This window comes from Aeromonas sp. (assembly GCF_050252055.1).
Lineage (GTDB): Bacteria > Pseudomonadota > Gammaproteobacteria > Enterobacterales > Aeromonadaceae > Aeromonas > Aeromonas caviae.
Genome location: NZ_JBFWLQ010000003.1, coordinates 152,682 through 266,434, shown reverse-complemented (window position 1 = coordinate 266,434; position 113,753 = coordinate 152,682). Strand labels below are relative to the sequence as shown.

The 113,753-nt window shown below is 62.2% G+C and carries 98 protein-coding genes, 5 tRNA genes, 1 other RNA gene and 1 riboswitch (1 of these 105 only partly in view); of the genes, 46 read left to right on the top strand and 58 right to left on the bottom strand.

Annotation, left to right across the window (positions count from 1 at the left end; genetic code table 11):
- From AB7E19_RS07265 to AB7E19_RS07235, 7 genes are all read left to right on the top strand, one after another.
- Positions 1 to 528: the 3' portion of a RodZ domain-containing protein gene (locus AB7E19_RS07265; RefSeq protein WP_322130850.1), read on the top strand. 393 nt of this gene lie to the left of the window's left edge; only the last 528 of its 921 coding nucleotides appear in the window; its start codon lies off the left edge, out of view; it ends in the stop codon at positions 526 to 528.
- Between the two features lie 10 nt (positions 529 to 538).
- Complete coding sequence (ispG, locus tag AB7E19_RS07260) at positions 539 to 1,669, top strand: flavodoxin-dependent (E)-4-hydroxy-3-methylbut-2-enyl-diphosphate synthase (protein ID WP_010675049.1); 1,131 nt, start codon at positions 539 to 541, stop codon at positions 1,667 to 1,669.
- Positions 1,670 to 1,807: 138 nt separating this feature from the next.
- Positions 1,808 to 3,085, top strand: a complete 1,278-nt coding sequence (hisS, locus tag AB7E19_RS07255) for a histidine--tRNA ligase (protein WP_039038721.1) — start codon at positions 1,808 to 1,810, stop codon at positions 3,083 to 3,085.
- A 3-nt stretch (positions 3,086 to 3,088) separates the two neighbouring features.
- Positions 3,089 to 3,739, top strand: coding sequence for a YfgM family protein (locus AB7E19_RS07250; protein ID WP_103242994.1), 651 nt, complete (start codon positions 3,089 to 3,091; stop codon positions 3,737 to 3,739).
- Entirely contained in the window at positions 3,732 to 4,916 is a 1,185-nt protein-coding gene (gene bamB / locus AB7E19_RS07245) for an outer membrane protein assembly factor BamB (RefSeq protein WP_029314685.1), read from the top strand. Before AB7E19_RS07250 ends, bamB begins: the two co-directional genes overlap by 8 nt.
- Before the next feature lie 74 nt (positions 4,917 to 4,990).
- A complete protein-coding gene (gene der, locus AB7E19_RS07240; RefSeq protein ID WP_010675045.1) occupies positions 4,991 to 6,487 on the top strand; it encodes a ribosome biogenesis GTPase Der in 1,497 nt (498 codons plus the stop codon).
- A 123-nt stretch (positions 6,488 to 6,610) separates the two neighbouring features.
- Positions 6,611 to 6,841 carry a zinc ribbon domain-containing protein gene (locus tag AB7E19_RS07235; RefSeq protein ID WP_039038718.1) on the top strand — a complete coding sequence of 77 codons (231 nt, stop codon included), beginning with the start codon at positions 6,611 to 6,613 and terminating at the stop codon, positions 6,839 to 6,841.
- A 322-nt stretch (positions 6,842 to 7,163) separates the two neighbouring features.
- On the opposite strand, the gene mltF is transcribed toward AB7E19_RS07235, so the two are convergent.
- Complete coding sequence (mltF, locus tag AB7E19_RS07230) at positions 7,164 to 8,657, bottom strand: membrane-bound lytic murein transglycosylase MltF (protein WP_029314683.1); 1,494 nt, start codon at positions 8,655 to 8,657, stop codon at positions 7,164 to 7,166.
- A 149-nt stretch (positions 8,658 to 8,806) separates the two neighbouring features.
- Here mltF and purL point away from each other — a divergent pair, with 149 nt between their 5' ends.
- On the top strand, positions 8,807 to 12,700 hold the full coding sequence (gene purL / locus AB7E19_RS07225) for a phosphoribosylformylglycinamidine synthase (protein ID WP_322130849.1): 3,894 nt from the start codon (positions 8,807 to 8,809) through the stop codon (positions 12,698 to 12,700).
- A 269-nt stretch (positions 12,701 to 12,969) separates the two neighbouring features.
- Here the strand turns inward: purL and nuoN are convergent, their stop codons facing one another.
- From nuoN to mepA, 21 genes are all read right to left on the bottom strand, one after another.
- Entirely contained in the window at positions 12,970 to 14,433 is a 1,464-nt protein-coding gene (gene nuoN, locus AB7E19_RS07220) for an NADH-quinone oxidoreductase subunit NuoN (protein WP_039038715.1), read from the bottom strand.
- Positions 14,434 to 14,476: 43 nt separating this feature from the next.
- Positions 14,477 to 15,994, bottom strand: coding sequence for an NADH-quinone oxidoreductase subunit M (nuoM, locus tag AB7E19_RS07215; protein WP_010675038.1), 1,518 nt, complete (start codon positions 15,992 to 15,994; stop codon positions 14,477 to 14,479).
- A 69-nt stretch (positions 15,995 to 16,063) separates the two neighbouring features.
- Positions 16,064 to 17,911, bottom strand: a complete 1,848-nt coding sequence (nuoL, locus tag AB7E19_RS07210; RefSeq protein WP_221435770.1) for an NADH-quinone oxidoreductase subunit L — start codon at positions 17,909 to 17,911, stop codon at positions 16,064 to 16,066.
- A complete protein-coding gene (gene nuoK, locus AB7E19_RS07205; protein WP_010675036.1) occupies positions 17,908 to 18,216 on the bottom strand; it encodes an NADH-quinone oxidoreductase subunit NuoK in 309 nt (102 codons plus the stop codon). The genes nuoL and nuoK overlap by 4 nt, the downstream gene beginning before the upstream one ends.
- Before the next feature lie 79 nt (positions 18,217 to 18,295).
- Positions 18,296 to 18,835, bottom strand: coding sequence for an NADH-quinone oxidoreductase subunit J (gene nuoJ / locus AB7E19_RS07200; protein WP_010675035.1), 540 nt, complete (start codon positions 18,833 to 18,835; stop codon positions 18,296 to 18,298).
- A gap of 9 nt (positions 18,836 to 18,844) precedes the next feature.
- A complete protein-coding gene (gene nuoI / locus AB7E19_RS07195; RefSeq protein WP_010675034.1) occupies positions 18,845 to 19,387 on the bottom strand; it encodes an NADH-quinone oxidoreductase subunit NuoI in 543 nt (180 codons plus the stop codon).
- 90 nt (positions 19,388 to 19,477) lie between these two features.
- Positions 19,478 to 20,443, bottom strand: a complete 966-nt coding sequence (nuoH, locus tag AB7E19_RS07190; RefSeq protein ID WP_010675033.1) for an NADH-quinone oxidoreductase subunit NuoH — start codon at positions 20,441 to 20,443, stop codon at positions 19,478 to 19,480.
- Positions 20,440 to 23,169, bottom strand: a complete 2,730-nt coding sequence (gene nuoG / locus AB7E19_RS07185; RefSeq protein ID WP_322130848.1) for an NADH-quinone oxidoreductase subunit NuoG — start codon at positions 23,167 to 23,169, stop codon at positions 20,440 to 20,442. The genes nuoH and nuoG overlap by 4 nt, the downstream gene beginning before the upstream one ends.
- 57 nt (positions 23,170 to 23,226) lie before the next feature.
- Complete coding sequence (nuoF, locus tag AB7E19_RS07180) at positions 23,227 to 24,612, bottom strand: NADH-quinone oxidoreductase subunit NuoF (RefSeq protein WP_408745960.1); 1,386 nt, start codon at positions 24,610 to 24,612, stop codon at positions 23,227 to 23,229.
- A complete protein-coding gene (gene nuoE / locus AB7E19_RS07175) occupies positions 24,609 to 25,148 on the bottom strand; it encodes an NADH-quinone oxidoreductase subunit NuoE (protein WP_102983845.1) in 540 nt (179 codons plus the stop codon). The genes nuoF and nuoE overlap by 4 nt, the downstream gene beginning before the upstream one ends.
- 72 nt (positions 25,149 to 25,220) lie before the next feature.
- A complete protein-coding gene (nuoC, locus tag AB7E19_RS07170; RefSeq protein WP_039038711.1) occupies positions 25,221 to 27,026 on the bottom strand; it encodes an NADH-quinone oxidoreductase subunit C/D in 1,806 nt (601 codons plus the stop codon).
- A 2-nt stretch (positions 27,027 to 27,028) separates the two neighbouring features.
- The gene (locus AB7E19_RS07165) at positions 27,029 to 27,703 is read right to left on the bottom strand and encodes a NuoB/complex I 20 kDa subunit family protein (protein WP_010675028.1); all 675 of its coding nucleotides are present in this window, start codon (positions 27,701 to 27,703) and stop codon (positions 27,029 to 27,031) included.
- 29 nt (positions 27,704 to 27,732) lie between these two features.
- Complete coding sequence (locus AB7E19_RS07160) at positions 27,733 to 28,137, bottom strand: NADH-quinone oxidoreductase subunit A (RefSeq protein WP_039038710.1); 405 nt, start codon at positions 28,135 to 28,137, stop codon at positions 27,733 to 27,735.
- Between the two features lie 256 nt (positions 28,138 to 28,393).
- Entirely contained in the window at positions 28,394 to 29,269 is an 876-nt protein-coding gene (locus tag AB7E19_RS07155; protein WP_010675026.1) for a flagellar motor protein MotB, read from the bottom strand.
- Entirely contained in the window at positions 29,247 to 30,005 is a 759-nt protein-coding gene (locus tag AB7E19_RS07150) for a flagellar motor protein (RefSeq protein WP_039038709.1), read from the bottom strand. Before AB7E19_RS07150 ends, AB7E19_RS07155 begins: the two co-directional genes overlap by 23 nt.
- Positions 30,006 to 30,676: 671 nt before the next feature.
- A non-coding RNA gene (locus AB7E19_RS07145) (RtT sRNA) lies at positions 30,677 to 30,805 on the bottom strand.
- Positions 30,806 to 30,866: 61 nt separating this feature from the next.
- A tRNA-Ser gene (locus AB7E19_RS07140) sits at positions 30,867 to 30,954 on the bottom strand.
- A 177-nt stretch (positions 30,955 to 31,131) separates the two neighbouring features.
- Positions 31,132 to 31,749 carry a TPM domain-containing protein gene (locus AB7E19_RS07135; RefSeq protein WP_010675024.1) on the bottom strand — a complete coding sequence of 206 codons (618 nt, stop codon included), beginning with the start codon at positions 31,747 to 31,749 and terminating at the stop codon, positions 31,132 to 31,134.
- A 22-nt stretch (positions 31,750 to 31,771) separates the two neighbouring features.
- The gene (locus tag AB7E19_RS07130) at positions 31,772 to 32,506 is read right to left on the bottom strand and encodes a TPM domain-containing protein (protein ID WP_427934816.1); all 735 of its coding nucleotides are present in this window, start codon (positions 32,504 to 32,506) and stop codon (positions 31,772 to 31,774) included.
- Positions 32,503 to 33,108 (bottom strand): LemA family protein, encoded by a 606-nt coding sequence (locus AB7E19_RS07125; RefSeq protein ID WP_010675022.1) that lies wholly within the window; start codon positions 33,106 to 33,108, stop codon positions 32,503 to 32,505. The genes AB7E19_RS07130 and AB7E19_RS07125 overlap by 4 nt, the downstream gene beginning before the upstream one ends.
- Positions 33,109 to 33,150: 42 nt before the next feature.
- Positions 33,151 to 33,894 (bottom strand): penicillin-insensitive murein endopeptidase, encoded by a 744-nt coding sequence (mepA, locus tag AB7E19_RS07120; RefSeq protein ID WP_039038706.1) that lies wholly within the window; start codon positions 33,892 to 33,894, stop codon positions 33,151 to 33,153.
- 174 nt (positions 33,895 to 34,068) lie between these two features.
- Here mepA and AB7E19_RS07115 point away from each other — a divergent pair, with 174 nt between their 5' ends.
- Positions 34,069 to 34,611 carry a hypothetical protein gene (locus tag AB7E19_RS07115; protein WP_427934813.1) on the top strand — a complete coding sequence of 181 codons (543 nt, stop codon included), beginning with the start codon at positions 34,069 to 34,071 and terminating at the stop codon, positions 34,609 to 34,611.
- Between the two features lie 212 nt (positions 34,612 to 34,823).
- Positions 34,824 to 35,102, top strand: a complete 279-nt coding sequence (locus AB7E19_RS07110) for an RNA recognition motif domain-containing protein (RefSeq protein ID WP_029314670.1) — start codon at positions 34,824 to 34,826, stop codon at positions 35,100 to 35,102.
- Positions 35,103 to 35,171: 69 nt separating this feature from the next.
- Here the strand turns inward: AB7E19_RS07110 and AB7E19_RS07105 are convergent, their stop codons facing one another.
- The gene (locus AB7E19_RS07105; protein ID WP_069785141.1) at positions 35,172 to 36,071 is read right to left on the bottom strand and encodes an aldo/keto reductase; all 900 of its coding nucleotides are present in this window, start codon (positions 36,069 to 36,071) and stop codon (positions 35,172 to 35,174) included.
- 166 nt (positions 36,072 to 36,237) lie between these two features.
- On the opposite strand from AB7E19_RS07105, the gene AB7E19_RS07100 reads away from it, so the two are divergent.
- The 3 genes from AB7E19_RS07100 (at position 36,238) to ltaE (ending at position 38,531) form a co-directional block, all read left to right on the top strand.
- The gene (locus AB7E19_RS07100; RefSeq protein WP_039038703.1) at positions 36,238 to 36,645 is read left to right on the top strand and encodes a transcriptional regulator; all 408 of its coding nucleotides are present in this window, start codon (positions 36,238 to 36,240) and stop codon (positions 36,643 to 36,645) included.
- Between the two features lie 75 nt (positions 36,646 to 36,720).
- The gene (locus AB7E19_RS07095) at positions 36,721 to 37,428 is read left to right on the top strand and encodes a short-chain dehydrogenase (RefSeq protein WP_427934810.1); all 708 of its coding nucleotides are present in this window, start codon (positions 36,721 to 36,723) and stop codon (positions 37,426 to 37,428) included.
- Positions 37,429 to 37,514: 86 nt separating this feature from the next.
- Positions 37,515 to 38,531 (top strand): low-specificity L-threonine aldolase, encoded by a 1,017-nt coding sequence (gene ltaE / locus AB7E19_RS07090; protein WP_427934808.1) that lies wholly within the window; start codon positions 37,515 to 37,517, stop codon positions 38,529 to 38,531.
- 63 nt (positions 38,532 to 38,594) lie between these two features.
- Here ltaE and AB7E19_RS07085 read toward each other — a convergent pair whose 3' ends face one another.
- The 4 genes from AB7E19_RS07085 to AB7E19_RS07070 all read right to left on the bottom strand — a co-directional run bounded on the left by AB7E19_RS07085 (position 38,595) and on the right by AB7E19_RS07070 (position 41,704).
- A complete protein-coding gene (locus AB7E19_RS07085; protein WP_010675014.1) occupies positions 38,595 to 39,026 on the bottom strand; it encodes a PAS domain-containing protein in 432 nt (143 codons plus the stop codon).
- Between the two features lie 32 nt (positions 39,027 to 39,058).
- Entirely contained in the window at positions 39,059 to 40,081 is a 1,023-nt protein-coding gene (locus tag AB7E19_RS07080) for a response regulator (protein WP_041211557.1), read from the bottom strand.
- Between the two features lie 46 nt (positions 40,082 to 40,127).
- Positions 40,128 to 41,072: a LysR family transcriptional regulator gene (locus tag AB7E19_RS07075; protein ID WP_113978772.1), complete on the bottom strand. Its 945-nt coding sequence runs from the start codon at positions 41,070 to 41,072 to the stop codon at positions 40,128 to 40,130.
- Positions 41,073 to 41,155: 83 nt separating this feature from the next.
- A complete protein-coding gene (locus AB7E19_RS07070) occupies positions 41,156 to 41,704 on the bottom strand; it encodes a DUF2982 domain-containing protein (RefSeq protein WP_223918117.1) in 549 nt (182 codons plus the stop codon).
- 322 nt (positions 41,705 to 42,026) lie between these two features.
- Between AB7E19_RS07070 and AB7E19_RS07065 the strand changes: the two genes are divergently transcribed.
- From AB7E19_RS07065 to AB7E19_RS07045, 5 genes are all read left to right on the top strand, one after another.
- Entirely contained in the window at positions 42,027 to 43,967 is a 1,941-nt protein-coding gene (locus tag AB7E19_RS07065) for a putative bifunctional diguanylate cyclase/phosphodiesterase (protein WP_029314665.1), read from the top strand.
- A 154-nt stretch (positions 43,968 to 44,121) separates the two neighbouring features.
- On the top strand, positions 44,122 to 45,684 hold the full coding sequence (locus AB7E19_RS07060; RefSeq protein ID WP_042880686.1) for an AbgT family transporter: 1,563 nt from the start codon (positions 44,122 to 44,124) through the stop codon (positions 45,682 to 45,684).
- 67 nt (positions 45,685 to 45,751) lie between these two features.
- Positions 45,752 to 46,477, top strand: a complete 726-nt coding sequence (nfsA, locus tag AB7E19_RS07055) for an oxygen-insensitive NADPH nitroreductase (RefSeq protein ID WP_052816461.1) — start codon at positions 45,752 to 45,754, stop codon at positions 46,475 to 46,477.
- A 153-nt stretch (positions 46,478 to 46,630) separates the two neighbouring features.
- Positions 46,631 to 47,395, top strand: a complete 765-nt coding sequence (locus AB7E19_RS07050) for a hypothetical protein (RefSeq protein ID WP_010675007.1) — start codon at positions 46,631 to 46,633, stop codon at positions 47,393 to 47,395.
- Entirely contained in the window at positions 47,389 to 47,943 is a 555-nt protein-coding gene (locus AB7E19_RS07045; protein ID WP_010675006.1) for a VOC family protein, read from the top strand. The genes AB7E19_RS07050 and AB7E19_RS07045 overlap by 7 nt, the downstream gene beginning before the upstream one ends.
- Here the strand turns inward: AB7E19_RS07045 and AB7E19_RS07040 are convergent.
- Positions 47,928 to 49,181, bottom strand: a complete 1,254-nt coding sequence (locus AB7E19_RS07040; RefSeq protein WP_427934803.1) for an MFS transporter — start codon at positions 49,179 to 49,181, stop codon at positions 47,928 to 47,930. The genes AB7E19_RS07045 and AB7E19_RS07040 overlap by 16 nt on opposite strands.
- A gap of 93 nt (positions 49,182 to 49,274) precedes the next feature.
- Here AB7E19_RS07040 and AB7E19_RS07035 point away from each other — a divergent pair, with 93 nt between their 5' ends.
- Entirely contained in the window at positions 49,275 to 50,177 is a 903-nt protein-coding gene (locus tag AB7E19_RS07035) for a LysR family transcriptional regulator (protein WP_069651373.1), read from the top strand.
- 66 nt (positions 50,178 to 50,243) lie between these two features.
- Here AB7E19_RS07035 and ribA read toward each other — a convergent pair whose 3' ends face one another.
- On the bottom strand, positions 50,244 to 50,837 hold the full coding sequence (ribA, locus tag AB7E19_RS07030; protein WP_010675003.1) for a GTP cyclohydrolase II: 594 nt from the start codon (positions 50,835 to 50,837) through the stop codon (positions 50,244 to 50,246).
- A gap of 263 nt (positions 50,838 to 51,100) precedes the next feature.
- Between ribA and cmk the strand changes: the two genes are divergently transcribed.
- The 6 genes from cmk (at position 51,101) to pyrF (ending at position 56,371) form a co-directional block, all read left to right on the top strand.
- On the top strand, positions 51,101 to 51,793 hold the full coding sequence (gene cmk, locus AB7E19_RS07025) for a (d)CMP kinase (protein ID WP_041215039.1): 693 nt from the start codon (positions 51,101 to 51,103) through the stop codon (positions 51,791 to 51,793).
- 93 nt (positions 51,794 to 51,886) lie between these two features.
- Positions 51,887 to 53,557 carry a 30S ribosomal protein S1 gene (rpsA, locus tag AB7E19_RS07020; protein ID WP_010675001.1) on the top strand — a complete coding sequence of 557 codons (1,671 nt, stop codon included), beginning with the start codon at positions 51,887 to 51,889 and terminating at the stop codon, positions 53,555 to 53,557.
- A 92-nt stretch (positions 53,558 to 53,649) separates the two neighbouring features.
- On the top strand, positions 53,650 to 53,934 hold the full coding sequence (ihfB, locus tag AB7E19_RS07015; RefSeq protein WP_005299934.1) for an integration host factor subunit beta: 285 nt from the start codon (positions 53,650 to 53,652) through the stop codon (positions 53,932 to 53,934).
- A gap of 156 nt (positions 53,935 to 54,090) precedes the next feature.
- Positions 54,091 to 54,375: a LapA family protein gene (locus AB7E19_RS07010; RefSeq protein ID WP_010675000.1), complete on the top strand. Its 285-nt coding sequence runs from the start codon at positions 54,091 to 54,093 to the stop codon at positions 54,373 to 54,375.
- Positions 54,376 to 54,384: 9 nt separating this feature from the next.
- Complete coding sequence (gene lapB, locus AB7E19_RS07005; protein WP_069651372.1) at positions 54,385 to 55,551, top strand: lipopolysaccharide assembly protein LapB; 1,167 nt, start codon at positions 54,385 to 54,387, stop codon at positions 55,549 to 55,551.
- Between the two features lie 121 nt (positions 55,552 to 55,672).
- Positions 55,673 to 56,371, top strand: a complete 699-nt coding sequence (pyrF, locus tag AB7E19_RS07000) for an orotidine-5'-phosphate decarboxylase (RefSeq protein WP_010674998.1) — start codon at positions 55,673 to 55,675, stop codon at positions 56,369 to 56,371.
- 86 nt (positions 56,372 to 56,457) lie between these two features.
- On the opposite strand, the gene rrtA is transcribed toward pyrF, so the two are convergent.
- The gene (rrtA, locus tag AB7E19_RS06995) at positions 56,458 to 57,036 is read right to left on the bottom strand and encodes a rhombosortase (RefSeq protein WP_225159972.1); all 579 of its coding nucleotides are present in this window, start codon (positions 57,034 to 57,036) and stop codon (positions 56,458 to 56,460) included.
- On the opposite strand from rrtA, the gene AB7E19_RS06990 reads away from it, so the two are divergent.
- From AB7E19_RS06990 to AB7E19_RS06970, 5 genes are read left to right on the top strand one after another with little or no spacing between them, the layout of a single operon-like run.
- Positions 57,002 to 57,655, top strand: coding sequence for a tRNA-uridine aminocarboxypropyltransferase (locus AB7E19_RS06990; protein ID WP_322130840.1), 654 nt, complete (start codon positions 57,002 to 57,004; stop codon positions 57,653 to 57,655). The two genes, rrtA and AB7E19_RS06990, sit on opposite strands and share 35 nt — an antisense overlap.
- Positions 57,656 to 57,677: 22 nt before the next feature.
- Positions 57,678 to 58,409, top strand: a complete 732-nt coding sequence (queC, locus tag AB7E19_RS06985; RefSeq protein WP_427934796.1) for a 7-cyano-7-deazaguanine synthase QueC — start codon at positions 57,678 to 57,680, stop codon at positions 58,407 to 58,409.
- A gap of 31 nt (positions 58,410 to 58,440) precedes the next feature.
- Entirely contained in the window at positions 58,441 to 59,112 is a 672-nt protein-coding gene (gene queE, locus AB7E19_RS06980; protein ID WP_010674994.1) for a 7-carboxy-7-deazaguanine synthase QueE, read from the top strand.
- Between the two features lies 1 nt (position 59,113).
- A complete protein-coding gene (locus AB7E19_RS06975) occupies positions 59,114 to 59,344 on the top strand; it encodes a DUF3820 family protein (protein WP_039038687.1) in 231 nt (76 codons plus the stop codon).
- Positions 59,341 to 59,904 (top strand): cob(I)yrinic acid a,c-diamide adenosyltransferase, encoded by a 564-nt coding sequence (locus AB7E19_RS06970; protein ID WP_045524470.1) that lies wholly within the window; start codon positions 59,341 to 59,343, stop codon positions 59,902 to 59,904. Before AB7E19_RS06975 ends, AB7E19_RS06970 begins: the two co-directional genes overlap by 4 nt.
- Before the next feature lie 78 nt (positions 59,905 to 59,982).
- Here the strand turns inward: AB7E19_RS06970 and AB7E19_RS06965 are convergent, their stop codons facing one another.
- On the bottom strand, positions 59,983 to 60,381 hold the full coding sequence (locus AB7E19_RS06965) for an H-NS family nucleoid-associated regulatory protein (RefSeq protein ID WP_041211546.1): 399 nt from the start codon (positions 60,379 to 60,381) through the stop codon (positions 59,983 to 59,985).
- A 317-nt stretch (positions 60,382 to 60,698) separates the two neighbouring features.
- A riboswitch (Lysine riboswitch) is annotated at positions 60,699 to 60,870 on the top strand.
- A gap of 87 nt (positions 60,871 to 60,957) precedes the next feature.
- Between AB7E19_RS06965 and AB7E19_RS06960 the strand changes: the two genes are divergently transcribed.
- Together AB7E19_RS06960 and AB7E19_RS06955 are read left to right on the top strand one after the other, a co-directional pair.
- A complete protein-coding gene (locus AB7E19_RS06960; RefSeq protein ID WP_041211545.1) occupies positions 60,958 to 62,538 on the top strand; it encodes a Na+/H+ antiporter NhaC family protein in 1,581 nt (526 codons plus the stop codon).
- 85 nt (positions 62,539 to 62,623) lie between these two features.
- Positions 62,624 to 63,205 (top strand): thymidine kinase, encoded by a 582-nt coding sequence (locus AB7E19_RS06955; RefSeq protein ID WP_045524473.1) that lies wholly within the window; start codon positions 62,624 to 62,626, stop codon positions 63,203 to 63,205.
- A gap of 70 nt (positions 63,206 to 63,275) precedes the next feature.
- Here the strand turns inward: AB7E19_RS06955 and AB7E19_RS06950 are convergent, their stop codons facing one another.
- Positions 63,276 to 64,613, bottom strand: a complete 1,338-nt coding sequence (locus AB7E19_RS06950; protein WP_322130838.1) for a flavohemoglobin expression-modulating QEGLA motif protein — start codon at positions 64,611 to 64,613, stop codon at positions 63,276 to 63,278.
- 155 nt (positions 64,614 to 64,768) lie between these two features.
- Here AB7E19_RS06950 and AB7E19_RS06945 point away from each other — a divergent pair, with 155 nt between their 5' ends.
- On the top strand, positions 64,769 to 65,224 hold the full coding sequence (locus AB7E19_RS06945) for a YbjN domain-containing protein (RefSeq protein WP_160839247.1): 456 nt from the start codon (positions 64,769 to 64,771) through the stop codon (positions 65,222 to 65,224).
- Positions 65,225 to 65,472: 248 nt separating this feature from the next.
- Positions 65,473 to 65,560, top strand: a tRNA-Ser gene (locus AB7E19_RS06940).
- Positions 65,561 to 65,866: 306 nt separating this feature from the next.
- Here the strand turns inward: AB7E19_RS06940 and AB7E19_RS06935 are convergent.
- Entirely contained in the window at positions 65,867 to 65,989 is a 123-nt protein-coding gene (locus tag AB7E19_RS06935) for a hypothetical protein (protein ID WP_272952345.1), read from the bottom strand.
- A 456-nt stretch (positions 65,990 to 66,445) separates the two neighbouring features.
- On the opposite strand from AB7E19_RS06935, the gene AB7E19_RS06930 reads away from it, so the two are divergent.
- The 3 genes from AB7E19_RS06930 to AB7E19_RS06920 all read left to right on the top strand — a co-directional run bounded on the left by AB7E19_RS06930 (position 66,446) and on the right by AB7E19_RS06920 (position 70,278).
- Positions 66,446 to 67,204 carry a MurR/RpiR family transcriptional regulator gene (locus tag AB7E19_RS06930; RefSeq protein ID WP_128296873.1) on the top strand — a complete coding sequence of 253 codons (759 nt, stop codon included), beginning with the start codon at positions 66,446 to 66,448 and terminating at the stop codon, positions 67,202 to 67,204.
- A gap of 118 nt (positions 67,205 to 67,322) precedes the next feature.
- Positions 67,323 to 68,831, top strand: a complete 1,509-nt coding sequence (locus tag AB7E19_RS06925; RefSeq protein ID WP_045524479.1) for a PTS transporter subunit EIIC — start codon at positions 67,323 to 67,325, stop codon at positions 68,829 to 68,831.
- Between the two features lie 13 nt (positions 68,832 to 68,844).
- A complete protein-coding gene (locus tag AB7E19_RS06920) occupies positions 68,845 to 70,278 on the top strand; it encodes a 6-phospho-beta-glucosidase (RefSeq protein ID WP_322130837.1) in 1,434 nt (477 codons plus the stop codon).
- Between the two features lie 322 nt (positions 70,279 to 70,600).
- Here AB7E19_RS06920 and AB7E19_RS06915 read toward each other — a convergent pair whose 3' ends face one another.
- From AB7E19_RS06915 to AB7E19_RS06890, 6 genes are all read right to left on the bottom strand, one after another.
- Entirely contained in the window at positions 70,601 to 71,815 is a 1,215-nt protein-coding gene (locus tag AB7E19_RS06915; RefSeq protein ID WP_322130836.1) for a DUF1254 domain-containing protein, read from the bottom strand.
- 96 nt (positions 71,816 to 71,911) lie between these two features.
- On the bottom strand, positions 71,912 to 73,315 hold the full coding sequence (locus tag AB7E19_RS06910; RefSeq protein ID WP_427934789.1) for a DUF1254 domain-containing protein: 1,404 nt from the start codon (positions 73,313 to 73,315) through the stop codon (positions 71,912 to 71,914).
- A 125-nt stretch (positions 73,316 to 73,440) separates the two neighbouring features.
- Positions 73,441 to 75,615, bottom strand: coding sequence for a catalase/peroxidase HPI (gene katG / locus AB7E19_RS06905; RefSeq protein WP_322130834.1), 2,175 nt, complete (start codon positions 75,613 to 75,615; stop codon positions 73,441 to 73,443).
- Between the two features lie 521 nt (positions 75,616 to 76,136).
- A tRNA-His gene (locus AB7E19_RS06900) sits at positions 76,137 to 76,212 on the bottom strand.
- A gap of 46 nt (positions 76,213 to 76,258) precedes the next feature.
- Positions 76,259 to 76,335: transfer RNA gene (locus tag AB7E19_RS06895), tRNA-Arg, on the bottom strand.
- Between the two features lie 36 nt (positions 76,336 to 76,371).
- Positions 76,372 to 76,448, bottom strand: a tRNA-Pro gene (locus AB7E19_RS06890).
- Positions 76,449 to 76,651: 203 nt separating this feature from the next.
- Here AB7E19_RS06890 and folD point away from each other — a divergent pair.
- Positions 76,652 to 77,509, top strand: a complete 858-nt coding sequence (gene folD / locus AB7E19_RS06885; RefSeq protein WP_010674955.1) for a bifunctional methylenetetrahydrofolate dehydrogenase/methenyltetrahydrofolate cyclohydrolase FolD — start codon at positions 76,652 to 76,654, stop codon at positions 77,507 to 77,509.
- 83 nt (positions 77,510 to 77,592) lie between these two features.
- Here the strand turns inward: folD and AB7E19_RS06880 are convergent, their stop codons facing one another.
- The 3 genes from AB7E19_RS06880 to AB7E19_RS06870 all read right to left on the bottom strand — a co-directional run bounded on the left by AB7E19_RS06880 (position 77,593) and on the right by AB7E19_RS06870 (position 80,858).
- Positions 77,593 to 78,756, bottom strand: a complete 1,164-nt coding sequence (locus AB7E19_RS06880; protein WP_042863960.1) for a trans-sulfuration enzyme family protein — start codon at positions 78,754 to 78,756, stop codon at positions 77,593 to 77,595.
- A gap of 93 nt (positions 78,757 to 78,849) precedes the next feature.
- The gene (locus tag AB7E19_RS06875) at positions 78,850 to 79,872 is read right to left on the bottom strand and encodes an isopenicillin N synthase family dioxygenase (protein WP_322130833.1); all 1,023 of its coding nucleotides are present in this window, start codon (positions 79,870 to 79,872) and stop codon (positions 78,850 to 78,852) included.
- Between the two features lie 347 nt (positions 79,873 to 80,219).
- Complete coding sequence (locus AB7E19_RS06870) at positions 80,220 to 80,858, bottom strand: NAD(P)-dependent oxidoreductase (RefSeq protein WP_322130832.1); 639 nt, start codon at positions 80,856 to 80,858, stop codon at positions 80,220 to 80,222.
- A 100-nt stretch (positions 80,859 to 80,958) separates the two neighbouring features.
- On the opposite strand from AB7E19_RS06870, the gene AB7E19_RS06865 reads away from it, so the two are divergent.
- Positions 80,959 to 81,858: a LysR family transcriptional regulator gene (locus AB7E19_RS06865; protein WP_102948526.1), complete on the top strand. Its 900-nt coding sequence runs from the start codon at positions 80,959 to 80,961 to the stop codon at positions 81,856 to 81,858.
- Between the two features lie 116 nt (positions 81,859 to 81,974).
- Positions 81,975 to 82,874 carry an AraC family transcriptional regulator gene (locus AB7E19_RS06860; RefSeq protein ID WP_182936212.1) on the top strand — a complete coding sequence of 300 codons (900 nt, stop codon included), beginning with the start codon at positions 81,975 to 81,977 and terminating at the stop codon, positions 82,872 to 82,874.
- On the opposite strand, the gene AB7E19_RS06855 is transcribed toward AB7E19_RS06860, so the two are convergent.
- Both AB7E19_RS06855 and AB7E19_RS06850 read right to left on the bottom strand, forming a co-directional pair.
- Positions 82,871 to 84,439 (bottom strand): EAL domain-containing protein, encoded by a 1,569-nt coding sequence (locus tag AB7E19_RS06855; RefSeq protein ID WP_322130831.1) that lies wholly within the window; start codon positions 84,437 to 84,439, stop codon positions 82,871 to 82,873. The genes AB7E19_RS06860 and AB7E19_RS06855 overlap by 4 nt on opposite strands.
- Positions 84,429 to 85,952 carry a sensor domain-containing diguanylate cyclase gene (locus AB7E19_RS06850; protein ID WP_322130830.1) on the bottom strand — a complete coding sequence of 508 codons (1,524 nt, stop codon included), beginning with the start codon at positions 85,950 to 85,952 and terminating at the stop codon, positions 84,429 to 84,431. Before AB7E19_RS06850 ends, AB7E19_RS06855 begins: the two co-directional genes overlap by 11 nt.
- Before the next feature lie 425 nt (positions 85,953 to 86,377).
- Between AB7E19_RS06850 and AB7E19_RS06845 the strand changes: the two genes are divergently transcribed.
- On the top strand, positions 86,378 to 88,522 hold the full coding sequence (locus tag AB7E19_RS06845) for a TonB-dependent siderophore receptor (RefSeq protein ID WP_322130829.1): 2,145 nt from the start codon (positions 86,378 to 86,380) through the stop codon (positions 88,520 to 88,522).
- Between the two features lie 38 nt (positions 88,523 to 88,560).
- The gene (locus AB7E19_RS06840) at positions 88,561 to 89,373 is read left to right on the top strand and encodes a siderophore ferric iron reductase (protein WP_322130828.1); all 813 of its coding nucleotides are present in this window, start codon (positions 88,561 to 88,563) and stop codon (positions 89,371 to 89,373) included.
- 73 nt (positions 89,374 to 89,446) lie between these two features.
- Here the strand turns inward: AB7E19_RS06840 and AB7E19_RS06835 are convergent, their stop codons facing one another.
- Positions 89,447 to 90,382, bottom strand: coding sequence for a LysR substrate-binding domain-containing protein (locus AB7E19_RS06835; protein WP_039041273.1), 936 nt, complete (start codon positions 90,380 to 90,382; stop codon positions 89,447 to 89,449).
- Positions 90,383 to 90,543: 161 nt separating this feature from the next.
- On the opposite strand from AB7E19_RS06835, the gene metE reads away from it, so the two are divergent.
- The gene (gene metE / locus AB7E19_RS06830) at positions 90,544 to 92,808 is read left to right on the top strand and encodes a 5-methyltetrahydropteroyltriglutamate--homocysteine S-methyltransferase (protein WP_039041274.1); all 2,265 of its coding nucleotides are present in this window, start codon (positions 90,544 to 90,546) and stop codon (positions 92,806 to 92,808) included.
- Positions 92,809 to 92,901: 93 nt separating this feature from the next.
- Here metE and AB7E19_RS06825 read toward each other — a convergent pair whose 3' ends face one another.
- Positions 92,902 to 94,014 carry a glycosyltransferase family 9 protein gene (locus AB7E19_RS06825; protein ID WP_322130827.1) on the bottom strand — a complete coding sequence of 371 codons (1,113 nt, stop codon included), beginning with the start codon at positions 94,012 to 94,014 and terminating at the stop codon, positions 92,902 to 92,904.
- 177 nt (positions 94,015 to 94,191) lie between these two features.
- Here AB7E19_RS06825 and AB7E19_RS06820 point away from each other — a divergent pair, with 177 nt between their 5' ends.
- Positions 94,192 to 95,325, top strand: coding sequence for an HPP family protein (locus AB7E19_RS06820; RefSeq protein ID WP_151027696.1), 1,134 nt, complete (start codon positions 94,192 to 94,194; stop codon positions 95,323 to 95,325).
- Between the two features lie 30 nt (positions 95,326 to 95,355).
- Here AB7E19_RS06820 and AB7E19_RS06815 read toward each other — a convergent pair whose 3' ends face one another.
- Positions 95,356 to 97,287 carry an amidohydrolase gene (locus AB7E19_RS06815; protein ID WP_322130826.1) on the bottom strand — a complete coding sequence of 644 codons (1,932 nt, stop codon included), beginning with the start codon at positions 97,285 to 97,287 and terminating at the stop codon, positions 95,356 to 95,358.
- A gap of 183 nt (positions 97,288 to 97,470) precedes the next feature.
- Here AB7E19_RS06815 and AB7E19_RS06810 point away from each other — a divergent pair, with 183 nt between their 5' ends.
- Entirely contained in the window at positions 97,471 to 98,169 is a 699-nt protein-coding gene (locus AB7E19_RS06810; RefSeq protein WP_263308663.1) for a TetR/AcrR family transcriptional regulator, read from the top strand.
- Positions 98,170 to 98,231: 62 nt separating this feature from the next.
- Here AB7E19_RS06810 and AB7E19_RS06805 read toward each other — a convergent pair whose 3' ends face one another.
- From AB7E19_RS06805 to nrfA, 11 genes are all read right to left on the bottom strand, one after another.
- The gene (locus AB7E19_RS06805) at positions 98,232 to 99,485 is read right to left on the bottom strand and encodes a D-amino acid dehydrogenase (protein ID WP_042882483.1); all 1,254 of its coding nucleotides are present in this window, start codon (positions 99,483 to 99,485) and stop codon (positions 98,232 to 98,234) included.
- A 153-nt stretch (positions 99,486 to 99,638) separates the two neighbouring features.
- Positions 99,639 to 101,159, bottom strand: coding sequence for a cryptochrome/photolyase family protein (locus AB7E19_RS06800; protein WP_322130825.1), 1,521 nt, complete (start codon positions 101,157 to 101,159; stop codon positions 99,639 to 99,641).
- Complete coding sequence (locus AB7E19_RS06795; RefSeq protein WP_080768040.1) at positions 101,159 to 101,299, bottom strand: DUF2256 domain-containing protein; 141 nt, start codon at positions 101,297 to 101,299, stop codon at positions 101,159 to 101,161. Before AB7E19_RS06795 ends, AB7E19_RS06800 begins: the two co-directional genes overlap by 1 nt.
- A gap of 161 nt (positions 101,300 to 101,460) precedes the next feature.
- Positions 101,461 to 102,381, bottom strand: coding sequence for a serine hydrolase (locus AB7E19_RS06790; RefSeq protein ID WP_029314613.1), 921 nt, complete (start codon positions 102,379 to 102,381; stop codon positions 101,461 to 101,463).
- 350 nt (positions 102,382 to 102,731) lie between these two features.
- Positions 102,732 to 103,922 carry a heme lyase NrfEFG subunit NrfF gene (gene nrfF / locus AB7E19_RS06785; RefSeq protein WP_322130824.1) on the bottom strand — a complete coding sequence of 397 codons (1,191 nt, stop codon included), beginning with the start codon at positions 103,920 to 103,922 and terminating at the stop codon, positions 102,732 to 102,734.
- Entirely contained in the window at positions 103,919 to 104,506 is a 588-nt protein-coding gene (locus tag AB7E19_RS06780; protein ID WP_322130823.1) for a DsbE family thiol:disulfide interchange protein, read from the bottom strand. Before AB7E19_RS06780 ends, nrfF begins: the two co-directional genes overlap by 4 nt.
- Entirely contained in the window at positions 104,503 to 106,464 is a 1,962-nt protein-coding gene (nrfE, locus tag AB7E19_RS06775; protein ID WP_427934778.1) for a heme lyase NrfEFG subunit NrfE, read from the bottom strand. The genes AB7E19_RS06780 and nrfE overlap by 4 nt, the downstream gene beginning before the upstream one ends.
- Positions 106,465 to 106,781: 317 nt before the next feature.
- Positions 106,782 to 107,735, bottom strand: coding sequence for a cytochrome c nitrite reductase subunit NrfD (gene nrfD, locus AB7E19_RS06770; RefSeq protein ID WP_261999437.1), 954 nt, complete (start codon positions 107,733 to 107,735; stop codon positions 106,782 to 106,784).
- An 87-nt stretch (positions 107,736 to 107,822) separates the two neighbouring features.
- A complete protein-coding gene (locus AB7E19_RS06765; protein WP_151027689.1) occupies positions 107,823 to 108,503 on the bottom strand; it encodes a 4Fe-4S dicluster domain-containing protein in 681 nt (226 codons plus the stop codon).
- Complete coding sequence (gene nrfB, locus AB7E19_RS06760; protein WP_322130821.1) at positions 108,500 to 109,114, bottom strand: cytochrome c nitrite reductase pentaheme subunit; 615 nt, start codon at positions 109,112 to 109,114, stop codon at positions 108,500 to 108,502. The genes AB7E19_RS06765 and nrfB overlap by 4 nt, the downstream gene beginning before the upstream one ends.
- Positions 109,115 to 109,165: 51 nt before the next feature.
- The gene (gene nrfA / locus AB7E19_RS06755; RefSeq protein ID WP_322130820.1) at positions 109,166 to 110,608 is read right to left on the bottom strand and encodes an ammonia-forming nitrite reductase cytochrome c552 subunit; all 1,443 of its coding nucleotides are present in this window, start codon (positions 110,606 to 110,608) and stop codon (positions 109,166 to 109,168) included.
- A gap of 738 nt (positions 110,609 to 111,346) precedes the next feature.
- On the opposite strand from nrfA, the gene AB7E19_RS06750 reads away from it, so the two are divergent.
- A partial coding sequence (locus tag AB7E19_RS06750) for a retention module-containing protein (protein ID WP_427934774.1) occupies positions 111,347 to 113,753 on the top strand: 2,407 nt, incomplete at its 3' end.

Genomic DNA, 113,753 nt, shown 5'->3' with positions numbered 1-113,753 from the left:
GCCTGGTGGTGGCAGAGCACGGCGCGCCGCTCTGCCGGTGACGACGCCTTGGCGGCGACCGAGATGAGCGCGACCGTCAATACGCCGGAAGCGAATGTTGCCCCCGCCGTGGAGGTCGCCGAGCCCGTGCTGCCCGCAGCGTCCGATGCCGTGTCCACCCAGGTTGTGGTGAGCGGTGCCACCGCGACCCTGCCTGTGGTCGCTACGGATGCCAGCGCAGCCGTCCCGACGAACGTTTCCGGTGCGGTCTCGACTGCCGAGAGCACGACCACCGAGCCCGCCAAGGCGCCTCAGCTCAAGATGAGCTTCACCGCCGACTGCTGGCTGGATGTCAAGGATGCCAGCGGCAAGACCCTGTTCAGTGGTCTGAAGAAGGCGAACGACGAGCTTGTGCTGGAAGGACCCGAGCCACTCAGATTCATCATTGGCGCGCCCATGGCGGTCAATCTCGAATATCAGGGCAAGTCCTTCGACATGAGCCGTTACAACAACGGCCGGACTGCCCGCTTCTCACTGCCGCAGGAGTAATCAGTCCGCCATGTCTGTTCACGAAAAGCCCGCACACGAATCACCCATCGTTCGTCGCAAATCCAGACAGATCATGGTCGGCAACGTGCCGGTTGGGGGCGATGCCCCCATCACGGTACAGACCATGACCAACACCAAGACCACGGACGTGGCCGCTACCGTCGAGCAGATCCAGCGGATCGAGCGGGTCGGGGCCGACATCGTCCGGGTCTCCGTCCCCACCATGGAGGCGGCGGAAGCGTTCAAGCTCATCAAGCAGCAGACCCGCATCCCCATCGTGGCCGACATCCACTTCGACTACCGCATCGCCCTCAAAGTGGCCGAATACGGGGCCGACTGCCTGCGCATCAACCCGGGCAACATCGGCAACGAAGAGCGGGTGCGTGCGGTGGTGGATTGTGCCCGTCACTACAACATCCCCATCCGCATCGGCGTCAACGGCGGTTCCCTTGAGCGTGATCTCCAGGAGAAATACGGCGAGCCGACCCCGGAGGCGCTGCTGGAGTCCGCCATGCGCCACGTGGATTACCTGGATCGCCTCGACTTCCAGAACTTCAAGGTGAGCGTCAAGGCGTCCGATGTCTTCCTGGCGGTCGGTGCCTATCGCCTGCTGGCCAAGCAGATCGATCAACCCCTGCATCTGGGCATCACGGAAGCGGGCGGTTTTCGCGCCGGCGCGGTCAAATCCGCCATCGGCCTTGGCATGTTGCTGAGCGAAGGGATTGGCGACACCCTGCGCATCTCTCTGGCCGCCGATCCGGTGGAAGAGGTGAAGGTGGGCTTCGACATCCTCAAGTCCCTGCGCATCCGCTCCCGCGGCATCAACTTCATCGCCTGTCCCTCCTGCTCCCGTCAGGAGTTCGACGTCATCGGCACGGTCAACGCCCTGGAAGAGCGGCTCGAAGACATCATCACCCCGATGGATGTCTCCATCATCGGCTGTGTGGTGAACGGTCCGGGGGAGGCGCTGGTCTCCGATCTCGGCCTTGCGGGCGCCGCCAACAAGAGTGCCTTCTACGAGGGGGGCCAGCGGGTCGACCGGCTCGACAACAAGGATTTGATCCCGACTCTGGAGCGTCGCATCCGTGCCCGGGCTGCCATGCTGGATCCGGCCAACCAGATCCAGGTGGACAAAGGTTGAACGATGACGGGGCCACCTGGGGTGGCCCCGGCTTTAGGTTGTTGATTTTACATCCCGCATCCGGGCACCCGATTTTACCTCGGGGTCGAAAATCCCTATAATGCGGCCAAATTTTACCTCTTTTTCTCGAGTATCAACGTGGCAAAACAGATCCAAGCTATTCGCGGTATGAATGATTGCCTGCCGGAGCAGAGCCCGGTATGGCAGAAAGTAGAACAGATCCTGCGCCAGGTCGTGGCCAGCTATGGCTACAGCGAAGTGCGCATGCCCATCGTCGAGCAGACCCATCTGTTTAAGCGTGCCATCGGTGAAGTGACCGACGTGGTCGAAAAAGAGATGTACACCTTTGAAGACCGCAACGGCGACAGCCTGAGCCTGCGTCCGGAAGGGACCGCCAGTTGCGTGCGTGCCGGCATCGAGCACGGTCTGCTTTACAACCAGGAACGCCGGATGTGGTACATGGGCCCCATGTTCCGTCACGAGCGTCCCCAGAAAGGTCGTTATCGCCAGTTCCACCAGTTCGGGGTCGAGCTGTTCGGCATCAACGGGCCGGACATCGATGCCGAGCTCATCATGCTGACTCACCGCCTGTGGCGTCTGTTCGGCATCAGCGATCACGTGACTCTGCAGCTCAACACCCTTGGCCAGAGCAGCGAACGTGCCGCCTATCGCGATGCCCTGGTCGCCTATCTGGAACAGTACAAGAGCGAGCTGGACGAAGAGAGCCAGCGCCGCATGTACAGCAACCCCCTGCGGGTGCTCGACTCCAAAGACGAGAAAGTACAGGCCATCCTGGCAGGTGCCCCCCGTCTGTTCGACCACCTGGGCGAAGAGAGCCTGGCTCACTTCGAAGGGCTCAAGCGCCTGCTCACGGCGGCCGGCATCCAGTTCGAGGTGAACGAGCGTCTGGTGCGCGGCCTCGACTACTACAACCTGACCGTGTTCGAGTGGGTGACCAACAGCCTGGGGGCCCAGGGCACCGTCTGTGCCGGTGGTCGCTACGACGGCCTGGTGGAGCAGCTCGGTGGCCAGCCGACCCCGGCGGTGGGCTTTGCCATGGGCATGGAGCGTCTGGTACTGATGCTCGAAACCCTCGAGCTCAATGCTGACATCCGCCCGGCGGTGGATGTCTATCTCTGCATGGTGGGTGAGGGGACCGAGCAGGCTGGCTTTGCCCTGGCCGAGCGCCTGCGCGATGCCCTGCCGGACTTGCGCCTCATGAGCCACTGCGGCGGCGGCAACTTCAAGAAACAACTCAAGCGTGCCGACAAGAGCGGCGCGGCCATTGCCCTGATCCTTGGGGAGACCGAGGTGCAAAGCGGGGAGATCACCATCAAATATCTGCGTGGCCAGGCCGAGCAACAGACCGTCTCGGTCGATGCCGCCATTGCCCTGCTGGCAGCGAAAGGAGAGTAAGCTGTGGAAGTGTATACCACTGAAGAACAACAGGTTGAGGTCATCAAGAGCTGGTGGAAAGAGAACGGCACCTCGGTGATCGCAGGAACTGTTATCGGTCTGGTCGGCCTCTTTGGCTGGCGCTACTACAACGAGATGCAGCAGAACAACCAGGAAGCCGCCTCCCAGGCTTACAACGAGATGACCGCCCAGCTCGCCAAGGGGGATGACGCCGCCCTGGAGCAGGCAAAGAGCTTCATTACCGCTCACAAGGGGGACGCCTATGCCGAGCTGGCCGCCTTGCAACTGGCCGCGGCCGCCGTCAAGGCGGGCAAGCTGGATCTGGCTGCCGAGCAGCTGACCCTGGTGGCCGCCAGTGGCGATGACAGCATCAAGCCCATCGCCGCCCTGCGTCTGGCAAGGGTCCTGAGCGATCAGGGCAAGGCTGACGAGGCCCTGGCCCAGCTTGGCAAAATCAATAATGACGCCTTCAAGGCCCAGGTGGCGGAAGTGCGCGGCGACATCCTGCAAAAGCAGGGCAAGGCCGAAGAAGCGCGTGATGCCTATCAGGCGGCGGCGGATGCCGGCGGCCTGCAGAGCAGCGCCGAACTCAAGCTGAAGATGGATGATCTGGCGCTGCCAGCCGTCACTGCGGGCGAGGCTCCGGATGCGTAATCTGTACAAGCGAATGGCGCTGGGGGTGGCTGTCTCCTTCGCCTTGCAGGGCTGCTCCCTGTTCAGTTCGGAAGAAGATCTCAACCCCATGGCCCCCCTGCCCAAGGTCGAGTCCGCGTTCACTGCCGATACCGCATGGTCCTCCTCGGTCGGTGATGGCATCGGCGACTTCTACTCCCAGCTCAAGCCGGTGGTGGAAGAGGACCGCATCTATGCAGCGGCCCGCGATGGCGATGTGACCGCCTTCGAGCGCGAGAGCGGCAAGGAGCTGTGGAGCGTGGATCTGGCAGATCTGCCCATCAACGCCGACAAGCGCAGTGCCCGTCTCTCCGGTGGTCTGGTCTCTCGCTACGGCAAGCTGTTCCTCGGGTCCGAAAACGGGGTGGTCTATGCCCTGAACGAGGCCAACGGCGAAGTGCTGTGGCAGACCACGGTACCGGGGGAAGTGGTGGCGAGCCCCGCCGTCGAGGATGGCCGTGTGGTGGTGCTGACCACCTCCGGCCGTCTGGTGGCGCTCGATACCGACGAGGGCAAGCTGCAGTGGACCCTGTCCGAAGAGCAGCCGCCCCTGACCCTGCGCAGTGCCGGCGCCCCCATCATCACCAACGGTGCCGTCATCTATGGCCGCGCCGATGGCAAGGTGGGCATCGCCCTGCTGAGCAACGGCCAGCCGGTGCGTCAATCCAAGGTGGCTGACCCGCGCGGCGCCACCGAACTGGATCGGATGGTGGACGTCGATGCCAGCCCGCTGATTGCCGGTGATGAGCTCTACGCCATCGCCTACAACGGCCAGTTGATGGCGCGCAAGCTGATGAGCGGCGACGAAGTGTGGAAACGCAAGTATTCCGGTTATCGCGACATGGCGGTGACCGGCAATGCCATCGTGCTGACCGACAGCCGCAGCCATCTGTTTGCGGTCGATCGTCGCAACGGTCTCGAGCTGTGGTCCAACACCCAGCTGGAAAACCGCACCGTGACCGCCCCCGTCATCCTGGGTGACTATGTGGTGGTCGGCGATGTGGAAGGTTACCTGTATTGGCTGGACCGTACCGACGGGACCATCAAGGCCATGCAGCAGCTCGACAGCAGTGGTCTCTATGCCGCTCCGCTGGTGGAGGGTGACACCCTGTATGTGCAGAGCCGTGACGGCAAGTTGTACGCCCTCAAGCGTCCTTGATCGTCCGATAATGTGAATATCCGGCTCCTGGTCTTCGGACCCGGAGCCTTTGTCGTCTTGAGAATGAGGCTTTTATGACTCCTGTAGTTGCCCTGGTGGGCCGCCCCAACGTGGGGAAATCCACCCTGTTTAACCGCCTGACCCGTACCCGGGATGCCCTGGTTGCCGACTTCCCCGGCCTGACCCGGGACCGCAAATATGGCCAGGCGAAGCTGGGCGAGCTGGAATTTATCGTGGTCGATACCGGCGGTATCGATGGCACCGAGGAGGGGATCGAGCTGAAGATGGCCGAGCAGTCCCTGCTGGCCATCGAAGAGGCCGATGTGGTGCTCTTCATGGTGGATGCCCGTGCCGGTCTCACCGCGGCGGATCAGGCCATCGCCGAGCACCTGCGCAAGACCCACAAGAAGGTGTTTCTGGTGGCCAACAAGACCGACGGCATCGACGGTGACTCCGCGGTGTCCGAGTTCTACGGTCTGGCCCTGGGCGAGGTCTACCAGATGGCGGCCGCCCACGGCCGTGGCGTACTGAGCCTGCTGGAGCTGGCCCTGGCCCCCCACCTCGAGACCCTGGTCGGCTCTGCCACCGAGGCACAAGAGGAAGAGGAGCTGGAGGAGTTCGACGAAGAGGCCCTGCTGCGCATGGTGGCTGCCGGTGAGCTCGACACCCGGGAAGACACCAAGGAGACGCCGTTCGCCGACCTGCCCATCAAGTTCGCTATCGTCGGTCGTCCCAACGTCGGCAAGTCGACCCTGACCAACCGCATGCTGGGTGAAGATCGGGTCATCGTCTACGACATGCCGGGTACCACCCGCGACTCCGTCTACATCCCCATGGAGCGCGACGATCAGAAATACGTGGTCATCGACACCGCCGGCGTGCGTCGCCGTGGCAAGGTGCACGAGACGGTGGAGAAGTTCTCCGTCATCAAGACGCTCAAGGCGATTGAAGATGCCAACGTCTGCCTGCTGGTCATTGACGCCCGGGAGACCATCACGGATCAGGACTTGAGCATCCTCGGCTTCGTGCTCAACAGCGGCCGCTCCGTGGTACTGGTGGTCAACAAGTGGGACGGCCTGGATCAGAAGGTGAAAGAGGACGTCAAGAACGAGCTGGACAGACGTCTGGGCTTCATCGACTTCGCCCGGGTGCACTTCATCTCCGCCCTGCACGGCAGTGGCGTCGGTCACCTGTTCGAATCCATCAACGAGGCTTACGAGTCCGCGACTCGCCGCACCAGCACCGCCATGCTGACCCGCATCATGCAGATGGCCCAGGAAGATCACCAGCCGCCCATGGTGAATGGTCGCCGGGTCAAGCTGAAGTATGCCCACGCCGGTGGTTACAACCCGCCGCGCATCGTGATCCACGGCAACCAGTTGAACGACCTGCCTGACTCCTACAAGCGCTACCTCATCAACTACTTCCGCAAGTCGTTGAAAATCATGGGGACGCCGATCCGGGTGGAGTTCCAGGAGTCGGTCAACCCGTTCGAGGGCAAGAAGAACACCCTGACCCTGAGCCAGGAACGCCAGCGCAAGCGTCTGCTCAAGGCCAAAGCGAAGAAATAAAGCCCTGCGGCTGCCCTTACCGGTAGCCGTTTTTCTTGATGGCCCTCCTCAAGGCAGGCAAACCGGGGGAGGGGCTGCGAGTGACGCCGGTGCACAGTGACCTAAAGAGGAGTCGAGAAGAGAATGAACACGCTGACCTGCCCTGCCTGTCAGGGCGAACTGGACAGCCGCAGCCGCGAGACGACGTGTGGCCAGTGTCAGGCCCGTTATCGCATCCGGGCCCTGTGTCCTGCCTGCGGGCAGGAGCTGGAGCGGCTTCGGGCTTGCGGCGCGGTGGATTATTTTTGCAACCACTGCAACACCCTGGTCTCCAAGCGCACCGTTCTGTTTGAGGCGCAGCCTGACAAGGCATAAAAAAACCCGGCTGATGCCGGGTTTATACTGTGTGCTCCGCTATCAGCAGCGTGAAGGAGCGGTTTCTGTGCCAGATCTTGCGTTTCATGTCGGCCAGCTTGAGCTTGCGTCTCGGGCTCCAGGCACATTTGGTTTTTCGGGCCAACATGGCTCTTCTGCGTGCTCGCATCCTGTTCTCCTCCCTGGTCTTGCGTGGGGCCGAAAGGGCCCTTGGCAGGAACTGCAACGCAATGAATACATTGCAATAAGTTCGCTCCAGCGCCCCTCGTATACCCAAGGATGGTAACAGAGAACAGGGCAGGAAAACACACCCCCGGCGAGGCTAGGGGGTGATGATCTGTTTGACCACTTCGGCGATGATGGCCGGACGCTGCGCCGGCACGTCCGGCTCGCTGCTGTCGTCCTCGTCCAGCTCCTCCCGACGATGGGCCTTCTGCTGTTCGTTGTCGAGCCAGAGCAGGCTCTGGTAGTACTGGCGCACGTTGTTGACATAGTTGCGCGCCTCGCCGCCACGGGCATAGCCATAGCGTACCTTGCGATGCCAGCGTGACTGCTGCAGCAGCGGCAACACCTCTTTCACGTCGCTCCAGGCGTCCGGGTTCTTGCCCAGCTCCTTGGTCAGGCGGCGGGCATCCATCATGTGGCCGTAGCCGATGTTGTAGGCGGTGAGGGCAAACCACACTTTCTCGTCCGCCGGGACCGAGTCGGGCACCTTCGCCATCATCTCCTGCAGGTAGCGGGCGCCCCCCTTGATGCTCTCTTCCGGGTGGGTGCGATCGTTTACCCCCATCGCCTTGGCGGTCGGGCCGGTGAGCATCATCATGCCACGCACCCCGGTGTAGGACCGTGCCTGGGGATCCCAGTGGGATTCCTGATAGCTGATGGCGGCCAGCAGCCGCCAGTCGATATCCTTGGCGTGGGTCTGGAACAGCGCCTGGTACTTGGGCAGCAGGCTCTTGGCCCGTTGCAGGAAGGTACGGGTGTCGACGAAGTCGAAGTTCTGCACGTGGCCGAAGTACTTCTCGTCGAGCTTGGCGATGGCGCCATCCATGAAGCGCTGACCGAAGAAGTCGATGATGCTGGCGTAGAGACTGTCGTCGGGCAACTTGGTCATGGCCCAGGCCACGGTCTGCTTGCTGGCGAGGGTCAAGCCTTCGGTGAGTTCGGGGTAGTAGCGCTGGGTACGGGCAAGTATGGTGTCCTGCACCACCGTGTAGTCCACCTTGCCGTCGGCCACCTGCTTGAGCAGCTCTTCCACGTCCGCATCCCGATTGGTGCTCCACTTCAGGTTGGGGTACTGCTTGGCCAGCTCCTTCATCAGGTCCTCGCCGGTGGAGCCCGCCGGCACCACTATGCTGCCCTTGATGTCACCGAGGTTCTTGGGCCTGGGGGAGCCGTTGCGATAGACCAGCTTGGGGGAGACCTGGTAGAAGCCTGGGCCGAAGCGGAACAGCTTGCGCCGCTCCGGGGTCACGACGATGGCGGCGGCGGCGAGATCCAGCTTGCCCTTTTGCAGTTGCTCGACCAGCTCGGCGGTGCTGTAGGCCGGTACTATGGTCAGCTTGACCCCCAGCCAGTCGGCGTAAAGCTGCGCCAGCTCGTAGTCGAACCCCAGTGCGGTGTCGTCACGCTGGTAATAGGAAGTGGGGCCGTAGAGGGTGCCAACCCGGATCTCGCCTCGCTGGCGGATCTGCTCCAGTTGGCTGGAGGGGTGGTAGAAGTCGCAACCGGCCAGGGCCAGCGTCAACATCATCCCGATGAACAGTCGAAAAATGCAGCGCAAGTAGGTGAGTACCCTTGTTGAAAAAATCGGCATTTGTCAAAAAAGAGGCACCTTTATACCAGAGAGTATGAAGGGAGTCACACCGCGCGAGATGAGAAAAACGTTTGTTCAGGATGGGCCTGATCCCTATAATACGCGCGTCTCAAATCCCCCCACACTCTAAAACTTGGTGAGAAAGGTATATGGAAATCTTGCGTGGTGCCCCAGCACTGTCTGAGTTTCGTGTCCACAAGCTGCTGCAGAGCTGCGCACAGAGAGGAGTAGAGATAGCAAGCGTCTATGCGGAATACGTGCATTTTGCCGAGCTGACGAGCCCGCTGTCGCCCCCCGAGCGAGCGACCTTGGGCCAGCTTCTGCGCTACGGCCCGACCATCCCGGAACACACCCCCAGCGGTCAGCTGTTCCTCGTTACCCCCCGCCCCGGCACTATCTCCCCCTGGTCTTCCAAAGCAACCGACATCGCCCACAACTGCGGCCTGAAACAGGTCAAGCGGCTGGAGCGCGGCATTGCCTATTACGTGCAGGCCAAGGGTGAGCTGAGCGTGGCCCAGCGTAGCGAGATCGCGGCCCTGCTGCACGATCGCATGATGGAAGTGGTCTTTGCCGAGATGAACGAGGCCGTCGCCCTGTTTGCTCACCACGAGCCGCGCCCCTTTACCCAGGTAGATGTGCTGGGTGGTGGTCGCGCCGCCCTGGAAGAGGCCAACGTGACCCTGGGTCTGGCCCTGGCAGATGACGAAATAGATTACCTGGTGACCAACTTCACCCGGCTGGGTCGCAATCCCAACGACATCGAGCTCTACATGTTTGCCCAGGCGAACTCCGAGCACTGCCGTCACAAGATCTTCAACGCTGACTGGACCATCGACGGCGAGCAGCAGCCCAAGTCGCTGTTCAAGATGATCAAGAACACCTTCGAGCAGACGCCGGATCATGTCCTGTCTGCCTACAAAGACAACGCCGCGGTGATGGAAGGCAGCCAGGGTGGCCGCTTCTTCCCGAGCCCCGCCAACGGTGAGTACCAGTATCACCAGGAGCGTGTCGACATCCTGATGAAGGTGGAAACCCACAACCACCCGACCGCCATCTCTCCCTTCCCGGGTGCCGCGACCGGCTCCGGCGGCGAAATCCGCGACGAGGGTGCGACAGGCCGTGGCGCCAAGCCCAAGGCGGGCCTGGTGGGCTTCTCCGTCTCCAACCTGCGCATTCCCGGCTTCGAGCAGCCCTGGGAGCAGGACTTCGGCAAGCCGAGCCGCATCGTCAGCGCCTTTGACATCATGCAGGAAGGGCCCCTTGGCGGCGCCGCCTTCAACAACGAATTCGGTCGCCCTGCCATCCTGGGTTACTTCCGTACCTTCGAAGAGCAGGTGCCGAGCCACAACGGCGTCGAGGTGCGCGGCTACCACAAGCCCATCATGCTGGCGGGTGGCATCGGCAACATCCGCAGCGAGCACGTCCAGAAAGGGGAGATCCCGGTGGGGGCTGCCCTCATCGTGCTGGGTGGTCCGGCCATGAACATCGGCCTGGGTGGCGGCGCAGCCTCCTCCATGGCGTCCGGTCAGTCTGCCGAAGATCTCGACTTCGCCTCCGTGCAGCGTGACAACCCCGAGATGGAGCGTCGCTGCCAGGAAGTGATCGACCGCTGCTGGCAACTGGGGGACGACAACCCCATCGTCTTCATCCACGACGTGGGCGCCGGTGGTCTCTCCAACGCCATGCCGGAGCTGGTGAGCGACGGGGAGCGCGGTGGTCGCTTCGACTTGCGTGCCATTCCGAACGACGAGCCGGGCATGAGCCCGCTGGAAGTCTGGTGCAACGAATCCCAGGAGCGCTATGTGCTGGCTGTGGCCCAGGACAAGCTGCCTCTGTTCAAGGCCCTGTGCGAGCGCGAACGCGCCCCCTATGCCGTCATCGGCACCGCCACCGAAGAGAAGCATCTCACTCTCTCTGATGATCACTTTGACAACCAGCCCATCGATCTGCCGCTGGACGTGCTGCTTGGCAAGGCGCCCAAGATGCACCGCGACGTGCAGAGCCTGCCCGCCCAGGGCAAGGCGCTGCAACTGGACGGCATCACCCTCAGCGACGCCGCCGAGCGCGTGCTGCGCCTGCCGACCGTGGCGGAGAAGTCCTTCCTCATCACCATCGGCGATCGCACCGTAACGGGCCTCGTCAACCGCGACCAGATGGTCGGCCCCTGGCAGATCCCGGTGGCTGACTGCGCCGTTACCGCCGCGACCTACGACAGCTACCACGGTGAAGCCATGTCCATGGGCGAGCGCACCCCGGTGGCGCTGCTCTCTCATGCCGCCTCCGCCCGCATGGCGGTGGCCGAGGCCTTGACCAACCTGGCACCGGCCAATATCGGCTCCCTCAAGCGGGTCAAGCTCTCCGCCAACTGGATGTCCGCAGCCGGCCACCCGGGGGAAGATGCGGGTCTCTACGAAGCCGTGAAAGCGGTGGGCGAAGAGCTCTGCCCGGCCCTTGGCATCACCATCCCGGTGGGCAAGGACTCCATGTCCATGAAGACCCGCTGGCAGCAGGACGGGGAAGAGCGCAGCGTCACCTCGCCGCTCTCCCTGCTCATCTCGGCGTTTGCCCGGGTCGAGGACGTGCGCAATACCGTGACCCCGCAACTGCGCACCGATCTCGGTGAGACCGACCTTATCCTCATCGACCTTGGCAACGGCAAGCAGCGCCTCGGCGCCTCGGCCCTGGCCCAGGTTTACCGCCAGCTTGGGCAAAGCGCTCCGGATCTGGACAACCCGGTCCAGCTCAAGGGTTTCTTCAACGCCATCCAGGCGCTGGTGGCGGATCGCAAGCTGATTGCCTACCACGACCGCTCCGACGGCGGCCTCTTCGTCACCCTGACCGAGATGGCGTTTGCCGGTCACTGCGGCCTCGACATCCAGCTCGATCGCGTGGGTGGCGACCTGCTGCCGGCCCTGTTCAACGAGGAGCTGGGGGCCGTCATCCAGGTTCGTCGCGAAGACAAGGAAGCGGTGCTGACCCTGCTGGCCGGTCACGGTCTGGCAGCCTGCTCCCATGTGCTGGGCACGGTGCGCGAAGACGACCTCATCCTGTTCCAGCGTGCCGGCAGCGAAGTGTATCGCGCCAGCCGCACCGCCCTTCGCACCATCTGGGGCGAGACCAGCTGGCAGATGCAGCGCCTGCGCGACAACCCGGAGTGCGCCGATCAGGAGCATGCCGCCCGCCAGGACGCCACCGATCCGGGTCTGCAGGCCAGGCTCACCTACAACCCGTCCGACGACGTGGCCGCGCCCTATATCGCTCGCGGGGCTTCTCCCCGTCTGGCGGTGCTGCGCGAGCAGGGGGTCAACTCCCACGTGGAGATGGCGGCCGCCTTCGATCGCGCCGGTTTTACTGCGGTGGACGTGCATATGAGCGACATCCTCGAGGGGCGCATCAAGCTTGAGGAGTTCCAGACCCTGGTGGCCTGTGGCGGCTTCTCCTACGGCGACGTGCTGGGGGCGGGTGAAGGCTGGGCCAAGTCCATCCTGTTCAACGACAACGCCCGTGAGCAGTTCCAGCGCTTCTTCGAGCGCGGCGATACCCTCTCCCTGGGGGTGTGCAACGGCTGCCAGATGATGTCCAACCTGCGTGACCTCATCCCGGGGGCCGATCTCTGGCCGCGCTTCGTGCGCAACCGCTCCGAGCGCTTCGAGGCGCGCTTCAGCCTGGTGGAAGTGCAGGACTCCCCGTCCGCCTTCTTCGCCGGGATGGCGGGCTCCGTGATGCCGATTGCCGTCTCCCACGGGGAAGGGCGCGTGGAAGTGCGCGATGCCGCTCACCTGGCTGCGCTGCAACAAAGCGGTCTGGTGGGGCTGCGTTTCGTGGACAACCGCGGCAACGTCACCGTGCAATACCCGGCCAACCCCAACGGCTCCCCTGACGGTATCACCGCGGTGACCAGTGCGGACGGTCGCGCCACCATCATGATGCCGCACCCGGAGCGGGTGTTCCGCACCGTGGCCAACTCCTGGCACCCGGACAACTGGGGTGAGGATGGCGCCTGGATGCGCATGTTCCGCAATGCTCGGGTTCGCCTGGGTTAAGCGCCAGCAAGAAACCAAAAACCGGCCCTTGTGGCCGGTTTTTTTATGGGCATGGGTCTGAGAATGGGGAGGGCAAGAGGAGACGATCACGATGGGGGCGAGGCCGTCTTCAGCTCGCTGCTCCGCCAGCCGCTTGCTGGAGGATATGGGATGGATTGAGGGGGCCGATCTGGTATCGCCTGCCAGACGGGCAAGCCGGACCGGGCCTTGGTGGACATAAAAAAAACCGGCCACGGAGGCCGGTTTTGCTGTGTGAACGGAACCTGAGGCTAGCGCAGCACCACGTGCTGGAAGCCCTGCACCAGGCTGATGACGGGCTGGGGGTAGATGCCGAGCAATACCACCAGAATGGCGGAGAGCAGCACCACCAGGCCCCCGGAGGAGAAGGCCCAGTCGGCCCTGGCATCGCGCAGTTGCATGCCGGGTTCACGCAGGTAGAGGGTGACCATGACCCGCAGGTAGTAGTAGAGCCCCAGGGCACTGCCGAGCACGATGGCGCCACTGAGCCACCACAGCTTGGCATCGACGGTGACGCCGATGAGGTAGAACTTGCCGATGAACCCCAGCGTCATGGGGATACCCGCGAGGGAGAGCATCATCACCGTCATCACCGCCGTCAGATAGGGGCGCTTCCAGAACAGACCGCGATAACTGTGCAGGGAGTCCGCATCCTTGCCGCGATAGGGGCTGGACATCATGCTGATGACGCCGAAGGCCCCCAGGCTGGTGAACAGGTACATCAGCAGGTAGACACCCGCCGCTTCCACCGGCATCTCGCCGAGGCGGCTTGCCACCACCACTGCCAGCAGATAGCCGAAGTGGGAGATGGAGGAGTAACCCATCATCCGCTTGATGTTGGTCTGGATCAGCGCCAGGAGGTTGCCGACCACGATGGAGATGACTGCCATGGCCGCCAGCAGCCAGTGGATCATGGGATCCGAGGTGGCGGGTACCGCCAGGTAGAAGCGCAGCAGCACGCAGAACACGGCTATCTTGCTCACGGTGGCGAGGAAGGTGGCCACCGGTGCCGGCGCCCCTTCATAGACGTCCGGGGTCCAGAGGTGGAAGGGGGCGAGGGACAGCTTGAACGCAAAGCCGACCAGCATCAGGCCAAAGCCCCCCATCAGCAGCGGATGGTGAGCCGGGCTCTGGGCCAGGGTCACACCGAGATCGCTGAAGCTCAGGCTTCCGGCCTGGGCGTAGAGCAGTGCCATGCCAAACAGCAGGAAGGCGGTGGCACTGGCGGAGAGCACCATGTACTTGATGCTGGCTTCCAGCGAGTGCCGCTCGCGATAGGCATACCCCACCAGACCGAACATGGGCAGGGTCAGCATCTCGATCCCGATGAAGAGCGAGGCGAGGTGACGGGAGGCCGCCAGCACCAGACCACCTGCGGTGGCGATGAGCAGCAGCAGGTAGAACTCTTCCCGGTTGTCCGGATAGCCCTTGAGCCAGGTGCGACCGAAGGTGCAGGTGGCCAGGGCCCCGATGAGCACCAGCCCCATGTAGAAGACCGCGTAAGCGTCCACTTGCAGCAGGGGAGTGACTCCCTGATCCCCCTGGGCCATCACGATGGGCAGAGAGAAGAGCGCGAGGTTGAGGCCGATGATGGTGACCACGAAGGCGGTGTCGTCACAGCGCTTCCAGGCGATGGCCAGCATCAGGGCCACCATGGCCCCCGTGGTCAGCAACAGGGGCAGCAGGGCCAGCAGTTGAGAAACAGTAAACGTCATGACAGTGCTCCCGACATGGACAAGGAAGGCGAAAGAGAAAGCATCATTGCAGCGCCCCCGTGCCCGGCAGCGCGTACCAGTGCAGCACGCTCAGGAGGCTGCTGCTGGCGGTGTCGAGCACCGGCTGGGGATAAAGACCGAGCAGCACCAAGAGGCCGGCGATGGTCAGCATCATGGTCAGTTCCCGGGTATCCAGCCCCTTGAGCATGCTCTCCTCCCGGGGCGTCCCGAAGCAGGCCCGCTGCAGCATGATGAGGGAGTAGACCGAGGCCAGCACCAGCCCGAAGGTGGCGATGACGGTGATGACGGGGGCCACCTGGAAGCTGCCGATGAGGATCAGGAACTCGCCGACGAAGTTGCCGGTCCCCGGCATCCCGAGGGATGCAACGGAGAAGAACAGCATCACGCCGGGCAGGTAGCGCAGCCGTCCCCAGAGACCGCCCATCTGGCGCAGATCCCGGGTGTGCAGACGCTCGTAGAGCTGGCCGCACAGGATGAAGAGGCCGGCGGCCGAGAGCCCGTGGGCAATCATCTGTACCACTGCCCCTTGCAGGGCGAGCTCGCTGCCCGAGTAGATGGCGATCATCACGAAGCCCATGTGGGAGATGCTGGTGTAGGCAACCAGCCGCTTGATGTCGGTCTGGGCAAAGGCCAGCAGGGCGCCATAGACGATGCCGATGAGGCCTAGCACCATGGCGTAGGGGGCAAACTCGGCGGACGCCTCGGGGAAGAGCGGCAGGGTGAAGCGCAGCAGGCCGTAGGCCGCGGTTTTGAGCAAGATGCCCGCGAGATCCACGGAGCCTGCGGTGGGCGCCTGGCTGTGGGCATCAGGGAGCCAGCCATGGAGCGGCACCAGGGGCATCTTGACCGCGAAGGCGATGAAGAAGCCCAGCATCAGCAGCCACTGTACCGTGCTGCTCATGGGGGTGTTGAGCAGTTCCTGATAGTTGAAGGTGAAGACACCGGTGGCGGCGTGGTGGGTCAGTACCAGGCCCAGGATGGCCACCAGCATGATGAGGCCGCTCGCCTGGGTGTAGATGAAGAACTTGGTGGCGGCGTTGATGCGCGACTTGCCATCGGTGACCGAGTGGCCCCAGAGCGCGATCAGGAAGTACATCGGCACCAGCATCATCTCCCAGAAGAAGAAGAAGAGGAACAGATCCACCGCCATGAAGACGCCGAGCACGCCCCCCAGGATCCACAGCAGGTTGAGGTGGAAGAAGCCGATGCGCTGGACGATCTCCTTCCAGGAACAGAGGATGGCCAGCACGCCGATGAAGCTGGTGAGGATCACCATCAGGAGCGACAGCCCGTCCACGGCGAGGTGCAGGGAGATGCCGAAGCGGGGGATCCAGGGTTGTTGCCACTCGGCTGCCCAGACGGGGAGGCCGGGGTTGGCGAGGGTGAAGTCACCACCGAGCCAGATGGCGCTGGAGAGCACCAGACAGGCGCTCATGGAGGCGAGGGCCACCCAGCGGACAAACTGTCCGCCGAGCCGCTCCATCTGCCAGCAGAGCAAGCCGCCGATGAAGGGAATTAGCAAGATCCAGAGTAAGGTCACGATATCAGCTCTCATCTAGGTTCTAGTCGGGCAGGCGCTGAGCCTGCCACACAATATTGGGCTCATGGATCAGCCGAGCAGCAGCAGGGCCAGGATCAGGGCGGCGCCCATCCCCATGGAGGCTGCGTACCAGCGCAACTTGCCGGAGACGGTCCAGGCCAGCAGCTGATGCCCCCCCTGGGCCAGCACGGCGGGCAGGTTCATCATCCTGTCCAGCGGATCCTTGCCGAGCAGGCGAGTCGCCAGCAGGTAGGGCTTGACCCAAATCAGGTCATAAAGCCAGTCAAAGCCCCAGGCATTGAACCAGAGGGTGGACAGAGCCCGCCCCGGTGCACTCTCGGCGATCCCCTTCGCCAGGCGACGTTCGCCGAGGAAGAGGAAGGCGGCCAGCGCAATGCCTGCCACGGCGATGACGCCGGAGAGGATCTCGAGGCCATGGCGTCCCTCTTCGATGTGATCTCCCGGGCCGGCCGGCAGCACTCCTGCCAGCGGTGGCACGATGAGGGCGCCGACTCCGGTGGAGAGCACCAGCAGCACCAGCAGTGGCAAATGGTGGGCAAGGCCCTGTCCGGCGTGAGCCTGGGTCTGCTCCTTGCCGTGGAAGGCGATGAAGATGAGGCGGAAGGTGTAGAGGGAGGTGAGGAAGGCACCACCCAGACCGGCCCACAGCAGGGCGCTCTGGCCACTGGCCTGCACCTGCCAGAGGATGGCGTCTTTACTGTAGAAACCGGCGGTCACCAGTGGCAGCGCGGCCAGGGCCGAGCCCCCCACCAGGAAGCAGGCATAGACCAGTGGCAGGCGATGCCGAAGGCCTCCCATCTTGAAGATGTTCTGCTCGTGGTGGGTCGCGACAATGACGGCCCCGGCGGAGAGGAACAAGAGCGCCTTGAAGAAGGCGTGGGTCATCAGGTGGAAGATGGCCCCTTCCCAGGCGCCAACACCAAGAGCCAGGAACATGTAGCCTATCTGGCTCATGGTGGAGTAAGCCAGGATCCGCTTGATGTCGGTCTGCACCAGGGCGGCAAAACCGGCCAGCACTAGCGTGATGGCACCGACCAGCGCCACCAGATGCAGGATCTCGGGGGCCAGCAGGAACAGGCCGTGGGTACGGGCGATGAGATAGACACCGGCGGTCACCATGGTGGCCGCGTGGATCAGCGCCGAGACCGGGGTCGGGCCCGCCATGGCGTCCGCCAGCCAGGTCTGCAGGGGCAGCTGGGCGGATTTGCCGACCGCGCCGCCGAGCAGCATGAGGCAGGCGAACGACAGGGCAGGGGAGCCGTCGGCAAACATCGCAGGGGCTCGCACCAGCAGCTCGTGAATGTTGAGGGTGCCGAGCTCGCGATAGAGCACGAAGAGCCCGATGGCGAGGAAGACGTCGCCGACCCGGGTCACCACGAACGCCTTGAGGGCGGCGGCGCCGTTGTTGCGATCCTTGTAGTAGAAGCCGATCAGCAGGTAGCTGCAAAGCCCCACCCCTTCCCAGCCCAGGTAGACGAACAGCAGGTCATCGGCCAGCACCAGGAACAGCATGCTGGCGATGAAGAGGTTGGTGTAGGTGAAGAAGCGTGAATACCCCTCTTCCCCGCGCATGTACCAGGAGGCGAACAGGTGGATGAAGAAGCCCACCCCGGTCACGACCCCCAGCATGGTCAGCGACAGCCCGTCCAGGGAGAGACGGAAGGCGGGCTGGAACTCGCCCACCGTCATCCACTGCCACAGGGTCTGGGTATAGACGCCGCCTTCCGGCATGGTATTGAGAAAATCGATGCCGACCCACAGGGTAGTGAGGGCCGAGAGACCGATGCTGCCGACACCGATGAGCGCCGAGGTGCGCTCGCCGAGGCGGCCGAGGGAGAAGGCCAGCAGCAGCCATCCCAGCAGCGGGAACAGGAAAGTCAGATATAGGAGGCTCATCCGCGCATCTCGCTCACAGTGTCCACGTTCAGGGTGTGGTAACGACGATAGAGCAGCAGTAACAGGGCGAGGCCGATACTGGCCTCCGCTGCCGCCAGAGAAATCACCAGTATGTACATGATCTGGCCGTCGGCCTGGGCCCAGCGGCTACCCGCCACCACGAACGCCAGGGCGGACGCGTTCATCATGATTTCGATACTCATGAGGATAAACAACAGGTTGCGGCGTATCAGCAGGCCGCACAGGCCGATGGCAAACAAAATGGCCGCCAGCAGGAGGCCGTGCTCCATGGGAATTCCACTCATCGCCATGCTCCTTGTGCTTGCTGGATGGAAAGGGGGCGGGCTGCCGGCAGCGAGCCATGCATCACCACGGGGATGTCGCTCATTGCTGACCTCCTTCCTGTGTGGTGCGAGGTACGGAGAGCACTTCCCCGCTCTTGTCCTCGCGGCCCAGGTGATAGGCGGTGACCAGACCCGCCAGCAGCAGGATGGAGGCGAGCTCCACCGCCAGCACATAGGGGCCGAACAGGGCGATACCGACTTCCTTGGCGCTGACCTCGGTCAGACCCAGTTCACCGCCGGTCACGCCGAGAATGCCGTGGGCCAGAAAGCCCAGCAAAATGAGGGAGAGCAGGGCCGGGCCACCCCAGGTCATGGGGGTGAGCCACTTCTTCTCCTGATCCTGGGCGCTCCCCAGGTTCAGCATCATCACCACGAACACGAACAGCACCATGATTGCGCCGGCGTAGACGATCACCTGCAGGGCCCCCGCAAAGGCCGCGCCCAGGCAAAAGAAGATCATGGCCACGGCGATGAGGGAGATGATGAGATTGAGCAGCGCATGCATGGGGTTGCTGGTGCTGATCACCCGCAGCGTGCTGTAAACGGCGACCAGGGCCGCGGCATAGAATGCCAGTTCCATGATTGACTCCTAGGGCAGCAGGCTCTTGACATCGATGGGCTTGGCTTCGTTCTCGGCATCCCCTTTGGGTTTGCCGTCGATGGCCATCCCGCTCATGCGGTAGAAGTTGTAGTCCGGGTATTTGCCGGGGCCGCTTATCAGCAGATCTTCCTTCTCGTACACCAGATCCTGGCGACGATACTCCCCCATCTCGAAATCCGGCGTCAGCTGGATGGCGGTGGTGGGGCAGGCCTCCTCGCACAGGCCGCAGAAGATGCAACGGGAGAAGTTGATGCGAAAGAACTCCGGGTACCAGCGGCCATCTTCCCGCTCCGACTTCTGCAAGGAGATGCAACCGACCGGGCAGGCAACAGCACACAGGTTGCACGCCACGCAGCGTTCGTCGCCATCGGGATCCCGGGTCAGTACGATGCGACCGCGAAAACGGGGGGCGGCGTAGACCGGCTGCTCCGGGTAGCTCAGGGTTTCACGGGGGCGCCAGGCATGGGAGAAGACCATCCCAAGACTGCGCAACTGGGTGCCAACACCCTTGATAATGCTCGTAATTTTCATAGGTGCCTCACTGCACATTTATCAGCACTGGCGTCTGGGCGCTTCCTTGCCGCAGACGGCCGAATCATCGTCATGTCCATCTCGTTTTGCTCACGCATTCATCAGCACCACGGCAGCGGTGACCAGCATGTTGAGCAGGGTCAGGGGCAGGCACACTTTCCAGCCAAAGGACATCACCTGGTCGAAGCGCGGGCGGGGCAGGGAGGCCCGCAGCAGGATGAAGAACACCATGAAACAGGCGGTCTTCAGGGCGAACCAGATGAAGGGCGGCAGCCAGGGGCCGTGCCAGCCACCGAAGAAGAGGGTCACGATGAGGGAAGAGATCAGCACGATGCCGATGTACTCCCCCACGAAGAAGAGACCCCACTTCATGCCCGCGTACTCGATGTGATAGCCGTCGGCGAGCTCCTGCTCGGCCTCCGGCTGGTCAAACGGGTGGCGGTGGGTGACGGCGACCCCGGCAAACAGGAAGGTGACGAAGCCCAGGATCTGGGGGATCACGTTCCACATGCCGGCCTGGGCCTCGACGATGTCACGCAGGTTGAAGCTGCCGGTCTGGATGACGATGCCCATGAGCGAGAGGCCAAGGAACACCTCGTAGGAGAGGGTCTGGGCCGAGGCGCGCAGGCTGCCGAGCAGGGAGTACTTGTTGTTGCTCGACCAGCCGGCGAACAGCACGGCATAGACCGCCAGCCCGGCGATCGCCAGGATATAGAGCAGCCCCACGTTGAGATCCGCCACGCCCCAGGTGGGGGTGATGGGCACCACCGCAAACGCCAGGATGAAGGCGGTAAAGGCGATGATGGGGGCCAGCACGAAGATCCGGCGATCCGCAAAGGGCGGGATCCAGTCCTCCTTGAAGAACATCTTGACCATGTCGGCGGCCAGTTGCAGCAGGCCGAAGGGGCCAACCCGGTTGGGGCCGTAACGGTCCTGCCACAGTGCCAGCAGGCGGCGCTCGATGAAGCTCATGAAGGCGCCAGCCCCCACGATCCCCACGAGCACGACCAGGGCCTTGCCGACCTCGATCAGCAGATCCATCAGAGAGTCGCTCATGCGATGACCTCCTGCAGGTTATCGATCAGGGCGTGGTGCAGGGCGGTCGGCAGACCGTTCACCCCGAGTGGCAACCCTGCCAGGCCCGGAGCCAGCGCATCGCTCAGGCGCAGACGCAGGCGCCAGTGGTTGCCACCCCAGGAGAAGGCCACCAGTGCGTCAGGGGACAGTGCCAGGCGCGCGGCATCCGCCGGGTTCAGTACCAGGGTGGGTTCCCCCATGCGAGCCTGGATGACCGGGCTTCTGGCGGAGAGCTCCTCGCCACCGAACAGCTGGTCATAGCTCACCACCTGCAGGGATGCGGCGGGCTGGAAGGGGACCGGTATGGCACCAAACCAGCCCAGGTTGCCTTCGCCCGGCTCCAGCAGGCGGCGACCGGGATCCCCGGCACGCAGGTTGCCGCCCACCTCGTCCTGGAACTTGTTCCAGGCGGAGGGGGAGTTCCAGCCCGGCGCCCAGGCAAACGGTACCTGGGAGAGGGGCTGGCGGGCACCGGCGTAGCCTTCCATGGAGAAGGCGAACGGCGAATCGGGATCCTGGGCGACTCTGGGCTCGCTCACGTTCTGGTTTGCCAGCATGGAGGTGCGACCACTGTAGCGGTGCGGCTCCCGGGCGAGCTTCATGCCGCGAATGCGCAGGCCGGCGTTGGGTGCAGCTTCACCCATGGTGGTGAGCAGCGGGGCGCTGGCGGCGCAATCGCGACTCACATCGTCGAAGGTGTTCCAGCGAACCGAACGCGGTTGCTGGCTCCCTTGCAGGGCATCCAGCCAGCGCCAGCTCTCGCGCACCTGGATATCGGCGTTGTAGAAGGCGGGAGCATAGACCTGGAAGAAGCGCTGGGCGCGGCCTTCCATGTTCACCAGGGTGCCATCGCCTTCGGCAAAACTGGCGGCAGGCAGCACCAAATCCGCCTTCTTCGCGGTGGCCGTCTCCTGATGGTCGATGACCAGCAGGTGTTGCAGGCGATCCAGAGCGGCGTCCACCCGGCTGCGGGGGGCTCGGCGGTAGAGGTCGTTCTCAAGAACGACCAAGGCAAGTCTCTCTTCCCCTTCCATGCGCTCGAGGGCTGACTCCAGCGGGGCGGCATGCCGGGCCAGCATGGCCAGCCCCAGGCTGTTGGCTTCCTGAGCCACCAGGGCAAGCTCCGCGGCCTGGCCACGGCCCTTGAGGGCGCGGGCGATGTTGCTGGCCGCTTCGATCAGCGCCTCGTTGCGGGCTCCATTGCCTGCGATGATGAGGGGCTTTTTGGCGTTGCCAAGCAGGTCGGCCCATTGGGCGGCGAGGGCCTGCTGTTCGGGGGAGAGAGCCGTTGGCGCAGGTGCACTGGCGTCCAGCAGATGGGCGATGGCAAACCCGAGGCGCGCCTGATCCGCGTGGGGGGCGTGCAGGGTGCTGCTCGCCACGTCATCTAGGCGGGTGGCATCCAGACTGGTGATGAGCAAGGGGTAGCGCTGGTTCTGGGCCAGGGTCTGCACGGCAGCGACCTGCCAGAGATCCACCTTCAGCTTGCGGGCAATTTCGCGCCCCTTGCCTTTCACCGCCTGGCGCAGGGCCAGGGCGATGCGGGCGGCGGTCTGGGTGACGTCTTCCCCGAGCACCAGCACGGCGTCGGCCTCTTCCATGTCGCGCAGGCTGGGAGTACGCACGCCGCCGTGCTCCAGAATGTCCAGCATCTTTTGCAGGCATTCCCATTCGCTCTGCTCGACCCCGGAGTAGAAGTTGGCGGCCCCCACCAGTTCGCGCAGGGCGAAGTTGCTCTCCAAGGAGGCGCGGGGTGAGCCGATGCCGATGATGCCGCTGGCGGTGCGCAGCGCATCCGCCGCCCGGTTCAGGGCACCATCTACCGTGATGGCCAGCTTGTCACTGCCATCCTGCAGCAGGGGCTGGCGCGGGCGGTCGGTCAGATTGACGTGACCGTAGCCGAAGCGGCCGCGATCGCAGAGGAAATAGTGGTTCAGGGCACCGTGGAAACGGTTCTCGATGCGGCGCAGCTCGCCGTAGCGCTCACCCGGGCTGATGTTGCAGCCGACCGAGCACCCCTGGCAGATGCTGGGGGCGAACTGCATGTCCCACTTGCGGTTGTAACGCTCGGAGTGGGTCTTGTCGGTGAAGACGCCGGTGGGACAGACCTCCACCAGGTTGCCGGAGAATTCGCTCTCCAGAGTGCCATCCTCGACCCGACCGAAGTAGACGTTGTCATGGGCGCCATAGACCCCGAGATCTTCGCCACCTGCGTAATCCTTGTAATAGCGCACGCAGCGGTAGCAGGCGATGCAGCGGTTCATCTCGTGGTTGATGAAGGGGCCCAGATCCTGATTCTGGTGGGTGCGCTTGGTGAAACGGTAGCGGCGGCTGTTGTGGCCCGTCATCACCGTCATGTCCTGCAGGTGGCAGGCGCCACCCTCTTCACACACCGGGCAGTCGTGGGGATGGTTGGTCATCTGCCATTCCACCACCGTCTTGCGAAACTCCTTCGCCTCTTCATCCTCGATGGAGATATAGGTGCCATCGGTGGAAGGGGTCATGCAGGACATGACCAGGCGGCCGCGCTTGTCGTCGGCATTCTGATACTGTTTGACCGCGCACTGGCGGCAGGCACCGACGCTACCGAGCGCCGGGTGCCAGCAAAAATAGGGGACGTCCAGACCCAGCGACAGACAGGCTTGCAGCAGGTTGTCTGCCCCGTCTACCTCGTACTCTTTACCGTCTACATGAATGGTTGCCATACAACTTCCCTGAAACCTGTTTTATGAAATCGGCTATTGCCCGATGCGTCCTGGCGCTTACCAGCGCTCGCCCAGCAGGTTGGGCTGGATACCCTTGAACAGCTTGTGATTGTCATGGGGGGCCTTGACCCCGGCCTCGAACTCGGACCGGAAATACTTCATCGCACTGCCAAGGGGCTCGACGGCGCCGGGGGCATGGGCACAGAAGGTCTTGCCCGGGCCCAGGAAACTGACGAGCTGTTCCAGGGTCGCGAGATCCTCGGGTTGGCCCTCGCCCCGCTCCAGCGCCCGCAGGATCTTGACGCTCCAGGGCAGGCCGTCGCGGCAGGGGGTGCACCAGCCGCAGGATTCGCGGGCAAAGAACTCCTCCATGTTGCGCAGCAGGGAGACCATGTTGATGCTGTCATCCACCGCCATGGCAAGGCCCGTACCCATGCGGGTGCCCACCTTGCCGATGCCGCCAGCGTACATCTGGGCATCCAGGTGCTCGGGCAGCAGGAAGCCGGTGCCGGCGCCGCCCGGTTGCCAGGTTTTCAGGCGATAGCCGGGTTTCATGCCGCCTGCGTACTCCTCGAACAGCTCGCGGGCGGTGATGCCAAAGGGCAGCTCCCACAGGCCGGGATTGTTGACCTTGCCGGAAAAGCCCATCAGCTTGGTGCCGTGATCTTCCGAACCCGGCAGTGCCAGCCCCTGATACCAGGCCACACCGTTGCCGATGATGGCGGGGACGTTGCACAGGGTTTCGACGTTGTTGACGCAGGTCGGCTTGCCCCAGACGCCGGAGACGGCGGGGAAGGGGGGTTTGGCCCGCGGGTTGGCGCGCCGTCCTTCCAGGGAGTTGATGAGGGCCGTCTCTTCGCCGCAGATGTAGCGACCTGCGCCGGTGTGGACGAACAGCTCGAAGTCAAAGCCCGAGCCCAGGATGTTCTTGCCAAGGAGCCCCGCGGCCTTGGCCTCTTCCACGGCGCGGCGCAGGTGGATGGCGGCATCCACGTACTCGCCGCGCAGGAAGATGTAGCCGCGATAGGCCTTGAGAGCCCGGGCACTGATGATCATCCCCTCGATCAGCAGGTGGGGCAGCTGCTCCATCAGCATGCGGTCTTTGTAGGTATTGGGTTCCATCTCGTCGGCGTTGCAGAGCAGGTAACGGATGTTCATGCTCTCGTCTTTGGGCATCAGGCCCCACTTCACGCCGGTGGAGAAACCGGCGCCACCGCGTCCCTTGAGGCCGGCATCCTTGACGGTGCTGACGATGTCATCCGGGCTCATCTGGCCAAGGGCCTTGCGGGCGGCTTCGTAGCCCTGCTTGGCCCGGTACTCCTCGAGCCACACCGGCTGGCCGTCGTCCCGCAGGCGCCAGGTGAGAGGGTGAGTCTCGGCGGTGCGGGGGATGCGGTTGGCGGTGCCGAGGGAGGCAAGCGTCTTGCCTGGCTGAATGCTCATGGGTAAGCCTCCAGGGTTTTCAGCAGGCTGACGGCATCGAGTCCGCCATAGGTATCGTCATCGATCATGATGGCCGGCCCCTTGTCGCAGTTGCCGAGGCAGCAGACGGGCAACAGGGTGAAGCGGCCATCCGGGGAGGTCTGACCGGGGGCCAGATTGACGACCTCTTTCAGACCGGCAAGCAACTGCTCGTGGCCGTTGATGTAGCAGACCATGCTGTCGCAGACGCGGATGATGTGACGACCCACCGGCTGGCGGAAGATCTGGCTGTAGAAGGTGGCGACCCCTTCCACGTCGCTGGCGGGGATGCCGAGCTCGGCGCCGATGGCGTGAATGGCGCCGTCAGGCACCCAGCCACGGGCCTGTTGCACTATCTTGAGCGCTTCGATGCTGGCTGCACGGGGATCTTCGTAGTGGTGTTTCTCGTGTTCGATGGCATCGCGCTCAGCCTGGCTCAGGACGAAATCTCCCTGATGGCTGCTGCATGCCCCTTGCCCTTGTGGGGTCTGGTTATTGTGACACTGACATTGGCTCATGACTTGACCTTTTGTGGCTTGTCCCTTTACTGCGCGTCTTGCCCTTCGCCCCGGCTGTCGGGGCGAGAGGACTCAACGATCCACATCTGACATAACGAAATCGATACTGCCCAGGTAGACGATAAGATCCGACACCATCTGGCCGCGGATCACCGAGGGGATCTGCTGCAGGTGGGCGAAGCTCGGGGTGCGGATCCGGGTCCGGTAGCTCATGGTGGATCCGTCGCTGGTCAGGTAATAGCTGTTGACTCCCTTGGTCGCCTCTATCATCTGGAAGGACTCGGCGGCCGGCATGACAGGCCCCCAGGAGACTTGCAGGAAGTGGGTGATCAGGGTTTCGATGTCCTGCAGGGTGCGCTCTTTGGGCGGTGGCGTGGTGAGCGGGTGATCCGCCTTGAAGGGGCCCTCAGGCATGTTTTTCATGCACTGCTCGATAATGGACAGGCTCTGGCGGATCTCCTCGATGCGTACGGTGGCGCGGTCGTAGGCGTCCCCGTTGCTGCCCACCGGCACCTCGAACTCGAACTGATCGTAACCGGAATAGGGGCGCCATTTGCGCACGTCAAAGTTGAGCCCCGTGGCCCGCAGACCGCCCCCCGTGGTGCCCCAGGCCAGGGCCTGGGCCGTGTTGTAGGCGGCGACGCCGATGGTGCGGCCCCGCAGTATGCTGTTGCGCATGGCCGCCTTTTCATACTCCATCAACCGCTTGGGCAGCCAGCTCAACAGGTTGTCCTGGATGAGGCGGGTCCAGCCGGCAGGCAGATCGTGGGCCACGCCGCCGATACGGAACCAGGCCGGGTGCATGCGGGCTCCGGTGATGGCCTCGATGATGGTGTAGATCTTCTGGCGGTCCGTGAAGGTGAAGAAGACCGGGGTCATGGCCCCCACGTCCTGAATGTAGGTGCCAAGGAACAGCAGGTGGCTCTGGATGCGGAACAGCTCCGCCATCATCACCCGGATCATGTCGACCCGCGCCGGCACCTTGATGCCGGCCAGCTTCTCGACAGCCAGCACATAGGGCAGGTTGTTCATCACGCCGCCCAGGTATTCGACCCGGTCGGTGTAGGGGATGTAGCTGTGCCAGGACTGGCGCTCGCCCATCTTCTCGGCGCCGCGGTGGTGATAGCCGATGTCGGGCACGCAGTCGCGGATCTCTTCCCCGTCGAGTTGCAGCACCAGGCGGAAGGCGCCGTGGGCGGAGGGGTGGTTCGGCCCGAGGTTCAGGAACATGTAGTCCTCGTTCTCGTTGCCGCGGGCCATGCCCCACTCTTCCGGCTTGAACAGCAGGTTGTCCTGCTCCTGATCCTGCTTGACCGCATCGAGCATGAAGGGATCAAACTCGGTGGCGCGCGCCGGGTAGTCCTTGCGCAGGGGGTGTCCTTGCCAGCTCTTGGGCATCATGATGCGGGTCAGATGGGGGTGGCCATCGAAGGTGATCCCCATCAGATCCCACACTTCCCGCTCGTACCAGTTGGCGTTGGGGAAGTGGCGGCTGACGGTGGGCAGATGGAGATCGCTCTCCTTGAGCGCCACCTTCAGCATCACGTCGGCGTTACGGTCGATGGAGATGAGGTGATAGAAGACGGTAAAGTCGCTCTGGGGCAGGCCGTGGCGATGGCTGCGCATCCGTTCGTCGGTGGCGCTGAGATCGAACAGCATCACGAAGGGGGAGGGCAGCTTTTGCAAGAAGCCCATCACGTCCAGCAGCAGATCCCGGGAGAGCCAGATGACCGGCACGCCGGTACGGGTGCTCTGCACGGTGAAGCGCTCGGCACCGAAGTGGGCGAACAGCTCGCCGACCACCTGGGCATCGGCGTGATCGGCGGTTTGCCACTGGGCCATGGTGTAATTGCTTGGGAATTCTCGAGTCAGTTTCATGATCAGATCTCATCCGGCGTGCGCAGGTTGGTCACGTTGATCCGCTCGCCGCGCTTGCGTTCCTTCTCGGATTGCATCTGGGGACGGTAGATCCCCTGATCCCCCACCACCCAGGAGAGGGGGCGGCGTTCCTTGCCGATGGACTCCTGCAGCAGCATCAGGGCTTGCAGGAAGGCCTCGGGGCGGGGCGGGCAGCCCGGGATGTAGACGTCGACCGGCAGGAACTTGTCGACGCCCTGTACCACGGAGTAGATGTCATACATGCCGCCGGAGTTGGCACATGCCCCCATGGAGATGACCCACTTGGGCTCGAGCAACTGCTCATAGAGCCGCTGGATGACAGGGGCCATCTTGATGAAGGGGGTGCCGGCAATCACCATGAAGTCGGCCTGACGGGGGGAGGCTCGTATGACCTCAGCACCGAAGCGAGCCACGTCGTGGGGAGAGGTGAAGGCGGTACACATCTCCACGTAGCAGCAGGAGATGCCGAAGTTGTAGGGCCAGAGGGAGTTCTTGCGGCCCCAGTTGACGGTGTCTTGCAGCACCTCTTCGAGGCGCCCGATCATGATGCCGCGGGTCGCTTGCTGCGCCAGTGGATCATCGACGGTCTGGCGCTGTTCCTGGGGGTAGCGCTCAACGGGCGCATCCGGGTCAATCCGGGTCAGGGTGTACTTCATGGTGCAACCTCAAAGAGATAATCGGTAGTTCAGTCTGGTTTCTTGTCAGTCAGGACACGCTTTTTCGGGGCCCAGTCGAGGGCACCAATGCGCCACAGGTAGAGGAGGCCTACCAGCAGCAGGGTGATGAAGATGGTGGCTTCGATGAAGCCGACCCAGCCGCTCTCCCGAACGGAGACGGACCAGGCAAAGAGATAGAGGGCTTCGACATCGAAGATGACGAAGAACATGGCGACCAGGTAGAACTTGGCGGAGAAGCGCAGGCGGGCGTTGCCGACGGAATCCACCCCGGATTCGAAGGGTTTGTTCTTGGCACGGCCATAGGCGCGTCCCCCCAGCAAGGCCGCCAGGCCTATCATGGTCAAGCAGATACAGATGGCGCCAATGACATAGACAGCAAAAGCCCAGTGCTGGACGGCAATATCAGCAAACATATAGGTTTTTCCCTAACCAAATTAATCATGTGACTTAACAATGACGTTACGTAGTATGCCACTTTCGTACTGATTTACATGTCATTTCAAAGGATTAATTATTAATCAACGGGATGAAAATTGTGTTTTGCTAGCGGGGTCAACTTTCTCGTTTGAGAATTGTTTTCAATCGTTTTTATTTAGCAGAAAAAAACCGGATAGTTTGAAAATCCGGTGGATGGCAGGAAACAAAAGACCCCGCATGGCGGGGTCTGTTTCAGGGTTGGAGAACGGGGAGGCTCTGCTCTGCCGCCTTGCCCTGGGAGAGCACGATCTCCACCCGGCGGTTGGCCTGGCGGTGAGCCGGGGTATCGTTTGGATAACGGGGTTGGGTATCCGCCACCCCCTGGGCGATCAGCCGTCGTGAATCCAGCTTGGGGTTGGTCAGCAGGGTGTGGGTGATGGTGGCCGCCCGCAGCACCGACAGCTCCCAGTTGTTGCGATAGAGCTCCACCGGCGCCTGGGAGTTGTCGGTGTGACCGGTGACCACCACCATGCCGGGGATGTCCGCCAGCACGTCCGAGACCTTGTTGACCAGGGGAATGAACTGGGGCTGCAAGAAGGCTGAGTCGGCGGGGAACAAGGTCTTTTCGCCGATGCGGATCACCAGCTGGCTGCCAAGCTGCTCCACCTCGATCTCCTTGGACTCGATTTGGCTCTTGAGCTGCTGATCCAGCTTCTGCTTGGTGACCGTGACCCAATCCTGCTCCTTGGTCTTGTGGGGCCAGGACTCCGTGGCCGTAGGTTTCTCCGAGGAGCCGATGGTCTCGTTGAAAGGGTCGGCCGCCGCTGCGGGCGTCTGGGTATCCAGCACCTGCTCTTTCTGGGAGGTATTGGGGGTGGTCTTGGACTCGGGTTCCAGTATGCCTGTGCCCCCTTGCATCACGGGGGAGCCGGCGGGAAGGGAGACCAGCCCTATCTTGCCAAGAGATTCGATAAAGCCCTGAATGAGCACGCGAGTCTCCGACTGCTTGGCCATGGCGAAGGAGTAGAGCACCACGAACAGGGCGAACAGCAGTGTCATGAAGTCGGCGTAGGAGACCAGCCAGCGTTCGTGGTTCTCCGGCGCCTCAGCCTTTTTCTTTTTCGCCACTGTGGCCTCCGAGGTAAGGCTCAAGGGTCACTTGCAGCCGTTGCTGTGACTCGCCGTCCACGATGCAGAGGATGCCGGTGAGGGTCATCTCCTTGTAGTGGCGGATCTGGTGGGCAAACGACTTGTAGCGGTTGCCGAAGGGCAGGAAGATGAGGTTGGCGGCCGACACCCCGTAGATGGTGGCGATAAAGGCCACCGCGATGGCGCCCCCCAGCTTGTCGGGGGCATCCAGCAGGCCCATGGCGTGAATGAGGCCAAATACGGCCCCGACGATCCCCATGGTCGGGCAGTAGCCCCCCATGGCCTCGTAGAATTTGACGGTCTGTTCGATATCTTCCTGCTCGAACTCGATCTCGTTTTCCAGTACCTCGTGGATTTTGGTCTTCTCGTAGCCATCGACCATCATCTGTACCCCTTTTTGCAGGAAGGGATCCTTGATGTCGTCGATCATGCCCTCCAGTGCCAGCATGCCGCTGCGCCGTGCATTGCCCGCCAGGGTTTCAAGCAGTTGGGCCTGCTCCAGCATGTCGAGGCGCAGGGGAGTGATGAGCCACTTGAAGCGTTTGAGGGTTTTACCAACCACGGAGAAGGGAAACTGGGTCAGTGCGGCACCGACGGTACCGCCGATCACGATGAGAAAGGCGGGCAGATCGAGCAGGGCGCTGGGGTGCCCCCCTTCTATCATGTTGCCACCCAGAATGGCTGCCAGGGCCAGCAGCAAGCCAATAAGACTCATTTGTCCATATCCCTATGCGATGTGTGAGGCTAGTGTAGCCATTTAACTATCAGTTTTTCAAAACGATATCCAATCGGTGAGCAATATCCGAGAGGTTGCGCAGACCCGGTAGTGTCCGGTGGCATCGGCCTGTGCCGCTTGATCTGTAGAGCAGGTTGACGGTGCCGGCATGGCAGGACGAGGCGGTTATCCAAGTGATATCACAATATATTGTGCTACATTTGATGGTATATTGGTTATTTATATCGTCATTTTCTATTTTTTTTTGCGTAATGCGCTGTAAACGAGAAAGGGCTGGCTGCCCTCGGGGTATATCCCCTGTCGACAGAGAGCAGAGAGCAGAGAGCAGCGAGGCGGAAGGGATAGGATTGGCTGGGCGGCACTCGGCCAGGTATCGCGGCAAACCGTTTTTTCTGGCCCCGCCGATGACGGGTTTCTCCTGCCAGGGGGTTGGCAGACGCCTTGAAGCAAAAAACCGACCTTAAGGTCGGTTCTTCAAGCTGTACGCTGGGTCGGGATTGACTCGCGTCATCCCTGGCGCTCGCCCTGCGGGCGGCCTCTGGCCGTCCAGTCGGGCTATCCTGCCCGCCTGTCGACAGGGTTTGAACCGAGCCGCCCATCATCGGATGAAGTAAAAGGCCCCGTCTTGCGACGGGGCCTTTTACTTTATTTGGCGGTGAGGGAGGGATGATTCACCACTGCATGGCTCACCCCTTCGGGGCGGCCTGCGGTCATTCATCGCAGCAAGCTGCTCTGCTCGAACCCGGCGATGCTTTTCACCTTCTCTCCATCGGTATCGGCATCGGATGTTGCCATGTCACCAGATGCAAAAAACCGACCCTGAGGTCGGTTTTTACAATTTGGCGGTGAGGGAGGGATTCGAACCCTCGATACGTTGCCGTATACACACTTTCCAGGCGTGCTCCTTCAGCCACTCGGACACCTCACCAAATTTCGGTCTGTGATTTAACGTGTTCAGCCAACACGGTGTCCGCTGCGCCGTTGCGCTGGAACGGGGCGTAATTTAGGGGAAAGGGCTGCCTGGGTCAACCACTTTTCCCCTTATTTTTCATAATCTTTATCGAGTGCCTATCCCTTGAACAGAATGCCGGTTTTTTAAGCCCGTTCAAGGCTTGTCGAGAATGATCAGGCTGTCAGGCAACTCGTTCTGATCCCGGGTTGCGGGGAAGGCGTCGGTCAGAATGGCGCTGGTGCGCTCCACGCACTCCAGAAACCCCTGCTCGACCTCCTTGTTGCGTACCCGAACCACGAAGTCGTCGATGATCTGCTGCCACTGGGTGTTGTCGATGTGCTGGGCGATCCCGTCGTCTACCAGGATCTCCACATAGTGCTCCGCCACCGAGACGAAGATGAGCACACCGAGCCGGTCCCGGGTGCGGTGAAGTCCCTGCTCGACAAACTGCAGGCGGGCCATCAGGGCGGCCCGGTGACGGCGTACCTTGTTGGGAATGAGCCGCATCTTGATGGGCGTCCAGTGGAACAGCAGGCTCAGTAGCAACCAGACCGACCACTGCACCAGCAGGATCTCGTACCAGCCAAGCCAGAAGCCGAGCTGGAAGACCAGCAGGGGGGTGAGCATGGCCAGCAGGGCGGCCCACAGGGTCGGGATATAGCGATAGCCATCGCTGGCCGGGGCCAGCACGGTGACCAGTTCGGCATCCGTGGCCTGCTCGGCCTGTCGAACCCTGGCCTGCAAGGTGTGGAAAAACTGTTTCGAAATCATCTTGTTGTCTCTTTTTCCCTGATTACCAACCGCCAGATGCACCGCCGCCGCCAAAGCTGCCGCCGCCACCACTGAAACCGCCACCACCACCGCCAGTGCGGCCGCCAAAGGAGCCGGCACCGAATCCACCTGCCATGTAGGCGGCCCGGCGACGTCCTCCCGGCCCACCGCCGCCGCCGCGCAGGTTGTGCAGCACGATCATCGCAATCACCACCAGGATGAAGAGCCAGGGACCGCCCTGCTTGTCGGCCTTGCTGGTGTTGTCCACGGGCTGATACTCCCCGGCCAGGGCCTGCATGATGCCCTGGCTGCCGGCGAGGATGCCGGCCACCATGTCACCGCGCTTGAAGGCGGGCAGGATCCGGGTCTGGATGATATTGGCGGCGATGGCGTCGGGCAGGGCACCTTCCAGGCCATAACCCACCTCGATGCGCACCTTGCGCTCGTCCTGGGCGATGATCAGCAGAACGCCGTTGTTCTTGCCTTTTTGGCCGATGCCCCAGTGGCGACCGAGCTGGTAGCCGTACTCTTCGATGGTATCCCCCGCCAGCGTGTCGATGGAGACCATCACCAGCTGGACGCCGCTGCGCTTCTCGAAGACGGCCAGTTGCTGTGCGAGCTGGTGGGCCTGCTTGCGGGACATCAGATTGGCCTCGTCCACCACCCGCCCGGTCAGGGCCGGGAAATCGGGGGCGGCATGCAGTGCCGTGGCACAGAGCAGCAGACAGAGCGCCAGCCAGCGTCTCATCACGTTCATTGGAAGCTGACCTTGGGCGCCTCATCGGCACCGGGTTTGGCGCTGAAGGTGGGTTTGGCTTCCAGATCGGAGTAGAGCAGCTTGGACCAGATGACCCCGGGGAAGGTACGGATCTCGGTATTGAACTGGCGTACTGCCTCGATGTAATCCCGTCTGGCCACCGCGATGCGATTCTCGGTGCCTTCCAGCTGGGCCTGCAGGGTCAGGAACTGCTGATCGGCCTTCAGATCCGGGTAGCGCTCGACCACTACCATCAGCCGGGAGAGGGCGCTGGAGAGCTGCTCCTGAGCCGCCTCGAACGCCTTGAGCTGGGAGGGGTCACTCACCTGCACGCTGCCGACTCGGGCACGGGCATCGGTGACCGCCTTGAGGGTCTCCTGCTCGTGGCTGGCGTACCCCTTGACGGTGGCCACCAGGTTGGGAATGAGATCGGCCCTGCGCTGGTACTGGTTCTCGACCTGTCCCCAGCTCGCCTTGACCTGCTCATCCAGGGTCGGAATGGTGTTCATGCCGCAGCCGGTCAAGCCCAGCAGCAGGGTCAGGGTCAGCAGGGCACGGGTACCACGCTGCCAGAGTGAAGTGGCCATCTTGTTGTTCTCCATTGATATTTCTCTCGGAAATTGGTTCACCATAACAGCTTGTGGTCAGCCCTCACAACGCCTGGGTAACAGGGGCGCGCGGTAGCTCATCGACACTTTGGGCAGCTGGGGTTTGTCCTTGAGCCAGGAGGTCAGCTCCTCCCCACAGCCATTGCCGGGGGGAATGGGAGCCTGGGGCTGGCAGTCCGGACTGTTTGCCGGGCAGCGCAGGCGCACGTGAAAGTGGCTGAAGTGGCCGACCCAGGGGCGCAGCTTGCCGACCCAGGCTTCACCGGGTGCCTGTTTGCACACCTCGGCCTTGATGACGGGGTTGACGAAGATGCGCGCCACCTCGGGGCGATCAGCCGCAAGGCGCAGCAGATTGAGTTGCCTGGGGCCGAATCGGCCGGGCAGCATCCGGTAGCTGGGTTCGTCGATCAGCGCCCACTCCCTGGGGGCATCCTGCTCCCAGCGGCTGATGGGCCTGTCAGCCATCCTGAACCAGATGTCGGCATCCAGGCCGGTCTGGTGGCTGCGATGACCTGAGGTAAAGGGCCCCCCGTGCATCATGGCGAGGTCGGCGATATAGAGATCCGGCATGCCGGCCAGTCTGGTCTGGTTGGCCAGATGCTGCAGGTAATGGATGAGGTCGGGGTGACCGTAATAGCGCAGCCGTTTGGTGCGGATCACCTGATAACCTGGGCCTTCGAGGGGCAGGGCCACGGCATTTTTCAGGCAGCCGGCGGAGTAGCCGCCGATGGCCTCGGCATAGAGTGTGCTCGCGGACAAGAGCAGGGCGGTGGCGAACATGGGACTCCCGGGATGGCGCCCAGTGCGGGCTCAGACAGCCCCAAGCATACCAAGAGTGGCGGCTGGCCGTCATCCGTGTCGCGGTGGCGGTTGCATCGCGGCGCGTCGCTCGCGCACAATGCGCGGCAACGCAGCGACGGCAAGGCCGTTCGCATCACAGAAGGAGAAGAGAAGATGAGAGTCAGTGAGCTGGCAGCGCAAGAGAACGTGAGCTGGCTGATGCCCCCGGCCCGGCGGTTTTACGGGGTCATGATCTGCCTGTTGCTGGCGAGTCTCGCCACTGTGGTGGCCGCCCTCTGGCTGGGATATCCCGACATGGGTCTGCTGCCCTGGGTCGGGGTGGTCTTTGGCGGTATCGTGCTGGTGATGATGGTGTCGCCGCGCAACTGGCAGCGCTGGCGTCTGGCGGAGCTTGCCTGGGATGAACGCCATCTCTATCTGCTCAATGGTGGCGAAGACCGGGCGTTGGCGCTGCCCAGGGCCGTGCTGGTGGGCATGGAGCGGGATCGCAAGGTGGGACACGATGGCCAGTGGCTCGATTTCAGCCTGGATCTCGGGCTGGATGAGGTGACCCTGGCGACGGCCACCAGCCTGCTCGGGTTGTCCCGGGAAGGGACTCACGAAGTGGCCCCCGGGGTCTATCGATTCGGGTTCAAACGTGCCTGGCATGGGCGTCGTGCTCTCGGCACATTGCTGGCCGAGCTGCACCCGACCTGACTATTTTCTCGACAATTCATCCCAATGCTCAGATACTGCCTCTGATTCGATTTGATCTTTCCTGCTCTGATAACCCAAGAGATCAAGGACTTGGGATACGAAGCTGGAAGTGCCATGGCATGATGCCGTGGCTGGTCCGGCAGGGGGGTTGTGCCCTTACTCCCAGGTCGGTGGATGCATAGATAAGGCACCTTGAATCGAGAGTGGATGGCATGAAGATTTACGTAGGTAATCTGTCGTACCGGATGACGGCCGACGAACTGACAACCGTGTTCAGCCAATTTGGGCAGGTAGACAAGGTCGATATCATCATCGACCGCGATACCGGTCAGTCCAAGGGGTTTGGTTTCATTGAAATGCCGGTCAATGGTGAGGCCGAGAAGGCCATCGCCGAGTTGCACGGCACCGAGGTCGGCGGCCGCACCATCACGGTCAATCAGGCCAAACCGAAGACGGATGCACCCCGTGGTCGCCCCCAGCGCCATCGTTGAATCGTCTCGATAACGGAAAACGGCATGGAATCCTCCATGCCGTTTTTGTTTTCAGGGTCTGGTGCAGACTCAGGGAACGTCATAACCCAGAGCGGCCTTGCGGATACGGAACCACTGCTGGCGAGTGAGCTCAATGGACTCGGCTGCCACGGCGGCGGCGATCCGCTCCCGTTTGCCGGAGCCGATGAGGGGCAGCGGCTGACTCGGCAGCATCATCACCCAGGCGTAGACCACCTGTTCCATGGTCTGGGCCCCCAGCTCCTGGCGGATCTGCTCGAGTTCCGCCCGCAGCGGGGCATATTCGGGGGCATGGAACAGCCGCCCGCCACCAAGGCAGGACCAGGCCATGGGCTTGATGCGCAGTTGCTGGCATTGATCCAGGGCACCATCAAGCGTCCCCTCCTGATGGAGCGGGGAGATCTCCAGCTGGTTGGTGACCAGGGGGAAGGGCAGGCGGGATTGCAGCAGGGCGAACTGGTGGGGCGTGAAGTTGGAGACCCCGGCGTGCTTGATCTTGCCTGCCTGCTTGAGGGTGATGAAGGCGTCGGCCACCTCGTCGGCGTTCATCAAGGGGTCGGGGCGATGGATCAGCAACAGATCCAGATGATCGGTGCCGAGCTTTTGCAAGGAGGCTTCGGCACTGGCGACGATGTGTCCCTTGCCGGTGTTGTAGTGATTCAGGGCGTGGGCCGGATTGGCGGTGAGGGCGATGCCGCACTTGCTGACGATCTCCATGCGATCGCGCAGGGAGGGCTCCAGGCGCAGGGCATGGCCGAAGGCCTCCTCGCACTGGTAGCCACCGTAGATGTCGGCGTGATCGATGGTGGTGACCCCGAGATCAAGGTGATATTTCATCAGGTCCAGCAGGGCGGCGGGGGAAAGCTGCCACTCCATCAGGCGCCAGTAGCCCATGATGAGGCGGGAGAAGGTGGGGCCTTGCTCATGCAGGGCCAGACGGGATACGGACATGGTGACTCCTCTGGAGATAAAAATGCGAAAAGAAAGGGGCAAAATCATGTGCCAGCATCTTGGTCTCTTTCGGCGGACAAGGCAATAATGCCCCCTTCGCGAATTCGAACTATGGTTCTGACTCCAACGGGTCAAGATCACGGTGTCAGTGAGAGGAGAAGGGGTGATGGAAGGATTTGCCGCCAGGCTTCAAAGCCTGATCGGGGAGGGGAGCGTGAGCGCTTTTGCCCGCAAGGTGGGGTTGAGTGAAGCCCTGATCCGCAAGTATCTGAAAGGGGCCGAGCCCGGCCTTGGCAAGGCGAACCAGATTGCCATGGGGGCCAACTGCTCGCTGGAGTGGCTCGCCACCGGTTGCGGGTATCTCTATCGTCAGGCCGAGGTGGTGGACAGGGACGCGCTGGCGGCGGCGGGGGCGCTGGTGCAGGAGACCCGTCCGGGAAAGCCCATGCCGGACGAGGAGCAACTGGTGACCCTGCTCGCCTATTACCAGTTCCTGCGCAGCCACAAGCAGGCGGACGGTTTTCTGGACCTGGCCCGGGCGCGGGAGTTTGGGCGCCATCTGGCCGAGGCCTGAGCCTGACGGGTGCTCCCGGCAGTCCGCCATTCTTCTGATACCCTCTAAGCAGTGATCAAATCCAAGGACACGCAGATGAGCTATCTGATCCTGGGCAGTGGCGGGTTGGGCAGTGCGCTGGCACGGGAGCTGGCCAGACGGGGCGAAGAGTGGTTGCTGGCGGGCAGGCAACTGCCCAGGGGGCTGGATCCCGCCTGCTACTTTCCGCTGCAGGAGGTGGACTCGCTCTCTTTTGAGGCCCTCTTCACCCTCTATGACAGCACCACACTGCCGACGGTGGTGATCAACACCATAGGCCTGCTTCATGATCTTGCCCACATGCCGGAGCGGCGGGTGGAGGAGGTGACCCCCCAATGGCTCGAAGAGAGTCTGCTGGCCAATGCCTGGCCCCACCTGGCCCTTGGTGCCAACCTCAGCCGGCGCATGATGCCCCAGAGCACGCTCTGGCTCTGCACCCTCTCGGATCGGGCGGGATGTCTGGAGGAGGGGGGCCAGGAGGCCATGTGCCATTACAGCTACCGCATGAGCAAGGCCGCCCTCAACATGGGATCCCGGATCCTGGCGGGTGAGTGGGCCGGACGTTTTCCCGGCGCCGGTGTCATCACCGTGCATCCCGGCCTCATGAATACCCCCATGCAGCAACCTTTTCTTCAGGAGATGGATCCCGCCCTGCTGCAGGATCCCGCCGAGGTCGCCGTCCGCCTGCTGGATCTGATGGCCACACTGACGCCCGCGCACTCGGGCCGTTTCGTGGATCTGCAGGGTCAGTCGCTGCCCTGGTGAGCCGCCGGGCTCACATTCCCGCTTGCCGTTTCTTGCCAGCTGGGTGTCGGCTGGTTAATGTCATCGTCCTGCATCAGGAGGATGACATGCGCTATATCGATTTACGAAGTGATACCGTGACCCAACCCACGGAAGCCATGCGCCAGAGCATGCTGCATGCCGAGGTGGGAGACGATGTCTATGGGGAAGATCCCAGCATCAATGCGCTGGAGCGCCACGGCGCCGAACTGCTTGGCAAGGAGGCGGCCCTGTTCGTGCCCTCCGGCACCATGTCCAACCTGCTGGCCATGATGAGTCACTGCCAGCGTGGGGAAGGGGCCGTGCTGGGGGCGGCCTCCCACATCTATCGCTATGAGGCCCAGGGCTCTGCCGTGCTGGGCTCGGTGGCCCTGCAATCCGTCCCCATGCAGGCGGACGGCACTCTGGCCATCGAGGATGTGCGGGGGGCCATCGCTCCCGATGATCCCCATTTCGTCCAGACGCGCCTCGTCTGCCTGGAAAATACCCATAACGGCAAGGTGCTGCCATTGACCTACCTGCGCGCCATGCGCGAATTCGTCGACGAGAAGGGGCTGAAGCTGCACCTGGACGGGGCTCGCCTCTTCAATGCGGTGGTGGCAAGCGGGGAGCCGGTGGCCGCCATCGCGGCGCCTTTTGACAGCATCTCTGTCTGCCTCTCCAAGGGACTGGGGGCACCGGTGGGTTCCCTGCTGGTGGGATCGGCTGCGTTCATCGCCCGCGCCAGACGGCTGCGCAAGATGCTGGGGGGCGGCATGCGCCAGGGAGGGATCCTGGCCCAGGCCGCCCTGTTCGCGCTGGATCAGCATGTTGCCCGGCTGGCGGATGATCATCGCCGCGCCAGGCGTCTGGCAGAGGGGCTGGCCGCGTTGCCAGGCATCACACTCAACATGGGTGAGGTGCAGACCAACATGGTATTCCTGCGCCTGACCCAGGGGGATCCCGCCACCTTGCTGGGTTTCATGAAGGAGCGCGGTATTCTCTTCTCCGGCTACGGGGAGCTCAGGCTGGTGACCCACCTGCAGATCACCGACGATGACATCGACGAGGTGATCGACGCCTTCACCGAGTACCTGAGTGGCTGACGCCATTTCCTATCGCAACAATAAGGGCGCCATCGGGCGCCCTTATTGTCATGGCCGGGTCGGTCATCCCTGGCGCTGGCCGGTGATCAGCATGGCCTCGTCGGTGGCGTCATAGATCATGATGGCCAGGTGGGTGACCTCTCCGGCGAAGTCGGCCAGCGGCACCAGGGTCAGGTTCTGGTACATGTAGGGGGCCGATCCCGTGATGGGGCGGTAGTTGGAGAAGCGCAACAGGTAGGGGCGCTGCTCCCAGGTGCTGAAGGCACGGTTGTTGAGCTTGAACACCATGTTGGCCTTGCGCTCGAACCAGGTCTTGTCCACATCGGGGAAGAGCGAGAACAGCCCCTGATCGCGCACTTCGCCTGCCAGCCGGCCGCTGTGACTCTCCATGAAGCCGTTCCACACCTGGATCCGGTACTCCCTGTCGAGCACGACCAGCCCCACGTCCAGATTCTGGACGATGTTCATCAGCCAATGAAACTCCCGAATGTCCATGGTCACTCCTGGTGGTTGTTGCCGCGGGGCGGTCAGAGCATGTGCATGATCTTGTTGTTCATGGTGGCGATGGAATCTTCGGTAAACAGCAGCAAGAGATCGCACTGTACCGCATAGCCCTGCACCCGATAGTTGATCTCGATGGCCAGAGTGCGGCGCCAGCGGCTCTGGTTGGTCCGAATGAGATCCTGAATGGGCCTGTGCTGGCCCAGCACCACGGGGTGACCCTGGCTAAAAGGGGTGTCGAGCTGGTTGGCGTAGCCGCGCAGGAAGGCACCGATCAGCACGTTGGCGGTGTCCATCAGCAGTTCCAGCTCGGCGCCGTGATCCAGCTCCCCCTGATGGTTCATCAGGCGGGCCAGGTCCTGGAAGCTGGCATCGTGGAACAGCAGCAGGGCCTCCCCGGCGATCCCGGCCCCGATGAAGCCCTGGCAGACCGCAGAGAGCGTCTCCGACTCGGCGGCGGCCGAGAGCGCCATGTGCAGCTCGGAGACCTCCAGCACGTTGACGTTGGGGATGGGGAGCAGCACGAAGGCGCCGAGCAGGCGGGCCAGAAGATCCGCCCCCTGGCCCATGGCGACGTTGGCCAGCTCCTGATAGACATCCCGCAGCTCGGGGGTGAACTGGATGCTGCTCTGGGCAGCCTGGTGGCTGGCGACGGGCTGGGGCTGGATGGCCGTCACCTGGGTGGCTGATTGCCACAGACCGTGGCGCTTGAGCAAGGCAAGGAGGGTGTCCGGGGAAGCCGGCTTCTTGATGAAATCGAGGGCGCCAAGAGCCATGACACGCTCATGGGCTTCCGGCTGGATGTCGCCGGAAACCACGATCACCTTGCTGCGCACCCCCTCTCGCTTGAGGGTCTCGAGCACGCCATAACCGTCCATCTCCGGCATGGTGAGATCGAGAAAGATCAGGTCCCCGTGCCCCATCAGGATCTGCTCGACCCCTTCCAGTCCGTCCGCGGCCTGGTGCAAGGTGACACCCCAATCGGCGGGCAGGGCGCGCACCAGCTGTTTGCGCGCGAACCCGGAGTCATCACATATCAATACATTCATAGTGTTAGCCGACCTGTGCAACGAGGATTGCGCTAAGTGTGGGTCATCAGCCGTCAGATGCAACGGGCAGCGGCTGCGCCGGTGAAAATTGATCGTTCTGCTGGCGGGTACGATAGCGCTCGGAGTGCTTCTCGACGAAATCGGCGAACATCTTAACACGCAACGGGGTGAACCGGGGCTGACAATGGAGCATGTAGAAGGGACGTTTTCCCGACTGCCAGTCCGGCAGGACGGGGACGAGCTGACCATCTTGCAGGAAGGGGTGCACATAGTGCTGCGGGGCGTTGACGATGCCGAGGTGGCGCTGGGCTGCCCGTACGGCGGCCTGGGTCTGGTCGATGCAAAGGCGGGGAGTGCGCTTGATGCAGATCGTCTGTTCGTCCCGCCCGCTCAGTTGCCAGTGCTGGTGGGGCCAGCAGTAGATGAGATCGTGCTCTTCCAGCTGGGTCGGGTGGGAGGGCACACCCATCTTCTCCAGATAGAGGGGGGAGGCGAACAGACCGTACTGGATGTGACCCAGACAGAGGGCGTTGGGCAGGGTCTGGGGGAGCTCGCCGTTGAAAAAGACCAGGTCCCTGTCCTGATCCGCCTGGAGGGCATGGTCGTTGGACTGGCGGATGTCGAATTGTACCCCGGGATAGCGCAGGCCGAAGTCCACCAGCATGTCGACCAGGATGGTGTTGGAGAGGGCGATGGGGGCCGCGAGGCGGATGAGGCCGCTGATGTCCGTCTCCTCACCCCGAATTTCGCCGGTGGCCTGCTCTATTTCCGCAAGGGGGGTACAGAGGCGCTCGTAATAGCGCAGCCCTTCGTCCGTGAGACGCAGCTTGCGGGTGGATCTGTGCAGCAGGCTGCATCCGAGCTGCTCTTCCAGTTGGGAGATACGTCGACTGATGGTGCCGGTCGGCATGCCCAGCGCAGCGGCGGCGTGGGAGAAACCGCCCTCTTGCACCACCTTGACGAACAGATAGAACTCTTCGATGTACTTCATAAGCGGTTTTAGGGGGTGTTCTGGCTGTAACAAGCCAGTGACCTTATGAAGAGTCACCGGGCTTGGCAAGCGCAATCCGGCGTTTAATTGATCTGGATTAGATTCGACTCGCGCTGGTATTGCTGGAGCAGATGGACGAAATCTTCAGGGGATCTGTCCAGGCTGTTGTCGGGCACCAGCAGATCGTACCCCAACAGATCACGCAGCCGTGCCATGCGGTTGCCGAGCATGGCGATCACCCCCTCATAGCGCTGGCCGGAGGGTGAGCAGAAGCGGCTCTCCTCCAGCAGTCCCTCTCCCAGGAGCCCACTGCCGCACCCTCCGGTCGGGCAGTCGGAGCGCTCGCTTCGCATGGCCTGCATCAGCACGGCGCGCTGCTCGGTCAGCAGACGGACGGCGAGCCGGGGTGTGATCAGCGTCAAAAAAGCGTCGTAATCCTTTATTTTCAAACCGATGTAGGGCAGCTCCACCAGATCCCACCCCAAATGGATACGTGGTTGGTCAATTCGCTGAATATTTCTCCATTTCAGGATCCAGCCGCCGTACTTGTGATGGTATTGCAGGCAGTCCTGACACAAAGAGAGACTAAAATGAGGCTCACCCAGTTTCCAGACCCCGACAAGAATTGTCATCAGTCCCGCCAGGAGGAGGGAAATGGCGGGGATTAGTAGTTGTTCACGAAGAAAAAAAAGTATAAAAATCATAGCAATGGTTATCACCATGCCCAACAATACCAGTGTGAGTCCATTTCTTCGTACCATGGGGATCACATGTAGCGTTTTCATATGATTTCGGCCTTTTTTCATCCGTTTGTTATCCGATTATGGGCCGGAACGGATTTTGTACCAGCGTGAATGCTCCTGTCAGGGGGCGCAAGCGACTGGTTCGACCATGAGCTTTCAGCATGAATCATCACTCAACATGAATACGCTAGACGAACGCCTGCTCACCGTGATGGATGTCCTCCACACGCCGGTCTGGGTCTATGACATCCAGCGTCATCATATTTACTGGGCCAACGATGCTGCCCTCGGGCTCTGGGAGGCGAGCTCCCTGGCCGAGCTGAAGTCCCGGGATTTCTCCGCCGACATGGCCGCCGCCATCGATCTGCTGCTGCAGCGCTATCTCGGCGATTTCCAGCAGGAGCGCAGTTACAACGAGTGGTGGACCCTCTCGCCCAAGGGGGTCAAGAAGCAGGTCTATCTGCGTCTTTCCGGGATCCAGCTTGCCGGAAGGCAGATGATGATGGCGGAAGCGGTCATCGATGCCGACACCCTCTATCAGGAGTCCTCCCTCGCCACCGGCGACACCCTGGCCTGTCTCTTTGACAACGAGGGGCGCCTCGAGAGCGGCAACCATCACTTCGACATGTGCTTTGGCACCGGCATTCTGACGCTGCCCCAGATCTTCTCCGGTGCGGACGAGGCCTTCTATCGTCGCCTCTCCCGTCTGGACGAAGTGGTGGCCGAAGGGGAGTGTCGCACCCAGAAAGGGATGCGCTGGTTCCAGTACCAGTTTCGCCATATCCAGCAGGGGGCACGGATCCTGCTGACCATGCGGGACATCACGGATCGCAAGCTCGAAGAGCTGGAGCATCGCCACCTGGCCTGGCACGACTCCCTCACCGGGCTGCTCAACCGCTACGGCCTGATGAAATCCCTGGAAGCCTATTGCGGCCTCGGGGGGCGCTTTGCCCTGGTGTTCATGGATCTGGACAACTTCAAGCTGGTCAATGACAACTACGGCCACAAGGCAGGGGATCGCCTGCTGGAGCGGGTCGCCGGACGGCTAAAGCAGATCTGCCCGCGGGACGTGGAGCTGGCGCGCCTTGGCGGGGACGAGTTCACCGCCCTGGTGCCCCTCAACCAGGCGAGCGATCGGGCCCAGGAGGTGGCGGATCTCATGCTCTCCCAGATGAGCAAGCCACTGCAGCTGAGTGGTGTCCCCGAGGTCACCATCGGCGGCAGCATCGGCATCGCCATCTACCCGGACGACGCGGATGACGGCGACAACCTCATCACCCGTGCCGACATGGCCATGTACCAGGCCAAGCAGATGGGGCGGCTTCGCTGGCAGCGCTTCACCCCCAGCATGCAGCAAAGCCTGCATCGCAAGCTGACCCTGAAGCAGTTTCTGGCCAAGGCCGTCGGTCGGGGGGAGCTCAGCCTGCGCTATCAGCCCCAGGTGGATGTGGCGCAAGGTCGGGTCATCGGTTTCGAGGCCCTGGTACGCTGGTACAATCCCGTGCTTGGCCATGTGTCGCCGGCGGAGTTCATTCCGCTGGCCGAAGAGATGGGGCTCATCCGGGAAATCGGAAGCTGGGTGCTTTCCACCGCATTGGCCCAGATGGGGGAGTGGCAGCGACAGGACGGGGTGAGGGTGCCGGTGTCAGTCAATCTCTCGGGCTTCCAGCTCTCTGCCAGTTTGCCGGAGCTGGTGGCCCAACTGCTCGAGGTATTCTCGGTGGAGGCGGCGCTGCTGACCCTGGAGCTGACCGAGACGGTGCTGATGCTCGACATGAAGGGGTGCATCGAGATCCTCGACGCCCTGAGCGAGCAGGGGATCAAGATCGCCATCGACGACTTCGGGACGGGCTACTCCTCCCTGGCCTACCTCAACCGGTTGCCCATCGACACCATCAAGCTGGACCGCTCCTTCGTGGTGGGACTCAACCTGCCGGTGATCCGGGCGACGGTGGCCATGGCCACCAGTCTGGGGCTCGGGATCCTGGCGGAAGGGGTGGAGGAGGAGCACGAGCTCGCGGCCCTGCAGACCCAGGGTTGCCATGTCTTCCAGGGGTTCCTGTTCAGCCGTCCCATGACCCCGGAAGAGGTGGCGGCGGCGGGGTTCGCTGTACAGTGCCGACTGGGTCGCTACCCCCTCGCAAACCATTGAGCAAGTTGTCGATAAATGTGCGGCATCTCCCATTTATGAAGTGCGAGATGCCAAATTAAACATAATTAATCGAATTTTTGTCTCATATCATGGGATCCATTAGACGTTATCGCTAGTATGCGCGCTCATTCCTTGGTAATGGAGTATCACCATAATGAGTCAAGCTGCAGTGAACGAGCGTCCGGCCCCTCCCAACGGCTGGTTGAACCGCTTTCTGAACGGGGTCGAGAAGGCGGGCAACAAGCTGCCGGATCCCGCCATGCTCTTCCTCTATGCCTTGCTGATCGTCTGGGTCGGCTCTTGGATAGGCTCCCAGTTCTCCTTCGATCTGGTCAATCCCCGCACCGGAGAGGCCGTGGTCATCAACAACCTGTTGACCGGGGCAGGGCTGGCGGACTTTCTCGCCAGCATGGTCACCACGTTCACCGGGTTTGCTCCCCTTGGCATCGTGCTGGTGGCCATGCTGGGGGTCGGGGTGGCTGAACAGTCCGGCTTCATCAACACCGGGCTCAAGAAGCTGCTCAAGGTGACGCCGGCGCGCTTTCTGACCCCCATGCTGATCCTGGTGGCCATCGTCAGCCATACCGCCGCCGATGCGGGCTATGTGCTGGTGATCCCCATTGGCGGCATCATCTTCCATGCGGCGGGTCGCCACCCGCTGGCGGGGATTGCCGCAGCCTTTGCCGGGGTTTCCGGCGGGTTTGCCGCCAACTTCCTGCCCTCCGGCGGCGATGCGCTGCTTCAGGGGTTCACGCAGTCTGCAGCCCAGTTGTTCGACCCTGACTACATGGTCAACACCCTGTGCAATATCATCTTCACCGGCGCTTCTTCCTTGCTGATCATCTGCGTGGGCTGGTTTGTCACCGAGAAGATTGTCGAGCCGCGCCTCAAGCAAGTGCCCCTCAACGAGGATCTGGAGAGCGCCGACGAGATGGGCCGTTACAGCGCCCAGGAAAGCCGGGCCTTCAACTGGGCCGGGTTCGCCATGCTGGCGGCCGTGGTGCTGCTGGGGCTGGCGCTGGCCCCCGGCGACTCGCCGATGCGGGCACCGGACGGTTCCCTCACCACTTTCGCCGCACCGGTGATGAAGTCCATCGTGCCCCTCATTTTCCTGCTCTTCATCCTGCCCGGGATCGTCTATGGCTTTGTCGCTGGCAGTTTCAAGAGCGGCAAGGATGTGATCGACGCCATGTCGGCCACCATGAACAAGATGGGCTCCTACATGGTGATGGCCTTCTTCTGCGCCCTCTTCATCAAGGCGTTCGGGGATTCCAACCTCGGTACCCTGCTGGCGCTCTCCGGTGCCGAGGTGCTTCACGCCCTGGCGCTGCCGGGAGAGGTGACCATCGTCGGCATCATACTGCTGACGGCCACCGTCAACCTGGTGGTGGGCTCGGCCTCCGCCAAGTGGGCCCTCATCAGCCCCATTCTGGTGCCCATGCTGATGGCGGTGGGGATCTCGCCCGAGCTGACTCAGGCCGCGTATCGGGTGGGGGATTCCGCCTCCAACATCATCACCCCGCTGATGGTCTTTTTCCCCCTGGTGGTGGTCTATTGCCAGCAGTATGTGAAGAGCACAGGCATCGGCACCCTGGTCTCCATGATGCTGCCTTACTCCCTGGCCTTCCTGGTGAGCTGGACGGGCTTCCTGCTGATCTACTGGGCGCTGGGGTTCCCGCTTGGGTTGCAGGCCCCCTATGTCTATCCTGCCCCTTGAGGGTGACGGGGGGCCTTGGGCCCCCCGCTTTTTTTGGGTAGAGTGTGACCTTCATCCCGGAGGTACCATGAACCCGACCATCGATCTCATTCTTTCCCATCGCTCCATTCGCCAGTTCACCCCAGAGCCCGTCAGCGCAGAGCAGCTGGATCAGATCCTGAGCGCCGCCCAGAGCGCCGCGAGCTCCAGCTTCCTCCAGGCCAACAGCATCATCCGGGTCACTGACAAGGGGCTGCGGGCCACCCTGGCGGAGCTGGCCGGTCATCAGGCCTATGTGGTCGAGGCGGCGGAGTTTCTGGTGTTTTGCGCCGACTACCATCGTCACAGCCAGATAGTGCCGGAGGCCCGCACCGGCTTTGTGGAGCAGCTCATGATCGGGGCCATCGACGGTGCCCTGATGGCGCAAAATGCCTTGCTGGCGGCCCAGTCACTTGGGCTGGGCGGGGTCTATATCGGCGGCATTCGCAACAACCCGGCCAAGGTGAGCGAGGTGCTGGGTCTGCCCCATCAGGTGATCCCGCTGTTTGGCCTTTGCCTGGGTCATCCCGCCCAGCGGCCGGAGCAAAAACCGCGGCTGCCCCGGGCGCTGGTGGTGCACGAGAACCGCTATCCTGCCACCCTGGACCGCGCCCTGCTGGCCCGGTACGACGGGCAGATCCACGACTACTACCAGGCCCGCAGCAGCAACAACAAGGATCAGACCTGGAGCGGGCAGATCAGGGGGATCCTGGGCAAGGAGGCGAGGCCCTTCATGCTGGGATTCCTGCAGTCGAAGGGTTTTTGCCTCAAGTAATGGGGGCGGCGGGCGATATGGAGCAAGACGCACCGGATGCGGTCACCGCCTGGGAGCGTTCTTGTGAGGCAATACGGGATCTGGGCGCTACCCTATGAGGCTAAGCTGTTGTAGGATCTCGCAATTGGATTGGGACTGGAGTGTGAACACCCTATGATTTTAACCCTGATATTGCTGTCAATCGGCGCACTCCTGTTTCTGGTCATCGCCTATAACGTGGTGCAGCAATACAAGCAGAAGGCCGAATCGGACAAGCGCCAGGCCATTGCCCGTCACAAGGCGGTGGCAGACGAGACTGAAGAGGTGTTGCTGAACGTCAACCTGGTGCCCTTTTCCAAAAACATGGTGCTGCTGTTGCAACATCGCATCCTGGATGCCTACCGCGCCATCGCGCTGGTGATGCCCAATGCGCAGGTCAAGCAGCGCATCGCCGACGTCCAGCTCCAGATCAAGAACGTGCAGGAGAACTACAGCAGCCAGGACGAGGGGCATTTCAAGACGCCGGAGTCCGACCGCCAGGCCATCCAGATGCTGCAACTGGCCAAGAAGATGCGGGCCGTGCTGCGGGTCGAGCACAACAAGGGCAAGATAGATCCTCAGGGCTTTGCCCAGGAGGATCGCCGCCTCGAGCTGATGCAGCTCAAGATCAACATCGCCAACCTGCTCAAGCGGGCCATGGATGCCCAGATCCAGGGGCAGTACGGCACCTGCCGCCAGCTCTACACCAAGGGACTGGGGGCGCTGGCCAATGTCACCGACAAGGATCCCTACCTGCTGGCGCGGGAAGAGGACATGCGTCAGGGGATGCGCCAGCTGGAAGAACACCTGCAGCAGCACAGCGAGAAGGAGCTGCAAAACATCAAGGACAAAGAGACGGACGAACTGGACGTCCTGTTCCAACCCAAGAAGAAATGGTGATCATGTCACATCCACTGGATTCCACACTGGGGCCCATGGCCCCATTTGTTTGCCAACTGCTCACGGAAATGCATGCCGTCATGGGAGTCAAGGACTCCCCCGTGGTGGATCACCTCTGCTACCGCGCCGCCACCCTGCCGGAATATCTGGAGTTGAAAGCGGTGCTGGCCGCCCACGGAGTCTTGCTGGTGGAGGGGATGATAGGCGGTCGTCCCATCGCCACCTATCGCTTGCACCAGCCTGTCTGCTGGGAGCAGGTGACCGTCCCCTGCATCGAACTGGCCGCCCCCAAGGCGGGTCGAAGCCATCAGGCCGGGCTCGAACATATCGAGCTGGTGGTGCCCTCGCTCACGACCTTGGTGACGACGCATCCGGATGTCCCCTTCAAGACCGGCAACATCGATGACGGACGCAATCCGGATATAGGATTGATGCTGCCCTCCGGGCAGATCAAGTTTCATCTGCGCCCGCTTGAGGAGGTGATCGACGAAGAGCTCTGCACCGGCGCCGTGGTGCCGGTACCGGCGGACTATTATGACGGTCTGTGAGGGAAGGACCCGTTGACGGGAGCCTGATCCTGTGGCGTCAACGCACAAGCGGGCGCCACACGTCCTTTCAAGTGACCGAGCCAGAGGCTCAACCCGGCGGTGATCATCAACACCAGCTCGATGCCGAGCACCAGACCCCATAGCCCCCCTTGCTCCCAGAAGGGATGCAGATAAAGCCCGCCCAGACTGGCTCCCAGGTAGTACCCCACCAGATAGAGCGACGAGGCGAGCGCCCGGTTGTGCTCCACGTGCTGGCCGACCCAGGCGCTGGCACAGGCGTGGGCCAGGAAGAAGCCGAAGCTCGAGACAAGCAATCCCCCGATGATGGCGACAAGGCTCCCCTGCAACAGGGCCAGGCTGCCGAGTGCCATCAAGGTTATTCCCGCCAGCAGCAGACGTTGTGCTCCCCAGCGATGGGCCCCGCGGCCGCTCAGTGAAGAGGCGACGGTACCGGTGAGGTAGGTCAGAAACAGCATGCCGAGCCACTGGGTCGGCAGGGAGAAGGGGGCCTTGGCCAGCAGGAAGGTGAGATAGCTGTACTGGTTCAGGAAGACCATGAAGTTGAGGCCGCCGATGAGATAGGCCCCCACCAGCAAGGGGTTGCCAAGGTGACTCTGGATGGCGCGGCGCAGTTGCCCAGACGCTGCCTCCACGGCCACGAAGCAGCGCTGGGCGGGCAGCAGCCAGATGACCAGTGGCAGCAGGGCGAGGCTGATGATCCCGATACCGAGGAAGGTGTGCTGCCAGTCACCAAACCAGCCAGCCAGCAGACCGCCGACCACCCGGCCCGCGATGCCCCCCAGGGAGTTGGCCGCGATATAGACGCCGACGGCTACGATCAGGGCACGTTTGCTGAACTCTTCCCCCATGTAGGCAATGGCGGTGGCGGGCAGCCCTGCCAGCAGGACGCCTTGCAGGATGCGCAGGCTCACCAGCACATCAAAGTGGGTGACCCAGGGGATGCACAGGGAGAGCAGGATGGCGGCCGCCAGGGTCCACAGCATGATCCGCCGCCGTCCGAACCGATCAGCCAGACGGGCACAGACGAGCAGGGAGCCTGCAAGCCCTGCGGTGCAGCCTGCCAGCGTCCAGCTGGCGGACAGGGCGCTGACGGAGAAGACCTCTGCCAGGAGCGGCAGCAGGGGATGGGTCTGGTAGAGATTGAGGAATACCAGGAAGGAACCCAGGCTGAGGGCCAGGGTGGCGCGTATCCATTCGCGACTGCCTACTTCGATCATATGGAGTTGTCCCGACGACTTTTGTGCAGGGTAGTGCGACGAAACGTATAAATATAATATATTTAAGTTATCACTCTGATAAATGAAATTGATATGGACCTGAAACAGCTCGGATACCTGCTGGCGGTGCGCGATGCCGGCTCCTTCACCAGGGCGGCCCAGGGGCTGAACGTGGCCCAGCCTGCCGTCAGCATGGCCATCGCCAAGCTGGAGCAGCAGCTCGATCTGCGGCTGTTTGACCGGCAGGACCGCAGCGTGCGCCTCACCCCGGAGGGAGAGGTCCTCTGTCGCCACGCCGAACGGCTGCTGCGCCAGATGCACCAGGCCGAGGCCGAGATGGCCGAGCTCAAGGGGCTGGAGCGGGGGGAGGTGCGCATCGGCATCCCCTACATGATGGGATCCTATTATTTCCCGCCAATCCTGATGGCGTTCAAGCATCGCTACCCCGGTTTGAAGATCCGGGTGGAGGAGGCGGGCACCCGGGAGCTGCTCAGCCGCATGGTGGATGGCAGTCTGGATCTCGCCATCCTCATCACCAGCGATCTGCCACCGGCCCTCGAGGGGGCGCAGCTGCTGCGGGAAGAGATGCTGATGGTGGTGGGGGAGGAGCACCCCCTGCGTGGCGCTGAGTCGGTCTCGCTGCCACAGTTCTTCGGCCAGGAGCTCGCCATGTTCCGGCGAGGCTTCTACCACAGGGAACACATGGAGGTGTTGGCGCAGGGGCTGGGGGTAGAGCCTGACATCGCGTTCGAAAGCAATCTCATCCCGCTGCTCAAGGCGGTGGTGCGTCAGGGATTCGCCGTGACCACCTTCCTGCGCATGGCGCTGGAAGAGGAGTCGGCCCTCACCGGCATCCCTTTTTCACCCCCCATCTTCCTGGATCTCTGCGTAGCCTGGCGACGGGGGGATCCGCTCTCCATGGCGAACCGGGCATTGCGGGATTTTTTGCTGGCACAAGGGGATGTTTCTCACCATTGCGCTACAGATACTCAATGATTGAGTGGTATCACCAATAAAAACGCCTCCAATCTGGAGGCGTATGCTGACAAGGTGGATGCAACCTTACTTCTTGAACAGGTGATCCAGCTTGTTTGCCTTGGTGGAGAGATAAAACTCGTTGTGGGGATTGCGACCTTCCTGAAGGGGCACGCGCTCCGCCACCGGGATGCCAAAGGATTCCATCGCCTTCAACTTGCGCGGGTTGTTGGTCATCAGGCGCAGGGACTTGACCTCGAGCGCCTTGAGCATGTCGGCACAGATGGTGTAGTCGCGCATGTCGGCGGCAAAGCCAAGCGCCACGTTGGCCTCCACGGTATCGGCCCCCTGATCCTGCAGATGATAGGCCCGGATCTTGTTGAGCAAGCCGATGCCTCGCCCTTCCTGACGGACATACAGCAGGACGCCGCGGCCCGCCTTGGCGATGTTTTCCAGCGCGGCCTGCAATTGGAAGCCGCAGTCACAACGCAGACTGAACAGGGCATCCCCGGTCAGACACTCGGAATGAATGCGTCCCAGCACGGGTTCGCCGTCTGCGATATCGCCCATCACCAGCGCGGCATGATCCTTGCCCGTGCCGGTTTCCTGAAAACCAACCAGCGTGAAAGTGCCCCAGGGGGTCGGCAACTTGGATTTGGCCACGAGGGTAACGCTGCTCATATGGTTGCTCCTGACTACAGCTGCTTAAAAAAGGGCGGCCAGTTTAGCGCGCATTGTTCGGAACAACCATAAGAACAAAACCTTGCGTGAGAAGTGGGTTAACCCGATTGGTCAGAATAGGTGCAATCACGACGACTTTTGCGCAATTGTGTGCCCTGACAACTGCCAGCGACGGCGCATTCGGGTATAATCGGCGCCCATTAACCCATCCCGACAGGGATGTGTGCAACCAGTCAAGATGCCGAGTGCGCAGGAGAAACGTTATGGCTCAGATGGCCCCCGTGATGACTATTGATGGCCCAAGTGGAGCAGGAAAAGGCACCTTGTGCCAGTTGCTGGCTGAAAAACTGGGCTGGCACCTGCTCGATTCCGGTGCCATCTACCGGGTGCTCTCCCTGGCAGCCCTGCATCACGATGTGGAGCTCGATTCCGAAGCCGCATTGGTTCCCCTGGCCGCCAATCTGGATGTGCAATTCCAGGTAGAAGGGGAGCTGGTCAAGGTGATCCTCGAAGGGGAGGATGTTTCCCGCACCATTCGTACTGAAGAAGTGGGCAACGCGGCCAGCAAAATCGCGGCGTTTCCCCGGGTACGTGAAGCCCTGCTGCGCCGTCAGCGAGCATTTCGCCAAGCCCCCGGTCTCATCGCCGACGGTCGCGACATGGGTACAGTGGTTTTCCCCGAGGCGGATGTGAAGATTTTCCTCGACGCCAGCGCCGAGGAGCGGGCCCAGCGCCGCTATAAGCAGTTGCAAGATAAGGGCTTTGATGTTAACTTTGAGCGTCTTTTAACCGAGATTCGGGAACGTGACGATCGCGACAGAAATCGCGCCGTCGCTCCCCTGAAACCCGCGGAAGATGCTCTTGTTGTAGACTCAACGTCCATGACCATAGATGAAGTGCTGGCAACGGTGCTTGCCTATGCAGAGCAACAACTTGGTGATGTCAGCGCAAACTGATGTCAGTCGTCTGCACCAAGGATGGCGCAGATAATTTAAAACAACCCCGCTTGTGCCGGATTGCAAGTGGATGTTTCATTTGTGACATAAACAATGATCGAATCTTTTGCTCAACTCTTTGAAGAGTCCCTGAACGCCGTTGAAACCCGTCAAGGTTCCATCGTCAAGGGCACTGTCGTTGCTATCGAGAACGGTTTCGTACTGGTTGATGCCGGTCTGAAATCCGAGTCTGCTATCCCGGCTGAAGAATTCAAGAACGCCATGGGCGAGCTGGAAATCAACGTAGGTGACTCCGTTGACGTGGCTCTGGACTCTATCGAAGATGGTTTCGGCGAAACCAAGCTGTCCCGCGAAAAAGCCAAGCGCCACGAAGCCTGGCTGCAGCTTGAAAAAGCTTACGAAGAGCAAGCTACCGTTATCGGTATCATCAACGGCAAGGTCAAGGGTGGTTTCACCGTTGAACTGAACGGCATCCGTGCCTTCCTGCCGGGTTCTCTGGTTGACGTGCGTCCGATCCGTGACACCGCTCACCTGGAAAACAAAGAACTCGAGTTCAAAGTCATCAAGCTGGACCAGAAGCGCAACAACGTTGTGGTTTCCCGTCGTGCCGTGATCGAGACCGAGAACACCTCCGAGCGTGAAAGCCTGCTGGCCAACCTGCAAGAAGGTCAAGAAGTTAAGGGTATCGTCAAGAACCTGACCGACTACGGTGCATTCGTAGATCTGGGCGGTGTTGACGGCCTGCTGCACATCACCGACATGGCGTGGAAGCGCGTTAAGCATCCTTCCGAAATCGTCAACGTTGGCGACGAAATCGCTGTCAAGGTTCTGAAGTTCGACCGCGAGCGTACCCGTGTATCCCTGGGCCTGAAGCAGCTGGGCGAAGATCCCTGGGTTGCTATCGCCAAGCGTTACCCGGAGACCACCCGTCTGTCTGGCCGCGTGACCAACCTGACCGACTACGGCTGCTTCGTTGAAATCGAAGAAGGCGTTGAAGGCCTGGTACACGTATCCGAGATGGATTGGACCAACAAGAACATCCACCCGTCCAAGGTTGTCAACGTTGGCGACGTGGTTGACGTGATGGTTCTGGACATCGACGAAGAGCGTCGTCGTATCTCCCTGGGTCTGAAGCAGTGCAAATCCAACCCGTGGCAGCTGTTTGCCGAAACTCACGCCAAGGGCGACCGTGTTTCCGGCAAGATCAAGTCCATCACTGACTTCGGTATCTTCATCGGTCTGGATGGCGGCATCGACGGCCTGGTTCACCTGTCTGACATCTCCTGGAACAACCAGGGCGAAGAAGCCGTGCGTGAATTCAAGAAGGGCGACGAGATCGAAGCCGTTGTTCTGCAAGTGGACCCGGAGCGTGAGCGCATCTCCCTGGGCGTCAAGCAGATCGAAGAAGACCCGTTCAATAAGTACCTGTCTGACAACAAGAAAGGTGCTATTGTGAAGGGCAAGGTTACCGAGGTTGATGCCAAGGGTGCCGTGATCGAACTGGCTGACGGCGTAGAAGGCTACCTGCGTGCCTCCGACGCTGCTCGTGACCGCGTAGAAGACGCCACTCTGGTGCTGTCTGTTGGTGACGAAGTTGAAGCCAAATTCATGGGCGTTGATCGCAAGAACCGCACCGTGAGCCTGTCTGTCCGTGCCAAGGACGAGGCTGACGAGCGTGTTGCCATCGACAGCCTGAACCAACAAGAAGAAGTTGTGTTCAGCAATGCCATGATGGAAGCGTTCAAAGCCGCCAAGGGTGAGTAATCCTTGATGCAAGAAAAGGGCGGCATTGCGCCGCCCTTTTTTATCTTGGCAAAATGATTATTGCATGTGATCGGGGAAGGAGATTTAACCTTATGACCAAATCAGATCTCATCGAACAACTGGCAGCCAGCCGCATGCATATGCCGGCCAAGGATGTCGAAGCCGCAATCAAGGAGATCCTTGAGCAGATGGCATCGACCTTGCAAAACGGCGACCGGATTGAAATCCGAGGATTTGGCAGTTTCTCGCTGCACTATCGTGCGCCCCGCGTGGGTCGCAACCCCAAGACCGGGGACAAGGTTGAACTGACCGGGAAATATGTCCCGCACTTCAAACCTGGCAAAGAGTTGCGCGAACGCGTCAACATCATCGAATAATGCAGAAAACGGCATACCTGAGTATGCCTTTTTCATTTTTATGGCCTGGAGTCTGCCCGTTGTCGGGTTTCTCACACTCTTTTCCCATTCGCGCTAGAGTCTGCCTGTGATTTTAAGGATAATCAGTCACTCATTCGCTACAGACAGGGAGCTCCCATGAAGCGTATCTTGGCCCTCATTCCACTGGTGCTGGTGTTTGTCCTGACCCTTGCCATCGGTTCTCAAAATGGTCAGCTGGTGCAGTTCAACTACCTGATTGCCCAGGGGGAGTTCTCGCTCTCCATGTTGCTGGGGTTCTTCTTCGCCGGCGGTTTTCTGCTGGGCTGGCTGGTATTTGGTCTGCTGTTCCTGCGTCTCAAACTGCAAAATCGCACCCTGAACCGAACCATGCGTCGTCAATCTCGCGAGTTGGAGCTTGCCCGGTCGACAACCAAGGAATAATGTCCCTCGATGCTTGAACTGCTTTTCCTGCTGTTGCCCATCGCCGCCGGTTATGGCTGGTACATGGGCCGCAGGAGTGTTCGCCAGGACACCCAGCAACAGAGTAACCAGTTTTCCCGCCAGTACGTGGCGGGCCTCAACTATTTGCTCTCTGACGAGTCGGACAAGGCGGTGGATCTCTTTATCCAGCTGCTGGAAGTCGACAGCGAAACCATCGAAACCCACCTCTCCCTCGGCAACCTGTTCCGTCAACGGGGCGAGGTCGATCGCGCCATCAAGATCCACCAGAACCTGGTCGCCCGTCAGCTGACCCGTGAGCAGCGTCAGCTTGCCTTGCAGGAGCTGGCCCGTGACTTTCTGGCTGCCGGATTGCTCGATCGGGCCGAAGCACTCTGGAAAGAGCTGTGTGATGACAGCGATTTCGAAGAGACGGCTCTGGCACAGCTCCTGATCATTCATCAGCAGTTGCGTGACTGGGACAATGCCATCGCCGTGGCGGTGCGTCTGCAGAAGTTCCAGGGCAAGAAGCTGGCCGAGCCCATTTCCCACTTCTATTGCGAACAGGCGGAGAGTGCCTTGCGCGATGGCGACAAGCCTGCGGGCATCACCAAGCTCAAGCGTGCGCTCGGTGCCCACCCGGCCTGTGCCCGCGCCAGCTTGCGGCTGGCGGATCTGGCGATGGAGGAGGGCAGGTTCGAGGATGCGGCCAAGGAGCTCCTGCGGGTGTTCGAGCAGGATATCGACTTTGCCTCCGAAGCCATGCCGAAACTGCTCGAATGCTATCGCCAGCTTGGTCGCAGCCAGGAGCTGATCCCGCTGCTTGAAAAAGCGGTAGAGGATCATGCGGGGGTCAGCGTGACCCTGGCGCTGGCCAATCTGGTGGAGGCCCGCGATGGGTTGAGCCAGGCCCGGGCCCTGGTGCTGCGCCAACTGCGTCGCCACCCCTCCATGAAGGGCTTCTATCAGCTGGTCGGTTTCCAGTTGGCCAGTGCCGAGGAGGGGCCTGCCAAGGAGAGCCTGGAGCTGCTGCAACAGTTGGTCGGTGAGCAGATCAAGATCAAGTCGACCCACAAGTGCCGTCAGTGCGGCTTTGCCACCCATTCGCTGTTCTGGCAATGCCCTTCCTGCCGGCAGTGGGGCACCATCAAGCCGATCCGAGGGCTGGATGGGGAGTAAACGCCAGCGAGGCCAACACGCCCGGGCGAGCACGGATACCCAAGAATTTCAGATGCCAGCGTGCAACCGGGCCCCGGCTCTGCTGCGCCTGGCTGTGGCATAACAATCCATAGGAAGTGACATGCAAGACCCCAAAGTACTGGTCGCGCTGGATTATCAGCACGAAGCCGACGCCTTTGCCTTCATTGAGCAGATCTCACCGGCCCAGTGCCGCCTCAAGGTAGGCAAGGAGATGTTTACCCTGTTTGGTCCCCAGTTCGTTCGCCAACTGGTGGCCAAGGGGTTCGACGTCTTCCTGGATCTGAAATTTCACGATATTCCCAACACCGTCGCCAAGGCGGTGGCGGCCAGTGCGGAGCTGGGCGTCTGGATGGTGAATGTCCATGCCAGCGGTGGTGAACGCATGATGCGTGCCGCCAGAGAGGCGTTGCTGCCATACGGCGACAAGGCGCCCCTGCTCATCGGGGTAACCGTGCTGACCAGCATGGAGCAGTCCGACATGGCGCCCCTGGGTCTGGATGTGACGCCGGCAGAACAGGTGATCCGCCTGGCCACCCTTGCCAAGGCGGCCGGGCTGGATGGTGTGGTCTGCTCCGCGGAAGAGGCGAGTGTGCTGAAGGGGCTGCTGGGAGCCGAATTCAAGCTGGTGACGCCGGGCATTCGTCCGAGCGGATCGGCTGCCGGTGATCAGCGCCGCGTCATGACGCCGCTGGCAGCGGTGGAGGCGGGGGCGGATTATCTGGTGATCGGCCGTCCTATCACCCAGTCCTCGGATCCCGCCGCCGTGCTTGGGGCGATCAATGCCGAGCTTTGCCGGTAACGGCGTAATGGGCGAATGAGCGCAGGCCGGATCCCAGATCCGGCCTGCTGCATTTTGGCCGTGGGCTGGCCTTGCCTATGGGGAGCTCAGGAGTGGACGGTCTGGGCGTCCAGACGAATGGGGAAGAGGCCGAGCAGCAGGCCGGCGAGTGCGCCGATGAAGTGTGACTCGATGTGTACCCTGGCACCGATCAAGGCGGAGACAGGGCTCTCGCCGGCACTGTAAAAGTCCACACCGAGCTTGATGGCGACGCCCGCTAGCATCAGCCAGCCGGAGTGACGGCGAAAGCGGATGTCCTGCATGGCACCCCATACGAACAAGCCATGCAGCAGGCCGGAGAGTCCCATGTACCACTGGGTTTGCGGGCAGCCCCACCAGATGCCGAGTCCGACCGCCGTTCCCAGCAGCAGCAACAGCACGGGCAGGCGCCATCCCGTCAGGTACTCCTGAAACAGGCTGTAGAGCACGGCCAGACCGCTCAGGTTGAGCAGCAGGTGCCATCCATTGGTGTGTGCCAGATTGCCTGTTATGATGCGCCACCCTTCGCCCTGGGCGATCAGGTCGCGATCGAAGGCGAGCTGATGATTTGGCACGGTGAAAAAGAGCAAGGCAGTGACGAGCGAAAGCGCGATGACCCAGAGCAGACCCGATTTTCCTGACAACATGAAGCAGCCCAACGACAAAGAGAGCCGATACTGTACACGCTGTACCCGGGCCCTCAAAGCGTGCCTGTGCGATTATATTCAGCGAGTGCCGAACCTGGCTGCGCTCCATATTCTGCAACACCCTGCCGAAGTAGGTCACCCCAAGGGGACGGCTGCGTTGCTGGCGGCGTCCCTGACCGATGTGTGCATCCATGTGGGGGAGGACTTTTCCGACGACGAAGGGCTCAATGCCTTGCTTGCCGACCCCGCTGTCCAGTGCTATGTGCTGTGGCCCGATGAGGAGGCCCTGACCCTGATAGAGGCAAGGGAGCATCTCCTGAGGCGTGGGCGCACCGTGCGAGCCCACTTCATCCTCCTCGATGGCACCTGGCGCAAAGCCTATCGCATGTTGCACAGCTCGCCTGCACTGCTCGGGTTGCCGCGGATCACCCTCGGCGCCATTGCCGGGCAATATTCCATTCGCAAGAAGCCCTTTGAGGAGGCACTGTCCACCCTGGAAGCGGGCTACCATCTGTTGTCCCGGTGGGAAGGAGAGCCTGAGCGCTTCGCCCCGCTGATGACCCTGTTTACCCATTTGAACCGGCAGTGGCATGACTTTGCACAAGGCCGCCGCCGTTGAGTTGCCCAGAGGAGTGAAAAACATGAAAAAAGCCGTCGTGGTCTTCAGTGGCGGGCAGGACAGCACCACCTGTCTGGTGCAGGCACAGGCCCGCTATGACGAAGTGCATGCCATCACCTTCGATTACGGCCAGCGCCACCGGGCGGAGATTGACACCGCCCGCCATCTGGCGACGGCGCTCGGGATCGCCGCCCACAAGGTAATGGATGTGACCATGCTCGGGGAGCTGGCCATCTCTGCGTTGACCCGGGACGACATACCGGTGAGCTTCGAGCTTCAGGAGAACGGCCTGCCCAACACCTTCGTGCCGGGACGCAACATCCTGTTCCTGACCCTGGCGGCCATCTATGCCTATCAGGTGGGCGCCGAAGCGGTGATCACCGGGGTGTGCGAGACCGACTTTTCCGGCTATCCCGATTGCCGCGACGACTTCGTCAAGGCGCTCAATCAGGCGGTCTCCCTGGGGCTGGATCGCCCCATCCGCTTCGAAACCCCCCTGATGTGGCTCGACAAGGCCGAAACCTGGGCGCTGGCGGATTATTACGGTCACCTCGATACCGTACGTCACCAGACGCTCACTTGCTACAACGGTTTCCAGGGAGATGGTTGCGGGGCCTGTCCGGCCTGCGAGCTGCGTCGCCGTGGCCTGGATCACTATCTGGCTGACAAGAGCGGCATCCGTGCCAGACTTTACGAGAAGAGCGGACTGGGCGAGAAAAGCGGATCCTGTGCCTGGCCCGGGTTTGGGGTATAATCCGCCCCTTTTGCAGCAAGTCGTGACCAAGATGCACTACCCAATCAACGAGATCTTCCAGACCATCCAGGGGGAGGGGGTATTTACCGGCCTGCCCGCCATCTTCGTTCGCCTTCAGGGCTGCCCGGTGGGCTGTCCCTGGTGCGATACCCGCCACACCTGGGTGGTGGACCCCGAGCGTGAGGTGGCCCCTGGCGAGGTGCTCGATCGTTCCAATGAGTCCGACGGCTGGAGCAAGATGAGCACGGAAGATATCCTGGCCAGCTTTACCCGGCTCGGTTACCGGGCCCGTCACGTGGTGTTGACCGGTGGTGAGCCCTGCCTCTACGACTTGCGCGAGCTCTCTTCGGCCCTGGTGGCATCGGGTTATCAGGTGCAGATCGAAACCAGCGGGACCAGCGAGGTGCTGACCCATGAACAGACCTGGGTGACCGTTTCCCCCAAGATCGGCATGAAGGGTGGGTTGCCGGTGCTGGTCTCTGCCCTCGAGCGGGCCAACGAGATCAAGCATCCGGTGGCCACCGAGCACCATATCGAGGAGCTGGACGCCCTGCTGGCCACCGCCCGGCTGCGCCCCGATGTGATGATTGCGTTGCAACCCATCAGCCAGAAAGCCAGGGCCACGGAGCTGGCCATGGCGACCTGCATCGCCCGTAACTGGCGACTCTCCATCCAGACCCATAAATACCTGAATATCGATTGATATGGATGGACTCAGCGATGAGCGCATCTTGCTGACGCTGGCCAGCAAGATGCCTTACGGAAAATACAAGGGGCGGCGCATCATCGATATTCCCGAGCCCTATCTGGTATGGATGGCGCGAAGCGGTTTTCCAGCCGGTACCCTGGGCCAGTCTCTGGCACTGGCCTACGAGATAAAGCTCAATGGACTCGAGTCCATGATTATTCCCATTATTAACAGGATGTCAGAATGAGAATATATACAAGGCAAGGGGACAAGGGGCTCACGCGACTGGCCGATGGCACTTCCCTGGCCAAAGACGATAAACGTGTCGAGACCTATGGCGCCATCGACGAGCTGAATTCCCAAATAGGCTTGTTGATGGCTGAAATACCCGCCGGGGAGACGACTCTCCTGGCCGATCTCATATTGTTGCAGCAGGAGCTGTTTGATCTGGGCGGGGAGCTGGCATTTTCCAGTGAATCGCAAACGGATGCGCTGTGGCAGGTGAACGAGGCTTGGACGAACAGGCTCGAGCAACAGATCGATGCCTACAGTGCCGGGTTGCCGGTGCTGCGCAATTTTATTTTGCCGAGCGGTTCGCGGGCGGCGGCCCAGGCACATGTGGTGCGTACCCTGACCCGTCGCTGCGAGCGCCTGCTGCTTGGGTTGAGCCGCGTAGAGCGGGTGAATCCGGCTGTTTTGCCCTATCTCAACCGGCTGAGCGACTGGTTTTTCACCATCGCCCGATACTTGCTGGTATCGTCGGGTACCCCGGAGATCCTCTGGGTCAAGGCGGCTGACAGAGGCTGACAACCGCTCGAAGCGGCAATAAAAAACCTCGCCTTGCGAGGTTTTTTTATTGCTGTGGAAAGGGGCCTGATATTGCTCTCAGATAGCAAAGGCTTCCACGGATTTGCCTTCAGCAACGGCCTTGGCAATGACCGAGGGCATGCGGCCCTGACCGGTCCAGGTTTTTTCCACGCCATTGTCCAGATAACGATATTTGGCGGGGCGGGGCGCACGTTTGCTGACCTTGGTATTCTCGGGAACCACGGTGTTGACCAATTCGGCGGGATCGATCCCTGCGGCCTTCAGCATTTCGGCATATTCGGCAATTTTCTTTTGATGCTCTTCACGGGCCTGGCGTTCGGCGGATTCATCTTGCCGACGTTCATCGACGATGGCGGAGAGCTTTTCCAAGCCTTCTTCCAGTTGTTCCAGCGTCAAATCGCGGCAAACTGCACGCAGGCTACGGATATTCAACAGCACTTTCAGAAATTCGTTCATATTGGCTACCACGCGAGCAAAATATTAAGGGAAGAACTGGTTTTTCGATAATTTATAGGGGTGTTTGGCACCAAGTCAAGCCTGCCCAAATAATTAATTAGGCTGATAAATTAAGTCTTGAAATAGATATGAAGGATATTTTTATCCGTTTGACGGACCAACATCTTCGAATGGGTTCATGTCAGATGAAAATATCGCCAGTAGAGTCTTTGATGAACCATTTGACTATCTTTGAAGATGTGAGTGCCACAGAAACCTTGAAATTTAATCAAAAAACTTGCTATCACCCGGCGGCTCGATAAAATGTGCCGCGAATACCTTTAAGTAGAGGCGCGCTGCCTATGAGTAACCGAGCGGAGGGTGATGCCTGAGATGCTCGATGAAAGGAGTCGGCGCCGAAGTGACCAGGCCATCATACCGGGTTGCTGGTTCTGCATCTAATAGGTGCAGGACTGCCATAGTCATCCACTATGGAGCGCTACCTGAAGGGGCTGAGGAGTATACCCTCCCCATGGGTTTTGTTTCTTTGATCCTCTCGGTAGATCTCCACCTGTTGTCTTTAGGTGCAAAGAGATCATGGACATCGTTCATTACGCCGACTCCGGTTGGTCCGTCGTTCCCCCCCTGCTGGCCGTTGCGCTGGCGATCATCACCCGCCGCGTCCTGGTGTCGCTGGGGGTGGGCATAGTCGCAGGCAGCCTGCTGCTCAACCAGTTTTCTCCCCTTGCTTCCCTGCATTACATGCTCGATACCGTGCTCAGGATCTTCTGGGTCGACGGTGCGCTCAATCGTGACAACGTCAACATGATCCTCTTCATGTTGCTGCTGGGCGGCCTCATCAGCCTGATGAGCGTCTCCGGTGCGACCCGGGCGTTTGCCGAGTGGGCGGAGCGCCGCGCCAAGACCCGCAAGGGTGCCAAGTCCCTGACCGGTCTGATGGTGTTCGCCTTCTTCATCGACGACTTCTTCCACAGCCTGTCGGTGGGTGCCATCTGCCGTCCGGTGACCGATCGCTTCCAGATCTCCCGCGCCAAGCTGGCTTATCTGCTGGACTCCACCGCCGCGCCGGTTTGCGTGCTGATGCCGATCTCCTCCTGGGGGGCCTACATCATCGCCCTCGTCGGCGGCATCATGGCGGCTCATGGTCTGACCGACCAGAGCCCCATCTCCGCCTTCGTCGAAATGATCCCCATGAACCTCTATGCAGTGTTCACCCTGATCATGGTGCTGGTGGTGATCGCCTTCCAGCTCGACATAGGCCCCATGCGTCAGCATGAGCAGTGGGCATTGGAAGGCAAGCTGTGGGACGAGTCCAAGGGGCGCCCCATCGGGCTCGACATGGAGAGCCCGGAGGAGAGCAATGGCGGCATGATTGACATGGTGCTGCCCATCCTGACCCTGACCCTGGCCACCGTCTATTTCATGATTGACTCCGGGGCTGCGGTGCTGGCCGACAAGGGGCTGCCGTTCAGCGTGCTCGGCTCCTTCGAGAACACCAATGTCGGCTCCTCCCTGGTCTATGGCGCCCTGTGCAGCCTGGTGGTCTCCATCGGTCTGGCCATGCGCCTCAAGCTCGGGGCAAGCAACTGGATGAAGGCGGCTCCACAGGGGATCATGGCCATGCTGCCCGCCATCAACATCCTGCTGTTCGCCTGGACCATCGGCGCCGTGGTGCGCGATGTGGAAACCGGCAAATACCTGGCCTCCCTGGCCAATGGCAATCTGCCGGTGGAAGTGCTGCCCGCCGTGGTCTTCGTGCTCTCCTGCGCCATGGCGTTTGCCACCGGCACCAGCTGGGGCACCTTCGGCATCATGCTGCCGCTCGCCGGCGACATGGCGGCCGCCAGCGACATCAGTCTGATGCTACCCATGCTGGCCGCCGTACTGGCAGGGTCCGTGTTCGGGGATCACAGCTCCCCCATCTCCAGCACCAGCATCCTGTCTGCCACCGGGGCCGGTTGCCATCACATCGATCACGTGATGACCCAGCTGCCCTATGCCCTGGCCATCGCCTTTGGCGCTGCGCTCGGCTACCTGGTGATGGGGCTGATGCACTCCGCGCTGGCCGGTTTCACCGTGAGCGGGCTCTGGTTCCTGATCTTCTCCGGTTACCATTTGCGCAAAGCCCGGGCGTATAGCGCCGTGGCAGTCGCATAAGAGAACAAGGGGCCTGCGGGCCCCTTGGTTTTGGCAGGGGCTTTGGTTAGCATGCGCCCCATCACTCCCGTTTCGGAACCCCATCATGGCTTCACTGCACTACAAATTTGCCACCATGAACTCAGGCAAATCGACCCAGCTCATCCAGGCCCACTTCAACTATCTGGAGCGTGGCATGTATCCGCTGGCCATGACGCCTGCCATCGACGATCGCTTCGGTGCCGGCGTCATCAGTGCCAGGGTCGGTCTTGAGCTGAAAGTGGAGGTGTTCAGCGACAGCTGCGATCTCTTCGAGATGGTCAAGGCGCGCCACGCCGAGCGGCACATCGATGTCTTCATCGTTGACGAGGCGCAGTTCCTGACCCGTGAGCAGGTCTACCAGCTCGCCCGCATCGTCGACGAGCAGGACATTCCGGTGATTGCCTATGGTCTCAAGACTGATTTTCGCGGTGAACTGTTCCCCGGCTCCTACCACCTGCTCTGTCTGGCGGACAAGTTCGAAGAGCTAAAAAGCATCTGCTGGTGCGGCAACAAGGCCCACATGAACTCGCGGGTCAACGAGGCGGGGCAGGTGATGCGCGACGGTGAGCAGGTGGAGATCGGCGGCAACGATCGCTATGTGTCGCTCTGCCGCAAGCACTATCTGGAAGGACGGGCCTTCAAGTAACCCGTGGCTGGCTCGTGCAGCCTGGTCACCAAAGAGGGCGCCCATCTGGCGCCCTCTTTGTCTATGGGAGTCAGTCGATCTCGATGTCGACAGGGGCGATGATGGGGTCTGCCGCCGGCAGGCGGTGGAAGAGCTGGCGAAAATGCTGCTGTACCCGGCCTATGTCCACCAGGGACATGCCGGAGGCGAAGCCGAACCAGACGTAGAGCCCTGTGAGGTCGCGAAACATGGGAGGGAGGTAGCGGGGGGCGTCGATGAGCCCCTCCAGATAGTGCTGATAGAGCACGGGGATGTCGTCCAGGGTCACCTTGCCGACGAACAGCATGGGCAGGATCTCCGGCACCCCCTCCAGCACGGCGCTGCGAATGAAGTTCACCGTCTCCACATAGCCCTTCACATAGGAGAGATCCTTGGTAAAGCAGGCGCCCCCCTCGACCATGCCTCCGCGAAACACCCGCTGGGTGATCTTGTAGGCGTCGTGCTCGCTGGCCCCCTTGGCCACGAAGTGGCGGAACACCTCGATGAAATCGGCGCCACGCTCCGCCATGTCGATGGCCATGACCCGATCCGAGATGCGCTTGGCCCTGTCCGGGAAGGAGCTGAACGTGAGGGTCTCGATGAGTACTGCCAACCCCTCCTGACAGGCGGTGATGCGGGGCGAGCCGGCGCCGAGCCAGGTGGCGTAAGATTGCTGGCGGCCGTTGAGGGTGGTGCCGACGTGAACCCAGCCTTCGTGTACCTCCAGCACCTGCAGATCGAGTTCCGAGAAACGGGCGTGGGAGTTGAGCTTGATGTAATCCCCCCCGGCGGCGGCATCGGAGACGATGCCATCGCTGAGCTTGACCTGGACTGTGCCGTCGCTGAAGTAGCTCGACAGCTTGCCTTGCAACCTCGCCACCGCGGCTTCCCCCTCGAACTCCTTGGGGTAGGGGCGCACCAGATGGCGGGCGCCGGGCAGGGAGAAGATGTCGCACAATCTGGCCCCCAGCTCCTTCAGGGTCTTGCGATCCCCGCGCAGGTGATCGCTTGCCGAGCCGTAGAGCCGCTGACTGTAGCGCTGGAAGTCAGGCTGCCCGCGCTGGCGCAGCATCTCGATGACCACCATGTACTGATCCACCGTCTCTTGCAGGATCCGGCCGAGATCGTCCTGAGGGCCGAGGCGCCGGCGGATCCTGTCCCTCAACTCCTTGAGCTCAAGGTACTTGTTGCGGGCATCGAACCCCAGGGGGAGGGATTCATAGAAGTGCCTGTCGATGGCGGGCAGTGCCTTGCCGCCACTTGCCAGAAAGTCGCTTTGCAGGTGACGGGGCCATTTGATGGCATCCAGGATGCGGATGGGTTTTTGCAGGGCGAGCAGTTCATCCGAGAGGGATTTGAGGTGCAGGCGATACTTTTCTTGGATGGTCATCGGGCTCTTTGGAGGCGAGTGCGCTACGAGAATGGCTGAGTATAGGCACAGGGCCTGTCAAAAAGAAGCGAGACGACGGGGATCCGGCCTGTGTGCTTTTGGTTGTCTGAAAATTGGTTTAGACTGCGCCCCTTGATCTCTACCGTGTCGTGAAAATGATGAATATCCCCAGCTCTGAAATGATAATGCGTTGGTTGCAACAGGCCCGGATCGAGCACTATGTGTGCGATCAGTGTCATGGCATCCACATGGTCTCCCTGCAGTCCGTCGAGGGCATCCAGGAGAGCCGGATCTTCGTGGAAGAGGAAGGGCTGTTGTTCTCATCCGAGCTGGAGGTGCGCCCCTCATCGCTGCTGCCCCTGGTGGCCGAACTGGGTCGTCTCAACATGCAATATCCGTCCCTCAAGGTGTTCCTCGACATCATCGATGACAACCTGCCACGCCTCGTTGTGGGTCACACCGTCTTTACCAAGGCGGGTCTCACCGTCGAGCAGTTCCTGCTGTTCGTTGAAAGCACCACGGCAGCCACCCATGAAGTGGTTTCCGAATGTGAACGCCTTGGCTTCCTCAATCTGCCGGAAATCCAGGTCGCACCGGAATCCGTTCACTGACTTCAGCACCTGAACTGTGCGTTTAATGTGCGAACGGTTCGCTGCGGCTAAAAAGCCGTTGACGGCGGCGGGGCTTTCCCCTAAATTACGCCCCGTTCCAGCGCGACGGCGTAGCGAACATCGTGTTGGCTGAACACGTTAAACCACAGACAAAAATTTGGTGCGGTATCCGAGAGGCTGCCCACCGACGAAGTCGGCAAGATGCACGCACGGCGTGCTCCGAAAACCACTTCAAGCAGTAAAAATTTGGTGAGGTGTCCGAGTGGCTGAAGGAGCACGCCTGGAAAGTGTGTATACGGCAACGTATCGAGGGTTCGAATCCCTCCCTCACCGCCAAATAAAACAAAAGGCCCCGTCGCAAGACGGGGCCTTTTGTTTTTCCGGTAGCCGGCAATCTGGTCTCTACCCGGTATCGACAGGCGGGTGGACTAGCCCGCTTGGACAGCCGAAGGCTGCCCGCAGGGCGAGCGCCAGGGATGGCGTGAGTCAATCCCGACCCAGCACCAAATTAGAAAAACCGACCTCAGGGTCGGTTTTTTGCTTTCTGAGCCAGCCATATACACCCTTATTCCCGTCACGGTGTTATCTCTTCAGCTTGGAGATATAGGGGACATTTCTGTACTTGTACTCCCGGGGCAGCCCTTAGTCGACAGGCAGCTCATCCGTTGCCATCTCATAGGCATCAAATTGCTCGGCAGGGATCGCCACGCGGCGCGGTTTCACAAACAGGGTCGCGATGGAAGGTGCGTTCAGCAATGACGACAAGATGGAATCCCTGGCGTCTACCCCTTCCTGCAATACAGTGAGCTGGACTACCGACAGTACGCCGTCCTCATGAGCCATTTCGAGGCGTACGGCTGCACCGTGATCGCGGCACCATGCGCTCAGGCGCCTTGGGGGCGAAGCGTACAAATACGCTCACCCTCTGCTGGCATCGCGGGACTTGCTGATCCCATGGAGGGGTTGCTCACCGATAACCTGATATTGCGTTCCACTAATAGACACAATGACATTCGCTAAAAATGTAGGCTCCATGCAGAGCCTACATATTCCTTCTCTCATCGAAGCCATGGGCAGATACGCGAAAATCTTGCCGGCGTGATTGTGATAGTAATCACAGTTCGAGCGTTTAGATTTATCCTTCCTCGACCGGGTCACTCCTTTTGTTACACTGCGTGACATCATCCTGAATAAGGACGCGGCTGCGCTCGGTGAATTACCATGTTTAATAATCAGTTGGTCTCAACATTAAATACCTTCGAGTTCAAGGTATATAACTATGTAATAAAGAACCATCAGACGGTTATCTATATGACGGTCAGGGAATTGGCCGAAGCCTGTGATGTGTCGACCGCCACCATATTGCGATTTTGCAAGAAGATGAATTGCAGCGGTTATGCGGAATTCAAAGCCTATCTAAAAATGAATGCCGAGAAGCGCGGCGAAATATCGCTACCACACGGTGCCAACGAGTTCCTCTCTTTTTTCAAGAGCATCAACAATGACGAATTCGACGCCTTGATCGCGAGCGCCGCCGAGCAGATCGCGGGGGCCGAGCGGGTGATCTTCGTGGGGGCGGGCAGCTCGGGCACGCTGGGGTGCTACGGGGCGCGCTTCTTCTCCAACATCGGCAAGTTCAGCAACCACATCGATGATCCCTACTACCCGGTCAACACCGACATGTACAAACAGGCGGTGGCGATCGTGCTCTCGGTCTCCGGGGAGACCACCGAGATAATCAAGTTGGCGAAGCAGTTCCTGTTTCATCACTGCAAGCTCATCACTATTACCAGCGATAATAAATCCACCCTGGCCCAGATGGCAGATTTCAATATTTCATATCATGCGGCCAGGCTGGTAGTCGACAATGAATATGATATTACCACCCAGGTGCCGGTGATTTATATCATCGAATCCATCGGTCGCCAGTTGGCAAACAAGATAAGTGCCGAGGTGTCACAGGGTGTGTCTTTTATGTAACAAGTAACAAAGCGGGTATTTTGTTATATCGTGACAAGGATGAATGCTTTCCCTACCATCGATTCACAACATTTGAATTGTTTCGATATTAATTAATAAATGGCAGGGAAGGATGATTATGGCAATTAACTATGCGGACTCGGCGAAACAGATCGTCGAGTTGATTGGTGGTGACAGCAACGTCATCAGCGTCACCCACTGTGCCACCCGGCTGCGGTTTGTCCTAAAAGAGATGGGACGGGTCGACAAGGAGGTGTTGAAACGGGTGCAAGGGGTCATCACCGTTATCGAGTCCAGCGGTCAGCTGCAGGTGGTGATCGGCAACCACGTCGGGGATGCCTATCGGGAAGTGCAAAAACGGGTGCAGATCGACGAAAACGCCGTGGTCGACGCCCCCAAGGTGGGTATGGTCAACCACCTGATGGACATCATCTCCAGCATCTTCGCCCCCTTCCTCTACCCACTGGCCGCCTGCGGCGTGTTGCAGGGGCTCATCTCCTTCTTCGCCGCCATCGGCTGGATGGACTCCGCCAGCGGCACCTTCCGCATCCTCAACTTCGTCTCCTGGACCGGCTTTACCTTCCTGCCGGTGATGGTCGCCTTCACCGCGGCCAAGAAGTTCAACGTGAACCCCTTCACCGCCGTGATCGCCGCCTGCGCCTTGGTGTCGCCCGATTACATGAACATGCTGACCGCGAACAAAATCATCCTGGCAAACTCCGCGGATCCGGCGGTGCAAGCGCTGATGCAGTCGGCGATGGAGAACCCGGCCATCAACGAGGCCATCGTCAACCTGGTGGGGGTTCCCCTTAACAGCGCGCCGCTCAGCTTCCTCGGTCTGCCGGTGCAGTACCTGAGCTACACGGCCTCGGTGATCCCCATCATCCTGATGGTGTGGGCCATGTCCTATGTGCAGCGCTTCTTCGAGCGGATCCTGCCGGTGGTGGTGCGCAACCTCTTCACTCCCATGTTCTGCCTCGCCATCATGGTGCCCCTGACCCTGCTGGCCTTCGGCCCCATCGGCAACCTCATCGGCGGCGCCATCGGTGGCATCTACAACACCCTCTATCACCTGAGCCCGTCCATCGCCGGCTTCGTGGTGGGGGCTGTCTGGACACCCCTGGTGACCCTCGGCGTGCACTGGGGCATCACCCCGGTGACGGTGGGCAACTACGCCACTCTGGGCTATGACACCTTTACCGGCCTGCAAGCCTCCGCCGTGTTCGGCATCGCCGGCGCCGTGTTCGGGGTCTACTTCAAGGCCAAGGATCCCGAGCTGAAAAGCGTGACCCTCTCGGCCGGCGTGACCGCCCTGTTTGGCATCACCGAACCCGCCATCTACGGGGTGGCCCTGCGCTTCAAACGCCCGCTCATCTGCGGCTGCCTCGCCGGTGCTATCGGTGGCACTGTCGCGGGGGCCTTCAATGCGGTCTCCTGGAGTTACTGTATCCCCGGCATCGCCGTGCTGCCGGTGTTCTTCAAAGAGGGGCACATGGCGCAGTTCCTGGGCTTCCTGCTCTCCATCGGCGTCGCCTTTACCCTGGGCGTCATCTTCTCCTGGATGGCGGGCTTTCAGACCGATGCCGAAATAAGCCAACCCCAGCCGCTGACATCCAAAGCCGTATAAGGAGCGACAAGTCATGAACAACGCATTACCGAAAGACTTTCTGTGGGGGGGGGCGGTCGCCGCCCACCAGGTAGAAGGGGGCTGGGATCAGGGCGGCAAGGGGCTCAGCATCGTCGATGTGCTCACCAGCGGCGCCCACGGGGTGGAGCGCGTCATCACCGACAAGATTGAGGCCGGTCATCGCTACGCCAACCACGAGGCGGTGGATTTCTACCACCGCTACAGAGACGACATCGCACTGTTTGCCGAGATGGGCTTCAAGTGTTTTCGCACCTCCATCGCCTGGTCGCGCATCTTCCCGCTGGGGGATGAGGCCGAGCCGAACGAGGCGGGGCTGCGTTTTTATGACGACATGTTCGACGAGCTGCTGCGCCACGGCATCGAGCCCGTCATCACGCTCTCCCACTTCGAGATGCCGAACCACCTGGTGACCCAGTACGGCGGCTGGAAGAGCCGCATCGTGTTGGACTGCTTCGTGCGCTTTAGCGAGGTGGTGCTGCGCCGCTACCAGCACAAGGTCAAATACTGGATGACCTTCAACGAGATCAACAACCAGCGCAACTGGAAGGTGCCGCTGTTTGGCTACTGCTGCTCCGGGGTCATCTATAACCAGGAGCCGAACCCGGAAGAGTGCATGTACCAGGTGCTGCACCACCAGTTCGTGGCGAGCGCCAAGGTGGTCAGCCTGGGCCATGAGATCAACCCGGACTTGCAGATAGGCTGCATGCTGGCCATGGTGCCCCTCTACCCCTATTCCTGCCACCCGGACGATGTGATGTATGCGGAAATGGCCATGCGCGAGCGCTTCCTGTTCGGGGACGTGCACATGCGCGGCCATTACCCCGCCTATATCCGTAAGGAGTGGCAGCGCAAGGGCTATCAGATCGTCATGGAAGCGGGGGACGAAGAGACATTGCGGGCGGGCTGCGCCGATTACATCGGGCTCAGCTACTACATGAGCAACGCGGTGCGAGCGCACGGCGCCGGCACGGGCACCGCCTTGTCGGGCTTCGAGGGCAGTGTACCCAACCCCCATGTGAAGGCCTCAGAATGGGGTTGGCAAATCGACCCGGTGGGGCTGCGTTACACCCTGAACCTGCTCTATGGCCGCTACGAGAAGCCGCTGTTTATCGTCGAGAACGGCTTCGGGGCGCGGGATCAGAAAGATGAGCGAGGGGAGATAGATGACGATTATCGCATCGCTTACTTGCGCGCCCATATCGAGCAGATGAAGCTTGCCATCGTCGAGGACGGGGTGGAGGTGATGGGTTACACCCCCTGGGGATGTCTCGACTGCGTCTCCTTCACCACAGGGGAGTACAGCAAGCGCTACGGCTTTATCCACGTGGACAAGAACGACGACGGCAGCGGCAGCTTTGCGCGCAGCAAGAAGCGCAGCTTCGACTGGTATCGCCAGGTCATCGCCAGCAACGGCGAGACACTATAACTTGGTGATTCAATATGCTGCCTTGATTAAATAAAACCTGTTATTGATACCGCAAAGTGCCATTTAACTATGTGGCTATGCAGGTTTTTTAATATCAAGGCAGTGTAATATCTTTCCGTGACAAGGCTGGTGTGACATGTCGACACTGAGTTGTCGAGCCGTGGAGCCCGCCCTTATCCGCAATAAGAAAAACCGACCTAATGGTCGGTTTTTTGTTTTGGCTGTTCTGCCTGGTACCGCTCAGACGCTGCCTGAGTTTGCCATCCCCCCTCGGATTTTGTCTGCCAGCCAGCGCGGTGAACCCATGTGCCTTATTTCACCGCTATTTCACTACTTCCAGCACCGGCATCGGGTACTTGCCTTCGCGAATGGCTTTGTTCGGCCCATACAGCCGCATGATGATGTAGGCATCCTTCTCCGGAATGGGCAGCCAGTTCGGGTTACTGGCATCCCCCTTGGCACTGAGCTCTATGGTGTACATACCATCCGGGCCCGGCTTGAGGGTGCGATCCCCACGGCTGTGGCGGTTGATGGTGTTATGGGCCATCAGCTTGTTATCCGTGCCGTAGACGGTGAAGGACCAGAACTGGCTGACCTCGGGCGCCTTGAAATGCATGCGGTATTGCTTGCCGTTGGCGCCGTTGATGCTCTGGCCATCGGATCCCTTGAGTGCCTGTAGATAGACGGACTCTTCCGGCGGTAGTCCCCATTGTCCGATCAGGGTGCCTTCTGCGAACAGATCGCGCTTCTGGTTTTGAAGCTCAGCCCGGGTGCCGAGCAGCCCTTCCGAGCTGGTCATCTTGGGCAGGAGCGCGTTGAGATAGGCCAAGCCCTGTTTCTCGCCTTGCTTCGCCGCGGCCATTTGCGCCGCGCTCAGCTTGGTGTTGCAGGGCGCGAGGCCCGTCTCCTTGTACTGCGCCAGCCAGTGCTTGTCGGCGGTGCCCATGTCCCCCTGACACAGCACGAAGTTGACCCGCTGCAACCAGTTGGTGCTCGCCGGATCCGGCCACTGGTGCTCGGTGGCTTTGGGCCCAGGCTGGCCGAGATAGGCCGACAGGGTGCGCACGTTCCAGTCATCCATGTAGCCAAGGGCGACCTTCTCGTCGTCCTTGCTGGTGGCCATGATGCGGCCCATCACTTTGAGGATGTCGGAGTCGACGCGGATCACCTCGGTGACGCTGGCCGGCGTCTCGCCTTTCCAGCTACGGGAGGCAAACATGAAGTGACCCCCCTTGGTGCCGTGGGTGCGGGAGCCGATCATCGAGGTGGTGTAATGGCCCATGTCCAGGGTGTGCAGGATCCAGCAACGGCCTTTGTCCATACCCGGCACGCTGACGATCACCGGCTCCGCACTGAGATCCAGCCAGCCTTGCAGGTGCAGGGTATCGTTGTTGATGCCCGGGTGTTCGGTATCGTCCGCCAGGTGGCGAATGTTCTGGAAGCGGTTTCGCGGGGTGCCGGTCTTGATCGCCGTTTCATAGAAGAACTTGTAGGCTTCCTCCATGGAATAGCCGTAGATATAGGCATCTTGTGCCATTTTATCAGTGATTTGTGCCATGGCAGGCATGGCTGCGATACATAACACTGCCGCAAGGGATAGCTTTCTCATAAGTGCTCCACTCCTGTTCATGGTTTATGCGCGCTCGAAATCCGCCAGCTTGAAGGTCTTGTGGTTTAATTCGTCGGTCGGGCCATAGAAACGCATGGCCGGCAGCGGGCGTTTGCCACTGGTCGGGATCCAGTTGTTTTCCTTGCCTGGCGGGGCGGTCGGGCCCACGTAGAGGGTGATGCTGCCGTCCGGATTCTTGGCCATCTTGTCGAGATCGTAGGAGGAGAGGGTGGTGCGCCCGCTCTCGCTGTAGATAAAGGACATGGTGTCGCGGTTGTAGACCGTCAGTGCCCAGAACTGCTTGACCGGCATCTTGGCCGGGATGGTGAGCTTGTAGAGCTGACCGGCTTCCAGCAGTTTGCCGTTGTTGTCCGCGAGGCACATCAGGTACTGGGTGGCCGGGGTATCGCTCAGCGCCTTGGGCATATAGGTACACCAGAAGTACTCGGCGGCGCGATTGATGAGGTCGATGCGATCCTCATAAGTGAAGGTGAAGGTCTTGTTGTCATCGCTCTGCAAGAGGGAGGCGTAGTGCCGATCAGGCCAGTAGCGTTTCTCCTTCGGGAAATTGTCATACCAATGCTGCATGTAGAACCAGGCATCGATGGCCGCCTGGCGCATCGCCTTGCGGGTTTTCTCATCCGGGTTGAATGAGGTGCCGCGACCTATGCCAAGGGAGGTGAGCATCCCCATCATCACCTTGTCCTGCTCGCGCACGGGTTCGACGCTGGCCACTGCATGCAGATCCGCGAAGTGACGCTCGTCGTAGTAGGGCAGGGTCGGGTAGCGCTTGTTGCCCGGATCGACGAAGCGCTGGGTCGGCGGATTGCTCGCCTCGGAGAGAGAGTACATGCGCAGGCGCTTGGAGTAGTGATAGGCATCGTTCGTCGACTTGCCGGGCGCTGGCACAGAGCGAAAGGCAAACGCCACGCGATAATTCGGGGAAGGAACATGCAGATAGCCGGCCGGGATCGGCTCGCTGTAGCCGGGGGGCGTCAGCAAAAACTTGCCGCCCTTGCCTTGGTCGAGCCCCGCCGGGCCCACATCCGCTATGGTGAATTGCCAGACATCGACAATCTGCCCATACAGGCTGCCATCCGGGCCCGCAGCGGGCACTTCCAGCACGGTGGGGCCGTGTTGCAAGTCGGTGAAGGCCGTGATGTAGGGGGTGGTGCTGTTGGCCGTGATGGCCTCGAGATGCGGGGTGGCAGGCTTGGCATAGGCGATGATGTCGTTGTCTTTGAGACCCAGATTGTCGAAGGCGGCGCGCCGGAAGCTGTAGATGGCGACCGCCGGCACGTTCCACAAGACAGCCTCGAAGGCCCGCTGGTACTTGATCTGGTACTCAAAATCTTCGACCGAGCTGACGGAGCCCGCTGGCGGCAGGCCCTGCTGGGGTATTTCCTGGTTTCCCGGGGCTGGGGGCATTGGCCATCTCCCCTTGCGGGTTGGTCGATGGCAGCACTCAAAGGGGAGGGATGGGACTCCCCTTTAGCATCGATAAAAAAGCCCGGTAGTGATACCGGGCTTGGTGGTCGAGCAGTGCTTTAGCCTCAGGCGAGGTCGAAGCGATCCAGATTCATCACCTTGGTCCAGGCCGCCACGAAGTCCTTCACGAACTTCTCCTTGGCATCCGCACTGGCGTAGACCTCCGCCAGGGCGCGCAGCTGGGAGTTGGAACCGAACACCAGATCGACCCGGGTTCCGGTCCACTTCACCTTGCCGCTCTGGCGATCACGGCCTTCATAGACTCCCTGGCTGCCCGCCGCCGGCTTCCACTCCGTGCCCATGTCGAGCAGGTTGACGAAGAAGTCGTTGGAGAGGGTACCCGGGGCGGCGGTAAAGACCCCGTGGCAGTTGCCCGCGTTAGTGCCGAGCACCCGCATGCCGCCCACCAGTACCGTCATCTCGGGGGCACTCAGGGTGAGCAGTTGCGCCTTGTCGATCAGCATGGTCTCCGCGAAGCCCGCGCACTCACCCGCGTAGTTGCGAAATCCATCGGCGAGGGGCTCGAGCACCGCGAAGGAGTCCACATCGGTCTGGGCCTGGGAGGCATCCATCCGGCCCGGAGTGAAGGGCACGGTCACGGCGACACCGGCTCTCTTCGCGGCCTGCTCGACCCCCACGCTGCCCGCCAGCACGATGAGATCGGCGAGGGAGACCCGCTTGCCGCCGGTGGCTGAGGCGTTGAAGGCCTGCTGTATCCCGTCGAGGGCCTGAAGCACTTTCGCAAGCTGGGCAGGCTGGTTGACGGCCCACTCCTTTTGCGGAGCGAGACGGATGCGGGCACCGTTGGCGCCACCGCGTTTGTCGGAGCCACGGAAGGTGGACGCGGAGGCCCAGGCGGTGGAGACCAGCTCGGCCACGGACAGGGAGGCCGCCAGGATCTTCTCCTTGAGGGCCGCAACGTCCTTCTCACCCACCAGCTCGTGATTGACGGCGGGGATGGGGTCTTGCCAGATCAGCTCCTCTTTGGGCACTTCCGGCCCCAGGTAGCGGGCGATGGGGCCCATGTCGCGGTGGGTCAGCTTGAACCAGGCCCGGGCGAAGGCATCGGCGAAGGCCTGCGGATCCTCATAGAAGTGGCGGGAGATCTTGCCAAACTCGGGGTCAAAGCGCAGGGTCAGGTCGGTGGTGAGCATGGTCGGCTTGTGGAACTTGCCGGGGATGTGCGCATCGGGAATGATCTCCGGTGCATCCTTGGCCACCCACTGCTTGGCGCCGGCTGGCGACTTGGTCAGCTCCCACTCGTAGTTGAACAGGTTTTCAAAGAAGTTGTTGCTCCACAGGGCCGGTGTCTTGGTCCAGGTCACTTCGAGCCCGCTCGAGACGGTGTCCTTGCCATGGCCGCTGCCGAAGTCGCTCATCCAGCCGAGGCCCTGGGCCTCCAGAGGCGCGGCTTCCGGCTCTGGCCCCTTGTGGGATTCGGGCGCGGCGCCGTGGGCCTTGCCGAAGGTGTGGCCGCCCGCGATAAGGGCGACCGTCTCTTCATCGTTCATGGCCATGCGACCGAAGGTGGAACGGATGTCCTTGGCAGCCTCCATGTAGTCACCGCTGGCGTTGGGCCCTTCCGGGTTGACGTAGATGAGGCCCATGTGGGTGGCCCCGAAGGGGGCCGTAAGCTCGCGATCGCCCTTGACCCGATCGGGATCGACCCCGAGCCAGGCAATTTCATCCCCCCAGTTGACGTCCTGATCCGGCTCCCACACGTCGGGCCGCCCACCGCCAAAGCCGAAGGTGCGAAAACCCATGGTCTCCAGGGCGACGTTGCCGGCGAGGATCAGCAGATCGGCCCAGGAGATCTTGTTGCCGTATTTCTGCTTGATGGGCCAGAGCAGGCGACGGGACTTGTCGATGTTGACGTTGTCAGGCCAGCTGTTGAGGGGGGCGAAGCGCTGTTGGCCACGGCCGCCGCCACCGCGACCGTCGGTGGTGCGATAGGTGCCCGCAGCATGCCAAGTCATGCGGATGAACTGGGGGCCGTAGTGACCGAAGTCCGCCGGCCACCACTCCTGGGAATCCGTCATCAGCTTGACCAGATCTTTCTTGAGTGCCTTGTAATCCAGGCTGGCGAAGGCCTTGGCGTAGTCAAAGTCCTTGTCCATGGGATCGGCGCCGGGGGAATGCTGATGCAGCAGATCCAGCCGCAACTGGTTCGGCCACCAATCTCGATTGGTTCTGCCGACGCCGGCGGTGTGGTTGAAGGGGCATTTGCTTTCTTCACTCATCTCTGTCTCTCCTTGGCAGTCATGTGCAATGCAGACAACTCAGTATGGGAACTTTTCCTGCAACCGGCGGGGCATGTGACAGGTTGGGCCTTGGACCGGCATCGGGGGGTTATCAATAACTCCTTATATTTCAGCTAATTGATTAAGGATGGGATGACCGTATTACGAAAAGATGAATCGGTGCCATCGAATTTGGCTGCTCCTGGACAAGGGATAAGAGAAGGAAGGAGCGCCCTGGCAGCCGTGTTATCAATCTTTTTATCCATAACACGAGGGATCAGACCTGGACTTGCGCTGGGTCATGGCATGAGGAGGGCTTGTCTTGAGCGGGGCAGAAAACCCCATTTTTGTGACGGCGGTCTGGATTGCGTCCTGAGCAGGGCGCCGAGCGCCAGAGGATGGGGTGGGGGCGTTGCGCCAAAAAGCGGACGGCGCAGAAACAAAAAGACCGGCCAGTGGCCGGTCCAAACAGACAGCGTGCTGCTGTCTCATCAGGCTGATCCCAGCCTGGAGGGGAATAATGGGGTGGCTGATGGGGCTCGAACCCACGACAACCGGAATCACAATCCGGGACTCTACCAACTGAGCTACAGCCACCACTGAAATCTGCCTTCGATACAGCAATCAAACTCATCTGTATCGATGGCGCGCCCTGCAGGATTCGAACCTGCGACCCACGGCTTAGAAGGCCGTTGCTCTATCCAACTGAGCTAAGGGCGCGTTGTATCAAGAAATCCGGGGATTTCCCGATGAACCTGGTCGGTGATAAAGGATTCGAACCTTTGACCCTCTGGTCCCAAACCAGATGCGCTACCGGGCTGCGCTAATCACCGAAAATTCGCCATCCAGCATACCTTCGGCGGCACCACTGGGCAACGGGCGGGCATCATACCCAAGCGCCAAAGTCAGCGTCAACGACTTTTTCCACCAGTAAATTCAAGTGCCTACTTATTGCCCTCCCTGCGAGAGCCGCTAACACCCGCGCCAAAAAAATGCGACAATGCGCCGCAGTTGAACACATGGTGAGTGAAGAACGATGTCTGCCAAAATCATTGATGGAAAACAGGTTGCGCAAACGATTCGCAATCAGGTCGCCGCGCAAGTCCAACAGCGGTTGGCGCAGGGGAAACGGGCACCGGGTCTGGCGGTGATCCTGGTGGGGCTGGATCCGGCCTCCCAAGTCTATGTGGGCAGCAAACGTCGCGCTTGTGAAGAGGTGGGATTTGTCTCCCGCTCCTATGACCTCAGCGCCACGGCGACACAAGCGGAGCTGCTGTCCCTGATCGACCAGCTCAACGAGGATCCGGAAGTGGACGGCATCCTGGTGCAGTTGCCCTTGCCGGCCCACTGCGATACCACCCAGGTGCTGGAGCGCATTCGTCCCGACAAGGACGTTGATGGCTTCCATCCCTACAACGTGGGTCGTTTGGCCCAGCGCATCCCGGCGCTGCGACCCTGCACCCCCAAGGGGATCATGACCCTGATCGAGACCACAGGCGTCAAGACCCATGGTCTGCATGCGGTGGTGGTCGGGGCTTCCAACATCGTGGGGCGTCCCATGACGCTGGAGCTGCTGCTGGCCGGTTGCACCACCACCACCTGTCACCGCTTCACCCAGGATCTGGAGACCCAGGTGCGCCGGGCCGACTTGCTGGTCGTGGCGGTGGGCAAGCCCAACTTCATTCCGGGGGAGTGGGTCAAACCCGGTGCCCTGGTGATCGATGTGGGCATCAACCGCCTTGCGGACGGCTCCCTGGTGGGAGATGTGGAGTATGAGACCGCGCGTAATCACGCCGCCTTCATCACGCCGGTACCGGGGGGAGTAGGCCCCATGACGGTCGCCAGCCTGATGGAGAACACCCTGAGCGCCTGCCAGGATTACCACGACGCCTGATGAGGGCGCGGGCAGAAAAGAGAAAGGGAAGGCATTGCCTTCCCTTTTTTTATTGCGTCACTCGCCCGGATCGCTACTGGATATCAGAGGAGGGCCAGGGCGGCGGCCAGATCGGCAATCAGATCGTCGGCGTCTTCCACCCCGATGCTGAAGCGGATGAGATCGTCATTGACCCCGGCAGCGAGGCGGCTCGCCTCGTCCATGGCTGCGTGGGTGGTGCTGGCCGGATGGCAGGCGAGGCTCTCGAGATCGCCGAGGCTCACCGCCTGCACGAAGAGTTGCAGGTTGTCGAGCAGGGTGGCGCAGCGCTCAAACCCGCCTTCCAGCTCGATGCTCACCATGCCGCCAAAGCCGCTGGCGAAGGCGCCGAGGGCATCGTGGCCGGGATGGCTGGCAAGGCCCGGGTAGATCACCTTCTTCACCGCTGGGTGGGCATCCAGGAACTCGGCCACCTTCTGGGCGTTGTGCAGGTGGGCATCCATGCGCAGGGGAAGGGTCTTGACCCCCCGTTGCAGCAGGTAGGCCTCCTGCGGGCCGATGGGAGAGCCGATGTGCTTGAGGGCCACGGTGCGAATCGACTTCATCAGCTCATGACGACCCGCCACCACCCCGGCGATGATGTCGCCGTGACCGCCCAGATACTTGGTGCCGCTGTGCATGACGATGTCGATGCCAAGCTCGAGCGGGCGCAGCAGGTAGGGGGTGAGGAAGGTGTTGTCACATACCGTGATGGCGCCCACCTTGCGGGCCGCCTCCACCACCACCCGCGGATCCACCACCTTGAGGGTGGGATTGGTCAGGGTTTCAAAGAGTACCACCTTGGTGGCGGGGCGGATGTTGGCCAGCAGCGCCTGATCGCTCTCGTAGGCGGTGATCTTGATGCCGGCGCGACTGAAGGTCTGCTTGAGGAAGGCATCGGTGCCGCCGTAGAGGGGGCCGATATAGGCCACTTCATCACCGCTGTCTGCCAGGGCATACATGATGGCACTCACCGCCGCCATGCCGCTGGCCACCACCAGTGCCTCATCTGCACCTTCGAGGGCTGCCAGCTTCTGCTCCAGTTCGGCAGTGGTGGGGTTGCCAAAGCGGCTGTAGATGAAGCCGGGAGCTTGACCTGCGAAGCGCTCCTTGCCCGCCTGGGCGTTGAAGTAGCTGAAGGTGCTGCTCTGGTAGAGCGGGGTGGTGAGGGCGCCGGTCTGGGGATCGATCCGCTGGCCGCTGTGTACGCTCATGGTCTTGAATTTCATTTTTGTACTCCGTCATTGCCAGGCTGTTGCCCGACTGCTTGTGTTATCCGGGGCGCCGTCGCGCCCCTTTTCTCATGTGGTGTGGCGGCGTTGTCAGGCTAGCGTTGGCTCGCGCTGCGGCTCGCCTGCATAGTGGCGGGCCGCCACATCCGGGTGGGAGCGCAGCCTCCCCTTGAGCACGTTTTCCCCCACCTGATAAAAGAGCGGGTTGGCGGGATCGCTCTGGGGCCCTTCGGCCAGCGCCGCCAGCTCGGGGGAGAGGCTAAGCAGTGGCACAGTCGCATCCAGCCTTGCCGCCATGAAGAAGGCGCAGGAGAGGCGCGATACCCCGGGAGGCGGGCTCACCACCCGGTGCAGGGTGGCCTTGAGGTAGCCGTCGGACGCGAGCTCCAGCAGCTCGCCGATGTTGACCACTAGGGCGCCCGGCAGGGGGGGCGCGGGGATCCAGCCATCTGCCGTCTCCACCTCGAGCCCGGAGTGATCGTCCTGCATCACCAGGGTCAGGTAGCCGGGATCCTTGTGGGCACCCACCCCCTGACCACTGCTGCCTTCCGGTTGTCCGGGGTAGTGAATGAGCTTCATGTGCTGGTAGGGGGCACCGCGAATGCTCTCATCAAATACTCCGGCGGGCTGCCCCAGCACCTCTGCGAAGGCATCCAGCAGGGTGAGGGTGATGTCGCTCAGTCGATCCTGCCATGCCAGCAGCCGTGTTTTCATCTCGGGCAGGGCGGCGGGCCACTGATTGGGGCCGATGAGGCGCTGCCAGGGTTCACGAATGTGCGCCACAGGCAGGGCCTGGGCCTCGTTCATGATATCGAACTGCTCCCGCAGATCCGGCCGTGCCCGGGTGAGCTCTGCCCCCACCTGGTTGTAGCCGCGAAAGTGGGGGGAGTGGACCATCTGCACCGCCAGTTTTTCTTCAAGTGGCAGGGCGAAGAAGCGGGCGGCGAGCGCCAGGGTCTCCTGGCGCGCCGATTCGCTCAGATCATGGCCCACCAGATAGAAAAAGCCCACTTCGCGGGCGGCCTGGCCAAGCTGCGCCAGCATCTGGCTGCGTGCAGCCGGGGTGCCCTTGAGGGCGGCGAGATCGATGATCGGCAATGATGGGGTGGTCATGGGCATCTCCTCACTTTCCGTGAACGGGGTCTGCATGCCCCGGCGTGCGGGGTGTTGCGAAACCGGGGCGCACTCTTCTTGAGTGGCGCCGTTTGGGTTGAGGGTGATGCTACTGTTCGAGGTTATAAGGTGGAAGCAACAAAATATTCTTAGTTATATACAAAATTCGAAATGGAATTCGGACTTGAGCGAATGGAACGAGCAACGGGCGGCTCAGGCGGCGATCTGCCGTACCGGGTGAGAGCGACATTGGCGTGACGGGATAGACGCGGGAGAGAAAAGGCGGAGGGAGGCATCCGCCTCCCTCCGTGTGACTGTCATGGGAAGGGTTGCTTGCGCGCCTTTCCTCAATAACCCAGGGTGAAACGCTGGCGCAGGTGAGCCGGTGCTTGCACCTCGTTCAGCACCCCGTCCGCCAGATCGCCGACCGTGATCCCGGCGGGCTGCTCGCCGCTGAACAACACCTGATCCGTGCCAAGGCGGTAACCGCCGCGCTTCTCGCCGGGTTCGAGGAACACGGGTGGGGAGACGAAACGCCAGTCGAGGGTGGTTTCCCGGCGAAGGGCGGTGAGACCATCCCGGGCCGCGAGGGCCCCTTGCTTCCACTCTGCCGGGAACTCCGGGGTGTCCACCAGCTGCACGCCCGGGGCGATTTCCAGACTGCCGGCACCGCCGACCACCAGCAGCCAGCTGTTGGCCGCGACGGCGGCGGCCACGATGGCGCTGGCCCCCTTGAGGTACTGATCGTAGATGTCCGGGGCACTCCAGCCCGGGTTGTAGGCACTGATCACCCGATCGTGCCCCTTGAGCACCCTGGCCAGTGCCTGGCTGTCCTGTGCGTCCACCGCCACGGCGGTGACTTGCGGGTGAGCGGCGACCTTGCTCACGTCACGCACGATGGCGGTGACCTGATGACCGCGGCTGACGGCCTCCTGAAGGATGGCTGAACCGACAAAACCGCTGGCACCGATGAGGGCAATCTTCATGGGAATTCTCCTTCACTGTGGGAATGGGGCTATCCTACGCCCCCGAGTGTGATTTAATAATCCACTTAAAATTGCATTCACTTATAAGCAGGGCTTCATAATGGATCAGCTCAGACGCTACGCCATCTTCGCCGCCGTGGTGGAGGCGGGCAGCATGACCGGCGCCGCCAAGGCCCTCGGCATGACCCCGTCCGCCGTCAGCCAGCATATCAGTCAACTGGAGAGCCAGCTCGGTCTGCCCCTGCTGCACCGCTCCACCCGCCGCCTCAGCCTGACCGAAGCGGGGGAGGTGGTGTGGCAGGGCTGCCAGTCGTTGCAGCAGACCCTGAACGACACCGAGCTGCGCCTCTCGGAGGTGCGCGACAGCCTGCTCGGAGAAGTGCGGATCACCGCGCCGGTGGGGATGGCGGGCCAGCCCCTGGCGCGGGCGCTCTCGCCGCTGCTGCAGGCGCACCCGGGCCTGTGCATCCAGATCATTGCCGACGACGAGAAGCGGGATCTCATCAAGGATCGCATCGACGTGGCGCTGCGGGTCGGCACGCTTGAAGATTCCACCCTGGTGGCGCGCAGACTGGGTCAGACCCGGATGCTGCTGTGTGCCTCGCCCGCTTATCTGGCACGCAAGGGCACGCCGCGCAGCCCGGCGGATCTGCTGGCCCACGACTGGCTGGCCTCGGACATGCTGGGGGGCGGGATACTGCTGCTGGACGAAAAGGGGGAGGCCCACAAGATCAAGCCCAAGCCCAGGGTGCTGTGCAACAACGTCTTGCCCCTGCGCCAGTTTACCCTGGCAGGGCAGGGGATTTCGCTGCAACCGGAAGGTGAAATAGAAGAAGATCTCGCCACCGGTCGCTTGCTCGTGCTGCTGCCGGGCTTTTTGGCCCCTCCCATGGAGATCCATGCCATCACCCCCCAGCGGGAGATCCCGGAGAAGGTGCGGCGGGTGATCAGCGCCCTTCGCAGCCACTTTGCCGAGCATGGCCAGAGCCGTCTACCCTGAGCGGGGCGGGATGAATAGCCAGGCGGTGCTCTGGCCTTGCGGTCGGCGCGACACCCCTGTTTAATGTGGCCCTCCCGGGCCAGAGCGCCCTCTGCTGGCGTGGTCTCAAGCGCATCATGACACCGACTTCTCCCCACCCACTCCGTGAGCCGGCACCCGAGGCGCGCGCCCACCTCACCCGCATCGAGCGAGTGCTCGACTACATCCATGCCAATCTGGATCAGCCGCTCTCCCTGGAGGCGCTGGCCCGGCAGAGCTGCTGGTCCCGCTGGCAGTTGCAACGGGTATTCCTGCATGAGACGGGCCAGACGGTGGCTCACTATGTGCGCGAGCTGAAGCTGAGCATGGCGGCGGAGGCGCTGCTCTCCACCCGGCTGCGGGTGCTGGATGTGGCGCTGGATCACGGGTTTGGCTCCGAAGTGAGTTTCAGCCGCGCCTTCAAGCAGCAATTTGGCTGCTCGCCGCTGGCGTATCGCAAGCGGGGCCTGCGGCTGGGGCTGCGCACGCCCCTGGTGCGGGCGGCGGTCCCCCGCTCTGCCTCTCCCAACCTGGTGCAGGTGCGCATAGAGAGCCTGCCGGCGTTCACCTTGCAGGGGGTCAGGGGCACGATCCGGGGGTTGTTCGATGCCTCACCGGATTTTCAGCAGACGGTGCCCGCCATCTGGCGAGCGCTGCGCGAGACGGGGGCGCTGGACCTGTCGAGGGAATGGCTGGGGGTGGTGGATGTGTCGGGGGCAGGGGAGCGGCTGCCTTACTGGGCCGGAGTGGCCACGACGGCGCCTACGCCCCCCGGCCTGTCGAGCCTCAACGTGCCGGCCCAGGAGTATGCCGTGCTCACCCACAAAGGACCCATTGCCCAGCTGGGGGAGAGCCTGCACTGGTTCATCCTGCACTGGCTGCCGGAGTCGGCATACCGGGGGCTGGACGGTTTCGAACTGGAGCGCTATGCCCCCGGCTTTGACGGCCAGCAGCCCGACGCCACCATGGAGTACTGGCTGCCCGTCGCCCCCCGTTAGGGAAGGAGGCTCACCCCGGCATGGCGCCGGGATGGCTCCAGGCGTGTGGCGCTGGCCAGGAGATCAGTGAACTGGGCCGGTGGCAGCGGCTTGGCGAAGTAGAAGCCCTGCAAGTAGTCGATGCCATAGTGGCGTGCCATCTCGACCTGCTCCTGGGTCTCCACCCCCTCGGCGACCAGAGCCAGCCCCATGCGATGGGCGAGATCCAGGATGTTTTCGACGATATGGCGGGAGGGGCCTTCCTCTTTCATTCCCTTGATAAAGCTGCGATCGATTTTGATGATGTCCACATGGAACATCTGCAGATAGCAGAGGCTGGAGTGGCCGGTGCCAAAGTCATCGATGGCGATGAGCACGCCCAGCTCGTCCAGGGCATCGAAGATGGTGCGGGTCTGCTCGTCCGCATCCACCATCTCCCGCTCCGTCACCTCGAGCACCAGACGCAGATCCTGGCCCGGGAAGGCGCGAAGAAAGTCGCGGCACTCGGCGACGATGTCCTGGTTTTTGAAGTGCTGGGCGCAGACATTGACGGCGACGTGAAAGCCGGGGGGCAGCCTGTCGGCCACCCCGACCAGATAATCCCGGGTCTGGGCCATCAACTGGCGGGTCATGGGTACTATGTAGCCGCACTCCTCCGCGAGGGGGATGAAGTGGTTGGGGGCAATCATCCCTTGTGTGGGATGACGCCAGCGCATCAGCACTTCACAACCGCGCAGGCGCCCCTGCCTGTCCATCACGGGTTGCAGATAAGGGATGAACTCCCGGGCCGCCATGGCTCTGGCGAGCTCGCTGCGGGGGGAGCCGCTGCGCCCCCTCAGATAGAAGGTGAGCAGCCCCAGCAACAGCGCCAGCACAGGGGCGGCAAGCAGGTTCTCCTGGTTGTACGCCCAGGCAAACGCCAGCACTTCCTTGTAACCATTGAGCGCCACCAGGCGATAGGGATGAGCGGTGGGCTCGCTCTGTTGCAGACGTTGTCCCCCTTCCAGCAGGCGGGCTGCTGGCAGGGTTCTGCCGTGGCCATCGAGAGCCTGGTCCCCGAGGAGGAAGAAGAGGTTGTCCTCTCCCATCACGGCCTGCAAGGCGCCGAAGATGTGGAAGCCGTCCAGCTCCACCAGCAGGGTGCGATCGCCGGATGGCTGACGGTAGAGGATGGCGGTCTGCCCGGTGATGGGGCTGTGTCTGGCGAGGATCAGTGTCTGGTTGCCCGCCGGGCCACGGGGAATATCCCGGGTGAGGATGGGCCTGTGCAGGGTGGTACAGCGCAGTTGCTGCCCCTCCAGCACATAGAGTGCCCGCGCATAGGGGGAGGCGGTGATGAGGTCGCGCAGGGCCTGTTGCTCATCCTGGCAGCGGCCCATGGCGAGGGGGCGGGCGGCCTCGACCAGGGACTGACCGTCGTTGATGGCGCTCTCTATCATGGCCCGGGCATGGTTCAGGCTGCGCGCGTTGTCCTTGCGAAGGCCGCTGGCCGCCTGCAGGAGGTTGAGGGCGGTGAGGCCGACCAGCAAGAGGAGCCCGAGCACGATGGCCAGACGCAGACGCTGTGCCAGGGGATCAGTCGGCATGGTGCACCCGATTCTTGCCGGCATCCTTGGCCTGATAGAGCGCCTGATCGACCCGCGCCAGCAGTTGCGCGGCGGACTCCTGTCGCCACAGTCCCAGCCCGGCAGAGAAGGTCACCACCAGGTCCGGTTCGCGCCATGGTCGCTGTGCCACCTGGGTGCGCCACTGCTCGAGCATCGTCAGTGCTCTGGTGCTGTCCTCCCCGGGAATGATGATGGCCAGCTCCTCGCCGCCGTAGCGGTAGAGGGTGGCCTCCTGGCCTGCAATCTGCCGCCCTTCCCGGGCAACCGCCCGCAGGACCTCGTCACCGACCGGGTGGCCGTGGGTGTCATTGATGGATTTGAAGTTGTCCAGATCGATCAACCCCAGGCAGAAAGGGCGGCCGGCGATCAGCTGGTCGTCGAGTGCCTTGTCAAAGCAGCGGCGATTGAGCAGGCCCGTCAGGGCATCCGTGTTGGACGCCGCTACGGCTTCCAGCATCTGGCGATGGCCGTTCTGGATCTCCTGGCGCAACTGATCCCCCGGTTTGCCCGCGTGGATGCGTCCGGTGCGCATCAGGGCGATGATCTCGAAGATCATCTTGCTGAGCACATGACGCAAGGACCACCAGCAGAGCAGGCAGATCAGCATGCAGCCCACCAGGGTGATCTGGAGCTGGTGGGACTCGCTGCTGCTCACCTCCTTGAACCTGGCATTGCTGACGGCATAGATGACGAACCAGTCCGGGTTGGAGAAGGAGTGGTAGTAGAAGTGGGTCTGGCACTTTGCATCGAAGAGGTGGTCGGCGCCGTTGGTCATCTGCTCGATGAGACGGCGGTCCAGACGATGGCGAAACAGGTTCCCCACATCCGAATGCAGCAGGATGTCGCCCGCCCGATCGACCAGGTAGAACTCCCCCTTGAGAGGGCTCATGAGCTGGCGCAGGGGATAGCTCATCTGCTCGAGATCCACGTTCATGGCCAGGGTGCCGAGGAAGAATCCCTCCCTGTCGAGCAGGGGGCGGGAGACGGAGACGCTGCGGCTCTTGTCGTCGAATTGGCTGGTGTAGTGATCGGTGTAGTGCACGAAGGGGGTTCGCACGACGGCGGAGAGAAACCAGGGGCGCTTCCTGGCATCAACGTGCTCCTCGACCGGCAGATGGGGAATGGAATTGAAGCGCCCCTGCGGATCGGCGAGCAGGATGCTCTTCACATAGGGGGTGAGTGCCAACGTTTGCATCAGGGAGAGGCCAAGTGGCGTGTTGCCCTCATTGAGGAAGGCATCCAGGCCTGATTCATCGATGACACTGCCCGTTTCGTTGAGGACATGCTCCAGTGATTTGAACTGTGGCTCGATGGACTGGGTCGCCATGTTGTGCACGAACATGGCCGCCACCTTGTGGTACTTGCGCTCGGCAGAGGTCCGGATGCTGACACTGACGGCCATCAGGGCGATGAGCAGGGTCAGGACGATGACTCCGAAGGTGACGTTGAGCTGGGTATCGCAGTGCAGGTTTTGGTAGGCGGTCTCATGCATAGGCGTGTGCTGATGGCTTCAGATTGTCTCAATCAGGGCTGATAAAAGGGTGGGCATGCTATCGCCTCATTTATCAATAGCGATTGACCAGGATCAACAAGGGCAGGGCACACACGACCATACTTGTCAGATGAGTGTGAATATGGTGGTGAAAATGCCGCCATGTTCTGAATATGTGATGGTTACTTTCTAATTGGCTGTGCAAGTGAAGGCGGTGTCCTTCATCAGGCGGCCATGATGGGCCTCCCTGAGAGCCTTGGCGGCGTCGCCATGTTGCCTCCGATAGCAGATGGCATGCCTGCCACCCTCGCTTTCCCCGCTTCCCCGCCAACATGCCCCAAATTGTTAATATCGGGGCAAAATAGAACAATAAAATGCAAATGATATTTGTTACTATTCACATGCAGTAAGTAATCGAGGATCAGATGCAGCTTGTTCACCCCCCTTTGACCCTGGTCGCCGTGACCATCTCCACCCTGCTTGCAGGCTCTGTACAGGCCGCCGCGCCCGACAGCCAGGATACGGCCACCGCCGACGAGACCCTGACCGTGCTCGGCCAGACCTATCGCAACACCGCGACCAAGACCCGGCTCGACCCCATCGAGACGCCCCAGGCCATCTCGGTGGTGGATGGGGAGACCCTGTCGCTGCGCGGTGTCAGTTCGGTGAGCGAGGCGCTGCGCTACGTGCCCGGTGTCAACACCGAGCTGCGGGGCGGGGCGGTCAATCGGCTGGATCTGTTCAACATCCGTGGCTTTGACAACTACCAGAATTTCTATGACGGCCTGCTGCTCCAGTACAACGACTGGAACCTGCAACCCCAGATAGATCCGGTGGCCATCGAGCAGCTGGAGGTGTTCAAGGGGCCGACATCGGTGCTCTATGGCAGCATGCCCCCCGGCGGCATGGTCAACCTCATCGCCAAGCGCCCCCAGCGGGAGAGCAAGCACAACGTGAGCGTGGCGACCGGCACGGGCACCCTCAAGGAGATGACCCTCGACAGCACCGGTGCCATCAACGAGCAGCTCGCCTATCGGCTGGTGGGACTGGCCCGGGAGAAGGATGGCCAGGCGGTGACCTCGAAGGAGGAGCGCTACGTCTTTGCGCCGTCCCTGGACTGGCAGCTCGGCGAGCGCACCCTGCTGAACCTCAACCTTTACTACCAGAAGGATCCCGAGGCCGGTATCTACACCACTGTGCCCGCCAGCGGCTCGGCCAAGTCCAATCCCCTGGGGCAGCTTGGCAGCGACACCTTCCTTGGTGACGAGAGCTGGAACGAGTACAACCGGGATGTGACCCTGCTGGGCTACAAGCTGAGCCACGACTTCAACGAGCGCTGGCAGGTGCTGCAAAATGCCCGCTACATGGATGCGTCCGCCTATCAGCGCAACACCTACAACGCGGCCCTGGCGGCGGACAACCGCACCCTGGCCCGCAACGCCTATCTCACCGATGAAGACTCTCGCGGCGTAGTCATCGACAACCAGCTGGCGGGCAAGGTACAGACGGGCTCTGCCCAGCACAACCTGCTGCTCGGGGTCGATTACCAGTACCTGGATGCCCATATCCTCTACCGGGATACCCTCGACTACTCGGCGCCCAGCATCGACATTTTCAACCCGAACCATAGCCAGATAGTCCCAGAGGCACTCACTTTCAACTACCAGGATAAAAAGGTGATCCGTCAGTCCCAGACCGGCGTCTATCTGCAGGATCAGATGCGCCTCGATCGGCTGGTGGCCATCGGCGGCGCCCGCTACGACCGCTACCGGATGGACACCGACAGCCGGACCCTCTATCAGGGGGCGGACAGCCAGTCCCTGGCCCACATCGATCAGGACAACCTCTCCTTCCGCGTCGGCGCTCTCTATGAGCTGGATGGCGGCTTCTCCCCCTATGCGAGCTATGCCGAGAGTTTCGAGCCGGTGCCGGGGGCGGACAAGCAGGGTCAGGCGTTCAAACCGGCGACCGGTCATCAGTGGGAAGGGGGCGTCAAGTTCCTCTCCGACGACATGAGCAAGACGGCGACGCTGTCGGCGTTCCACATCACCAAGAAGAACGCCCTGGTGACGGATCCGGACAATGTCTACGGGCCCAAGCTGCAGACCGGGGAGACGGTCTCCAGGGGCATCGAGCTTGAGGGGAGAGCCGATCTCACCAGCCAGCTGGATCTGGCCCTCAACTACACCCTGATGGACATGGAGATCACCCGCGACACCACCACGTTGCAGGGCAAGACGCCGGTCTGGGTCCCCAGACAGATGGCGTCGCTGTGGAGCAACTACTACCCCGGCGGCAACCTCGAGGGGATGCGAGTGGGCGCCGGCCTGCGCTACGTGGGGGAGGCCGAGATGGATGCCGCCAACACCGACAAGGTACCGGACTACCTCCTGATGGATATGTCCGCCTCCTACGATCTCGCCGCCCTCAGCGCAAGCCTGAAAGGGGTAGGGGTATCGCTTGGCGCCAGCAACCTGTTCAACAAGACCTACTACTCCTGCTACGACCAGAACAACTGCTGGTTCGGGGCCGAGCGAAGCGTGGAGGCGCGACTCAAATACGCATTCTGACCTTGCGCCCCGGCACGCGCCCGGGGCCCTTTCAACGAATGGGCGAGGAGAGGGCGCGCGGTGTGCCGCGCGGCCTTGGCCGGGAGAAAGCGGACGCGGAACGCGCCCTCGTCTCGGATCACCAGGCCCTGTTCGCGGCGGCGGCCAGCCTGATCCCGTCCCTCAAGGGGAACCTGGTGGCGGCCGGTGACGTGCGCCCGCCACTGACTGATGCCGCCGGAGCGACGTCGGCCGAGGTGGCCGCAGCCCTCCATGCGCACTGGCAGCAGGCACACCCGGAGGCGGGGCCCGCCTACTGGCTCACCCGCAGCTGGGGCATGCTCTGCTGGCAATCCATCTATCTCGCCATGGTGGCCGTCTATCGCCATCAGGCCATGCCTGCCCTCGACAGGTTGGGACAGGGGCATGAGGCAGGCGTGGTGTCGGGCTTTACCCTGCCAGCCGAGCCCATGATCAGAGGGGAGGTCGGCGTGTTGATCAAGACGGCCGGGGAGCGACTCCAGGCGCACTGGCAGGGGCAGTTCACCCTCCTTGGGACGGCGCAGCGGCTGCGCCCCGGTTTCGTGCGCCCGCTCCTGGCGGACGATCTGCTGGCGGCCCTGGTGCGGGTACCCGATTTCTTCGGGGAAGTGAGTCGGGAGGAGGTGAGGGCCCATGCCCCCCTCTGGCTTGAATCCTGTGGCCTGCCGTCGGCACATCTGACGGGTTGGCGCGAGGCGGGCCTGCCCCGGAATGAAGCCTTCCCGGGCTATGTGCGCCAGCGCTGCTGCCTGCACTACAAGCGCCGGGATGGGGAACTGTGTGGCAACTGCCCGCGAAGGCTGGGTGGGGCGAGGGGTGACGAGTGCTGATGCCCGACTCTTCGTCTGCGCGGGCAACCCGTGGTGAAAGCCGCCTGATCCTGGCGGCTTTTTTGTGCCCGGCTTACTGGGCCGCCATCCGGGTGCGAATGCGCTCGAACAGGCTCTGCAGGCAGGCCTGATCTTTGTCGGCGGCGCGCACGGCGCCATACATGTGGCGGCGAATGCCCTCCCCGAGAGGGCGCGCCTCAAGCAGGCCCTGGCGCACGAACTCCTCGCTGGCCCAGCGGGGCAGGGCGGCGAGCCCGAGCCCGGCGGCGGCCATCTGCAGCATGACCGAGGTGTTGTCCACCGGTTTGCAACGGGCGGGCTCCACCCCGGCCGGTTGCAGGAAACGGCTGAACACGTCCATGCGCGCCCGCTCCACCGGGTAGACCAGCAGCACCTCCGGTCGCAGATCGTCTGGTGCGATGCGCCGCTGCTGGCAGAGGGGGTGATCCGGCGCCATCACCAGGGTGAGATCGAAGGCGAACAGCGGCTCGAAATGAAGATCTCCGCGGGCCTGCACATCCGAGGTGAGCAGCAGGTCGAGCTGGCCGCCAAGCAGGGCACTGATGGCATCGAAACCCGGCACTGACTCCACCTCCAGATCCACGCCGGGCCACTGGCGGCGAAAGTCCGGCAACAGCGGGAGCAGCCACTGGATGCAGCTGTGGCAATCGAGGGCCAGATGCAGCCTGCCCGCCTCGCCGCTGTGCAGGGCGACCAGCTGGCGCTCGGTCTGGGCCAGGGCGGGCAGCACCTGACGGGCCAGGGCCAGCAGATGCTGGCCTGCCGCCGTCAGCACCAGAGGGCGGCTTTTTCGAAGAAACAGCTCCAGATTGAGGCGGGTCTCCAGCTCCTTGAGCTGGTGGGAGAGGGCGGACTGGGTGAGGTTGAGGGTGAGCGCGGCCCCGGCCAGGGACCCTTGCTCGGCCAGGGCGCTGATGGTCTTCAGGTGTTTGAGATCGATGCCCAGATTGCTGCTCTGAGGGGGGCTGGATGGGGTGGGCGCGACCATGGCACTGCTCCTTTGTGCGTCAGTTGAGAAATTCTTGAGAGCCAGTTGAAGAGGATTCAATAGCCAAGGTCACCTTATCTTGTCATTTTGGATGTGTAAACATCTGGATGGCCAAACAATCCAGATCCTCATCAGATAAACGAGCATAAGGAATGGAACCTATGACCTTCGCACACACCCTGGGCTTTCCCCGTATCGGCGCCAAGCGCGAACTGAAATTTGCCCTCGAATCCTACTGGCGTGGCGAAACCACCCAGGCCGAGCTGGTCGCCGTGGGCAAGAGCCTGCGTGAGCGCCACTGGCAGGCCCAGCGTACCGCCGGGGTCAACCTGCTGCCGGTGGGGGATTTTGCCTGGTACGATCAGGTGCTGGGTACTAGCCTGCTGGTAGACGCCGTGCCTGCCCGTCACCGCCACGGCGACACCGACCTCGACACCCTGTTCCGGGTGGCCCGTGGCCGTGCGCCGACCGGCCCGGCGGCGGCCGCTGCCGAGATGACCAAATGGTTCAACACCAACTACCACTACCTGGTGCCGGAATTTTACCGTGACCAGCGCTTCAAGCTGGGCTGGAGCCAGCTCTTTGACGAGGTGGAAGAGGCCAAGGCCCTTGGGCTGCCGGTCAAGGCGGTGTTGCTGGGCCCCGTCTCCTACCTGTGGCTTGGCAAGGAGAAAGAGAGCGGCTTCTCCCGCCTCGAACTGCTGGATCGCCTGCTGATCGTCTACCAGGAGATCCTGGCCAAACTGGCGGCCCAGGGGGTGGAGTGGGTGCAAATCGACGAGCCGGCTCTGGCGCTGGACCTGCCGGATGAGTGGCGCCTGGCCTACCTCAAGGCATATGAGCGCCTGAGCGGCCCCTGCAAGCTGCTGCTCACCACCTACTTCGGGTCCGTGGCCCATCAGCGCGACATCATCACCAGTCTGAAGGTGGACGGCCTGCACCTGGATCTGGTGGCGGCCCCCGAGCAGCTGGAGACCCTGGTCCCGCACCTGCCGGCCCAGTGGGTACTCTCGGCGGGTGTCATCAACGGCCGCAACGTCTGGCGTGCCAACCTGGCCAAGCTGGCGCCGACCCTCAAGGCCTTGAAAGAAAAGCTTGGCGAGCGCCTCTGGGTGGCCTCCTCCTGTTCCTTGCTGCACAGCCCGGTGGATTTGACCCTGGAGCACGAGCTGGATCCCCAGACTCGCAGCTGGTTCGCCTTCGCCCTGCAAAAGTGCTATGAGCTGGGGCTGCTGTCCGACTACCTGGACGGTGGCGCCCTGGACAAAATCGAGGCTTACAGCCAGCCCATCGTGGATCGGGAGTCCGACAGCCGGGTTCACAAGAAAGCGGTGCAGTCACGACTCGCCAGCCTGACCAACAGTGACTTCGATCGCCAGAGCGCCTATCCGGTGCGTGCCGACGCGCAGCGCTCGGATCTGAAGCTGCCGCTCCTGCCCACCACCACCATCGGCTCCTTCCCGCAGACCTCTGAAATCCGGGTGCTGCGCCAGGATTGGCGTGCCGGGCGCATCGATGACCAGGCCTACGAGGCGGGCATCCAGGCCCAGATCAAGGACGCCATCGAGCGCCAGGAGGCCATCGGGCTGGACGTGCTGGTGCACGGTGAAGCGGAGCGCAACGACATGGTGGAGTATTTCGGGGAGCTGCTGGACGGCTTTGCCATCACCCGCTTTGGCTGGGTACAGAGCTATGGCTCCCGCTGCGTCAAGCCGCCGGTGATCACCCGTGACATCGACCGTCCGACCCCCATGACCCTTGAGTGGACGAAGTTTGCCCAGAGCCTGACCGACAAGCCGGTGAAGGGCATGCTGACTGGCCCCGTGACCATTCTCTGCTGGTCCTTCCCGCGGGAAGACGTGAGCCGCGAGCAGTCCGCCCTGCAGATTGGCCTCGCCATTCGCGACGAGGTGGCTGACTTGGAAGCCGCCGGCATCAAGATCATCCAGATCGACGAGCCGGCGATCCGCGAAGGGCTGCCCCTGCGCAAGCAGGATCACCAGGCCTATCTGGACTGGGCGGTGCGCGCCTTCCGCCTGAGTGCAAGCCCGGTGGTGGACAGCACCCAGATCCACACCCACATGTGTTACAGCGACTTCAACCTCATCATCGAGGCGGTGGCGGCGCTGGACGCGGATGTGATCACCATCGAGACCAGCCGCAGCCAGATGCAGTTGCTCGAAGCGTTCGAGCGCTTCAACTACCCCAACGAGATCGGTCCGGGCGTCTACGACATCCACTCGCCGAACGTACCGAGCCAGGGCTGGATTGAAGACCTCATCCGCAAGGCTGCGCAACAAATCCCGGCAGATCGGCTCTGGGTGAACCCGGACTGCGGCCTCAAGACCCGCGGCTGGGAAGAGACCACCGCTGCCCTGAAGGTGATGGTCGATGCAACCCGGGCGCTGCGCGCCGAGCTGGCCTGAGGGCTTCCATTCACCCGGACGAGCGCCCGGTGAGTGTCATCAAGACGAGAGAGGGAAGGCGACAGCCTTCCCTCTTTTTTGCATGGCCGCTCCCTAGAGGGGGAGCAGGGCGGGCCGGGGTGAGGGTAGGTAGCGGGTGGGGGAAACCGACATCGTCACCGGGTGAGGGGCGCTTGCGAGCGCCTTGGTCAGCCACTGTTGGTCGAGGGGGATGGCATTGCGATCCTCGATCACCAGATTGAGGTGCTGGGCGCCCAGGCACCCGTAGCGGGCGGGGTTGGTCTGGGTAAAGAGGCCAAGACAGGGCACACCGCTGGCGGCAGCCAGGTGCAGAGGGCCGGTGTCGGCGCTGACGAAGAGGGAGAGGCCGCCCGTGAAGCGGGCCAGCTCCCCCATGTTGCCAAGGGAAACGTGCACGTCCCCGAGCAGGTGTTGGGGGGCGGCGGGATCCGCGAGCTGGACCAGCAGGGCATCCGGGCTGTGACGGCGCAGATCCCCAAGCAACCGCTGCCACTGGGGCAGGGAGAGCCCCTTGCCCTTGCGGGCGCCGGTGAAAAAGCCGATCAGGGGACGGCCAGGATGGGCTCGTCGCAGCGCACTCAAGGTCGGGCTTGGCCCCTGCAACAGGCTGCCAAGGGGGATGGGTTCGGCCGGATTGCCCGGTATGCCGAGCAGTTGCAGGGGCTGGTGGGCGTAGTGGCACTCACTGTCCGCAGCCTGCGGACGCGGGAAGATGAGATCCCCATGGCCATCGTCGAAGCCGCATTTCTCACGGGCCTGTACCCAGGCGGCGATGAAGTGATCCGTACTGGAGGCGAAGGGGACGTAGACCCTGTCGTAGTGCTGGCGGCGCAGACGCGAGAGTGCCGAGAGGGCGCCCGGCAGGTGTCTGCCCTGCAACCGGATCTGATGAATGTGCCGCAGGGGCAGATCGGCCAGGAATGGGAGCAGAGTGGTGGGGCTGCACACCAGCTCCAGCTCGGCGTGGGGATGGGCGCGATGAAGCTGGTGCAGGAAGGGCAGCAGGAAGAGGTTGTTGCCGATGCGGTTGGTGCTGCGAATGACCAGGATTCGGCGGGGTGCCTGCGAAGAGGGCGGCAATGCGCTGCGACTGGCAAGCCAGCCGAGCAGGGTTCGCTCCAGTCCCGCCGTCCAGACCCGGCGTTGGCCGTCGAAGCGGCGCAGGGCATCGTTGAGGTGAGTCATACCGTTGGGCTCCAGTGTTGGGATGGCGTAAAGGGTGCCAGCGGACTCTTAAGACAATGTTAAGAAGGGAAAAAGCGTGCGGATGATGGCCATGGCGGAGCGGGGTGCTGGTGCGGGACGGGGGAAAGTGGCTAGAATTGCGCATTTGAAATAAATGTTATCGCCAGCGGGAGCACCATGCAGTTCAGGGATTTTTTGCCGGTATCGACCAATACCAGCGTCAAAGAGAGTTGTTACGGCGCTCTTGGCGCCCTCATCGGCTTGCTCGGCACCGCCTTGCTGTGCCGCTGGGGGCTGGGGCTCGAGGTGCACTGGCTCATCGCCCCCATGGGGGCCTCCGCCGTGCTACTGTTTGCCGCGCCCGCCAGCCCCCTGGCCCAGCCCTGGTCCATCCTTGTGGGCAACGGGGTGTCGGCCCTGATGGGGGTATTGAGTGCGAGCCTGGTGCCGGACATGGCTATCGCTTCGGCCCTGGCGGTGATGCTGGCCATCGCCGCCATGTTCCTCACCCGCAGCCTGCACCCGCCCGGCGGCGCCGTGGCCCTGACCGCCGTCATCGGCGGCGAGGGGATCCGGGCGCTCGGGGTCGGCTACGTGCTGCTGCCGGTGCTGCTCAACTCCCTGTTGCTGCTGAGTCTGGGCTTGCTCTACAACCGCGCTCTGGGGCGTCGTTATCCCCATGGCGGCAAGGCGGCGCCCAATCGCCACCAGACGGCGGATCCCCAGCCGAGTGCCCGACTCGCCACCCAGGACATCGACTTTGCCCTGCAAAAGCACGGGGAACTGCTGGACATCAGCCGCCAGGATCTGCAAGAGCTGCTGCAGGAGGCCCAGTTGCACGCCCTGCGCGAGCGGGTGGGGACGGTGCGTTGCCAGGATGTGATGTCGCGGGATCTCGTCGTGACGACGCCACAGGCGCTTGCCATGGAAGCGTGGCATCTGCTCTCCCACCACCAGATCAAGGCGCTGCCGGTGGTGGATGAGGGGGAGAGGCTGGTCGGCATCATCACCCTGCACGACCTGATGATCGACCGGGCGGGTCACCAGCCGAGGGCGAAGGAGGCCCTTGAGCAGCAGCAGGTCGCGGATCTGATGACCCGGGAGGTGCAGACGGCGCGGCGCTACCAGCCTCTCTACGATCTGGTGGAGGCCTTCTCCGACGGGGGGCTGCACCACATGCCGGTGGTGGAGGGGGAGCAGCTGGTGGGCATCATCACTCAGTCCGACATGGTGGCGGCGCTCTTCACGCTGGCCCTGCAACCGGGGCTGGTGGAGGGGGAGACGCCTGTGAGCAATAAGAATGAGCCATAAGAAACGGGCCCCTTGCGGGGCCCGTGTCATTCAGGGTCTGGGATAGACGGTCTCCCCCATGAAGACCGTCTGCTCGACCTGGGTATCGGCGATCTGCTCCGGGGTGCCGGCCTTGACCAGGGCGAACAGGTCCCTGTCCAGCACGATGAAGTCCGCCGACTTGCCCGCCTCGATGGAGCCGGTGATGTCGCCCTGACGCACCGCCCTGGCGCCGTTGATGGTGTAGGCGGCCAGCATCTCGGCCAGCGAAGTGCGCTGACTGGCCCTAAAGCCGTCGCCGCTGCTTGCCGCCTTCACGATGCCGGCGGCCATGTTCTCGAACGGACGCGGGTCCCGGCTGTCCACCGGGGCGTCGCTGCCCGCCACCAGCACGGCGCCAGCCTGACGCGAACGCTCGACCGGGTAGAGGGCGTCATGAAGATAGCCCATGGGATCGTAGATGGCCTCGCTCAGGGACTGCCCTGCCTTGGTTGGCTGGATGAAGGGGCTGACCAGCATGTCATAGGCAAGCTGGGGCGTGGTCCAGGCATAGGTGAAGGTGAGGTAGAGACCCAGCTCGCCGAGGCGCTGCTGATCGTCCGGGTGCACCACCTGCAGGTGGGCCAGGGTGTGGGGAATGCCGCTGTTGCCGTTGCTGGCGCGGGCCGCCTCCAGGGCATCGAGGGCCACCCGGGTACTGCGATCGCCGATGCTGTGCATGTGGATGCCAAACCCGGCCCCATCCAGCGCCGTGACGTAGCGCGTCAGATCCGCCTCCTTGTAGTTGACGATGCCGTTGCTGCCCGCATCCTCGCTGTCGGCGGTGATGCTCACCTCTCCGCTGGCGGGATCCAGGGCCAGATGGGGATGCTGGTAATTCTCCAGCATGCCGGCATTGGGCAGGAAGGGGGGGCTGGTGAAGGGATCCCCCTCCAGCACGCCGTCGAGGAAGATCTTGACCGCATCGGCCTTGATGAGGGGGTTGCCTGCGAAGGCGTCGCGCACTTGGTTCGCCTTGGCCAGGTGCCCGTCGATGTCCAGCTTGCCGCTGTAGTCATCCTGGTTGAAGCAGGTGGCGGCGGTGACGCGCATGTGCAGCAGATCCTGGTCCTGCATCTTGAGCAGCCGACCCCGGATGAAGTCGTTGGCGCAGGCATCCTGCACCCCCGTGATGCCGCGCGACGCCATCAGCGTCGAGATGGCGGGGAGTATCTTGTCATACTGGGCCGCTGCCTGTTCACCCTCCGCGCTCAGCACCCCGGTGTCGGGGACCGCAATGGCGCTGCGGGCCGCGTCCCGGACCACGCCGGTTGCGAGATCCACATAGGGGATGAAGGCCTCGAACACGCCGCCTGGAGCCAGGGTGGTGGCATTGAAGCCGACCACATTGCCCTCTTCGTCCTGTGCCTGCGCCAGCGCCTGGGAGTTGTAGCCGCCGGCATGGCCGTCGACCCCGGCCAGCATCACGGGGTTGTTCGGCGCCGCCGCATCCAGAGCCGCCAGCAGGGTGGCATGGGTGGCGGTGGGGGTGTTGCCGTCATAGGGCGACCACTGGTTGACCACCAGCCATTCCCCGGGAGCCGGGGCGTAGCGGGGCAGGCACTCGCCGATCTTGGCCGCCAGCTGATCCAGGTTGACGCTCTGGCCGTCCAGGTCGCACATGTCCAGCGCCACGGTGCCGAGCAGATGGATGTGGTTGTCGTGCAGGCCCGGCAGCACCATTTTGCCTTGCAGATCTACCACCTGGGTCGCACTGTTTTTCAAGGCCTCGGCCCCTTCGCGAGTGCCCACGTAAGTGAACTTGCCCCCTTGCACCACCATGGCCTCGGCCTGGCTGCGTTGCCCATCCTGGGTGTGGATCTTGCCGTTGAGATAGAGGGTGTTGCCGAGCGGTGGCTCACTGCTGTCTTGCTGGCAGCCGAGCAGGCCACCTAGCAGCAGGGCGATGGTGCCCAGCCTGAGATTGGGGTGTTTGCTATCCATAGCACGCTCTCCTTGGGTTAATTGCAGTTCTTACTGCAGATATGAGCACCTATGGTTATTGCAGCTATTCTGAAAAATGCCAGCGATTACTGCACTTTTTTTGACTTGTGTTTACCTTGTCTCATCATGTAGTTATGAACGCCAGTTGCCCCTTGGGGGCGGACACCGCATCGGGGGAAGAGAATGTCACAACACGTGCTGCCGGCCGAACTTTGCATGCGGCGCCAACCCAGGCAACTGCGCAGCCAGGAGGTGGCGAGCCGCATCGAGCAGGCCACCCTGGCCCTGTTGCAGGAGCAGGGGTTTGCGGCCCTCAACACCAATGCCATCGCCGCCCGCGCCGGGGTGGGCATCAAGTCGCTCTACCATCTCTACCCCAACAAGGAGGCCATTATCTGCCGGCTGGCCATGGACTGGCTGGCGGCGGTGTGCGAGGCGCAGGAGCGCATCCGCGAGCAGGCCGACAGCTGGCCCCAGACCCTGCTGCTGCTGGACGAGGCGCTGGAGGCACTGGATGAGCGCTTCGTCGGGTATGGGGCGCTCTGGCAGGCGATGGATCTCATCCCCGCCCTGCACGGGGTCGAGCAGGAGCACGAGGTGCGCCAGATTGCGTTCTGGTCCGAGCGGCTGCGCCACTTTGGCTGTCGCTGGCCCGAGCCCGAGCTCACCACCCTGGTGCGCTACTTCTATCGGACTGCGGACGTGGCCAAGCAGTGCACCAAGGGGCAGGGGGAGGCGGGCAGCGCGCTGTGGCAACTTCATAGACGCTGGAGCGAGCAGCTGATGATGGCGGCCATCGAGGAGGCGGATCCCGCCCGGGTCTGGCAGTCTATGCCGGGGCTGGCGCCGGGTTGCCAGACCCCTGCGAAGAGGAGCGAATAGAAGGGGGGCGAATAAAGAGAGGGAGTGCCAGGCACTCCCTCTCTTGTCCTCGGCGCGGCGGGTCAGCCGTAGCGGGCCAGGGTGAGCCCCTCGTCGCTGATATCCGGGGTATTGCCCGAGATGAGATCGCTGAGCAACTGGCCCGATCCTGCCGCCATGGTCCAGCCCAGGGTACCGTGGCCGGTATTGAGCCAGAGCCCGGGAATGGGGCTTGGGCCGACCAGGGGTGTGCCGTCCGGCGTCATGGGGCGTAGCCCGGTCCAGAAGGTGGCCTGCTCCAGATTTCCCCCCTGGGGGAAGAGATCCCTCACCACCATGGCCAGGGTATCGTGGCGTCTGGGGTTGAGCGCCAGGTTGAAGCCCGAGAGTTCGGCCATGCCGCCCACCCGGATCCGTTCGTCGAAGCGGGTGATGGCGACCTTGTAGGTCTCGTCCAGCACAGTGCTGCGCGGCGCGCCCTCGGCATCCGTCATCGGCAGGGTGAGGGAGTACCCCTTGACCGGGTAGACGGGGAGCTCAATTCCGAGGGGGCGCAGGAAGCCGGTGCCATAACTGCCGAGGGCACAGACGATGGCGTCGGCCTGGAAGCGCTGCTCGCCGGCACGGACCGCCACGGCGCGTCCCTTCGCGATCTCGACCTCGTCAATGGCGCAGTTGAAGACGAAGCTCACCCCGAGCTTGCGGGCCTCGTCCGCCAGGGCCTGGGTGAAGCGGAAACAGTCACCGGTTTCATCTCCCGGCAGGCGCAGGCCCCCCACCACCTTGCCACGCACCCTTGCCAGGGCGGGCTCGACCTCCTCGCAGCCGTCGGCATTCAGAGACTGATAGGGGACGCCGTACTCCTCGAGCACGGCGATATCGCGCTGGCTGGCATCGAGCTGGGCCTGACTGCGAAACAGTTGCAGGGTGCCGAGCTGGCGCCCTTCGTAGTCGAGCGCCAGCTCGCCCCGCAACTGCTTCATGCAGTCGCGGCTGTATTCGGCCAGCCGTACCATGCGCCCCTTGTTGACCGCATAGGCCGCCGGCGTGCAGTTGGCGAACATCTTCAGCATCCAGCGCAGCTGGAAGGGGTCCGAGGTGGGCCGCACCGTGAAGGGGGCGTGCTTTTGCAGCAGCCATTTGGCGGCCTTGAGGGGAATGCCGGGGGCAGCCCAGGGGGAAGCATAACCCGGGGAGATCTGACCCGCGTTGGCATGGCTGGTTTCAAGGGCCACCCCGTCACGCCGCTCCAGCAGGGTCACTTTGTGACCGGCCTTGGCCAGATACCAGGCGCTGGTCACACCGACCACGCCACCACCGAGTACCACTATGTCCATCTTGTCTCTCCTTGACTGGGGCCTCCACCTTAATCAGCCGCCACAGGATATTCAACTGGTGTCGATGTCATTGGTGGTTATCGCTATTCACATTTTGTTAACTGGCTCTCAATGTTGTCATTTGCTCATTTTCTGGCATGAAATCCGGTCGATTCAGAGCCGTTCCAGGTGGAGCAGATGATGCTCTGCCGTCGTCAGGATGGCTTGCTGCTGTTCTGTGGTTTGGCCATCCCAGTTGGCATAGGGCAGGGCGAGGCGAGGGTTGTTGCCAAGTTTGTCCCGGTTGCGCCAGAGAAAGTGCCAATAGAGGCTGTTGAAGGGGCAGCTGTCCGGCCCGCTGCGGGCCTTCACCTGATAGTGACACCCCTTGCAGTAGTGGCCCATCCGCTCGAGATAGGCGCCGCTGCTGGCGTAGGGCTTGCTGCCCATCAAACCGCCATCGGCAAACTGGCTCATGCCGCGGGTGTTGGGCAGTTCCACCCACTCGATGGCATCCACATAGATACCCAGATACCAGGCATCCACCTCGTCAGGGTGGATCCCCGCCAGCAGGGCGAAGTTGCCGGTCACCATCAGCCGCTGGATATGGTGGGCATAGGCGTGCTCCAGAGACTGTCGAATGGCGTGACGCACGCAGGCCATGCTGGTTTCTCCATTCCAGAAAAAACCGGGCAGTGGTCGCTCGGCCCCGAGAAAGTTGGTGCGCCGATACTCGGGCATCTTTTCCCAGTAGAGGGCGCGGACAAACTCGCGCCAGCCGAGGATCTGGCGGATGAACCCCTCCACCTGCGCCAGGGAAATGGTGGCCTGATTGGCCTGCCAGTGAGCTTGCGCAGCGCGGATCACCTCGAGGGGATGGAGCATCTTGCTGTTCATGGAAAACGACAAGCGGCTGTGGAACAGGCTCCAGCCCCGTTCGCTCAGGGCGTCCTGATAGCGACCGAAGTGGGGCAGGCAGTGTGCAAGGAAGTGTTCAAGCAGTGCGCGGCTCTGGCGCCGGGTGACGGGCCAGGGCAGGGCGTCGGCATCGGCACTGCCAATGGTGGCGACGCCGTGGTGGGTCAGCATGGCATCGATGTCGCTCACCTCGTTGGCAAAGGTGAGGGGCGCCGGGATGGGTTGGCTCGCCGGCAATTTGGCGCGATTCTCGGCATCGAAGTTCCAGCGCCCCCCAAGGGGCTGGCCGCGCTCATCGAGCAACACCCGGTACTGCTTTCGCAGGGCGCGGTAGAAGAACTCCATCCGGCTGTGGGGGTAGCGTCGCCAGCCATCGCGGGGGGTGAGAAAATGTTCGCTGTCCACCTCAGCGGTCGGGATGGCAAGGCCTGAGGCCCACTGGGTCAGCTGGCTTGCAAGGCGCCACTCGTCCGGGCTCTGCCAGGCGAAGCGCTCGGCCTGATGCGCTTGTAGCTGGGCCGCCAGCAAGCTCGGCAAATCGGGCCAGGGGGCGCTCTCATCGAGAGTCAGGTAGCAGACCCGGTGGCCCGCCTTGGTGAGGGCGGCGGCGAAGGCGCGCATGGCGGCAAAGAAGGCGAGCACCTTCTGGCGATGGTGGCGGCAGTAGTCCGTCTCCTGGCGCAGCTCCGCCATCAGGTAGCAGACAGCGGGATCCTGCGTGTGAAACCAGCTGTGACCTGCGTTCAGTTGATCCCCGAGAATGAGGCGTAGCTCCATCAGGGGTGCTCCTTCCGACGACGGCAGCGTTCGCTGCAATAGCGCACTTCCTGCCAGCAGCGGGCCCACTTGCGCCGCCAGGCAAAAGGACGCAGGCAGACGGGACAGATCTTCTCGGGTAGATGGGGTTTGAGGTGCATGTGGCGGCCCTGTTGATGCCCTTGGTTTCTCTCTGCCTCCTTAACGAAGCACCATACGGTCGGGATCACTGGGGGAGCAGAAAGAGGCAATAGGGGGTGATTGCCACTCATGAAAAAGGCCCCCGCACCTGCCGGTTCGGGGGCCCTTGTTCTCGTAGCCGTTACTGGCTGCTGAAGAGCCTGGGCTGGGGAGTGGACTGCGCCGTCAGGGTCATGCGGCCCGAGGTTTCCAGCCAGCTCTTGATCTTTCTGGCATCGGCGACCCGTTCATCCGTGGTGTTGGCGTGAAGCAGTACCATGACCACGGGCTCGTTGTTGACCCGGGTTCCCATCACCAGGCAGCGCCCCGCCTCGCGGATATAACCGGTCTTGGAGACCAGAATGGGCCAGCTTCCTTCCCGTACCAGGCGGTTGGAGTTGAGGTAGTGCAGCTGGCGCTTGCCGTTGCGTACCAGACGCTGCTCGGAGGCGGTGTACTGGCGGATCAGCGGGTAGGTGGATGCGGCAGCAGCCAGTTTGGCGAGATCGTGTGCGGTGGAGACGTTGCGGGGGTTGAGCCCGGTGCTGTCGGCGAAATGGGTGCTCCACATGCCGAGCATGCGGGCCTTGGCGTTCATTGCCTCGATAAAGGCTTTGCGGCCACCCGGGTAGTGCCGTCCCAAGGCGGAGGCTGCGCGGTTTTCAGAGGACATCAGTGCGATGTGCAGCATGTCGGCGCGACTCAGGCGAGAGCCCACCGCGAGGCGCGACCCCGTGCCCTTGAGTCTGTCCACGTCATCCATGGTGACGGTGAGGGTCTCGTTGAGGCGCTGATTGCCGTCCAGTACCACCAGCGCTGTCATCAGCTTGGTGATGGAGGCGATGGACATCACCCGGTTGGCGTTGCGCTCTGCCAGTGTCTCGCCGGTTTTCGGGTTGACGACCACGTAGGCATCGGATCTCAGCGGCAGGTTGCTGCGGGGTTCGAGTAGGCTGTTGGTGGAAGAAGAGGTCGCAGAAAACGGGTTGGCATGGGCGCTTTCCATGCTGGCGGGAAGGAGGAAGGCGCCGAGCAGCAAGGGAAGAAAAGGACGAAGGTTCATGATTTGACTCTACTACGACTCACAGGGACATTTGGCTAAGTTATATGACGGTAATTGACGCTTCACAACGTCTGGTGGCCGGATATTTCCATTTTATGGGCCAGCGCACCTTGAAAACCCCCGCATCGGGGCTATTAGGCCCGATAAAGGGAGTCATAGAGGCCTGTCAGGCCATGCCAGACACGCCACCACGGGGGCGCACTATATGCTGGCGAGGGGCGGGATGACGACTCTTTTTGCACCTTTCGGCGCCTTGGGATGATGAAGGGGTCGTTAATGGCGACCATGGCGATAAAAACGGCGCCCGGCAGGGAAGATGGCCCGCTGCATTATCGCCGTTTTGCCCCGCTTCATCCTCCCATCATCCTTGCGGTCTGAATGGCCTGGATCAGTGCGGCCCGATTGATGCGGGGGCGCTCCTCGTCCAGCAACTGCTGCCAGAGGGCGATGGCCTGGGAGTAGCGGCCGTGCAGGAAGTGATCGGAGGCGAGCAGCATCAGGGCGCTCACCTCGTCCTTGTCCTGCTTGAGCGCACTATCGAGTAGGCTCAGCGCCTCCGGGGTGAGCTGCTGGCCCGCCTGGTAGTAGAGCACGGTAGCCTGAGCTGCTTGAGTCGCGGCGTTGGCACCCCCTTCTTGCAGGGCGAGGCGCTGGTAGGCGAGCAAGGCGTTGTCGTACTCGTCCCGATAGAGATAGAGCTGACCGAGCGCCGCCCAGCCGTCGAGATCGGCAGGGTTGGCTTGCAGGCGCTGGTGCAGGGCGCCCAGCTCCTTGTCCTGCAGATCCCGCGGGCTCAATCCCGCCAGCGGATCGGGGCGCGACTGATAAGCCTGCCACGTCTGATAGCGGCCGGTGCCGGCATAAATACCGGCCATCAGCGCCAGCAGCAGGGTCCCAAGCAGTATCCAGGAACGCAGCCAGGGCAGCGGACGGGCGGTGCGATCCCTTGCCAGCCGCTCGCGCAGGGCCTGCTCGGCGGTTGGGGTGGCGTTGGCGAGGTGGGCCAGCTCCAGCTCCCGGTAGAGGCGGTTGTGGGGGGCAAGCCCCGCCTGCTGCTCGGCCATGATCAGCCGGTTCAGCTCGGCCCTGGGGTCGTGAGCGAGCGCCCCCTCGGCTCTGTTGCCGACAAGCGGCACCCGCGCCGGTTGCCGACGATGCAGGCTCCTGAGCAGGCGATTGAGCGCCAGCAACAGCAAGAGGGCGGGCCCCCCCCACAGCAGCGCCGTGCTGCGCTTGAAGGGGGGATCGTAGCGCACGAAATCGCCGAAGCGCTCCGTCATGCGGGCGATCACCTGCTCATCAGACTGCCCCTCGTCCACCCAGCGGTAGACCTCGAGCCGCAGATCCCGGGCGATGGGGGAATTGGACTCCACCAGGTTCTGGTTCTGGCACTGGGGGCAGCGCAGGGCGCGGGCCAGATCCTGAGCACGGGTCTGCCGCTCGGGGTGGCGAAACTCATAGGTGTCGACCCCGCTGGCAAGGGCCCCGAGGCTCAATGCCAGCAAGAGTGGCGCTATCAGGGTGTGGCCGAGACGGCTCATGGCTTGCTCTCCCGCACTTGTCTCTCCACTTCTTTCTCCACGTCGGGCTGGCGAGCGGTGTTGCTGCGGGCCTTTGCAAGCAGGGGGGCAAACTGGCGTTGCCAGATCTCCCGGGTGAGCAGGCCGGTATGACGGGTCAGCAGGGTGCCGTCGCCGGCGAAGAGATAGGTTTCCGGCGTGCCATAGACGCCAAGCTCCAGCGCCAGTTTCCCTTTAGGGTCGGACAGCACGGCGCGATAGGGGTTGCCCGCCTCGGTGAGCCAGGCGCGGGCGGCGTCCCCCTTGTCCCGGTAGTTGAGGCCATAGAGGGGCACGGCGTTGGCCAGATCACCCAGCAGCGAATGCTCGGCGCGGCAGTTGGGGCACCAGCTGGCCCAGACGTTGAGCACGAAGGGCTCCCCCTTGAGCGCCGCGGTGTGGATGGGGGCGCCGCCAAACAGGTCGTCACTCTGCCAGGCGGGCAGGGTGCGCCCTGCGACGGCCTCATCCTGGCTGTAGGGGTTGTTGCCAAGGCCGAGCCAGAGCAGGGCACCGAGCCCCAGGGTGAGCACGAGCGGCACGAACAGGCGCAGACGGGCGTTCATAAGGTCTCCTGTTCAAGCCGAGGGTAGGGGGCGGTAGCTGGCGCAGGATGGGCAGCCAGCAGCGGCCGGCGGGCGAGCAGGCGCAGGGTGCCGCCCGCCATCATCAACAGGCCACCGAGCCAGATCCAGCGCACCAGCGGCTTATGGTGCAGCCGCATGGCATAGGCGCCGGGCCCCATCTTCTCGCCAAGCACCACGTAGAGATCGCCGAGCATTCCCCACGCGATGCCGGGTTCGTTCATGTTCATGGTGCGCACGCTGTAGTGACGCCGCTCCGGCGTTAGCCGCGCCACCTCTTTACCGTCCTTATGCACGCTGAGAGTGATGCGCTCGGCGGTGTAGTTGGGGCCGATGATCGGCTCGCTCCCCTCATAGCGAAACTCGAAGGCGCCGAGCCGATAGGGCTGGCCTGCGGCGAGTACGGCGCCCCCCTCCTGACTGTGGTGACTCACCTGCGCGATGCCGAGGGCGCACACCGCCACCCCGAGGTGGGCCAGCAGGCTGCCGAACCGGTTGAGGGTGAGCTCGCGCCGCGACGTCGGCTGCAAGAGCGGGAGCAGCAGGCTGGCCATCAGCCAGAGGCTCAGCACGTTGGCCGCAAGCCCCAGCCAGCTTGCCCGCAGCGGTTCGGGATAGGCGAGGCTCAGCAAGGTGCCCCCCAGCAGGCCGAACAGGCATGGGAGCAGCACCCTGATGCGGCGCTGGGCTGCCAGATGCTGCCAGCGCAGGCGCGGCAGCTGGGTCATCAGCGCTATCAGGCAGAGGGCCAGCGGCACGAAGATGGTATTGAAATAGGGGGCGCCCACCGAGAGCGAGCCCAGATGGAGCGACTGGAACACCATGGGGTAGAAGGTGCCGAGCAGCACGCTGGCGCAGGCCACGCAAAGCAGCAGGATGGCGGCGCCGAGCAGCCCCTCTTTTGACAGCAAGCCAAAGCGGGCATAGGGGGCGCTAATGTCCGCCCGCAGGGCAAACAGGGTGAGGGCGCAGGTCAATAGCAAACCGAGCAGCAACAAGAGGGTGAGGCCGCGGCTGGGGTCCACCGCAAAGGCGTGCACCGAGGTGAGTACCCCGGAGCGCACCACGAAGGTGCCGAGCAGGCTTAGCGAAAAGGTAAAGATGGAGAGCAGCAGCACGGCGTGACCGTAAGCGCCGCGCTTCTCGCACACCACCAGGGCGTGCAGCAGGGCGGTGCCGAGCAGCCAGGGCAAGAGGGAGGCATTTTCCACCGGATCCCAGAACCACCAGCCGCCCCAGCCGAGCTCGTAATAGGCCCACCAGGAGCCCAGCACGATGCCGGCGGTGAGAAACACCCAGGAGCCGAGCGCCCAGGGACGGCTCCAGTGGGCCACGGCGCCATCGAGCCGACCCGAGTGCAGCGCCGCCATGGCGAAGGCGAAGTTGACCGCAAAGCCGACGTAACCGAGATAGAGCAGGGGCGGGTGGATGATGAGGCCGATATCCTGCAGCATGGGGTTGAGATCGCGCCCCTCCAGCGGCCCCGGGAACTGGCGGTCAAACGGGCTGGAGAAGATCAGGGTATAGAGGCCGAACAGCCCGACGATCAGCCCCATGATGGCCAATACCCGGGTTGTGATCAGCGGATCGACCCGCCTGGAGCAAAGGGCCACCAGGGCGCCCCACAGCCCCAGCGCAAAGACGAAGAACAGCATGGAGCCCTCGTGGCCGCCCCACACGGCCGCCAGCTTGAAGCCAAGGGGTAGGGCGCTGTTGGCGTGCTGGGCCACATAGACCAGGGTGAAGTCATCCTGGCCAAAACAGCTGGCGAGCAGCAGCAGAGCGGCCCCGAGCAGGAGCGCGACCAGGAGGGCCAGCGGTGTTGCGCAGCCCAGCAGCAGGCGTGAGGCGAGCCGCAATCCCAGCCAGGGCAGCAGCCCTTGCAGCAGGGCGAGCCCGGTCGCCAGCAACAGTGAGAGATAGCCGAGCTCCGCCAGCACACAACCTCCGTTTCAATCTTTGATGTCATTCATGTCATGCCACACACGCCGCGTCGTCTCCCTTTGGGGGAAAACATTGCCAAGCAACGGGTGTGGCATCACCAGAAATTCATTGGGCCAGCAACAAACCAGCGCCAGTCACCCGAGGGTGGCTGGCGCTTATCCCCAGCTTTCAATAACCGGTTCACGATCCGTCGCGAGAGGTTGTCAGCAAGGTAAAGAGCAGCGCAGGAACCGGAGTGTATGTGAATACATGAGGATTCCGAGCAGCACATGAGCCTTGATCACGGCCTCGCAGCAGGAGCGTGAACGGTTTTTTAAACTACCGTCATCTGGCCGGCGTAGAGCACGAAGTAGCGCAGCAGCAGGATCCCCACCAGGGTCAGGCTGCAGACCAGTACCAGATAGCCGTTTTTGGCCCGCAGCGGCGCGGGGGCCAGCAGGGCCAGCAACTGGGGCAGCAGCATGCCGATGCCCACCACCCCGAGCCAGAACACCTGAGCCCAGAAGCCGCTGCCGATGGCGGCCCACATGGCTGCCTCCTTCTGGCCGCCACCGAAGTAGAGGCCGGTAAAGAAGCAGACCAGCAGCAACACCTCCACCGCCAGCACCGGCCGCTCGAAGCGGTGGACAAAGCTCACCCCCTGGCTGTGATGGTTCTCCTTGAACAGGGTGACCGCCAGCAAGATGGTGGAAGCGATGCCGGAGCTGACGCCGGAGATGAGGAACAGCACCGGCAGCACCGGGTTGTTCAACAGCGGATAGGTCTTGAGCGCCGACAGCAGAAAGCCGGTGTAGGCCCCCAAGAGCACGGCGAGCAGCAGCAAGAGCGGCGCCAGCAGCCGCTCGATGCGGGCGAGCCAGCCAATCAGACCATCCACAAAGGCGAACTTCTCTTGCAGCAGGTGACTGCGCAAGGTCTCGATCTCGGCCCGAAATACCACCGCCAGCCAGGCAAACAGCACCGCCATGTAGACCTGAAACAGCATGACCCCCATCGACATCACGGAGTCGAACTGGTAGTGGAACATCAGCTTCCAGAAGGTCCAGGGGCGGGCCAGGTGGAAGATGAGGATCAGTAACCCCAGCACCACGCTCACCGGCGCCAGAATGGCGGTCGCCTTGATGATGCCGCTCTCGCTGCCGGCTCCCTTGCGGCGCAGCAGCACCGAGAGGGTGGTGGCCCCGGCGGAGATGCCGAGCAGAAAGAGATAGATGGCGATTGGCCAGTCCCAGACCAGCGAGGAGAAGTGAAATGCGTCATGCAACATGATCCATTCCTCCTTCTGTTACTGCGGTAGATGGCGATCGGACAAATCCCCACACGAGGGAAGGGAAGTGAAACGCCTCTTGCATCGTCATGACTTTATCTCCCCTTCGGGCACGCGGTACATCTTGGGCGAGGTGCCGAGTGCCTGCTTGTAGCGATAGGTGGTCTCCTTCACCAGCCGTTTGGCGATGGGGCTGTCCGGGTCATCCAGATTGCCGAACACCAGCGCCTTGGTGGGGCAGGATTCCACGCACGCCGGCTCCTTGCCCGCCGCCAGGTTGGTCTTGCGGCAAAAGTCGCACTTGTCGGCCACCTTGGTCACAGGGTTGATAAAGCGCACCTGATAGGGGCAGGCGGCCAGACAGTACATGCAGCCGACGCAGAGATCCGGGTTGACGTCGACGATGCCATCCTCCTTGCGGATATGGGAGGCACCGGTCGGGCAGACGTGTACGCAGGGAGCGTTGTCGCAGTGCTGGCAGGACTTGCGAAAGAAGTGGTACTCGGCATCGGGGAAGGTGCCGATGGGGCCGGAGCGGATGATCTCGAGGCGCGAGACCCCCTCTGGCACCTGATTCACCTCCCGGCAGGCATCCATGCAGGCGCTACAGCCGATGCAGGCCGTCTCGTCGTGGAGCATGCCAAAGCGGACCCCGTCGATGGTCTGGCTGTGGGCGAGGGGGGTGGCAAGGGTGCGAGTCGGCCCTGTCATCATGATGAGGGCCCCCGCACTCATCCCCGCCATGAAGTGACGGCGAGAGCAGCTCATGGTACCTCCTTGCCCGAGGTGGTGTTCGCCTTGGCTGCCTTGACGGCCTCATGCTGCTTGCTGTGGCAGTCGACGCAGAGCTTGATGCGGGACTTCTCCGGAATAGCCACCATGGGCTCCTTGGCCGGGTGCAGCTGGTGGCAGCTGGTGCAGGTGAGCTTGGTGGCGTGCACGTCGTGGGCCCAGAGCGCCTCGCGCAGCACTTTGGGCTCGTGACAGCTCATGCAGACCCCGTTCTGCTCGGCGATGGGGTAGCTCTCGGTACTCTGCTTCTCTGCCACGCCGCTTTGCTTGTCATTGAAGCTGTCGCTAAAGCGCATCACGTCCTTGACCCCTTCCCGGTGTTGGGGGGAGGGTTGACCGTGGCAGTTGGTGCAGGTGACCGGCGCCAGGTTGTTGGGGTTGGTCGCCTGGCCGTGCTTGCCGTGCATGCCTTCGACCTGCTCCTTGTGGCAGTCGGTGCAGGCCTTGTCGGCACTGCGCAGAAATTCCACTTCATGTGTAGTCGGTGCCGGGGCGGTTGCCGCATCGGCCGCCTGGCCCTGCAGGCTGGTGAGCAGCATGGCTGCCATCAGCATCAGTCGTAAGAAATCCATTGTTAAATCACCCATAGGAAGCCTCCATCCGGCTGCGGGCCCGACACTGCAGGCCCGCATGCCTCGTCATTGTGCGAGCCGTCCGGCCGCTTTGGCCTCGGCATCCCAGGCGGGGACAGTGGTCTTGAGGAACTGGGCCTTGTCGCTGTTCATCTGCTGCATGTCCATGCCAAGAGCGGCCTGGGCCTTCTCCTTGCTGGAGATGTCAGGAATGGCGATCTCGTGGCTGATCCCCTTGGCGGCCAGCAGGCGTGCCAGCTTGGTGCGGGCGTCGGCGGCTTTGTCCAGGGCGGTTCCCAGCATGCGCAGCGCCACTTCCGGGGCGTGCATCTGCACCCCGTGGGAGGCGATGGAGAAGTCCCAGCGCCATTGGGCGTGACGGATGTCCTGCAGAATGTCCTTCATCTCGGCCTCGGTGGCGCCGGCATCCCAGGCGGCCTTGGCTTCAAAGTGGGCGTGCACCAGCTGCTTCTCGATTTTGAGCTTGATTTCGGTGACGGCGTCCTTGCGCTGCTTGACCACCCCTTGCAGCATCTCCTTGCTCTGGGTGTGGCAGTTGCGGCAGGTCTGGTCGAAGCGATCGAAGGGGTTGCCTACCTTGTGGTCGGTGTAGACCTTGCCTTGCTCGTTCTGCACCTTGGGCATGTGGCAGTCGACGCAGGCAACGTTGTTCTGGCCGTGAATGCCGGCGCGCCAGGTCTCGTACTCGGGGTGCTGGGCTTTGAGCATGGGGGTCTTGGAGAGGGCATGGGTCCAGTCGGCAAAGCCAATCTCGTCGTAATACTCTTCCATCTGCTCAACAGTCGTACCCTTGTCCCAGGGGAATTTCACCGCCTTGGTGGGGCCGCTGAAGTAGTACTCCACGTGGCACTGGCCGCACACCTGGGACTGCTGATCGAAGCGCCCCTGCTCCTTGAACGGCTTGCCGATAGCGGTCATGGCCCGGTCGGCATAGGGACGGGAGAGGTGCAGGGCGGGTTTCCCTTCCTTGAACTCTTTCGAGGCGGTGTCGTGGCAGTCGGCGCAGCCGATGGTGTTGACGATCTCCGGTCCGCCTTTTGCCCACATGCCCTTGAAGTAGCCATCCTCACCCTTCTCGTCGATGACGCGGGCCACGTCCGGGCCTTTGCAGCTCCAGCAGGCCATGGGCAGCGGACCGTCTTCGGCGGTCTTGGGGGCGCCGGTGCGCAGGGTTTCCCGCACGTCGGTCAGCGCATAGAAGTGGCCGCGCGGCTTGTTGTAATCCTTGGAGAAGGGGTAGCCGGCCCAGAGCACCACCATCTGCGGATCTTCCGCCAGGGCGTCGATGCGCTCGCGGCTCTCGCTGGTGCCTTTCCAGCTGGTGAACTGATCGGCGTGATCCTTGGCGAACAGCTCGCTGCGCGCCTCAATCTTCCCTTTGGGGGCACTGTCGTCTGCCTGTGCCAGACTGCCTGCACCCAGCAGGACGGTCAGCAGCAGGGCCGCCAGCCCTGGTCGAAATAGCTTGTCATATGAACCCACGGTCATCACTCCCAGATAAAAAGTCCATGTCGGGCCTGACCGTTCCATCTTGGTGTGGACATCTGTGCTCATCATCGACGGGCATGGCAGGCCGATCCATTGTTATGGCTGCATATAAATCGGTGTTTATGCAATTGCTCGGGGGAATAATACCAAATGGGTAAAATGGATAATCATTTATCCCCGTGGGAGTTGCGCTAGATCAATTGAGGGGATGGAGGGATGCCAAAAGTGCGATCCAGGTGGAATTATTGAACCTCATCCGAGGGTTATTTCCACCCGTTCTCTTTTGATGAAAATAGGTAAAAACGATGTTCATCATGCTGGCTAGGGGGGAAGGGCGAGAGGCGGCGGAGAGATACACCGCCTGAAGAGAGAGAATGAACTGCTGATGTTGAATTTAAATTCAATATTAAGCTTTCGAAGGGGTGAGGGGGAGGCTTCGGTTTTCCATCACCATGGTCCCTGTCAAGGGACTTTGTGACAGAAGCTGTCGTAGAAATGGGTGCCAAGAGAGCCATCTGTTTTTATGAAAGGGAAAATAAGGGCTTTATTCCAGCATATTCGCGGCCTGATAGCGTCTTATTGAATTTAATAGGACGGTTGGCGGCATTTACTTTCGATATTTTCGAAAATGACGAAGGGTTATAGGGGGTGATTGACGGTAAAATAGCCGCCTGTCACGGAGACTTTCCCTTTACGCTTCATGTGCTGGGAAGTCTGTGTTTACCCGTTGGAGGATATATGGCCGAGCTGCGAATCGATAAACCGACTCTTATTGCCAAGGTGGAGGGCGCCGTGTTTGTGATGGATGCGGACGGCTCTTTGCGCCGTGCCACCCCTGGCATGCAACTGGAGCCCGGGATGCGCCTGCTCACCGAATCCGACGGACAGGTGGAGCTGGCGGAGGCTGGCAGCGAACGCCCCGAGCCCACCCAGCCCGAGGCGGCACTGCCCGCCGGTGCCGATGCCGAGCTGGCGAGCCTCCAGGAGGCGATCCGCCAGGGGGCAGACCCGACCAAATTGTTTGAAGAGACGGCGGCCGGTAACGCGGCGGCCGCTACGGTTGGCGGTGTGGCCGGCTCCAGCGCCGGCGGTTTCGTGGTGGTGGATCGTATCAATGATGCGACCCTGGCCGAGGCGGGATTTGACACCGGCCATGAGGCGCGCCAGCCGGGCGACGAGTTGCTCTATGCCGAAGATCAGGATCTGCTGGCAGCCATCACCATCACAGAACCCCAGACCGACGACAACATCATCAATGCCGACGAGGCGACCGGCGTCATCATTCGCGGCTTTGTCGAGGACGTGGAAGTCGGCCAGACCGTCACCGTCACCCTGATAGACCAAGATGGCAATCGCCTGACCACCACCACAGTGGTGCTGCCCGGCTTCGTCTGGGAGGCAAACTTCGGCGACGTCACCGGCAAGCTGGTGGACGGCCCCCTGACCATCCAGGCCGATACCCAGGACGCGGCTGGCAACCGGGCCAGCGACACCGGCCAGACCCTGCTCGACACCATCACCACCATTACCCTGGATTTGGCGGACGAGAGCGACACCGGCACCAGCCAGACCGATGATCTGACCCGCGACACCACACCGCTACTGCAAGGGAAGGGGGAGCCTGGCGCTACCGTTACCCTGACCCTGGAAGGCAAGGTGATGGCCGTGCTCACCGTGGATGGCAACGGCAACTGGCAATATCAGATCCCCGATACCCTGGCCGATGGCGCCCATGATTTTCGCGTCGATGCGGTGGACATCGCGGGCAACCGGGCCAGCGACACCCTGACGGTGACGGTGGATACCCGTGCCGCCATCGACATCGACGATCTCGATACCGACAGCATTCTCGGCCATGACAAGGTCACCCTGAGCGGCAGTACCACGGACGTGGAGGCGGGGCAGCGGGTGACCATCACCCTGATTGGCCAGAATGGCCAGACCCTCTTCAACGGCAGTGCCCTGGTGGGCAGTGACGGCCGCTGGCAACTGGGAGGCCTGGATCTCTCCAGCATCCAGGGCCCCTACGAGGTTCGCGCCGAGGTGACGGATCTGGCGGGCAACCGGGTGATCGACGGGGCTCCTCTCATCGGTCAGAGCGATACCCTGACCCTCTCCGAGGCGGATCTCGCCAAGGGACCGGTGAGCGCCACCGGATCCCTGCACACCGGAGCCGGGCTTGATGGCAACCTGCAGGTGAGTTTTGCCGCCGATCAAGGTGCCCTCAATCAGCTTGGCCTGACCAGCCACGGGACGGCGCTCGCCTACCAGGTCAGCGGCCAGACCCTCACCGCCAGCGCGGGGGGCGCGACCGTCTTCACCCTGACCCTGGCCAACGACGGCAGCTATCGCATCGTCTGGAACCAGAGCCTGGATCACGGCCAGGATAGCCTGAGCCTGCCCTTTGCCCTGGAGTACCGCGACAGCGACGGGGATCTTGTGAGCGCCAATCTCACCGTCAACCTGGTGGACAGCACACCGCCGGACTTCACCATCGCCCCCATCAGCCTCACGGAGGATGATTTCACCAATCCGGCGGCGGTGGTGGGACAGAGCCAGTTCGTGGTGGGCCATCAGTCCGATCCCTTGGTGGCAACAAGTGCCGTCTTCGCGGATCAGAGTGCAACCCTGGCCCGTCTCAACGGCAGCGGCATCAGCAGCGACGGCCACGCCTTGACCTTCGAATTCACCGGTGATCGCCTGCTGACGGGTTATTACCTGGATGGCAATGGCAAGCGGGTCGAGGTACTGAAGGCCGAGCTGACCGCCAGCCAACATGGCAGTGATATCGACGGCAATGTCACCGTCTCCCTCAATGGGCCTCTGGACCATCAGGGCAGCGACCAGCTCTCCCTCGGGCTCACCGTTTCCGCCAAGGAGATAGACGGCGACGAGACCCGCGCCGATCTGGTTGTCTCCATCAGCGACGGTGTGGATCCCCGCCTTGGCATCGATAGCGGGGTCACCTTGCAGGAAGGGGCCTCTGGCCAGACCCTGGATGGCCAGCTGCCGGTGAGCGTGGGCAGCGATCGCCTGGTGTCGCTCAACTTCGAGGCGAACCAGCCCGGCCTGAATGGCCTCACCAGCGGCGGCCAGCCGACCCACTATCAGGTCAACGGCAACGTCATCACCCTGCTGGATGCGG

Bases quoted from the DNA above. Each gene is read 5' to 3' on its own strand.
- AB7E19_RS06815 (WP_322130826.1), bottom strand. From the start codon at position 97,287: ATGGATAGCAAACACCCCAATCTCAGGCTGGGCACCATCGCCCTGCTG.
- AB7E19_RS07100 (WP_039038703.1), top strand. From the start codon at position 36,238: ATGGAAGGATTTGCCGCCAGGCTTCAAAGCCTGATCGGGGAGGGGAGC.
- nrfB (WP_322130821.1), bottom strand. From the start codon at position 109,114: ATGGGTGATTTAACAATGGATTTCTTACGACTGATGCTGATGGCAGCC.
- AB7E19_RS07125 (WP_010675022.1), bottom strand. From the start codon at position 33,108: ATGGAGAACAACAAGATGGCCACTTCACTCTGGCAGCGTGGTACCCGT.
- AB7E19_RS07160 (WP_039038710.1), bottom strand. From the start codon at position 28,137: ATGTTTGCTGATATTGCCGTCCAGCACTGGGCTTTTGCTGTCTATGTC.
- AB7E19_RS06805 (WP_042882483.1), bottom strand. From the start codon at position 99,485: ATGGACATAGTGGTACTCGGTGGTGGCGTGGTCGGTGTGACCAGCGCC.
- AB7E19_RS06965 (WP_041211546.1), bottom strand. From the start codon at position 60,381: ATGAACGAATTTCTGAAAGTGCTGTTGAATATCCGTAGCCTGCGTGCA.
- AB7E19_RS06990 (WP_322130840.1), top strand. From the start codon at position 57,002: ATGACCCAGAGCAGACCCGATTTTCCTGACAACATGAAGCAGCCCAAC.
- AB7E19_RS06910 (WP_427934789.1), bottom strand. From the start codon at position 73,315: ATGCCCCCAGCCCCGGGAAACCAGGAAATACCCCAGCAGGGCCTGCCG.
- lapB (WP_069651372.1), top strand. From the start codon at position 54,385: ATGCTTGAACTGCTTTTCCTGCTGTTGCCCATCGCCGCCGGTTATGGC.
- ltaE (WP_427934808.1), top strand. From the start codon at position 37,515: ATGCGCTATATCGATTTACGAAGTGATACCGTGACCCAACCCACGGAA.
- pyrF (WP_010674998.1), top strand. From the start codon at position 55,673: ATGCAAGACCCCAAAGTACTGGTCGCGCTGGATTATCAGCACGAAGCC.
- AB7E19_RS07130 (WP_427934816.1), bottom strand. From the start codon at position 32,506: ATGAACGTGATGAGACGCTGGCTGGCGCTCTGTCTGCTGCTCTGTGCC.
- AB7E19_RS06915 (WP_322130836.1), bottom strand. From the start codon at position 71,815: ATGGCACAAGATGCCTATATCTACGGCTATTCCATGGAGGAAGCCTAC.
- AB7E19_RS06835 (WP_039041273.1), bottom strand. From the start codon at position 90,382: ATGGTCGCGCCCACCCCATCCAGCCCCCCTCAGAGCAGCAATCTGGGC.
- AB7E19_RS07095 (WP_427934810.1), top strand. From the start codon at position 36,721: ATGAGCTATCTGATCCTGGGCAGTGGCGGGTTGGGCAGTGCGCTGGCA.
- nuoL (WP_221435770.1), bottom strand. From the start codon at position 17,911: ATGAGCCTCCTATATCTGACTTTCCTGTTCCCGCTGCTGGGATGGCTG.
- AB7E19_RS06930 (WP_128296873.1), top strand. From the start codon at position 66,446: ATGTTTAATAATCAGTTGGTCTCAACATTAAATACCTTCGAGTTCAAG.
- nuoK (WP_010675036.1), bottom strand. From the start codon at position 18,216: ATGAGTGGAATTCCCATGGAGCACGGCCTCCTGCTGGCGGCCATTTTG.
- katG (WP_322130834.1), bottom strand. From the start codon at position 75,615: ATGAGTGAAGAAAGCAAATGCCCCTTCAACCACACCGCCGGCGTCGGC.
- queC (WP_427934796.1), top strand. From the start codon at position 57,678: ATGAAAAAAGCCGTCGTGGTCTTCAGTGGCGGGCAGGACAGCACCACC.
- AB7E19_RS06920 (WP_322130837.1), top strand. From the start codon at position 68,845: ATGAACAACGCATTACCGAAAGACTTTCTGTGGGGGGGGGCGGTCGCC.
- AB7E19_RS06860 (WP_182936212.1), top strand. From the start codon at position 81,975: ATGACACCGACTTCTCCCCACCCACTCCGTGAGCCGGCACCCGAGGCG.
- AB7E19_RS06925 (WP_045524479.1), top strand. From the start codon at position 67,323: ATGGCAATTAACTATGCGGACTCGGCGAAACAGATCGTCGAGTTGATT.
- AB7E19_RS06840 (WP_322130828.1), top strand. From the start codon at position 88,561: ATGGGCGAGGAGAGGGCGCGCGGTGTGCCGCGCGGCCTTGGCCGGGAG.
- cmk (WP_041215039.1), top strand. From the start codon at position 51,101: ATGGCTCAGATGGCCCCCGTGATGACTATTGATGGCCCAAGTGGAGCA.
- AB7E19_RS06800 (WP_322130825.1), bottom strand. From the start codon at position 101,159: ATGGAGCTACGCCTCATTCTCGGGGATCAACTGAACGCAGGTCACAGC.
- AB7E19_RS07065 (WP_029314665.1), top strand. From the start codon at position 42,027: ATGGATGTCCTCCACACGCCGGTCTGGGTCTATGACATCCAGCGTCAT.
- nuoN (WP_039038715.1), bottom strand. From the start codon at position 14,433: ATGACGTTTACTGTTTCTCAACTGCTGGCCCTGCTGCCCCTGTTGCTG.
- AB7E19_RS06855 (WP_322130831.1), bottom strand. From the start codon at position 84,439: ATGCCGACTGATCCCCTGGCACAGCGTCTGCGTCTGGCCATCGTGCTC.
- AB7E19_RS07165 (WP_010675028.1), bottom strand. From the start codon at position 27,703: ATGAAGTACACCCTGACCCGGATTGACCCGGATGCGCCCGTTGAGCGC.
- ribA (WP_010675003.1), bottom strand. From the start codon at position 50,837: ATGAGCAGCGTTACCCTCGTGGCCAAATCCAAGTTGCCGACCCCCTGG.
- nrfA (WP_322130820.1), bottom strand. From the start codon at position 110,608: ATGACCGTGGGTTCATATGACAAGCTATTTCGACCAGGGCTGGCGGCC.
- nuoG (WP_322130848.1), bottom strand. From the start codon at position 23,169: ATGGCAACCATTCATGTAGACGGTAAAGAGTACGAGGTAGACGGGGCA.
- nuoH (WP_010675033.1), bottom strand. From the start codon at position 20,443: ATGAGCGACTCTCTGATGGATCTGCTGATCGAGGTCGGCAAGGCCCTG.
- nuoJ (WP_010675035.1), bottom strand. From the start codon at position 18,835: ATGGAACTGGCATTCTATGCCGCGGCCCTGGTCGCCGTTTACAGCACG.
- purL (WP_322130849.1), top strand. From the start codon at position 8,807: ATGGAAATCTTGCGTGGTGCCCCAGCACTGTCTGAGTTTCGTGTCCAC.
- AB7E19_RS07070 (WP_223918117.1), bottom strand. From the start codon at position 41,704: ATGACAATTCTTGTCGGGGTCTGGAAACTGGGTGAGCCTCATTTTAGT.
- mepA (WP_039038706.1), bottom strand. From the start codon at position 33,894: ATGTTCGCCACCGCCCTGCTCTTGTCCGCGAGCACACTCTATGCCGAG.
- AB7E19_RS06880 (WP_042863960.1), bottom strand. From the start codon at position 78,756: ATGAAATTCAAGACCATGAGCGTACACAGCGGCCAGCGGATCGATCCC.
- folD (WP_010674955.1), top strand. From the start codon at position 76,652: ATGTCTGCCAAAATCATTGATGGAAAACAGGTTGCGCAAACGATTCGC.
- AB7E19_RS06950 (WP_322130838.1), bottom strand. From the start codon at position 64,613: ATGACCATCCAAGAAAAGTATCGCCTGCACCTCAAATCCCTCTCGGAT.
- rpsA (WP_010675001.1), top strand. From the start codon at position 51,887: ATGATCGAATCTTTTGCTCAACTCTTTGAAGAGTCCCTGAACGCCGTT.
- AB7E19_RS06960 (WP_041211545.1), top strand. From the start codon at position 60,958: ATGGACATCGTTCATTACGCCGACTCCGGTTGGTCCGTCGTTCCCCCC.
- AB7E19_RS07035 (WP_069651373.1), top strand. From the start codon at position 49,275: ATGGACCTGAAACAGCTCGGATACCTGCTGGCGGTGCGCGATGCCGGC.
- AB7E19_RS06810 (WP_263308663.1), top strand. From the start codon at position 97,471: ATGTCACAACACGTGCTGCCGGCCGAACTTTGCATGCGGCGCCAACCC.
- AB7E19_RS06765 (WP_151027689.1), bottom strand. From the start codon at position 108,503: ATGAGCTGCTCTCGCCGTCACTTCATGGCGGGGATGAGTGCGGGGGCC.
- ihfB (WP_005299934.1), top strand. From the start codon at position 53,650: ATGACCAAATCAGATCTCATCGAACAACTGGCAGCCAGCCGCATGCAT.
- nuoC (WP_039038711.1), bottom strand. From the start codon at position 27,026: ATGAAACTGACTCGAGAATTCCCAAGCAATTACACCATGGCCCAGTGG.
- AB7E19_RS07235 (WP_039038718.1), top strand. From the start codon at position 6,611: ATGAACACGCTGACCTGCCCTGCCTGTCAGGGCGAACTGGACAGCCGC.
- AB7E19_RS07080 (WP_041211557.1), bottom strand. From the start codon at position 40,081: ATGAATGTATTGATATGTGATGACTCCGGGTTCGCGCGCAAACAGCTG.
- AB7E19_RS07150 (WP_039038709.1), bottom strand. From the start codon at position 30,005: ATGAGTCTTATTGGCTTGCTGCTGGCCCTGGCAGCCATTCTGGGTGGC.
- AB7E19_RS06780 (WP_322130823.1), bottom strand. From the start codon at position 104,506: ATGAACGCCCGTCTGCGCCTGTTCGTGCCGCTCGTGCTCACCCTGGGG.
- AB7E19_RS07045 (WP_010675006.1), top strand. From the start codon at position 47,389: ATGGTGATCATGTCACATCCACTGGATTCCACACTGGGGCCCATGGCC.
- AB7E19_RS07115 (WP_427934813.1), top strand. From the start codon at position 34,069: ATGAGAGTCAGTGAGCTGGCAGCGCAAGAGAACGTGAGCTGGCTGATG.
- AB7E19_RS06870 (WP_322130832.1), bottom strand. From the start codon at position 80,858: ATGAAGATTGCCCTCATCGGTGCCAGCGGTTTTGTCGGTTCAGCCATC.
- bamB (WP_029314685.1), top strand. From the start codon at position 3,732: ATGCGTAATCTGTACAAGCGAATGGCGCTGGGGGTGGCTGTCTCCTTC.
- nrfF (WP_322130824.1), bottom strand. From the start codon at position 103,922: ATGAGCCGTCTCGGCCACACCCTGATAGCGCCACTCTTGCTGGCATTG.
- mltF (WP_029314683.1), bottom strand. From the start codon at position 8,657: ATGCCGATTTTTTCAACAAGGGTACTCACCTACTTGCGCTGCATTTTT.
- AB7E19_RS07075 (WP_113978772.1), bottom strand. From the start codon at position 41,072: ATGAAGTACATCGAAGAGTTCTATCTGTTCGTCAAGGTGGTGCAAGAG.
- AB7E19_RS06875 (WP_322130833.1), bottom strand. From the start codon at position 79,872: ATGACCACCCCATCATTGCCGATCATCGATCTCGCCGCCCTCAAGGGC.
- AB7E19_RS07110 (WP_029314670.1), top strand. From the start codon at position 34,824: ATGAAGATTTACGTAGGTAATCTGTCGTACCGGATGACGGCCGACGAA.
- nuoI (WP_010675034.1), bottom strand. From the start codon at position 19,387: ATGAAAATTACGAGCATTATCAAGGGTGTTGGCACCCAGTTGCGCAGT.
- AB7E19_RS06795 (WP_080768040.1), bottom strand. From the start codon at position 101,299: ATGCACCTCAAACCCCATCTACCCGAGAAGATCTGTCCCGTCTGCCTG.
- AB7E19_RS06845 (WP_322130829.1), top strand. From the start codon at position 86,378: ATGCAGCTTGTTCACCCCCCTTTGACCCTGGTCGCCGTGACCATCTCC.
- AB7E19_RS06975 (WP_039038687.1), top strand. From the start codon at position 59,114: ATGGATGGACTCAGCGATGAGCGCATCTTGCTGACGCTGGCCAGCAAG.
- der (WP_010675045.1), top strand. From the start codon at position 4,991: ATGACTCCTGTAGTTGCCCTGGTGGGCCGCCCCAACGTGGGGAAATCC.
- nuoE (WP_102983845.1), bottom strand. From the start codon at position 25,148: ATGAGCCAATGTCAGTGTCACAATAACCAGACCCCACAAGGGCAAGGG.
- queE (WP_010674994.1), top strand. From the start codon at position 58,441: ATGCACTACCCAATCAACGAGATCTTCCAGACCATCCAGGGGGAGGGG.
- AB7E19_RS07060 (WP_042880686.1), top strand. From the start codon at position 44,122: ATGAGTCAAGCTGCAGTGAACGAGCGTCCGGCCCCTCCCAACGGCTGG.
- nuoF (WP_408745960.1), bottom strand. From the start codon at position 24,612: ATGAGCATTCAGCCAGGCAAGACGCTTGCCTCCCTCGGCACCGCCAAC.
- ispG (WP_010675049.1), top strand. From the start codon at position 539: ATGTCTGTTCACGAAAAGCCCGCACACGAATCACCCATCGTTCGTCGC.
- AB7E19_RS07040 (WP_427934803.1), bottom strand. From the start codon at position 49,181: ATGATCGAAGTAGGCAGTCGCGAATGGATACGCGCCACCCTGGCCCTC.
- rrtA (WP_225159972.1), bottom strand. From the start codon at position 57,036: ATGTTGTCAGGAAAATCGGGTCTGCTCTGGGTCATCGCGCTTTCGCTC.
- AB7E19_RS06790 (WP_029314613.1), bottom strand. From the start codon at position 102,381: ATGAACCTTCGTCCTTTTCTTCCCTTGCTGCTCGGCGCCTTCCTCCTT.
- AB7E19_RS06945 (WP_160839247.1), top strand. From the start codon at position 64,769: ATGATGAATATCCCCAGCTCTGAAATGATAATGCGTTGGTTGCAACAG.
- nrfD (WP_261999437.1), bottom strand. From the start codon at position 107,735: ATGTTGCATGACGCATTTCACTTCTCCTCGCTGGTCTGGGACTGGCCA.
- AB7E19_RS07010 (WP_010675000.1), top strand. From the start codon at position 54,091: ATGAAGCGTATCTTGGCCCTCATTCCACTGGTGCTGGTGTTTGTCCTG.
- metE (WP_039041274.1), top strand. From the start codon at position 90,544: ATGACCTTCGCACACACCCTGGGCTTTCCCCGTATCGGCGCCAAGCGC.
- AB7E19_RS07105 (WP_069785141.1), bottom strand. From the start codon at position 36,071: ATGTCCGTATCCCGTCTGGCCCTGCATGAGCAAGGCCCCACCTTCTCC.
- nfsA (WP_052816461.1), top strand. From the start codon at position 45,752: ATGAACCCGACCATCGATCTCATTCTTTCCCATCGCTCCATTCGCCAG.
- AB7E19_RS06955 (WP_045524473.1), top strand. From the start codon at position 62,624: ATGGCTTCACTGCACTACAAATTTGCCACCATGAACTCAGGCAAATCG.
- AB7E19_RS06825 (WP_322130827.1), bottom strand. From the start codon at position 94,014: ATGACTCACCTCAACGATGCCCTGCGCCGCTTCGACGGCCAACGCCGG.
- AB7E19_RS06850 (WP_322130830.1), bottom strand. From the start codon at position 85,952: ATGCATGAGACCGCCTACCAAAACCTGCACTGCGATACCCAGCTCAAC.
- AB7E19_RS06820 (WP_151027696.1), top strand. From the start codon at position 94,192: ATGCAGTTCAGGGATTTTTTGCCGGTATCGACCAATACCAGCGTCAAA.
- AB7E19_RS06970 (WP_045524470.1), top strand. From the start codon at position 59,341: ATGAGAATATATACAAGGCAAGGGGACAAGGGGCTCACGCGACTGGCC.
- AB7E19_RS07085 (WP_010675014.1), bottom strand. From the start codon at position 39,026: ATGGACATTCGGGAGTTTCATTGGCTGATGAACATCGTCCAGAATCTG.
- AB7E19_RS07135 (WP_010675024.1), bottom strand. From the start codon at position 31,749: ATGATTTCGAAACAGTTTTTCCACACCTTGCAGGCCAGGGTTCGACAG.
- AB7E19_RS07050 (WP_010675007.1), top strand. From the start codon at position 46,631: ATGATTTTAACCCTGATATTGCTGTCAATCGGCGCACTCCTGTTTCTG.
- AB7E19_RS06865 (WP_102948526.1), top strand. From the start codon at position 80,959: ATGGATCAGCTCAGACGCTACGCCATCTTCGCCGCCGTGGTGGAGGCG.